Source organism: Brevibacillus agri (assembly GCF_004117055.1).
In the GTDB taxonomy this organism is placed as follows: Bacteria; Bacillota; Bacilli; order Brevibacillales; family Brevibacillaceae; genus Brevibacillus; species Brevibacillus agri.
This window is the reverse complement of sequence record NZ_CP026363.1, coordinates 4822501-4932632: the sequence shown is the minus strand read 5'-3', so window position 1 is coordinate 4932632 and position 110132 is coordinate 4822501. Positions and strand designations below refer to the sequence as shown.

The window sequence follows — 110132 nt, the reverse complement described above, 5'->3', positions numbered from 1 at the left end:
GATCGGCAAAAACTCCGTCAATCCCTGGACGATTCCGAGGAAAATATGTTCCAAGAGAACGAGCATGGACATAGGTCACTCCTGTCTGTTGGCAAAATGAAACCGGGTACAAGCCGGGCCTTACTGTCATATGTATGTTCACGGAGACAAGACTTGCCTTTTGGGGGCGGCCTGAGCAAAAAAAGTTGTGGTATTTTCCCGGCCGGGATGGGTATAGTTAGTGTGCATATAGGAAGAGAGTGAGGAAGAAACAACCATGCACAAAAAGAAAAAACGCGAGCCGCAGTTGGCTGCGACGGGAAGCCTGCAGGCGGGCATGACGCTTACCATGACAGTGGCGCGCAAAACGGAGATCGGCTATTTTTTGCGCGAGGGCAACGATGAAGTGTTTTTGCATGAAAAGGAAGCGCATGAGCGTCTGCATGTAGACGATGAAGTAGAAGTGTTTTTGTACCACGACCACGAAAATCGGCTGGCAGCGACGATGGACATGCCTTATGTCAGCATGGGAGAGTACGGCTGGCTGGAGGTCGTGGATGTATCGCCGCGGATGGGCGTGTTTTTGGACAACGGGATCAAAAAAGATTTGCTGCTGTTTGTCGATGACCTGCCAAAGCTCGCCGATGAATGGCCGCGCCCGCGCGATCAAATATTGGTGACATTGAAGCAGGACAAGCTCGGACGGCTGCTCGCCAAGCCTGTAACCGAAGCGGAAGTGACGAAAATCGCCGTGCCCGCTGACGAAAGCATGCGAAACAAGCAGGTGGAAGGTACCGTCTACAAGGTCATTGCAGCAGGGGCGTTTTTGCTGACAGAGGACGACCATATTTTGTTTATCCACCGCGACGAGATGGTAGGCCGCCTGCGCTTGGGCCAGACGATTCGCTGCCGCATCAGCTACGTGCGCGAAGACGGGCGGCTGAACGGCTCGATGAAGGAGCGCAAGGAAGTGCAGTACGGCGAGGATGCGGACAAGCTCTTGCGCTATTTGATTAATCGTGACGGGGCCATGCCTTACACGGACAGTACGGAAGCTGATATCATCCGCGAAAAATTCCAGATGAGCAAGTCCAGCTTCAAACGGGCGCTCGGCAAGCTCATGAAGGAGCGCCGCGTGGAACAGGTTGACGGCTGGACGAAAATCATCCGCCGCGACGACGAAAAATAAACAAATCCCTCCCCCGCGCCCTTTGCTTGCTGCAAGCATAGGGGACGCGCCGGGAGGGATTTTTCAATTTAGCATGGGAAGCATGCGCGAAAGCCGTCCGGCTAGGGAGTGACTTGCACCTGCTGCTTTTGCTTGCGGCTTTTGTAGTAGGAGAAGCAAAAACCGAGCGCGAGCAGGATGAAGCCAGGAATGTCAGTCGCGAGGCCGGGAATGACGGCAAGCACACCTCCGGCGACCGCGAGCAGCCGCTCCAGCAGATTCATTTTTGCCATCCAGTATCCGATCAGCCCTGCCCCGACCCCGATCATGCCGACGGTAGAAGTAAACATCACCCAGAGCGACTCGGTAAAAGTCGTATCAATCAGCAAAAGCGCAGGCGAGACGACGAAAATATAAGGAGCCATGAAGGCGGCGATGGCAAGTCGGGTGGACTCCACTCCGGTGAGAATCGGCTTGGACTTGGCGATGCCCGATGCGGCGAAGGCGGCCAGCGCGACAGGCGGCGTAATGTCAGCCACGATCCCGAAGTAAAACGTGAACATATGAGCGGCGATCGCGGGCACGCCCAACTGGATCAGCGCGGGAGCGGCAATGGTTGAGGTGATGATGTAGTTCGCGGTAGTCGGCGTCCCCATGCCCAAGATCAAGGAAGCGATCATCGTGAAAAACAGCGTGAGGAACAATTGCCCGCCTGCCAGGTCGATCAGTCCGTTCGCCAGCTTGAGCCCGATGCCCGTCAGCGTGATCGTACCGACGATGATTCCCGCGCAAGCCGTCGCCGCCACGACGCCGAGAGCGACGCGGGCGCCAGAGGCGAGCGCTTCGAGGATGTCGGCAACCGACATGCGCGTCTCTTTGCGAAAAGCGCCGACTGCGACGGTTGAGACGATTCCGATGATGGCGGAGTTTTCGGCGGAAATATTCATCATCAAGGCGGCGATGATAATGGCGATCGGCAGGAGTAGATACATTTTTTTCAGCACGGCTTTTTTGTCGGGCAGCTCTTCCTGTGTCAAGCCGCGCAGGCCGAGCCGCTTCGCTTCGAAGTGCGTCATGATCCAGATGCCCACGAAAAACAGGATCGCGGGCAAAGCCGCGGATTTGGCAATCTCCAGGTACGACACGCCGATGAACTCCGCCATCAGAAAGGCGGCGGCCCCCATGACGGGCGGCATAATCTGTCCGCCTGTGGAAGAGGACGCTTCGACGGCTGCGGCAAATTCCGAGCGGTAGCCGAGCCGCTTCATCATCGGGATGGTGAAGGCGCCAGAGGTGACGACATTGGCGACGGAGCTGCCGCTGATCGTCCCTTGCAAGGCGCTGGAAAACACCGCTACCTTGGCCGGGCCGCCGATTCGTCTGCCGGCAATGACGAGCGACAAATCGTTGAAATACTCGCCTACCCCTGTCTTTTCCAGAAACGCGCCGAACAGCACGAACAGGAAAATGAACGTCGACGAGACGGCGAGCGGCGTGCCCAATATCCCTTCCAACGTGTAGTAGCTGTGGCCGATAATCCGGTCGAGGTCGCTGCCGCGATGCTGCAAAAAGCCCGGCATGTACGGGCCGAGATACGTGTAGACGAGAAAAATGACGGCGATCAGGGTGATCGGGATGCCGACCACGCGGCGCGCCGCTTCCAGCACGAGCAGGATGGCGATTCCGCCTACAGCCATGTCCAATGTCGTGTAGTTGCCCGTCCGCGTGACCAGTCCCTCATAATCAAACACCCAGTACATCGTGACGGCTACGCCCAGGAGAGCGAGAACGATGTTGACGAGCCCGACCTTTCCTTTGTCGCCCTTGGCGGTTCCTGAGTAGAGCAGGTAGACGAGACAAAGTCCAAACGCCAGATGGATCGGCCGATGGATTTGCGGCGGGAGGACGAGGAAAAGCGTGCTTGCAAGCTGGTAGAGGGAAAAGAGGACCAACAGGCAAAAGGTGATCCATTTCATCGGCCCGGCGAGCTGGCGTGTGGCGGATTCCTTGTCGTATTGCGCGATGAGTTTTTCCACTTCCTGCTGGTTGATGTTCGTTGTACTCATTCGTAACCTCCTAACTCGCTTAAAATGGATCGCTTTTCCGCCTGAATGACGACAGCCTCTCCGGGCTTGCCAATCGAGCGAAGCGGCAGCTCTTGTCCGGCGAAAAGCAACGTATGATTCGCCCGAACCTGTCCGATAAACAGATGGAGCGCGGGGAAGGCGCGGTGCATGTTGCGCACTTCGAACTGTCCGTCTGCGAGCGCCAGCTCCTCGCCTGCGGCCAGTTCGTTTTCCATGCCAATGCCGTAGTCGTGAAAGCGGAGCTTAACGAGGACAATCTGCCCGGCTTCCAGACGATAGCGCTCTTCGACGGTAGAACGATGAATAGAATGAGTCCAGCGAATGCCGAAGGAGCCGTCCTGCGCGATGCGGTGGCTCCAGAGAACTTCGTTGCTCGTGCTGTCGCGCACCACCAAGACGGGAAAAAGCGGGATGACAGCGACGATGACGAGCAAAAGCAAAGCCAGGAAGGAGAAAAGGCGGAACAGATTCCGCCTCTCTCCAAAAGCCGCAGACCGGATTGCAGCCATACGCTGTTACTTCACGCCTTTTTCGTCAAAGTACTTTTTCGCCCCGGGATGGATCGGAATGCTGACGCCGCTGAGCACGCTGTCGAGCTTGATCTCCTTGGCCTTGGCGTGGCCGAGCTTGTCGGTGTTATCGAAAATCGCCTTTGTCACCTTGTACACGAGGTCTTCGTCGAGATCGGAGCGGATCAGCAGCATGGATTTGACGGACACGGTCGTGACTTCCTCGGGAACGGTCTGGTACGTATTCGCAGGAACGGTTGTTTTGACGTAGTAAGGGTATTTGGCGATAATCGCGTCGATCTTGTCGTTGTCGATCGGAATGATTTTCACGCCTGTCGTGGCAGCCAGCTCGGTGATGGCGGCAGTTGGAGTCCCGGCAGTCTGGAACGCGGCGTCGAGCTTGCCGTCCTGGATCGCCTTGGCCGAGTCGGCAAACGAGAGCCGCTGCAACTGCGTATCGTCGAATGTCAGCCCGTACGCCTCCAAAATTTGCTGGGCGTTGATCTCCGTACCGCTGCCCGGAGCGCCGACAGAGACGCGCTTTCCTTTCAGATCGGCTACGCTTTTGATGTTGCTGTCAGCCGAGACGACGATCTGAATCGTCTCGTCGTACAGAGCGCCCAAAGCCTGGAACGAATCTATTTTGCCATCTTGCTGAAACATGTTCGTTCCCGCTGCGGCGTATTCGGCGATGTCGTTTTGCGTAAAGGCGATATCCGCTTTTTTGTCGCGAAGCAGCCGGATGTTCTCGGCAGAGGCGCCCGTAGCCTGCGCTGTGGCTGTCACGCCGGCGTTTTTCGTGATATGGTCGGCCATTCCGCCGCCGAGCGGATAGTACGTGCCGCCTGTGCCGCCTGTCGCGATCACCAGTTGCTGGCTGCCGCCGCCACATGCGGTCATCCAGGCCATGGAGAGAAGCAAGATGAGCGAGAAGAGAACAGAACGCTTTTTCAAAAACAATTCACACTTGTCAGAAAATTATGTATATATCGCTCATTACGAATTGTAAGGGGACGACTAGAAAAAACTACAATAACCTATAGAAAAATATAGTAAAATAGGAAAGGCAGTGCTTCCCCATCTTCGTCTTGTGCAGAACAGATTGGATCAGGGTAATTATCTTTTTATTTTGAAAAATTATGCTTGCCGCCATCTTTGTCAGTCCTGGTTTTTCGTACGGTGTTTTTGTATCGACTTTCGCTCTTTCACGTTAATACGCTGCATCATCGGCCATGCACAAGAAAAATACCCGCGACGGTTTGCCAGTCGCGAGTCTGATTCGAAAAAGGGGTGGACGGATGCGCTACTTCATCGTGGACGACGATGCTGCTGTGCGATTCATGCTCGCTCAAATCGTTGAAGATGCCGATTTGGGAGAGGTGTGCGGGGAAGCGGAGGACGGCTCCCTCGTTGACCATGATTTTTTGAGTTGGAAGCAGGTGGACATTTTACTGATCGACATGCTGATGCCCAAGCGGGATGGCATCGAGACGATCCGGCAGTTGAACCGCTACACGGGAAAAATCGTCATGATCTCGCAGATCGAGTCGAAAGAGCTGATCGCGGAGGCGTATTCGCTCGGGATTGAATACTACGTGACGAAGCCTGTGAATCGGCTGGAGGTCATCAGCGTATTGCAAAAGGTGCGGGAGCGAATCTTGCTGCAGCAATCCATCGAGGGCATCCAGCGCACCCTGCATGTATTGTCTGCGCAGACGGCTTTCACGCGGCCTGTCGAGCACGCCTATTCGGAGCGGAGCATTTTGTCTTCGGCCACCTTTCTTTTGACCGAGCTTGGCGTCATCAGCGAAAAAGGGAGCAAAGATTTGCTGGCGATGATGGAAATTTTGCATCGCTTCGAAAAGGACAACGGCACCGAGGCGAAGCTCCCTTCGCTGCGCGACATGTTCGCCGCCGTGGCGGAGCGCAAGCTGGGAACAGGAGCGGCTGCCTTGATCCAGAAAGAGAGCAAAGCAGCCGAGCAGCGAGTGCGAAGAGTGATCTATCAAGCTTTGACGCACCTCGCCTCTCTCGGGCTGACCGATTTTGGCCACCCGAAGTTTGAAAGCTACGCGGCCCTGTTTTTTGATTTCACGGAAGTCCGCAAGCGCATGCGCGAGCTGGAAAACCAGGTGGAAATGTCGATTCCTCCCACCCGCATTCACACGAAAAAATTCATCTACGTCCTCTACATGGAAGCAAAAAGAAGGCTAGGGGTATTGCAAGGGTGACTTTTGGAGTGCGCATGCAAATGTGGTAAGATATTTCTATTGTTGTTTTGGGAGGGAAGCATGTGAGCGAACTACGCAATCCATGGCAGTTACTATATCGGGTCTATCGTCATGTTCAGCCTGTTCTGGAGCGGGAGTTTGCAGCCTGGTACGAGCGAGCCCAGGCGATTCCCAACCCGGAGCTCAGGAAGCAGGCGCAGGACAGCATGAACTCCAAAAAATTTCATTGCCAGGGAGGATGCGTCTACGCCGCGCAGGTCATCCCGTACGTGGAGACGATCGTGCCGTTGATCGTCGCTTACCAGACGATCAGCGACTATCTGGACAATTTGTGCGATCGCAGCACTTCACTGGACCCAAAAGACTTTCGGCAACTGCATTTCTCGATGCAGGATGCGCTGACACCTGGAGCGCCGTTGCGCGATTACTACCAATACCGCGAGGACAAGGATGACGGAGGCTTTTTGGCCGGATTGGTGCAAACCTGTCAGCGGTATGCAGCACAGTTGCCCGCTTACAGCAAGATTCAGCCGCAAGTGCTCGTCTTTTCCTGTTTGTACAGCGATCTGCAAGTGCACAAGCACATCGCCCAGCATTTGCGCGAGGGCGAGCTTTTGGCCTGGTGGGATGAGTACAAGGAGCGATACGACTATTTGCAATGGCAGGAGTTTGCGGCGGTAACAGGCTCGACGATCGGGATTTTTGCCCTGTTTTGCCTGGCGACAGAGGACGATGTCAGCGAGGAGACGATCAACACGGTCAGCGAGGCTTATTTTCCGTGGCTTTGCGGATTACATATACTGCTGGATTACTTGATTGACCTGGAGGAAGACAGACTGGGCGGGGACTTGAACTTCGTAAGCTACTACGATTCCGAGCAGGTGGCGACGGAGCGCTTGCAATTTTTCATTAAACAAGCAAAGGCAAGCGTTAAACGCTTGCCAAATCCTGCATTTCACCGTATGATCGTGGACGGGCTGGTCGCATTTTATCTGGCTGATCGCAAAGTAAACCGCAGTCAGCCACACATTTATACTATCGCTAGACAACTGCTGAAACAGGCAAAAGGTTTGCCATCTGTTCTGTTTTACGTGAACAGCCTGCTTGTACGGCGATAACGGAGAAGAGGTTAGCGCATATGCTTGCGCTTGTACGAAAAGCCAAATCCCATCAATGAGAAGGCAACAACGATACAACCAAGGATGCCGAGGGGGCTTTTTTCCCCGATGGAAATGCCAACTCCGATGAGACAGGCGGTTACGCAAAATGCCAAAGCCAGTGTTACCATTTGATAACGATTCATCGGTTTGTAACCTCCTATCTGTCAATGTTCCCATTATACCTTATTTTCCGCGAAAAGCATCAAGGGAAAGATTCCGGAAAACCTAGTAAATTACTGTACGAAGTGGTGGAGAACGTAGATGGAAAGCATTATACAAATTAGAAAAGGGAATCAATTGGTGGAAGGCCATGTGACATATGAAGAAGGAGACTTGATCGAAGCGGTTTTCCCCCGTCACCTGGAAGTGACTGTCGGCGATCAGATTCCTTGCTTGTTGACCGCTGATTATGAAACCATCAGCAATTTTGATGCCGTCGTGGTGGCGAAGGACAAAAATCGGCTGTTTTTGTTCCATTCGCCTACGATCAGCGAGTTCCGCGAGCAGCGTAGGCGCTATCCCCGCTTCGACATGGAGGTAAAAGGCTGGGTGCAATATCCGACTCAGGAGCCGGATTCGTTTTTTTCCGTGTACAGTCAAATGGCCTATTTGGTGAACTTGAGCCTTGGAGGACTGGCGTTTCGGGCAGACAAGCCCGTCCCGATCGACCAGGCCATTGTGTTTTCTTTTGAGCTGTACGGACGAAACAGGCCGGACGGGGTAGTAAAGGCAGAGCTGCAAGTCATTCACGAACGGATTGAAGGCCCCCACTACTTTTACGGCTGCACGATCAAAGCAATCACGGCCCGGCATTTCCACAATTTGCGCAAGTACATTTTGCACAGGCAAATCGAGGAACGCAGGCAAGTGAAAATCGAATAATTTTTTCGCGAATTGGTCAACGGGACCAATTTTTTTTTGCAATCAGGCCGCTTCGTTAGAAATGATTGGGGTAGTGGCGATGGGGGCGTCTTCGGATTTAGGGGGCAGGTTTTTTGTTCAGCAAAAAGAGGAACAAAAACGTTGGCTCGCGAAGCTTTGTCTGTATAACGTCATTTTCATTCTGATCTCTCAGTCTTTTGTCCGTTTTGAAGTGTCCGTTCAATTGCTTGCCGTCATCGTGCTGCATGGGAGCGGGCGGCTGTTGGCACGGAACAAGTTCTCTTGTCCATGTGGGAGCCGATGTACGCAAAGCGGTTCGGCCATCACAGGCAGTTTGTTTGCTGGCGAGGCTCTTTTGCCCGGGCTGGACAAGCGCCGGACGAACGAATCCGAGCGAAAATGCTGCCTGATTCGCACTGGATCAAACCCAAAGGAGGGATGGCATGAAAAGAATCGCGAGGTGGTACAGCTCCGAGCACGGCCCGTCGGCGCACGATGAACTGAACCGGATCGAGCCAAAAGGAAACTACGGCTGGCCCGCGATCACGGGCGATCAGGAGCAGCAAGGGATGCGAACTCCGATCTGGCAAAGCAAAGACGAGACATGGGCACCGTCTGGCATGGCTTTTGTCCGCCAAGGGCCGTGGGCAGGGCAGTTGCTCATTGCGAACTTGCGCGGTCAGCAACTATTGCGCGTGAAGCTGGACCCTGGCCGCGCCGATGCCGTCACAGAGGCGTCCACGATTTTTGCCAATGAGCTAGGACGCCTGCGCGATGTTGTGGAAGGCCCGGATGGATCGCTCTACCTTTTGACCAACAACCGCGATGGGCGCGGCGAGCCGAGAGACGGGGATGACCGGATCATCCGGCTTGTTTTGCAGCAGCCGTAGCGGCAGTGTCTGCGTCGCGCTTGCCCCAAATCCAGCGCTGCAAAAGAATCGCCCCGCCGCCGACAGCCCCGACCAGCGAGCCGACCCACAAAAAGGCTTGCGCCGGCCCGAGCCAGGTCATCAGTGCGCCGCCCAGTAACGGCGCCACAATAAACGTCGCGCTGGACAGCGAATCAATAATGCCCCTGACTCGGCCGAGTGCGTGCGTGGGCGTTTCTTTTTGCACGAGGTAGTTGGTGCCGACCGAAGTCAGTCCCGTACCGATGCCAGCGAGCAGCGAAGCCGCCAGCAGCCAGTGGATGCCGCCGCCCGGCTGGAACAGGCCGATCCAGGCAAAGCACGCGCCGATCAAAAGCACGCCGCCCCCAAGCACCCAGCCGAACGAGCGAATCGTTTTGCGCCGATGCAGCCAGGTGATCGTGAGCAAGGCCCCAAGCCCGATCACACTGACGGAATACCCGACGACCTCCGGATGCCCCGGCACTTTTTCCCTGAACACGACAGGTAACTGCGCGTCCGCAAGCTGAATCGCCATCATCGCCAGCAAGGAAAAAAGCGAGCTAAACAGCAAGACGCGGTTTTGCAAAAACACGGCCCAGCCTTCCTGCCAGGCGAGGCGAAACGGAATCGTTTTTTCCCACGAAGCGGGGCGGGGGAGCTTTTTCTCCACGTGGCGAATGGTCAAAAGCAAGACGGCGGAGAGCAGGTAGCTCACGGCATTGATGATGAGGCAGAGCGCTGGTGTCACCATGGCGGCGACCATCCCGCCGATCAGTGGACCGATCAGCTTGCCGCTTTGGAAAACGGCTCCGTTCAGCGAGGTCGCCTGAAGCAGTTGCTCCGGTGCGACGATTTGCCGCGTCAAGGTTTGCTGAGCCGGATCGTTGAAGACGGAAGCGCAGGAGCGCAAGGCGATGACGAGCAGAAACCAGAGCGGATCAGGCATGGCGAGCAACAGCAGGGTGAGGCTCGCCTGAATCAGATTTGCCGCGATCATCATGCGTACTTTATGGACACGATCGGCCAGCACCCCGGCGAATTGTCCGAGCAAAATGCCGGGAGCCGCATACGCAATCGGCAAAAGCGCCATCGTCATCGGATCGGCATGCCAGACGTAGCCCAGGAAGATGGCGACCGCGATAAAGTCGAACCAGTCCCCTAGCGTAGACAGCCCGTAAGCGAAAAGCAGCGTGCGAAACGTCTTGTTTTCGGTAAGCAAAAAAATCCCTCCATCGCTTCGAACTGATTCGATGATAAAAGGGATTTGTCAGAGGCGTATCATAAGAGGGCAGAAAGCTTGTGGACGACCGACTTTTTCAAATGCTCGAACTGGTACTGCACAGCCAAGTCGTGCCACATTTTTTCGTAGCGGCTCTGCCATTTGGCATCGCAAGGGACGTGGCGGAAAAACAGCAGGATGTTGTGCACCGCGTAGATCAGGTGCGGGACAAACTGGGTGGCCCGGATGACTTCGACTCCTTCATCCACCAGCCGCCGCGCTTTGGCGATCTCCTGCTGGCGATACTGGCAAAGCCCTTGCAGCAGCTTGAAGCTGCCCACCTCACGCTGCATCGGCAGCCTGTGCAGGATGGCAAATGCTTGCTGCAGCAGCCCCTCGGCTTTTTCGACCGATCCGGACAGCAGCGCAAGCCATGTTTCGCCCGCCAGCAAAAACAAGGTAAAGCTGTCCGAATCCATCTGCTCGACGATCGTCCGGGCGTGCGCGACCTGCTTTTGCGCCAGCTCCCACTCCCCCATGTTGGCATACAGGGCGACTGCGTTGATTTGCAGCTCATCCTGAAAAATTTGCGGCATGGACGCCTGATGTTTGACGATGGTCTGGAACAGCTTGGCGGTTTGCTCTGCATCCATTTCGGTCATGTGATACAGGTGAAAAAGATAAAACAGCTTTTCCGACAGGGGCGTGTCGTCGTCTGCGACAAACCAGGCAAAGTCGCCCGTGACAAAGCGGATGTAGATGGCGTAAAAAGGGTCCAACTGAAAGCCGAGCACTTCCTGGTTGGCCGCGAGAGTTTGCAGGGCCGCGCCCATCCCCATGCCGTGATAGGCGGACAGCATCGTGCGGATACTTTCCGAAAAGTCCTGCTTCCAGGCATGCAACTGGGGCGGCTGATGCTGCTTCCAGCTCAGCCGGTAGCCGACTCCCCGCACTGTGTCGATCGTGAACAGGTGCGACCATTTTTGCAGCTTTTTGCGCAGCCGGTAAATGTGGTCGTCAATCGTGCGGTCAGTCGGGTCCTCCAGCGGCCATACGGCGTCGAGCAGGCTTTCCCGGGAAAAGCTCCGGTTTTTCCACGTGTACAAATATTTCAGCAAAGCGTATTCCTTCGGCAAAAGCACAATGCCTTCCCCACCGTAGCGAACTTCCAGCTTGTCATCCTCCCAGGCGATCAATTCCATCTGAACGACTCCCCATCAAGACCGTATTTCTTCATCTTATTGTAAAGAGTGCCGCGCGAAATGCCGAGCAGCTCGGCAGCCGCCTTTTTGTTGCCGTACGTGCGCTCCAGAGCGGCGATGACCCGTTCTTTTTCCGTTGGTCCTGCCGGATGGTGCAGGGCAAGCGGAGTGGCCGGGGCCGGATGCAACGCAGCAGGCGCTGTGTACGCACCGCCCAGCGAGGCGAAGGAAGCAGGGGCAATCGGTTCGGGCTGGGAGCGGATGACGCTTGGCAAATGCTCCGGCGAGATGACGCCGTTTTCTTGCAGGATCGACAGCCGTTCGATGACATTGCGCAATTGCCGGATGTTTCCGGGCCAACTGTAGTCGTACAGCGCCTGCATGACTTCGGACGGGATGCGGGGGACGGCTTGCTCGTGCGCGACGGAATACTCGTGGATGAAAATTTGCACCAGCTCCGGCAAATCTTCGCGCCGCGCACGCAGCGGAGGAATCTCCAGCGAAAACACGTTGAGCCGATAGTACAGGTCTTCGCGGAATCGTCCGTCGGCCACCATCTGCTCAAGCTGGCGGTTGGTCGCTGCGATGATCCGGGTATTGACGGTGATCGGCTCGGTTCCGCCTACGCGGTAAAACTGCCGCTCTTGCAGGGCGCGAAGCAGCTTGACCTGCAACTCCAGGGGCAGCTCGCCGATTTCGTCGAGGAAAAGCGTGCCGCCATGCGCCAGCTCCAGCTTGCCGGGCTTGCCTTTTTTCTCCGCCCCCGTAAAAGCTCCGCCCTGATAGCCGAACAGCTCGCTTTCGAACAAGGCAGCCGGAATCGCTCCGCAGTTAATCGCGACAAACGGCTTTTCCCGCCGCCGACTGGCCTGGTGGATCGCTTTGGCAAACAATTCTTTGCCTACGCCGCTCTCGCCGTAGATCAGCACGGTGGCATCGGTCTGCGCGACTTTTTTGGCCGAACTGATGGCAGACTGGATGGGGGCAGAATGCCCTTTGATCGCGTAAAAAGGGTCGTCGGCCGCCTGGAACCTGCTCATTTCCTGCTGCAGATTGTGCAAGTGTGCGGTCGTGTGCGCCAACTCTTCATTCAGGCGGACAAGCTCCGTAATATCTTGCTCGATGGAGATCGCCCCGATGATCTGCCCCCCCTGGCGAATCGGGGCGGCGTTAATCAGGACGTGGCTGTCTGGACGGGGAATGTGGTAAACCCGTTGGACTGACGTGCCTTGGCGTAAGGCGTCGAGGAGCCGGATGGACTCGCTGGCAAAATGCTCGTCGAGTGAAGTGCCCAGCACTTGCGCCCGGTCGATCTCATAAATCGTTTCCGCTGCCCGGTTCCAGTACTGGACGATGTTGTTGGAGTCCACAATCGTAATCGCTTCGCTCATCGTATCCATCAAGGTGCTGAGCAAAACAGACTGGTTTTGGGCCAGGTTGGCAAATGCCTCCAGTAGTTGCTGGGGCAAAACAATCCCTGTTGCACGTCCTGCTTCATCGACAACTGCCAGCGTGGGCAAATGGGCGGAAGCGAGCGCCTGACGGATTTGCCCCAGGCATTGCGCAAGCGTAGCTGTCCGGGGGACGACAAGCACCTTTACGGCACGCTCGCCTTCTTGCCACACACCTTCTTTTTCGCCTTCGCGTATTTTGACATCGACAGGATTCACGGGAGCGGCCAAGTCAGAGACAACACTATCCATTGAAAAGAGAGGTTTCAAATCGTCACTTCCTATCCACACTAACAGGTAAAAGGAACTGGCTCTTGCCTGCTGCGAATCGTATCTAATCAGAAGTGTACAAGGATAGACACGAAATGTACATATGTGTTGAAAAGTATGTACAGCATTCGTGTTCCGTAACCATTGGCAAAGTCAAATATAGCTTACCAGGATGTGTTGGCATGGTTCATGCTAGTACAAATGACGCAGAGTACGTTGAGGAGGAGACAGTCAACGATGGAACAAGCCATGAAAGATTTTTTCTTATTTTTATCCAAAAACAAAGCACTGAACGCGGCTGCTAAAAAATGGGGCCTGCGCTTCGGGGCCGGCCGCTTTGTATCCGGTGTCACGATTGCAGAAGCCATCGCCGCCGTTCGCAAACTGAACCAGCAAGGTCTTGTGTGCACGCTCGACCATCTGGGGGAATTTGTTTTCAGCCTGGAAGAAGCAAACGAGTCTGCTGACTACTGCATCAAAACGTTGGAAGCGATTCACCAGTCCGGCGTAGACTGCAACCTGTCGCTGAAAATGACCTCGCTCGGCCTGGACATCAGCCGTGAGCTGTGCATGACCAACATGCGCCGCATTCTCGACTCGGCGAAGAAAAACGGCAACATTTTCGTGCGGATCGACATGGAAGACTACGCACACAACCATGTAACGATGGAAATTTTGAACGAGCTGCTGGAAGAATACGAAAACGTGGGAACCGTGATTCAGGCGTATTTGTACAAGGCATCCGACGACATCGACAGCCTGAAGGACAAAAAGGTGAACTTCCGTCTGGTAAAAGGCGCTTACAAGGAGTCGCCGGAAGTAGCGTACCCGAACAAGGCCGATGTAGACGAAAACTACAAAAAAATCATCAAGCAGCATTTACTGAACGGCGGATACGCTGCGGTGGCAACCCACGACGACAACATTATCGCCTATGTGAAGCAGTTGGAAAAAGAATACAACATTCCGCGCACCCAGTTTGAATTCCAGATGTTGTACGGCATTCGCACCCAATCCCAAATCGACCTCGCTCGTGAAGGGTACAAAATGCGCGTCTACGTCCCATACGGCAACGACTGGTACGGCTACTTCATGCGTCGTCTGGCAGAAAGCCCGGCAAACGTGAAGTTCGTGCTCAAAGGAATGTTTACGAAGTAAGGCGGGCATGCTAAAGAAGACACCTCCGAAAGAGCTTTCGGAGGTGTTTTGTGTTAGGATGGAGCAAGAATTTTCCTTTAGGGAGAAAGGGGCCGTTTTTCGTGCGTACATTCACCATTCCACTGACACCTCCGTATTCTTTCGAGCGTCTGCTGCAGCGCCTGCAAACCCATCCTGATCCGCAACTGGAAGTACAGCCGGAACACAACATGCTGCGGCGCATTTTTCGGGTCGGGACGCGCCCGGTGTTGACGCGCGTACAATTTGTCGGCGAGCTTGAACAGCCTGCCCTGAAAATCGAGACGGCCTCTGCCTTGTCTGCGGCGGAGCAGCGCGAGCTGGAACGGACGATTCGTCACGTTTTCAGCGCAGACCTCGACCTTTTGCCGATTTACGAGCAGATGAGAGAAGAGCCGGAGCTGGCTGTGCTTGTCGATCGCTTTTCCGGCCTGCGGCTGATGCACGACTCTGATCTGTTTCAGTCGATGGTCAAGACGATAATTGGTCAGCAAATTAATTTAACCTTTGCGGCGAATCTGACCCAGCGTTTGCTGACGCTGGCTGGCGAAGAGGTGGCAGACGAGCAAGGCGTGAAATTTCTCGCGTTTCCGACTGCGGAGGCCGTCGCGCGGCTGTCGACCGAAGACTTGCGCCCGTTGCAGTTCAGCCAGCGAAAAGCCGAGTATATCATTGACTACGCGCGTGCGATTGTGGACGGAAAGGTTGATTTGGAGCGGCTGTGGGCGATGGAGGACGAGGAGATTATCGCGCATTTGACTCCCCTGCGCGGCATTGGCCGCTGGACGGTCGAGTGCCTGCTGATGTTCGGAATGGGCCGCCCTAATTTGCTGCCGGCAGCGGACATCGGGCTGCGCAACGGGATCGCGCTCGTGTACAAAATGGACAACAAGCCGGACGAGCGAGAAATTCGCCGGATAGGAGAGCGCTGGGCGCCATGGCGCAGCATTTACTCTCTCTACATTTGGGAAGCGGTGGGAGCGGTGAAGCGAAAAGAGGTTTGGGAGGAGTAGCTCCCTTGTTTGCCAAAAATTCTTTACTTTTCAACAAATCGACTGTTGAAAAGTGAAGAAATATTAAGTTATACTAATGGAAATTTTATTAAAATAATAAATATAGAGAGGGACAACATGAGAGAGCTTTCAACGAGAGAAATCATTACTGTCGGTCTTATGCTTTTTGCCCTGTTCTTCGGAGCAGGAAACATGATTTTCCCGCCAGCGCTGGGACAGGCAGCGGGTGAAAATGTGTGGATCGCGATGCTCGGTTTTATCGTCACGGGCGTAGGCTTGCCGCTTCTTGGCGTCATCGCCGTCGGGTTGGGCGGCGGCAATTTGCAAACGTTGGCGGGGAGAGTGCATCCCGTTTTTGCCACGGTGTTTACGTTTATCGTGTACTTGTCGATCGGGCCGTTCATGGCGATTCCGCGCACGGGTACCGTTACGTATGAAATGGGTGTCCTGCCGTTTTTGTCTGAGACGATGAAGGACAGCTCGCTTCCTCTGTTCGTTACAACGATTGTTTACTTTGCCCTCACTTTCTGGCTGGCGCTCAATCCGAGCAAACTGGTCGACCGGATCGGCAAAGTATTGACTCCTGCCCTGCTTGTCATTATCGGCGTCATGTTTTTCACATCCCTGGCTCAGCCGATTGGCGAGGTTGGACCGCCGACAGGCGACTACCAGCACGCAGCGTTTTTCAAAGGGTTTGTCGAAGGCTACCTGACCTTGGATGCGCTCGCCGCGATGGTGTTCGGGATCGTCGTGACTGCCGCCGTGCGGGAAAAAGGCATTACCGATCCGAGAAAGCTGACCTGGTCGACGATCAAGGCAGCGGTGATTGCGGCAATCGGCCTGGGGCTTGTCTATTTGGCGCTCGGCTATATGGGAGCAACGAGCCACTCGCTGGGACAGTCCGCTAACGGCGGACAAATTTTGACTGGCGCAGTCCTGCATCTGTTTGGTCCGCTCGGCACGCTGCTGCTTGGCGGGGCGGTCACGCTCGCTTGCCTGACGACCTCTGTCGGTCTGGTTACCGCATGCAGCCGCTTTTTCTCCGAGCGTATTCCGGGCGCTTCCTACAAGATGATGGCCGTGATTTTGAGCGTGTTCAGTGCGGCTGTCGCTAACGTAGGGCTTACGCAACTGATTGCCATTTCCGTTCCGGTGCTGATGGCGATTTACCCGCTGGCGATCGTGCTGATGCTCGTGTCCTTTTTCCATCAATGGTTCAAAGGATACTCCGCAGTCTATCGCGGCGCTATCATCGCAACGGCGGTCATCAGCCTGCTGGATGGACTCGCGACGGCGGGCATCAAGATCGCAGCGCTCGCTCCGATCCTGGACCATTTGCCGCTGCACAAGGAAGGCATCGGCTGGCTGCTTCCGGCAATTGCTGGCGCGTTGCTCGGCTTCCTCTGGGGCAGCTTGCGCCCTGAACGAAAAGCAAAGCAGGAAGTGCTGGAGCAAAAGCTCGGCAAGGTGTAACATTGGCAGATTCATAAAAACAAGGAAAAAAACGCGCCGCCTCGCTTGAGGTTTGGCGCGTTTTTTGGCGTGTTTTTCTTGCAGACTTCCTGCTATTCCCTGCCAGTTAGGACTTCTATCCGTCCACAACTTTTGCGATCTGTGTTACCATGGGAAAAAGCTGTAGCGTCGCAAAAACGGCACTATTTTCCCATGCCGTTCAAAGGAAGGGAGGTTGTTAGCCATGACCCAGATGAAGGTCCTCGTTGCTGATGACGATCCAAATGTACGCGAAATTATTCGCCTTTATTTTGAAAAACAACAGATTGAGCTTGTCGTCGCCAAGGATGGGCGGGAAGCTCTTGCTCTTGTAGAGACCGAACAGCCGGATGTGCTGATTCTCGATGTAATGATGCCGCAAATGGACGGCTTTGAGGCTTGTCGGGAAATTCGCAAAAAATGGGATACACCGATTATTATGCTAACCGCAAAAGATGAGGAATTTGACCGCGTGCTCGGCCTGGAGCTGGGAGCGGATGACTATGTAACCAAGCCGTTCAGCCCGCGCGAGCTGGTAGCGCGAATCAGGGCGATCATGCGCCGCCTGCAGCCGAAGCCAAAGGTGGAGGAAGACGCGCCGCGCATTTTCAGCTTCGATCAGCTCACGATCGATCTCGACAAGCGCGAGGTGATCGTCGCGGGAGAAAAGGTCAGCTTTCGCCCGAAGGAATTTGATTTGCTCGTGCAACTGGTGAAATCGCCGGGCAGCGTCTGGTCGCGCGAGCAGTTGCTGGAGCAGGTATGGGGATTCGACTACTTCGGAGATGTCCGGACGATTGATGTTCATATCAAAAAGATCAGACAACGCCTGGATAAGCTTCCTTACGAGTGCATCCACACGGTATGGGGGATCGGCTACAAGTTTGGGGTGGAATCCTGATGCTCGGTACTTCCAAAAGCATTTTCCGCCGCCTGCTGTTCAGCTTTTTGGCGACTGTTCTGGTCGGTCTGGGCATTTCCGGCATTTTGCTGTCGTTTTTCGCACGGGAGTATATTTACAACTCCAAGGAAGAAGAGCTGTTGCGGATGGCGAAGAAGGTCAACGTCGCGATTCACAACAGCAATAAAGTGAACAAGGCGCTCCTGGACAAGCTGGCGATGCTCGATGAGTCGTTCGACACGCGAATCTGGCTGTTCAATAAAGAAGGAAAAATTGTCGCGACCTCCATGAAGGACGAGGTGTTCACCGGAAAGTCGGTGGCAGTTTCGATTGCCGACAACGTGCTAAAAGGCAAAAATGCGATTTCCGAGCTGAAAATCGAAGGGCTGGAAGACCCGATGCTCTCGGTTTCCGTTCCATGGGGCGAGGGCGAAAATGTGTACGGAGGAATCATCCTGCACGCTCCCATCGAAGGGATCGAAAAAACATTCGGACAAATGCGCGAGTCGATTTTGTGGGCGACGCTGTTTGGCGTTGTGCTGTCTACCGCGATGGTTTCTTACCTGTCCTGGTCGATCTCGCGGCCGCTGCGCACGATCGAGCGGACGGCGGCGGAGATCGGCAGGGGCAACTACGCGGAGCGTGTCCAGGTAGACACGCACGATGAAATTGCCGATTTGGCGCAGACGATCAACACGATGGCAGAAAAGCTGGAAAAGGTGGAGCAGGAACGGCACCATCTGGAGCAGGTGCGCAACGATTTTCTCGCCAATGTGTCCCACGAGCTGCGCACGCCGCTCACAGCGATACAAGGCTTTTTGGAGGCGCTGCAGGACGGGCTGGTAGAGGACGAAGAGGCCCGGCAAAAATATTACGCCGTCATGTATTCGGAGACGATGCAGGTCAATCGGCTGGTCGATGACCTGATGGATTTGATGAAGCTGGAAAACAACGAGGTCAATCTCGCGAAGTTCCCTGTCGATGTCGCAGAGGTGATGAATCGGGTCGCTTTTTCCTTCCGCCAGGAGGCCGAGGAAAAAGGGCTTCAGCTCACAGTCGAGGTCGAGGAGGAACTGCCGCGCATTTATGCGGACAAGGATCGGGTGGCGCAAATTTTGAAAAACCTGGTGAAAAATGCGCTCAAGTTCACGGCAGCAGGCGAAATCCGGATGACGGCCAAACTGCAGGACCCATGGGTGTGCATCCAGGTGCAGGATACGGGCATGGGCATTGGCGCAGACGATCTGAACCGGATTTGGGAGCGGTTTTTCAAGGTGGATCGCGGCCGCTCGAAAAACAACAAAGGCACAGGTCTTGGCCTTGCCATCGTCAAAGAGTTGGTCGAGCTGCACGATGGCAAGTGCAGCGTGGAAAGCGTGCCGGGACAAGGAAGCACATTTACCATCCTGCTGCCGAAAATGACGGCGCCGCCCGCGAAACAATCGTCATGACCCCAAGCTTGGCTGGCGTCATGGTCATACTTTTTTCATAATTGGATCATGAAATGCTCCTATTCTCCTTACAGAATGGTTATCTTTGCCCGTTACGATGTACTTGTGACGGCGAGAAGGTCACGAAAGCCAAGGATGAAAGGAGAATGAACATGAATAAAAAATGGTTTTCCATTGCAACTGTCGCATTGCTCCTGTCTGGAAGCCTGGTAGCCTGCTCCAGCACAACAGGGACGCCTGAACCAGCGACGCAGCAAGAGGGCACAAGCCAAACGACACCGGCTTCTTCTGATAATGGACAATCAACCGACAGCTCGGTTTCGCAAGATCAATCGACGCCAGATGCATCGGCAAACAGCTCCGATACGACCACAGGCGGTTCGGACAGCACAGGCCCCTCTTCTGATGCCCCGGCAAGCGCTGATGCACCAGCCAGTGACAGCAGTTCAGACAGCAAGTCTGACGCATCGTCTGGCACAACTGGTTCGACTGGAACGGAAAACAGCGGATCTGCCGATCAGTCGACTTCGACTGACGCGAGCAAGCAGTAACGATTCGCCAACTGGAAACACGTTTGTTAACGTTTGTTGAAACTCCTCTACTTCCCTCCCGTTTTATATATATTTGGCGGCTATAGGCCGTCTTTTTTTTGCTTTTTTCTGATCGGGGCGTTTGTGTGAAAAGATGTTGCAATTGGAATTTTTGTTGAATTTATTGTAAAGTGGGGGTAGTTTTCAACAGGGGGCGGGGAATGCGTTGGTGCTGTGAGCGCATGGGATGTAAGCTTCGTGATTTTCGGTTTCAAATGCATGGAATGTTGGGGAAGGCCGGGTTTTGCTACGTTGCCCGGGTTATGTTTGGCGGGTCATGTCATGTTTCGCAGGCCCACAAGCTCTAGTCAGGCTACGCTAGCCCAAGTCAGGCAACGTAAGCGCCTGTCAGGTTACGCAAGCCCGAGTCAGGCAACGTGAGTCCAAGTAAGGTTACGCACGCTCAAGTCAGGCAATGCAAGCCCAGGTCATGTTGGCGTAGGCCCATGCCTACTCTCTGGCTTCTCATCGAGCAATGCGCTTTTGCAATAGCGCGGCTGACAAGCAAGACAAAAAACGGTTTGGCGGGAGGAAACTGTCGTGATTACATAGGGCTTGCTGAACAAATCAAAAATTCAACAGTAACAAGGGTTTGGCGCCTCTTTTGTCGAATTTAGGTGCAAGGAAAACGAAGGCTAACCCGTGAAAAACCTTGCACTTGGAGGCGTCCGAATTGTATCAGCGAACCGAAAGCCAGATGATCCTGCCAGGCGACTTCTTCCTGCCATTCGGCGGAAAACTCGCCGAAGATAACCGTTGGGTGCTACTCGCCCAGATGATTCCGTGGTGGAAGCTCGAAGAGAAGTACGCCAAGAACTTCAAGAAGAGCCTCAAGGGTCAAAAGGCCGTATCGATCCGCGTCGCACTTGGCGCTCTCATTATCCAGGAACGGCTGGGCACCGACGACCGCGAGACGCTTCGGCAGATTCTGGAGAACCCGTATCTGCAGTACTTCCTCGGCTTGCCGGAATACCAGTACCGCCGTCCGTTTCATCATTCGCTCATGACCCACTTTCGCAAGCGGCTGGGCGGCGAGATTCTGGAGGAAGTGAATGAATGGATCGCGCTGGAAGAAGCACGCAAGGCAAACGAATTGGACGCCTCGGACCACGACGATGATGAACCCGGCAGCGGAGCTGCCGCAGTATCCGACGAGTCGACAGAACCCCAGCTTCGGCAGATGGAACTGACGAACGAGGGCGAACTGCTGCTGGACGCCACCTGCGCACCGGCGGATATCGCCTACCCGACGGATCTGTCGCTGCTGAATCAGGCCAGAGAAAAGCTGGAGAAGATCATCGACGTCCTGCATGAGCCGCAGCGCGGAAAGACTCGCAAGCCAAGAACCTACCGGGAGCGTGCCCGCAAAGCCTATCTGGCGGTAGCCAAGCAGCGGCGCGTGAAGCCGCGCACCATGCGCAAGGCCATCGGCAAACAGTTGCGGTTCGTCTCCCGCGATCTGCGTATCATCGCCGAACTTGCTGAGACGACGAGCAACCTGACGCGGCTGCCTGGCCGCATGTACAAGGAACTGCTGGTCATTCAGGAGCTCTATCGCCAGCAACAAGCGATGTACGAAAAGCGAACGCATAGCGTACCCGATCGGATCGTCAGTATCGCGCAGCCGCACGTAAGGCCGATCGTGCGCGGCAAAGCCCGCGCGAACGTCGAGTTCGGTGCGAAGCTGGCGATCAGTTTGGTGAACGGCTACGCATTCCGAGAGCATCTGTCCTGGGACAGCTACAACGAAGGCCAGACGCTGCAGGCCGCAGTGGAACGCTACCGCGCCAGGTTCGGCTATTATCCGAAAGCGGTGCTGGCCGACCAGATTTACCGCACGCGCGAGAACCTTCGCTTCTGCAAGGAGAAGGGAATCCGGCTGAGCGGCCCGCTACTGGGGCGTCCGTCCGCCGATCAGCAGGAGCAGAAGAGACTCGCCAAGGCGGATGCAGCCGCGCGCAACGCGGTGGAAGGCAAGTTCGGTGAAGGCAAGCGTAGCTACGGGCTTGGCCGTATTCGAGCGCGTCTTCAGACGACGAGCGAGACCGTGATCGGGCTGCAACTGCTAGTCATGAACCTCGAAAAGAGACTCCGGGTTCTCTTTTTGCCTTTTTTGCAATGGCTCTGGTCGACCCTCTCATTCCGCTTACCCGTGATGCCGTAAATTGCGACCCGTTCAGCAAGCCCTACATATCCGTCTTTGAAAAAAGGAAGTACGATCGGGGTTACTGCTCCGTCCTCAGGGGTGCCGGGCGAATTGCATGAGCTGCTCAAGCTCGCCTGCAGGCGGATGGAGGAGCGCGGCTACCAGACCGTGTGCAAGGACACAGCCTGGACGCAGCAAAAAGCCAAGTCTGCGGAGGCAAAAGTCCGTGCGGCCGAGTTTAACGCATTGCTCCGCGACGACAGCATTGATCTGATTATCCCGCCGTGGGGCGGCGAGCTGCTGATTGAAATTCTTGAGTACCTTGATTTCGAAGCCTTGCCTGCCAAATGGGTGCTCGGCTACTCCGATGTCAGCCTGCTGCTTTTTGTCATTACACTGAAAACGGGCCTGGCAACCGCGCACGGAGCCAATCTGATCGATTTGCGCGGAACGTCCATGGATGAGACGACAGCCAAGTGGGAGGCGGTGCTTTCGACTGGGGCAGGCGAGCAGGTTGTGCAGGAGGCATCGGCTCTCTACCAGGCGCAATGGCAGCATGACAAGCCCACTCCGGTTGTTTTTCACCTCACAGAGCCGACCCGCTGGAAATCGACTGAAGCCGCACCGCTAAAACTGACAGGACGGCTGCTTGGCGGCTGCATTGACGTCATCCGCCACGTCGTCGGGACGCCTTACGGAGATGTCCGGCGGTTTCAACGAGAGCGGATTCAGAACGAACCGATCGTCTGGTACCTGGAAAATTGCGAGCTGTCGACTGCCGATTTGCGCAGGTCGCTTGTACAGATGAAGTTGGCAGGCTGGTTCGAGCATTGCGCCGGGATCATGTTTGGGCGCAGCGCAGCGAATCAACCCGTAGACGGCTATACAGCAGAAGATGTATATCAGGAGCTGGCCGCAGAGCTGCGGGTACCGATCCTGTACGACATCGACTGTGGGCATGTGCCTCCGCAGATGACGTTTGTAAACGGAGCGCGCGCCGAGATCGACATGACCGGGGAAAGGCCGCGGGTGACGCAGACTTTTTGTCCGTAGTGGTGGGCTAGATAGTGGCATATAGAGAAGGACAGCAGGAAGTCTGCTGTCCTTTTTTCGAGTAGGCGATACGAGTTTGTAAACGTTCGTTCGCGCTGTGTAGGGACAAGGGGGGCGAAGGGCTTCGCGTAAAAATGGATGAAGCCATGTTTACTCAAGCTCGTAACGGTCTTACCCGTCTGAAAACGTCAATTGCTTTCCGACGATTCGCGCTTGTGCAGATTCGACAGGGCTACGCCGAGAAAAATAAAGGCCGCTCCGACGAAAAAGCTGACGCCCAGGTGCTCGTGCAGCAGAAGCCAGCCCAGAAATGCGCCGACGATCGGCTGGACGAAGAAGAAACCTGCCCCACTGCCCGCCTGCATCAGTTCGAAGCCTTTGTTCCACAGGTAAAACGCCCCGGCTGTCGAGATGAGTCCGATGTACAGCACACCGGCCCAAATCTCCCAGCCAAACTGCCAGGAGACAGGCGTGACAGACAGTTCCCAGACCATGACAGGGCTGGTGAAGACGAGACCAAATAAGGCCACGTACGTTGTGACGAGCAGAGAGGAATAACGCTGCGTCGCTTTTTTGCTGAGGACGGTGTAAAGCCCCCAGCTTACCGCTGCCACGAGCAGAATCAGGTTGCCTGTCAGAGACGACTGGGCGTCCGCCTGGTCCGGCACGCCGATGACGATGATGACGCCCACGGTTGCAAGCAAAATGCCTGTTGCCTGCTTGAAGTGGATTTTCTCTTTGAGCAGCCAAACTGCGAAAATGGCGATAAAAGCAGGGGAAGCGGAAGTAATCAGCGCGCCCATATGCGCGGTCGAGAGCTTCGTGCCGAGAAATTGCGCCGCGATTGAGATGGTGACCCCGACAAAGGCAATGGTCATCAGCAGCGGATAATCTTTTTTCAGGACGGTTTCTCTGCGAGCGAGAGCGAAAGCCCCCAAAACGATCAGCGCGATGCCGAAGCGCAAGATCAAAAGCGTAAACGGCGGAATGACGTCCAGCACGACTTTGCTCACGACGTAGACGCCACCCCAAATTGCGGCAGCGAGAGTCAGGCAAATGGCGCCGAGTAACGATTGCTTCCATTGTGAATGCGACATGAATAGTCCCTCCCGGAATGAATCTGAATGGTACAGTCAGGCTTGTTAGCCGGGAGGCCGTTAGAAAAACCGCTTCCTCACCGACTAGGCGAGGACAGGTACATCACATTCGAACAGGCGACGCTTCATTGCGGTTCACCTCCTTATGGCTCAGATGGGGAGTCAAGCCATTTTGCGACCAAAAGCACTGGCTGCGTCAGCAGTCCAACGGGCGCTTCCACCTGGCGATACTGTTCGTAGCCGAGCCTGCCCCAAAAGCGCAGAGCGGACTCATTATGCGCGATGACTCCATGATGGATGTGCCGGGTGCCGTGTACGGCGCAGAAGCTCTCGAACAGCTTCACCGCTTCTTTACCCAGTCCTTTTTTCTGCCAGGAAGCGTGCAAGACGAGCAGGCTGATCCAGCTTTTCGGCTCGCTATCGCTTGCGAGGACGACGTGCATCACGCCAACGGGTGTCCCTTCTACGGCCAAAAGCAGCCAATATCCCTGGGGAATGGCAAGTGTCGAATCGTACTCCGCTTCCAGCTCGCTGAGAGTCATGGTGCTGACGTTGTGGCGCAGCAGGTTGTACCCGGGGTTGCTGTTGTACACCTCCAGCACAAACGGCAGATCTGCGCGCTGCAATTCGCGGATGGCGAGCCTTTCCCCGGTGAGCTTCAGTGTCATTTGGTCCCTCCGTATTTGCGAATCAGCCCGATCTGTCCGCCGTGATAGCCCATGTGGTAGATCAGGCGTCCGAGTGCCTGACGGGGAGTCAGGATGCCGATTGGAGCTTCGCACGGAACATCCCATGCTTCGGGCGGCAGCGTAGCGAGAGAGTCGACCAGATGGCGGTACGAGGCTTCACAGATGGCGAGAAGCGCCGCCAGATCGGTGAAGTTCCCTTCGTCTTTGACCGGGCCGATGGTGCTCAACGAGACGTCGGAAGGGAGTGGACGCTGAAAAAACATCAGACAGAACCGATACTCGACTTCGGCGATATGGCGAATCAAAAAGCCGATGGAATTAGAGCCCGGGGCGAGCTTTAAGGGAAGCTCGTCAGCCTGCAGATTGGCCAGCGCGTCCATGTAACGGGAGCGGGCCGTTTGCAGCGAAGGCAGCAGTTCCTGCTCAAACATCCAGCCATCCTTTCCAGATCGCTTGTTCTTTTCTTTTATTATAGGAGAAACAGAGGGAAAGACCAGCAGAATCGTTCGGAATATTTTGAATGAATATTCACTCAGTTACCGATATTCGTTATACTGGAAGAAACAGTCCAAGGAGTGAGAGAGATGGCCCATCGCTTTGCGTTTACCGTGCAATCTACGGATATTGATGTCATCGGTCATGTGAACAATGCCAAATATTTGGAGTACATGGAGTGGGCGAGGTTTGACTGGATCTGGCAACTGGGATTTACGCTCGATGAATTGAAGCGGCGGGCCGTAATGCCTGTGGTTGTCAATATCAATATCAACTATCGAAAAGAGCTGCATATGCGCGAAGAGGTGTACGCGCTTACGACTGCGCTGCGGGTTGGAGAAAAAAGCTTCGTGATTCGCCATGAGCTGTACAACAGCGAGGACGTGCTGGCCGCAGACGCCGATGTCACAATGGTCATGATCGATGCGAACACGAGACGGTCGGTCGCGCTGCCGGATGAATTGAAAGCCGCGTTGGAAAAAGAGCTGGCAGCCACATAACCTTCGATGCAATGGGGGCAATGGACGATGGTCACTTGCCTCCTGCCTTGCCTGCACGCTTACTTGCGCAGTTGGTCGAGGCGAAACGCATTCCACTCCAGCGCACGCAGGGCAAGCGTTTCCAGCACGCGTTCGTGGCGGTCCTGGCCGTCTTTGACATCTGCCATGTCCTGTTTGAGCAGGGCGACGTCTTGTTTTAGTTCAGCCACGTCCTGTTTGAGCACGTTGACATCTTGCTTTAACTCGGCAACATCCTGCTTGAGTACGGCCACCTCATGCTTCAACTCAGCCACGTCCTGCTTGAGCACAGCTACATCATGCTTCAACTCAGCCACGTCCTGCTTGAGCACAGCTACATCATGCTTCAGCTCAGCCACGTCCTGCTTGAGCACAGCTACATCATGCTTCAGCTCAGCGACCTCACCTTTAAGCTGATGCACCTCCATCGTTAAAGCTTCCAGCTTGGCGTCTGTCTCGTCCTGCCTGTCCAAAATGGCGCGCGTAACCAAACGAAGCTCATTCATTCCTTCCAGCAGTTGGTCGATTTTTTCTTCTGACATACCGTCAGCCTCCTTTTTCGTAAAATGTGCCAAAATTGTTATGGTGACGCCGATAATCCGTTACAATGATCTTAGCAAAAGACAGCGGCTCACGCAGATATTTTTTAGAGGAAAAATGGAGGAAAACAGGGAAGAGGAAGTGACCATCTTGTCTCGATTCAGCACGATATTGTTTGATCTCGACGATACGCTGTTTGATTTTTCTGCTTGCTGGGAAAAAGGGATGCAGCAGACGATTGCCACACATGCACTCACGACTGACCTGGACGGCGCGGAGCTGCTTGCGGCGTTGCGCCGCCACGGAGACGATCTGTGGGTGGATGTTATAGCGAAAAAGTACGATTTTACGCAGTATCGCCAGTTGCGCCTGCAGAGGGCCATGGCCGACTTAAACCGCACGATCGCAGTAGAAGAGGCTGACGATTTCCAGCGGACTTACCAGGCGGCTTGCCTCGAGGCCGTCCAGCCTGATCCGGCTGTGCAGGCTGTCATCGCGAAGCTGGCAGAGGAGCATAAGCTTGGCATCGTCACCAATGGTCCGGTAGACATGGCGTTTATCAAGCTGGAGCGTTTGGGGCTGTCTGCTTACTTCCCGCAAGAGCGGGTGGTGATTTCCGAGCTGCTCGGCTACCATAAGCCGGACCCGCGGATTTATGCGGCGGCGCAAGAGCGATTCGGCGTGGCGAGCAGCGAGGTGCTGTTTGTTGGCGATACATGGGAAGCGGATGTGGCAGGAGCTATTGATGCGGGGTTTTCCGCTGTCTGGCTGAATCCACGTGGGAAAAAGGCCACTTCTGCTCATCAGCCGCTGGCCGTTATCGAACGGCTGGAGCAGTTGCCAGCGTATTTGTAGTGTGGAGTTGTGACAGTAGCGTCGGACCGCAGCAGTAGCCAGTAGTAAACTTGTGCCAGCAGCGCCAGCCACAGCAGTAGCCAGTAGTAAACTTGCGACAGCAGCGACGGGCTGCAGCAGTAGCCTGTAGTATAACTTACGACAGATCGACGGCCACAACAGTAGCTATACTCACTCGTAGCCAGCATTTACCCCCCCCATCAACAACCTCCCCAAAAAGACAGCTCTTTCCCTCCGCCAACGAAATCGCCACCCTGCCAACCGCAGCTTGCGCGTGTTTTCGCTACAGCCGGGTCAAGAGCTGTCTTTTTCTATTCCCCTCGCCGCGCAGCTTTCCGCTCGCTCCACCGCTTTGCCGCCCAGGCCAGATTGACCGCGAGCAGCCCGCAGACGATATACATCGAAACAGTCCACTCGCCATTTCCAAATATCAGCCGATACGCCAACACTGTCGCCAGAATCAACGTAAAAACTCCACTAGACATCCCCATCCTCCTGCATAAATATTTTTTCCAGAGAGGGCACATCGACGTTCACGCCGTAAATGTCCACACGCGCTTGCACGAGGGCGCGCACCAATGCGGCCACCTTTTGCTCCTCATCTACCTGAAGCTGGAAGCGGCCTTCTCCCCAACGGATGTTGCGGCCCAGCGACTCGACAAAGGCGCGCAGCGCGGCTTGTTCTTCTGCGGAAAAGGCGGAGTGGCGCACTTGGACCTGCCGCCAGGCTTGCTGGGCGGCCTGCAGTTCGGTGAGGCTGCCTTCTGAAGCGATCTTGCCGCTTTTCATAATCGCGATGCGGGTGCAAATTTTCTCTACCTCGTGCAAGTTGTGCGAGGTCATGAAAATCGTTTTGCCTTGCTGATGCAAGCGCAACAGCAGCTCCTGAATGTGCAGGGCTGACTCGACGTCAACGCCGGAGGTCGGCTCGTCGAGGAACAAAATCTCCGGGTCGCCGACCATTGCCTGGGCAATGCCCAGCTTCTTTTTCATCCCGAAGGAAAACGTTTTGGCTTTGCGCGCAGCGTGTTCGCCAAGCTCTACGGCGTCGAGGATGCGCATGCAGTCCTCATGCGTCAGTCCAACTTTTTTGACGCGGGCGAAATAGCGCAGGTGATCCGCAGCAGACAGAGAGTCGTAAAAGGTGGAATAATCGGGCAACACGCCAATGCGTCGCTTCCAGTCTTCCGTCTGGACATCGTGGCCGAACATCCGGATACGGCCCGAGCTCGGGCGGATGATGCCCGTCAGCATGTTGATAAACGTAGACTTCCCCGCCCCGTTTCTCCCCAGAAACCCGAAAATTTCTCCGCCTCGCACGGATAAGCTCACCTGATCGACAACGGTGCGATCCCCGAAGCGTTTGCTCAATTGCAGCGTTTCAATGACGGCCATCAACAATCCCTCCTTTGGAACAAGTACATGGAAGCGCCGAGAAACAGAGCGGCATAGAGCCAGATAAACCCGATCCAGGCGCCGCCTTTTTCCATAAACACAAACGGGGTCAAATAGGCGATCCACTGAGCGGCCGGATGGTCGGAGAAGGTGCTCCACAATCCGAGTCCAGGCAGAAGCATCGCGGCGACGATGCCGAGAAACATTGTGTAGCTCGGCCGAGGGACCACAAGCGAGAGCAAGAGCGCCAGCGAGATGCAATAGACGAGCAGCGACAGGCACTGCCAAAAGGTTTTGCCGTCAAACGTATGGACAGTGACCAGCACCACGCCGAACGTAATCGCAAGACAGCTCAGCCAGAAGCAGACGACCCCGAGAAATTTCCCGAGGACAATCTGGTTCCGGGACGTGCGCGTGACGAGAAACCGCATCGTCCGCCCCGCCAGCTCGCGGTTGATGACGTCATGGGACAAGCTGAATACGAACAGCGGCCCCAGGAGCATAATCAGTGTAAAAATACCGAGGGCGTGCCCCTGCGCCAGATCCTGTGCCGGGACAAAAGCCGCCGCCCGATTGACCAGATCGGAAACCCAATACGATACGCCGACGATAAAGGCGATCGTAATCAATGACTTGATGCTTTTAAACAATCGAACATATTCGTGCCTGCAAATAGCCCACATAAGCGTGATCGCTCCTTTCCCTTTCAGCATAAGCGACGAATCTTTCCTGTACGAAACCGCAACCTTACCATTACCTTATCTTTTTCGTAGCCGCCCCTCGCCCGTGATATGATGAAGGAGAAAAAGGGAGTGAGAACGTGGAAAAAGAAGCGAAAATCTTGCTGGTAGACGACGAGGAAGCGATTTTGCACATGCTGAAAACGGTGCTGCAAAAAGAAGGCTTCGTTTACATAGATACGTGCACGCGAGCAGAGCAGGCGTTGCGATTGGTAGAGGAGCGCCGCTATGATTTGCTGATTCTCGATGTGATGCTGCCGGACAAAAACGGCTTCGAGCTATGCTCCGCCGTTCGCCAGCGCACGAAGGCGCCGATTTTTTTCCTGACGGCGAAAGGAACGGATTTTGACAAGCTGAGCGGCTTTGCCCACGGGGCTGACGATTATATTACGAAGCCGTTTCACCCGCTTGAGGTCGTCGCCCGGATGAAGGCCCACCTGCGCCGGACAATGGGAATGGCCGCTCCTGCTGCACCCCCGGAGCCAAAAATTTACGACTTCGGCCGTTTCCAGGTCAATGCGGATGCTGCCGAGCTGATCGTAGGCGGCGAGCAGGTGGACTGCCCGGCGCAGGTGTTTTCCTTGCTCGTGTTTTTTTGCCAGCATCCAAACCGCGTGTTCACCAAAGAGCAAATATACGATCACGTCTGGAAGGACGAGTACGGATTGTTTGATGAAAATACAGTGATGGTGCACATCCACAAGCTCCGCCAGCGAATCGAGGAAAATCCGGGACAGCCCAAGTATTTGCTTACTGTAAGAGGGTTGGGCTACAAGCTGGTGACGCCAGGGAGACAGGCATGAACCTGCGCAAAAAACTGATTCTGCAATACGTCCGCCAGTTTTTCGGCTTTTTGCTGGTGCTGCTCCTGTGCCTGATCGTGTCGCTGGTTCTTTTGGGCATTCGGCTGATGAACGAGGAGATGGAGGCAGACTTGTCGCGCCTGGTGGCTTCCGACCTGCAAATGCAGCTTGAATACGAGCAGGGAAAAGTCAGCGTCAACGACCGGGTACGAAAAAGTGTCGACAGCCACAACGGCTGGCTGCAAATCATCGACCGCAACGGCAAGCTGCTGTACGCGTACCGCACGCCGGACAATGTTCCGCAGGAGTACGAGCCTGGAGAGTGGATCACGCAGGCGCAAAATGACGAGAGCGCTCTCTACCACGTCAAGCATTGGGTAGTGGATCTGCCGGAGGCAAACACAAACAAAAAAGCAATCGTGTTGTACGGAGCACCCGCGCCGGAAAATGCCTTGATGGCAAAACTGCTCGCAGCGAAGCCTGCCAACGGTGCGGCTGTCCCGGCCGAGCTGGCGCAGAGCTTTTCCCGGGAAAAGGCGTGGTACGCCGTCTATGATCGGCAAGGGCGGCTCAGCGGACAGTACAACGCGCCACAGATGGCCGAGCAACTCGACTTGATCCAACTGTTGCAGATGGAAAACGAAAACAGAAATACTCCGGACTTTACCGTCAGCCGTTACGACAAGGAGAGCGGGCTTACGTACGTAGTCGGTATGGCGAATCCGTGGTACCGTCCCGGAGCTGCCGCAGAGTCTGTCGACAGCATGATCGCGGACACCTTTTGGCAGGTGGGGATTATCCTGATCGTGTCCGTGCTGTTCGCAGGCAGTTGGTATGCGCTGCGCATCGGGAAGCCGCTGTTGCACATGGTGAACTGGCTGGGCAATCTGGCGCAGGGGCGCTATGCAGAGCCGACAGGAAAAAACGGACGGCGTGTCGGGACGACGCGAAAAGGGAAGCGCAAGAAGTCGTTTGCCGTCTTTCAGGACATTTTTGACGCGCTGGCGAAGCTCAGCCATACGCTGCAGGCGAATGAGGAACGGCAAAAGGACGTGGAGAGAACGCGCGAGGAATGGATATCCGGGCTTTCCCACGACCTGAAGACGCCGCTCAGCTCGATTTTCGGCTATGCGACGATGCTGGAGTCGGAGCAGTACGAGTGGGGCAGAGGGGAAGTCAGCCAGTTTGGCCGGACGATCCGGGAAAAGGCAGACTACATGAACGGCCTGATTGAAGACTTGAACCTGACGTACCGCCTGAAAAACCATGCGCTGTCCATGGTCAAGGAACCCGTCCCGGTCGTGGAGGCGATCCGCCGCATTACGGCTGACCTGGTCAACGAGCCGGACGCAGCCGGGCACGATATCGGGTTTGAGGCGCGCGAGGAAAAAATAGTCGCGATGGTCGATCCGAAATGGTTTTCGCGAATCATCATCAACATTTTGACGAATGCGATCCGGCATACGCCGAAAGGGACGGCTGTGCGCGTAGAGGTTAGCCTCGCAGCACCAGACAGCTTTGTTGTCCGGATTGCGGACAACGGCCCGGGGATGGATGAAAAAACGTTGGCAAACTTGTTCGAGCGCTATTACCGCGGAGGCCATACCGAGGAGGACACGAGCGGGACAGGATTGGGAATGGCGATTGCGAAGCAGCTCGTCATCGCGCACGGAGGGCAAATCGACGTCAAAAGCCAGCCGGGAAAAGGAACGGAGGTTGTCATGACCTTTCCGTGCCAGCCAGCCGGACAGTGAGCTGTTCTAAGTCGGAGCGCGAATACAAAAAAGGTGCCGCTGCCCGTGCAGACGACACCTTTTTTATTTGCCTAGTGAATGGCGTTTTTCTTGAATTGTCCGCCGCGCACGTCGTGGATGTTGCCGACTGCGAGGAAGGCACTCGGGTCGATTTCTTCCACGATCAGCTTCAGCTTGGCCTCTTCCAGACGGGTGATGATGCAGAAAATGACTTTCTTGTCATCGCCGGTGTAGCCACCCTCACCTTTCAAATAGGTGACACCGCGTCCCAGACGGGCAACGATGGCGTCTCCCAATGCCTTGTGATTGTCGCTAATAATCCAGACCGACTTGGATTCCTGGAAGCCTTCGATGGTCAGATCGATCATTTTGAAAGCAATGTAATAGGCGATCAGCGAGTACATCGCGCGATCCCAACCGAATACGAATCCGGCACTGCTCAAAATGAATAGGTTGATAAACATGACGATCTCACCAACGGAGAACGGAGACTTTTTGTTAAACAGTACCGCAATGATTTCCGTACCATCCAGAGAGCCGCCGTAACGCAGGACGAGCCCTACGCCAATTCCCAAAATAATGCCGCCAAACACGGCTGCCAACAGCGGATCATCCGTCAAGCCAGGGACTTCGTGCAACAGCATCGTACCCACGGACATGACACTGACCCCAAACAGCGTGGAAATAGCGAACGTCTTTCCGATTTGCTTATATCCGATTATGAGAAAAGGCAGATTAAGCAAGAACAGGAAAATGCCAAGAGAAAGAGAAGTGAGATGCGAGGCAATGATGGAGATACCTACAATTCCTCCGTCGATGATCTTGTTCGGCACGAGGAAAATCTCCAAAGCTACCGATACAAGGGAAGCACCGACGAGAATAAAGAAGATTCTCTTCAGCAACTTTCCAATGGGTAATTTTTGATGAGTCGAAATTGCATTTTGTTGTTCCATCGTTTCTCTCCCCATTGTGAAATTTTCTACTCTCTTATTATAACATTCATTTTTGATTGACTACTGCTCAATTGCACATTATACGAAAAAAATAGCAAAATCTGATATGGATAATGAAATATGGGAGAAGGCACGCAGCTTGCACGGGATGGCCTGGACGCAAGCGCTCGCCAGTCTAGTCTGGAAAGCGGCGCCGAAAGCAGGCGAGGACGATTTTGTGCTGCGCGCCAAAATTTGGCGTCTGGCAGATCAGTCTGACATGACCAGATACGGGCACTCCCCGGTAGCAAGCACGATGTCGAGGTCGATCTCGACGGTGGCCCCTGTTGCATCGAGGACGAAAAAGCGCTTGGCAAACGTCTGCCGATAGTCGTGCAAAAGCTGGGTAAACGGCTCCCAATCCGCCTGGAGCATATGGCGGTTCAGTTCAAAAACGACGGTTTTCGCCTGCTTCGCGATGATTCTTTCCATGCCGAGAAAAGCCTGATACTCGCCGCCTTCAATGTCGATTTTGACAAAGTCGACGCGCTCGTCGGCACGGATAAGCTCATCGACGGCAGCGGCTTCTGCTTCGATACAGTCAAATTCGTCCTTGTAGTGCTTGTGGTAGTCTGCGCTGTGCTGGTGCAGGGAGCTGTTGCCGAGGAAGCGGCGGGAGGCGTAGAACGCGATGCGGGACGGCCGGGAAAAGGCGGCCAGCGGATAGGGGTGAACCTGATCGTGAAAAATCCGGGAATTACCTCCTTGGTGGTTTTGCAAAATACATTACAGATTATGTACAGCAGGACGTTTTGAGACGTGTTGCTTTCATTACGGCATGGCAAAAGGGCAAAAGAAAAAAGCTGTCTCCAGGGACAGCCTTTTTGTTATGCGGAAAAGCGTGACTTTGTCTTACTCTTTGGTAGCCGCTACTTCAGTAGAAGCTTTTTGCTCGCCGTGTCCGTCCATGTATTCGTCAGGACCGATGATGCCAGCTTCGCGGTCTTGTTTCTCCAGCTCCAGCGCTTTTGGCACAGAGAGCCAGTAGGCGAGCGCGATGGCGATCACACCTGCACCGAGCTTGCCGAGCATCACCGGCAAGATGATGTTAGGCTGGAAGTTCGCGGAGAAGGACAAGTGGTCGCCCAGCAAGAACGCCGCACATACCGCGAAGGAGATGTTGATGACTTTGTCTTTTGGCGGCATGGAGCGCACGAGGCGGAACATGGCCAAAATGTTGGCGACAGTTGCCAGCAGCCCCGCACTGCCTGTAGGACTGAGGCCCAGCTTGTTGCCCAGCGCTTCCAGTGGCTTCGCCGCGTATTTGCGCAGCAAGTACACCATCGGGAACGCACCGCAGAGCATGATTCCGATGTAACCGGCTGTTTCCAGCGCGCGGTATTGATCTTTCGGGTCGGCGATGATCGGATCGAATCCCCAAGAGCCGAATACGGTAGAGAAAATGCCTGTAAAGTATTCCACGATCGAAAACACGAGAACGAGTTTGATGCCAGCGTCCATTGTTTTACCAAAGATCATGAATCCGCGAATCATCAGGTCAGGCATGAAGCGCAGACCTGCGGCAATCGCCACAACAAAAATCAGGATAGGGGACAAGTTCAAAAGCACCTGGCCGATTCCGATGGCAAACGCATACGTGGAGTCAGCGTTTGTAGAGATTTCAGCACGAACTTGCGCGTTTGACAGAGAGAGAATGGCACTGGTGATGAAAGCGCCGATCGGAACAGTCAAAATCCCGGACATGACGCCAAGCGCCATGTATTTGTGGTCGCGCTTGTCGAGCATGGCCAGCCCCATTGGAATGGAGAAAACGATCGTCGCACCAGCCATCAGACCGACGACCATAGCCATTACCCAGCCTTCTGTCGAGCTTTTCAAGATGTTCGCCAACTGGTAGCCACCCATGTCGGAAGCCAAAATGGCTGTTGCCGCGAGGGCAGGGTCGGCGCCGATTTTGTGGAAAATCGGCGACACCGCTTTTTCCACAAACCACGAGATGTAAGGGAGGGAGGCCATGATCCCGGCTGCGGGAACGAAGATGTAACCGGTTGAGTGAATTCCTTCCATGAACTCCTTGCCAAGCCCTTCATCGCTGTTGCGGATTGCGGCGACAGCACCGATGACTGCGCATAGCATGATGATGTAAATAATGACACTTCCAATGTGCTCCATGGACAACCCCACCTTTTTGAAAGATGTAAACAATAAAAGCGCTTAGGATCCCTGAAAACCGGGGATTTGCCCTAAGCGCCTTTGCTTATTTTCGTATGGACTTGTTTAAACAGCTTGAAGATTGATAAATCATCTGGAACCGCTTTCAAACGAGACTAAAAAATAAGCGAAGGAATGATGTCTCAGCTTGTATCATTGTGTAAATTTTGAAAACTTCATGCTGGAAAGCGCCATTGCTTTTCGCTGCATTATACCGTGATTATATGGGGAGCTTTGTCTGTTGTCAACAGCTCTTTAGGAACAAAGTCCGAATTTTATGGCGGGTGACCGACAAAAAGCGGCCGCGCAGGTTGAAAAAGAGCGAAAAAAAGCCGCCCTGCTATCAAGCAAGGGCAGCTTTGTGAGCCAATTACAGTTTTACTACGTTCTCAGCTTGTGGTCCGCGGTTGCCTTCTACCACGTTGAATTCAACGCGTTGGCCTTCTTCAAGAGTTTTGAAGCCTTCGCCAGTGATTGCGCTGAAGTGAACGAATACGTCGTTTCCGCCTTCAACTGCGATGAAACCATAACCTTTTTCAGCGTTGAACCATTTTACTGTACCTGTTTGCATGGGTGTTACCTCCAACAAAGTTAAAATGAATATGCAACTTTTATTTGTGGATAAAATAAAATTCACACATTGTGAAAGGTTCAAACATAACTGTAAACCCTTTACAATATGTGAACACTCATTTGAAACTTCTTTTGTTTAAATTAATACTACCACAGACAGGAGCGGAAATCAATCAGTTACTTTCAGATCCGTGCAGCAAAAAAACAAGGAAAGACGGCGAAAAGACTGGATGTCTCGCGCGCCGCCTTATTAATGGGGGAATTTACCTAGCGATAAGGAGAAAAACTTCACTCGTTCCGCGATGGGCTGGAACTGTTTTTCGCCAGGCTGTGCGGTTGGCTTGCCGAACGCGTTCATTTTTTCTTCTGTCGGTCCGAAGCTTTCGGCTGGCACGATTTTGCGTAGCGTTTCCTTGGTGATGCTCCACAGCATGTCGTGGTGTTCGCCCAGAAGCACAACGACGCGGGCGCTTTGCGAGTTGAAGGAGGAAGGCGTATGCTTGACGGCTTCTTCGACAAGCTCGCGAATACGCTCGTCAGAGACAACAGCTTCCTTGCTGATTCCGTAATAGGTGCGTCTGTCTTTTACGGCTGTGAAAAAATCTTTACTCAGATTCATACCTCCAATGGCTTTTTTTCTTTAACAGATGCATGGAAAATGCAAAACTTATTCAATGTAATATAATTACTTTTCGTAACTAAATATATTTTATTGAAGAATCGTTGTTAATCCTTTTCCAGCAGACGGATGCGTTTTGGCGACAGCAGCGGCGCATTTGTCTGTCAAACACCCCAAACTCTTTACACGAAGGACAAGTAGCGATAACGTGGAGGAGGAAATGTTTTTTCAAGAAAGCTGTACGAAATAAAGAAGGGAAGCAGAGGAAGGAGGGCAGGCTGGAAATGCTTGATGAGCAAAAAAAGCAGCGCATTCTCGTCGTGACGTCGGTAGCGGCAGAGCGGGATGCGGTCATGCAAGGGCTGGGTGAGGACGCACGGTTCACGGTGGCCGTCGGAGGCGTGGGGCCAGCTTCGGCCGCTGCCAGTACGGCGCGGGCGCTGGCAAAGGTGCAGTACGACCTGGTGGTTTGCGCGGGGATTTGCGGCGGCTTCGTCGGCCGGACAGAGGTCGGCTCGATTGCGGTAGCCAGTGAGATCGTCTGCGCAGATTTGGGAGCGGAGACGCCGGATGGCTTTTGCAGCGTGGACGAGCTGGGGTTTGGCTCGGCGCGTGTGCCCGTGGCTGGCGAGCTGGCAGAGCGTGTGGAGCGCGCCATGCAAAAAGCGGGCTTGCCTGTTGGTCGCGGACCGATCCTGACGCTGTCTACGGTGACGGGAACGGCGGAAACGGCACAGGCTTTGGCTGACAGGATGCCGGAAGCGCTCGCGGAAGCCATGGAAGGATACGGTGTGGCGGTCGCTGCGCATGCGGCTGGCGTGCCTGTATTGGAGATCAGGACGGTTTCCAACGCGATTGGCCCGCGCGACAAGTCGGCGTGGCGAATCAAGGACGCGCTGGAAGCGCTGCGAAAAGGAAGCTCAGTTTTGCGGGAGGTGCTGTAAATGAAGATTGCGTTTTCTCCGTGTCCAAATGACACGTTTGTGTTTCACGCCTGGGCACACGGGCTGATTCCGGGTGCGCCCGAGTTGGACATCATGTATGCCGACATTGATATTACGAACACGCTGGCGACTCGTGCCGAGGGGCCGGAAGTGATGAAAATTTCTTATGCGGCACTGCCGTGGGTGCTGGACAAATACGCGTTGCTCCCTTGCGGCGGGGCTTTGGGCAGAGGCTGCGGGCCGCTCGTGCTGACACAGGGTGATGCAGGCGCAAGCGCCAACGACCCGGCCCGGCTCTCCGGCAAGCGGGTGGCCGTTCCCAGCGAACGCTCGACGGCGTACCTGCTGTTCCGTTTGTGGGCTGCGCAAAACGTCCCGGGCGGTGTAGGGGAAATCGTCGTGATGCCGTTCCACGAAATCATGCCTGCCGTGCGCGACGGCAAAATCGACGCGGGCCTGGTCATTCACGAAGCGCGTTTTACTTATCAAAACTACGGACTGGCCCTCATGACCGATCTGGGCAACTGGTGGGAAGCAGACACCAATCTGCCGATTCCGCTCGGGGCGATCATCGCCAAAAGATCAATGGATCTCGAAGCGCTGGCGAACTGGACGCGCGCGTCTGTAGAATACGCCTGGGCTCATCCGACCGCTTCGCAGGAGTACGTCATGTGCCACGCCCAGGAGCTGTCCTTCGAGGTTGCCCAGGCACACATTGCCCTGTACGTAAACGAATTTACGCGCAATCTCGGAGAGGACGGCTACGCAGCTATCACCGCCTTGCTGGGGCGCGCTGCCGAGGAAGGGCTTGTCCCTCGATTCGACTTGTCGCTGCTGCGCGGATAACAGGCAACAGAAATGGCGGTCGCGCGAAGGACTGGCCTTTTGCCGATGTGACAAGTCTTTGCGCATAACAAAAGAAAACGAAGGAAGCACAGGGGCTTGAGTCTCTGTGCTTTTTTTATTGCCACGGCAGCCGAGGGTACGAAGCTGTCCACGGCACGGCTGTGTCCTGCTCTCGCCTGATGGATTCGCATAGCGGAAGCAAAAATGGCGCGGTCGCTAGGCAGGCTGGATAATCCCGCAGGCCAGCCGCTTGCCGCTGTTGCCCGCAGGCTGTGTCCGGTAGTCGTCCGGGCTTTGGTGGATGATGACAGATTTGCCGACGACATCTGCCGCCCTGAACTGGTTGGTGAAAAAGCTCATCCGCGCATAGCCGTCGTTGGAAAACAGGACAGGGAAGTCGCCAGCGTGGTTGCCGTGCGGCTGGTTGGTCGGATTCCAGTGGGAGCCGGCTGCGGTGAACGGATCGTCCGGATTGCCGACGGTGCAGACGCCATGTTCATGCAGGTGAAAGCCAAAAGGGCCAATCGGCTGCTGATTGCCAGTCGCGGGCTTGTAAGGAGGCAGGCCGATGACTTCGACGTAAACCTCCGTTCCGTACGGGACATCGGTGAAGACGATATAGCCGTTCAGGTTCGGAGCCAGCGGACCGCCCTGAATCTGGGCATAAGCCTGTGTCGGGGTGTGCGCATAGTGGGAAGAAATCATGCGCGTATCGTAAAAATAGGGAGGATATCCGTTCATGTACACTCCACCTTCGCTTTCGTGATCGTTACGATGTTCATCCTATGTCGCGAATGGGCGGATGGTTCATCTTTTCGATGGGCGGCGAATGTTGACGCTGATAATTATTATCATCTACAATCAGATGGACTTCCCCCGCGGGGACAAAAGGTGAGCAAACGATGAAACGAGTGCTTTTGATTGAAGATGAAAAAAATATGGCGAGGTTCATCGAGCTGGAGCTGCGTCACGAATCGTTTTTCGTGGCGGTTGCCGATGAAGGAAGAACAGGGCTGGACCTCGCGTTGAAGGAAGAGTGGGACCTCATCCTGCTTGATTTGATGCTGCCGGAAATGGACGGGATGGAAGTGTGCCGCAAGATTCGCGAGCGCAAAAAAACGCCGATCATCATGCTGACGGCAAGAGACAGCGTGGATGATCGCGTCTCGGGTTTGGACAGCGGCGCGGACGACTACATTCCCAAGCCGTTTGCGATTGAGGAGTTGCTCGCGCGAATGCGTGTCGTGTTTCGCAGGCAGGAGGAGCAGACCGACGCGCTGCGGGCCAAGCTTGTTTTTCGCGAGCTGACCGTTGACCTGGAGGCGCGAACGGTAGCAAAAGGCGGACAGAGCCTCGAATTGACCAAAAGGGAGTACGATCTGCTCGTGATGTTTATGAAAAACATTAACCGCGTCCTGCCGCGCGACGTGCTGCTCGATACGGTGTGGGGGTACGAGTCTGCCGTCGAAACGAACGTCGTCGATGTGTACGTGCGGTATTTGCGCAACAAAATCGACGCGCCTGAGGAGCGCAGCTACATCCAGTCCGTTCGCGGGATCGGCTACGTGATGAGAAAATGAAAAGATACGCCCCATCCAGACTCCCGATCAAATGGAAGCTGACGCTTTGGTCGTCCGTGCTGCTCTTTTTGGTGTTCATCGCCTACAATACCGTTCAATATTATTTTGTGGAAAAGTGGATGATGCGTCAGGAGGAGCAAGCGGCCGAGCAGACGATGCGCGAGATTCTCAACTTTGCCCTGGAGCGGGAAATCTCCTTCGCGGGAGCCGATCTCGACGAAATGCGCAGCTTTTTGCAAAAAATCAACCAGCACAACCAGCGAATCCGTATCCTCGACGGGCAAGGCGTGCCGGTTGCCGTCGTGTCGGACGGGATCGAAGACAGCCTGGCTGAAACGATCACGCGTGCTCCCCGCGAGCAATGGCGGAGTGTGCACATCAGCAAAAACTTGCTGTTGATGGAGCGGCCGATCACGATTTTTCAGTTTGACGGCACGGTGGAGATCGTGAAAAACATCCAGGAGTTCGAGAAGCTGAGCGGAGCGTTGTTCCGGTTCATGGCGATCGGCTGTCTCGCGGCGGTCATTGTAAGCGGACTCGGCGGGAGACTGCTGGCCCGGCAGTTGGTCAAGCCGCTGCAGGCGATGAACGAAACGATGAAAAACGTGAAGCAAAAGGGTCTGTCCGAGCGGGTGGAGTTTTACGACAATCACGATGAACTCGCCACGACGATGAAGATGTTTAATGCGATGATGGACAAGCTGGAGCGGTCCTTTCAGCAGCAGCGGCAATTCGTGGAGGATGCTTCGCATGAATTGCGCACCCCGATCGCCATCGTCGAAGGGCACCTGGGCATGCTGCGCCGCTGGGGCAAGCACGATCCGGCCGTCCTGGAGGAATCGCTGCAAATATCCGTGGAGGAGCTGTCCAGATTAAAAGCGCTGGTCGAGGAGCTTCTCGTGCTGACGCGGGCAGAGAATCTGCAAATGGATGAAGCGGCCGCAGTATGCGAGCCGGAGCAGGTCATTTCGCAAACGGTCAAAAAGGTCAATGTGCTTCATCCCGCCTTCATTATAGAGCGCGATCTGCAGGCGCTGTCCGGGGTGAAGCTGGCCATATCCGCAGAACATCTGGAGCAGATTTTGCTGATTCTTTTGGACAATGCGGTCAAGTATTCGCGGGAACGAAAAAGAATCGCGGTGAGGGCAGCCATTCAGGGCGAGCGAGCCCGCCTGGAGATTATCGACGCGGGAATCGGCATTCCGGCAAAAGACTTGCCGTATGTCACGGATCGGCTGTACCGGGTAGACAAAGCGCGAAACAGAAAAAGCGGCGCCACGGACGGAAACGGCCTGGGGCTGTCGATTGCGAAGCGGCTTGTGGAGCGTTACAACGGAGCGCTGACGATCGAGAGCGTCGAGCAGGAAGGCACTACTGTCAACGTGCTGTTGCCGATTCGCTCGATTGCGGAGAGCGTCTGAAAAAAGTTTTTTTGTTTTTCTCATCGTTTTCTCATTTTGCTTCGCTACAATAAGCCTTGTCGATTGGAAATGATATTCATTATCAAAACAACTTGAGGCAAAGGGGAAGATTCGAAAATGAGAAAAACAAGCATGCTCAGTCTCATGCTCTTTACGATGCTGACTGTGCCATTCATGGCGGGCTGCGGAGCTGGTCAGGGAGAGAGCAGCGCGAGCCAGCCGCAAGCCGGCACTACCGCGCCAAAAGCGGAGGAGACGGCGGCGAAGGACAAGGACCAGGTCGTCAACGTATTTACGGCAAGGCACTACGAGATAGACAGCAAGCTGTTTGCCGAGTTCACCAAACAGACGGGGATCAAGGTCAATGAAGTAAAAGGCACAGCCGAGGAACTGGTGGAGCGCCTGAAGCGCGAAGGCGAAAGCTCGGAGGCGGATTTGTTCATCACCGTGGACGGCGGCGTGCTGAACTACGCCAAGCAAAACGGCGTTCTGCAGCCAATCGCCTCCGCAGAGGTGGAAAAAAACGTGCCGAGCCAATGGCGCGATCCTGACAACGAATGGATCGGCATGGCGACCCGCGCGCGCGTGATCGTCTACGCAAAAGACCGCGTGAAGCCGGAAGATTTGTCCACCTATGAAGATTTGGCGAGCGACAAATGGAAGGGCAAAGTGCTCGTTCGTTCTTCCTCGAATTTGTACAACCAGTCATTGGTCGCTTCCTTTATCGAGCTGAATGGCGAACAGGCGGCGCAAGATTGGGCAACGGGCCTGGCGAACAACCTGGCGCGCAAGCCAGAGGGCGGAGACCGCGACCAGGCGAAAGCGATCGCGGCCAAAGTCGGAGATGTCGCTCTGATGAACACGTACTACGTCGGGCAAATGCTGCATTCCAAAGACGCGGAAGAAGTGAAAGTCGCAGAAAGCGTCGGCGTCTTTTTCCCGAACCAAAACACGACAGGTACGCACGTGAACATTAGCGGCATCGGCTTGACCAAGCATGCGAAAAACAAAGACAACGCCGTCAAGCTGATCGAATACATCACGAGCAAGGAAGGCCAGTCGATGTTGACGCAAGGCAGCTTTGAGTTCCCGGTGAATGCGGAGGCGGAGAAGCCGGCCTTGTTGAAAGAATGGGGCGAGTTCAAGACGCAGCAGCTCAATTTTGCCAAGCTTGGCGAGCACAACAAAAAAGCGGTTGAGCTGATGAACAAAGCAGGGTGGAAATAAACGATGACGGGAGCTGCGTTGCGAAGAAGCCTGAAACGGAAGCTGAACGGGTGGGTAGCGCTGAGCGTGACAGGGGCCATTTTGGCCCTTCTCCCGTCTCTTTACATTTTGCTCGGCCTGTTTGCGCACACGAATGAAAACTGGCAGCACATTCAGGAGTACATGCTCCTCGATTACGCCCTGGAATCGCTGTGGCTCGTCTTGGGAACAGGAGCCTGTACGATCATCGTAGGCGTTTCGCTCGCCTGGCTGGTGGCTGCCTACGATTTTCCGCTGCGCCGTTTTTTCGCGTTCGCCTTCGTGCTGCCGCTGGCGATCCCGCCGTATATTGCGGCCTACACGTACGGCAACATGCTGAGCTATACCGGAAGCATCCAGACTTTTTTGCGAAATGGCTGGGGCTGGACGTTCGATCAGCGCTACTTTGACATCATGTCCATGAAGGGCGCCATTTTTATTTTCACGCTGTTTTTGTTTCCGTACGTGTACTTGATTACGAAAACGTTTCTGGAAAAGCAGAGCGCGGCGTTCATTGAAAACGCCCGATTGCTGGGGAAAAACTCGGTTCACATCTTTTTTCGCATCGTGTTGCCGCTCTCGCAGGCCGCTATTGCGGGGGGAGCGAGCCTGGTCGCGTTTGAGGTGCTGAACGACTTTGGCGTGACTAACCACTTCGGCATTCAGTCGTTTACAACGGCGATTTTCAAGACGTGGTTCGGCATGTACGACGTCGATTCGGCAATCCGTCTGGCTGCCTGGCTGATGAGCCTGATTATCGGCATTTTTGTCGTGGAGCGGCTGGTGCGCAAGCGCAAAAAGTTCAGCTCGCCGACGAACCGGGTCACGACGCTGCGCAGAAGAAAGCTGACAGGGCTGCCCATGTATGCCGCGCTATGCTTTTGTATCGCGATCGTTTCCCTTTCTTTTTTCATTCCTGTGGCACAGCTTGCGGTCTGGGCAACATGGACGTATCAGGAAGTGCTGAACGAGCGGTTCGTGCAGCTTTTGACCAATACGCTGTCGATCTCTGTTGTTTCCATCGCGCTCCTGATGCTGCTTGCGGTCACGGTCGCCAACGTCATTCGCTATTCCCGCACATCTGTATTCGCCATGGTTATGACGCGGCTGATTTCCATGGGGTACTCGATTCCGGGGGCGGTGCTGTCAATCGGCGTGCTGGCCGTCGTGATTTCGCTCGACAAAGAGCTGGGTCCGCTGTACGCCTGGCTGGGCTTTCCAGAGGGCAAGCTGGTGATTAGCATGTCGCTGTTCATGCTCGTTTTTGCCTATATCATCCGCTTTTTGGCGGTCGGCTTCAATGCGGTCGAAGCCGGCTTTGAGAAGACGGGAAACCGCTATTCGGAGGCGGCGCGAATGCTCGGCATGGGGATGACCCGGACTTTTTTCAAGGTCGATTTGCCGCTCATCAAAGGGGCGGTCATGACCGGGGTTATTCTCGTGTTCATGGAGATTGTCAAGGAGCTGCCGCTGACTTTGCTGCTCCGCCCCTACAACTTCGAAACGCTGGCGACGAAGGCGTACCAATACGCAAGCGATGAGCAAATCCAGCAAGCGTCGATTCCGTCGCTGTTCATCGTCGCGGTCGGCATCGTTTCCGTCTTTTTTTATCACTGGGTAGGGGAGAGACAGGCAAAATGAGCTTTTTTCAACTGGACAATATCACGTTTGGCTACGGAGCGGGGAGCGGGCCTGTCGTGCGCAATTTTTCGCTGCGCATGGAGCAGGGCGAGATCGTCGGGATTTTGGGAAACAGCGGCTGTGGAAAAAGCACGCTGCTGCGCTTGATCGCGGGGCTGGAAGCTCCTGCGGGCGGACGAATCCTCATCGACGGACGGGTGCTGGTCGATGCGCGGCAGTTCGTCGAGCCTGAGCATCGCGGAGTCGGAATGATTTTTCAGGACTATGCGCTGTTTCCGCATTTGACGGTCGAGCAAAATATTTTGTTTGGACTGCATCGACTGACGAAAAAAGAACGGGAGGTACGGCTTCGGGAAATGCTTGCTCTCGTGCAAATGGAGAGCTTCGGCAAGCGCTACCCGCATGAGCTGAGCGGCGGGCAGCAGCAGCGGGTGGCTTTTGCCAGAGCGTTGGCACCTCGACCCGCCATTCTGTTGATGGATGAGCCGTTCAGCAATCTGGACGCAGAGTTGAAAAAGAAAATACGCGAGGAATTGCAGGAGTTGCTGCGGGCAGCGCGCATCACGACGATACTGGTGACCCATGACAGAGAAGATGCGGAGACGATCTGCGACCGGATCATCCGCATGGCTCGCTGACGGGCAAAGTGTCGCTTCCTCCTGAAAAGTTCAGCAGCATTCCCCTGCATCGTGTATAATGTGCTTGTGACGATTGCAGTTTACGGTTTGGCGCGATTGCCGCTGAACCGTTGAATATGAGGAGGATGCATACATGAAAGTAGAAGTGTGGTCTGATTTTGCCTGCCCGTTTTGCTATATCGGCAAGCGCCATCTGGAAGGCGCACTGTCGCAATTCCCGAACAAGGATCAGGTAGAAATCGTCTACCGCAGCTTCCAGCTCGATCCGACCATGGAGCGCGATACGAATATGGACATACACAGCGTGCTCGCTAGCAAATACGGCATGCCGCTGGAACAGGCCAAAAGCATGAATGATCGCGTGGCCCAGCAAGCAAAAAGCGTCGGGCTCGACTATCATTTTGACACGATGATTCCGACGAATACGTTTGACGCGCACCGTCTGGCTCACTTTGCCGCTGCCCATGGCAAAATGACGGAAATGAAGGAGCGCCTCCTGAAAGCGTACTTCACCGAGTCGCTTCACCTGGGAGACCACGAGGTGCTGGCGCAGCTTGCCTCCGAGGTCGGGCTGGACCGCGAAGCGGCACTCGCCATGCTGAAAAGCGGCGAGTACAGCGACAAGGTGCAGGAAGACAAGCGCAGAGGCGCTGAAATCGGCATCAAAGGCGTGCCGTTCTTCGTGTTCAACAACAAATACGCGGTTTCCGGCGCTCAGCCGGACGAAGTGTTCCTGGGAGTGCTGGACAAAGTATGGGAAGAAGAAAACGCCGCTGCCCCTCTGACGCTTGTCGGTCAGGATGAAAAGGAAAAGACAGCCGGGGACAACTGCGCGGACGGTTCCTGCAAGCTGTAAACGGCGAGGTTGTGGTTGCATGAAGCTGAATCGAATCGATCAGATTGCCAAGCCGCGCTTCCGGATTGCCGTGCACGTGCTGGTCTGGCTGGCGCAAAGCGGCGGTGTGCTGTCCAGCTCCGCCATTGCCGCACAGGTGAAGACGCATGCGACTTTTTTGCGCCGAGTCATGGCCCAGTTGAACCGGGCTGGCATCGTGGAGGCAAAGGAAGGACGCGACGGCGGTTACTACATGACGAGGTGCCCGAAGGAGTTGACGCTCGCCGATATTTACCGCTCCCTTCCGGACGAACGCGAGGAAGACAGTCAGGAGGAGCTGGATTGCGGCGAGGTTGGCGTGCAACTGGACCGCCATCTGGAGGCGCTGATGAACCAGGCCGAGCAGCAGCTTGTGTTGTTTCTCGGGCAGTACACGCTGGCGGATGTGATGGACAGCATCGGCTTCGGGCAGGTAGGCCCAAGCGAGGAACTGTTGGAGATCAAGCAGGAAAACCGACTCTTGTAGCAGTAGCAGGAGTCGGTTTTTTGGTACAGATAAGAATGGGTAAGACTCTTATTCCGGATAAGTGCAACCAAGGCTGCACGAATAACTTGGCGCAGCCAAGTTTTCTCACACGGAAAAGGGAGCGTGGGCGAAGGTGCAGAAGCTGACGCGGCTGTACGAGCAGCGCTTTCCCCGATCGTTTGCATGGAAAGGTAGGCGTTGAAGATGGCATATACGTTCGAGGATTTGTACGAGGCAGCGGAAATGGACGATTTCGACGAAGTAAAACGAATTTTGCAGAAGCAGCCTGCCTTGATTCACGGCAAGGATGAGTACGAGTTTTCCGTGCTGCATGCGGCCGTCATGACGGAGAACGAGGAGCTGATCGAATTTTTGCTAGGACAAGGAGCAGATGTCCGCGCCAGTAACGACGAGGAATTACCCCGCTGCATATCGTTTTGTATCCGCAGATTGCCGCCCTCCTGATCCGGCACGGAGCAGACGTGAACGCAGCGGCGGACGACGGGAGCACGCCGCTGCACACGCAAGTAGCAGACGGAGAGGAGCGGCTGGATGTCATCGAAGTATTGCTGGAGCATGGAGCGGACAAAGCGCGGAGGGACAAACGGGGGCTGACCCCGCTCGCTATCGCCCGGGGGCGCGAGGAAGAGGAGATTGCCTTGCTGCTTGGCTAACGTGCGGCATGGCGTCCGCCACACGTTGCACCCCCGCTGCACGCCACTCCCCGCGCCAGGTGTCTCGCTGCTGGAAGGCGGGCGGTCGACCGCATCTGTGGATCAGTAGGGAAAAGTATGAAAAAAACGTGGCAGTCTCGAACATGACTGCGCACCAGGATTGCGCAGTCCTTTTTTCAGGAACAGCTTGTCTGTTCTGTTCGTTTTTGCAACTGCTCGATTGCAGGCACGGTGAAGCAAGCGAGATTGGCGGGAAGCTCGGCGAGGGAGAACCATTTGACTGCTCCGATCGCTCCGCCTTCCTCCATGTTGCGTGCGGTTCCCGCTTGCACTTGGACTTCGTAGATGGCGGACACCCAATGCTCTGCCTCGTCCGGCCGGATCGTCTCGGCCATGCAGAGCAAGCCGGTAATTTCGACGTCGAGATTCACTTCTTCTTTCACTTCGCGGATGATTGACGCCTCAAGCGGCTCGTACGGATCGACTTTTCCACCCGGAATGCTCCATGTATCTTTCTCCGGATGACGATTGCGCCACACGAGCAATATCTCGTCGTGCTCGTTGCGGATCACCGCGCCTACGCCCAAGCGGGGAAGTGCCGCTGTATTCGCATTCGTTGTCATTGCTTCGCTCCTTGTTGCCGCAAAAAAGTTCGCGACGTTTTCGTTTCCTCGCTGGATGGCGAGCGACAGCACCGAGTCGCCGCCCTCTTGTCTGGCTATTGCGGGTCATCGGCTTGCCCGGGCTGTGCTTCCGGCAGCGGATAGCGGGCATGCACGTGCTCTCGGAAAGTTGCGTAGTCGCATGCGTAGACGTGCGAATCATGGTCGCTCTCACACAAAAGCCGCATGCCGAGCCGCTCCGCAAACCGATTGCCGGCAGCGGTCACCGCCTCCATCGCGATGGAGTGAATGCGAATGCCGCTTGCGGCCACGCCATCCAGCACGCCGAGATAATGGTGGAGCATCAGCGGCAAGGCAGCACTTTTCCGGTAAGCATCAGCGACAACGACACAGGACAAAAAATAATACGCCGACTCCGGCGACTGCTCCGGATTTTCGATATCCGCAGTCGTCATCAAGCTGTCGTTGAAGCGGCCGGCGACGATTTGCTCGTAGACATGTTTTTTTACCGGGAGCAAATTCAGGAAAGCGACGACGCGGTTATCCGCTTCGATCGCGACGATGCTGTCCGGGCGGAAGCAGTACCAGTTGTAGCTTTCCTGGCTGGGCGTAATGAAATCGGCGCTATAATATTGAAGCTCAAGCTGCTCCATCTGTTGAAAATGCTCAAGCTGCAACTGGTCGAGTTTTTTCACGGGCGGCTCTCCTTGGGCTGAAAAAGTCGATGCGGCCAAGCATTTTCGCCAAACGTTGGCCTGGCATTTGGAACTATCTAGCATTTTATCACACAGTGGAAGACATCGCGAAAAAATAGGGAATTTTCGGGAAATGGTGCTATAGTGGTGGGAATAACAAGGAAGCGAGTGATTAGGCATGAGCCAACCATCCACGAAGACGATGATCCGCCATTTTCAACAGGAAGACATGCCATTGCTTGGCGCGCTGTACAAGTCTGTGACGGCAAAAGAAAACGCCACTTTTTGGTGGGTGGGCGATGAAGAAAACTGGGGCAACGTTTACTGCGCATTCGAGGGCGGGAGGATGGTGGCCAAGGGACAGGTCAGTATCATTAATGTCGTGCCACCCGGACGGCTGCCGGAAAACAAACATGCGATCTACCTCAACCTGAAAACTGTACCGGAGAGGGAGGACGACGACGAGCTGCTGGAAAAGCTGTACCGTCTGCTCTATCAAAAGGCTAGCGAGCTAAAGCAGAGCTTGTCGCAGGAGTACAACACGATTTTGTGTGTGGGCAACGACTCGACGGCAGCGGCCAACAACGGGTTTTTTATCCGGCAAGGCTTCCGCCACCTGAACAGCCTGTTTCGGATGCGGCGCGAGCTCGATCAGCCTGTTGGCGAGAGGGCTTTGGACGAAGCTTTTCAGTTTGCGCCGTGGCAGATGGAGACGCCTGAAGAGGAACGGCAATATTTGCAGGTGGAAGCGGAGATTTGGCCGGACACGCCGCTTGGGGCGGAACGGCTCGCCGAATACAAAAAGCAACCGCTCTGGACATCGCTCGTCATCCGGCAAAAACGCACGCTCGCAGCCGGGTTAATGGCGTGGCAAGAGGAGGAGCACGGGGTTATTGAGGATGTGTTTGTCCGCGAACCGTGGAGGCAGCGCGGCTTCGCCAAGTTTTTGCTGACGCAGGGACTTGCTTACTTGCAGGCACATGGACTGCCGTACGCCTGCCTGACGGTGCTGACGACCAATCAGTCGGCTTTGTTCCTTTACGAGTCGGTCGGCTTTTATGTGGAGAGCGAAGAGGTCAGGTATTTTACAGAGCTGGCATAAAAAAGAGGGGGAAATCCATCCCCTCATGGTTTTGCCGGAAGCGTCATTTGTTTTGCAAAATGCCCAAATACGCTTTCCACGGCCCGACGTCCGTTCCGTATCGTTTCGCCATGACCCGCACGATTTGCGCGATGTGTGTCAAGTCGTGGACGACCCAGGTGGAAATCAGCTCCCGCGCTTTTACCGCGCCGAATGCCGGGTGCAGGCCAGTCAGCTCCAGGTGCAGCGCTGGATCGATCAGCTCCGTCAGCCTAGCGATATTTTGCTGGCGAATCGCTGTAAATTCGCGCAACTTTTCCGCCAGCGACTGCTCCGTGCGTCGGTTCAGGTGCGAAAAGCGATCAAAAGGGGGAAACGGCTTGCTGTCGCCTTCCTGCAAAATCAGTTCCAGCCGCGGTATCCAGTTCGTTCGCTCTGCCTCGATCAAATGCTCCAGCACTTCCACGGCGTTCCACGTGTCCTCGCCCTCGTTACAGGTCAGCCACCCCGTCGATAGACCGGATAAAAATTGTTGCAGCAGCAACGGCGTACGCTCCAACACCTCGACAGCTTCATGCATGCTGAAATTCATCAAAACGCCCCCTTGTCCGATTCAGGTTGATCCACTACGCGCCAAAACGTTGGCGATATCCACATCTTCTGCACAGTTCCTCGACAGCCTCCCTGCGAGAAAACCCTTCGACGATGGCATTGGCCCGCTCGCCTTCCACGATGTCCGTAAACGACGCTTGCTGAATATTGCCCAGGTTGATGACGCCCTCCCCGTCCAGACAGCACGGAACGACTGTCCCGTCGACCAGAATCGCCGCCTGGCTGCGCAAGGCGTGGCAAAAGCCCCGGCCCTCGTCGCGTGGAGCTGTCATGCTCGGCCACTGAAACTCATGGTCCTGGTTCAAGTAGACGCGCTCGGCGATTTTTACGCCGCTACCCGGCTCGACCTTTTCTTCGATCTGGTAATCGAGCGCAAATTCTTTTTCGATGATTGCAAGCGTCTGGCGGTTTCTGCTCTTTTGAATGTTCGTGATGTTGTTTTGGGTCAAATTCCACAGGCGGAAGGAAAAGATGACTTTGTGCTCCGCAGCGTCGCGGACGAAGGAGAGAATCTCCCGCAAGTAACCTTCACGGTCGGTCGAGCCGAGGTGGCCGTCAAAGCTGTGCAGCGAAAAGTTCATCTGCCTTAGCGCTGGCTTCCCCAGCAGCTTATGCCGATTTTTCGCAATCAATGTGCCGTTGGTCGTAATGTTGACCTTGAAGCCTTTTTCATGGCTGATGTCGAGCAGCTCGTCGATTTTCGGATGGAGCAGCGGCTCTCCTTTTACGTGCAAGTAAATGTGCCGGGTGTGCGGCCTGATCTCATCCAGCCGCTTCGCGAAGCTGTCCACCGAGATAAACGTAGCCTTGCGCTCCGTCGGCGGGCAAAACGTACAGGCGAGATTGCAGATGCTCGTAATTTCTATATAAACTTTTTTAAACGTTTTCAAAATATTGTCCCCATTCCAGTTGTCCTATTGTGAAGTGCGAATATACCTCACATAGTACCATAGGAGGCGGGGGAGGGGTAACGGTGTATTATGGGGGGCAGTTGTCGCAATGCTCTCTCGCCGTGCGTGAGCGACGCATCTGGAGAAAGGTTGTAGTTGTAGAAAAGTTCTGAAAACATGTGGTATAATCTTCCTGCAATAGCATAGGCTCCCGAGGGGCGGCGGCTCACTCTCTATCCCGAACAGGGAGGGGGTGAGAATATGGAGGTCTATCAAGCACTGACGTTGATGATTTCATTTGCAACGTTGATCGTGTTGATCTTGTCCTTCGACAGAAAAAAGAAGTAACCGCCCCTTGAGCTACCAACTCTGGCGGTTACTTCTCATGTAACGAATGGAGCCGCACCCCTTGGCAGGGGATATGCTATTGCATGGACCGTTCCGGTTGCCGCCGGGGCGGTCTTCTTTGTAGTATATACAGCTACTGTTAATTTTAGGATAGATCAGTTTGCGGGATATGTCAATTTTTGAACAGCAAACCAGCCAACTTGGACAAAAACACCCTCCTTCGTATAGAGCAAGTAATTCAATCAAAACAGGTGCAATGGAAAACATCAAGCATTCGATCAAAAACACCTGTTTTTTAACGGCAGAATCGACTGTAAACACTACTCCAGAGCCGTGAATGCTCGGGCATGCCCAAGAAGCACCAACGCTTGGTAGCGTCAGCATGGCGCTTCGAGGACGTGCACGATTTTGCGGAGCAAGTGAGGAGCGAAGCCTGAACGAATCTCAACGCTGGCTTGTCCAATGCGGACGATAAGTGATGAAACGGAGGTGTCGGGCTGATTCGTAATCGTAAGTGGCACAACCGACGTGAAATGAGGTTTTTTCGTTACTTTGATAAAAACGATTGAAAACAGCCGGAAAATCCCATATCCAATCACGACACCGAGGAAGTTCATGATTACGTCGTTGATGTCGACATAGCGATACGGAAATCCTAGAGCTAAACCTATCAAAAGTTGAAGCGATTCAATGGTACATCCAACGAGTAATCCGAGAAGAACTATTTTTCGCAGGTGAGTCTTGCCTAAAAACGAAATTCCAAATCCGAATGGTACGGTTAATGCGATATTTAATAAAACCTGCATGTCTGCCAATCCAAAACCTGCTGGAAAGAAAAAGGGAATCAGGTTCATTTCTTCTGCGAAGGTATTGGCCACTCGAGCCTTGTCAGCAATCAATCTCGGGTCAATCGGAATCGGAAAGAGTGTATACTTACCAAGATGCAAGACATAGACACAAAATAGTGTATAGAAGAACAGAAAGCCATACTTTTTTTTCCACGCCAGTCGAAGAATGATTGCTGAAATCAGTATCGCGGCAAGGCCAATGAACAACGGAGCTCGTTCGAAGAGCAGCAAGTGAATCCTCTCCTTATGTATAAGGGATGTAACGGCGGTATCGATCAGCCGCCGTTAGTATGCAATTTCATTACTTTGTCTGTAAAGTACCTGATCCTTTGACTGTCCAATAATCAAGGCTACCTTTATCGGCCTCAATGTAGTATTGAGCTGCATCACTTCGAGAACCAAAACTTTTCGAGAAGTTGCCGCTATTAGGAGTCACGGTTGTTGAACTGGATTGTCAACACTAAACTAGACAACTTTTTTAAGGTGTTCAAGTTTGTACTCGACAGGAGTTAGATAACCGAGTGAGCCATGGATTCTGATATGATTGTACCAATGCACGTAGTCGGATAACTCCAGCACTAGTTTTTCTAAACTTTCAAAATGCCGACCTTTAACAAACTCAGTTTTAAAGATTTTGAATGTTGCTTCGGCTACTGCATTATCATACGGACAGCCTTTCATACTAAGGGAACGCTTGATACGGAAAGCTGTCAGTGCTTCATCTATGAGCTTATTTTTAAACTCATTTCCACGATCGGTATGAAACATTTGAATCCTGTTTAAATCGGTTTGAATGGATGCAATCGCCTGGTAAACCAGCTTTGCATCTTTGCGTGGTCCCGCACTATACCCAATAATTTCTCGGTTAAAGAGATCGACTAATAGACATACGTATTGCCATTTTTGCGCGACTCTCACGTATGTCAGATCACTCACTACAACTGCCAGTTGTTCTCTCTGATCAAATTGTCGATCAAGCTCGTTTGTCACGTTTGATTCATTGCAAGACGCTACGTGAAGCTTGAACTGAGCCACGGTATACGATGACACAAGTCCGTTTTCTTTCATGATTCTGCCAATTCTCCGCCGGGATACGATCAAGCCCTTCTTTTTTAACTCCGTCTTAATTTTACGCGTGCCGTAGTTATGGCGGCTGATGCGGAAGATTCCCGTAATCGTTTCGACCAGTTCATCTTCGGAGTGTTTTTCCTGTGCCTCGTAGTAGTATGTACTTCTTGGTAATTGTAGGACTCTGCACATTGCTGATATCGAGTATTTGTGCTGGTTGTTCCGAATCACATTTACTTTCGTCCTAGTATCAGCGCAGCTTGCTTTAAAATATCGTTCTCCATTTGCAATTGTTTATTTTCTTTCCGCAATTTGATAAGTTCCTGTTGCTCGGGGGTAAGGTTATCCTTCTCTTTGAAAGAACCAGATGTTTGACTCTGTTTGACCCATTTGTCAAGCGCAGACGGTGTTAATTCATATTCACGAATGATATCCTTTCTTGGCTTTCCATTCTTATAAAGCTGAACCATCTGTTCTTTAAATTCAGACGTAAATGTCCTTCTTTCTTTTTTCGTCATAGTAGATTCTCCTCAGATATGTTAGTAGTAGTCTACTTGACCTTAATTTTCCTGTCTAGCTAAGTGTAACCTGTCCATTCTGCCAATCTGCGTGTTTGGAGTCACGTATCCATCGATACAGCATTTTAGGGTCTATCCCATGCCGTCTGGCTACTTGGCTAGCGTTTCCTACTTCGTGGGCTTCCTGGATCAATTGTTGTTTGAACTCGATTGAATAGCGTCTCCGTTGCATAAAAATATCCCCCTCTGTTCTTCTGATATCAGCTTAACAAGATAAGGGGGTATGACTCAAATCCAATTTTGGGGCTTAAAAGTGACAAGTTACTAAGCCTTCACGTTGAGGGGGCGATAACAACAGAACAATTCAAACAGCAAAATGAGCGTATCACCCAACAACAGCAAAACCTTGCAAACAAAAAGGCTGAACTGCAATCCAGTTTAGAAGTAAGAAAAGACCTCAATGAACAGCTACAAGCCTTTAAAAAAGAAGTAGAACGCTTCATTAACCTTGACATTGAAGATGAACAAGTTTTGAAGCAGGTTCTACAAAGGCTTATCCACCAAATAGAAGTGTTCGAGGGCGGAAAGATTAAGATTCACTACAATCTTTCCCACCCTCTCCCCTCAAATTAGGTACAGTTTACTTGGCTGTATCTTTTCTTTCAAGTCTCACTGTCACCTCCACATGCGCCGTATGCGGAAACATATCCACCGGCTGCACGCTCGCCAGCTCGTACCGCTGCAGCAGCTTCGCCACGTCCTTCGCCAATGTCGACGGGTTGCAGGACACGTACACAATCCGCTTTGGCTGCACATCCAGCAGCGAACGAATCAACGCATCATCCAGCCCGGTGCGCGGCGGGTCGACGACAACGACGTCCGGGCGCGTGCCTTGTTTGGCCCATTTTGGCATCAGTACCTCGGCGCGGCCTACGTGGAAGCTTGCGTTTGTCGCCTGGTTGCGCGCCGCGTTGCGGTTGGCGTCCTCGACGGCTTCCGGGATCAGCTCGATGCCGCGCACTTCGCGGGCATGCGGAGCGAGCCACAGGCCGATCGTGCCCGTGCCGCAGTACAGGTCGAGCACAAGCTCCTTGCCAGTCAAGGCGGCGGCCTTTTTCACTTCGTTGTACAGCTTCTTCGTCTGCTCCGGATTCAGTTGGAAAAAGGCGCGCGCCGACAAGTCAAACGACAGCTCCCCGAGCTTTTCCGCGATAGCGGGCCTGCCCCACAGGGAGAACGTCTGGTCGCCGAAGACAAGCGACGTTTTTTGCGGATTAACGTTTTGCGCGATGCTGACAAGCTCGGGCAGGCGCGTGCGCAGCTCCAGGATCAGCTCCTTGACGCGGGGAATTTCCTTGGTGGCTGTCACCAGCGTTAGCTGCGTTTCGCCTGTGGCAAAAGCTACTCGCGCCACGATCGTGCGGATGACGCCTGTCCGCTTGCGCTCGTCGTAGACGGGGATGCCCAGCTCCTCGATGATTTTTTTCGCGGCTTGCACGATTTTGGTCGTCGCCTCGTGCTGCACCTGGCAGCCTTCCAGATCGACGAGCTTGTGGCTGCCTGTCTGGTACAGTCCGGCGATGAGCTTGCCGTTTTGCTTGCCCACCTGGAACTGCGCCTTGTTGCGGTACGACCACGGGTTGTCCATCCCGATGGTCGGGGCGACGGGGGGATCGGACAGGCGGGCGTATTTGCGCAGAGACTCGATGACGATTTCCTGCTTGCTCGCAAGCTGTGCCGCATAGTCCATGTGTTGCAGGCTACAGCCGCCGCATTCCTTGTAGACCGGACAGGGCGGGACTGTGCGCGCGGAAGACTTCTCCACGACGCGCAGCAGCCGGGCCGTTGCGTACTTTTCCCGCGCTTCCGTCACTTCGGCATGCACGACCTCTCCGGGGAGAGCGCCTTCGACGAAGACGATCTTCCGTTTGAAGTAGCCGATCCCTTCGCCGTTGATTCCCAGACTTTTTATGGTGAGCGTCATTTGCTGGCCGACGCGTATCGTTGTCTCTTGTTCCTTTTTGTGTGTTGGCATCTTTGTTCTCCTCAGGACGATTCAGTATCCTTTCATTATAGTTGATTGCGAGACTTGTTGCATGGGGAGGGTGCACACGCATCCGGGCGCTGTGCTCACAAATAATGGCAACTTCCTGTGCAGCCTTGTTTTTGTTATAATAGTGCGGAGAATACTGAGGGAGTTGTGACGCTAGATGCAAGAGCTATTTGACAAAATGAAAGAATACCTCAACATGGATACCGAAATTTCCTTTGAAGAGTTTGATGGCTACTACAAAAAAGTAGTCGCGTTTCTGAACGATAACTGGAAAGAGTTGAACGAGGAAGATACGATGCACATGCTGTTCATCCTCGACAACCTCAAATCGAACGGCGAAGATCGCGCCAAGCGCAAAGTGAAGGAAGCGAAAAAATACGCGAAAATGGCGCAACGCACCGAGATTTGGGCAAATGCGCTGATCGGCCGTCTGCGTGAAGCCGGTTTGACCGACGAAGAGATCGGCAAGCGCTACGAAGCCATCTACGAAGCGGTGTAACAGCCGACGATAGCATAAAGCAAGAGAGAGCCACCCGGGTGTGAGCTCTCTTTTTTTGTGCGCGATCCAAAGCAGGATGCGGTTTTGTTTGACAAGAAAACAGAGTCGCATTATAATTTGTAACTAATAATTTGAATAGTTCGTTATCAGTTGCGTAGAAAAGGAAGAGTAGGAACAGAGAGCAGCGTGCAGAGAGCCGTTCCCCGTGCTGAAAGAATGGCCGCCTAGCCTGTTTTGAAAATCACCTTGGAGCAGTGTTCTGGAAAGCCGCCGCAATCGGGCGGTGAGTAGAGGACAACGGATTCGTCTCCGTTACCGGACGGGAGTTCCCCACGTGGAACTTCTACAAGTCTGTTTTTCGTGAGGAAGACAGAGAAGCTGAGTGGTACCGCGATGCCTTCGCCTCAGCCAGCCGTGCGCAAACCAAGCGCTGCTGGCGAGGCGGAGGCTTTTTCTATGAAAAAAAAGAGACAACCAACGTTTGGGAGGGGCCAGAGAGTCATGCATACAGTGAGAGTGGAAGAAATTGTGGTGGCAAACCACGGATTGAAAGACGTAGTGGAGAAGACACCGCTGCAAAAAAACAACGTGCTGTCCGAGCGCTACGGCTGCAACGTCTATTTGAAGCGGGAAGATTTGCAGGTCGTCCGCTCCTTTAAAATTCGCGGAGCGTACCATTTCATGCGCAGCCTGTCCGCAGAGGAGCGCGAGCGCGGAGTAGTATGCGCCAGTGCGGGTAACCACGCGCAAGGAGTCGCGTACTCGTGCCAGAATCTGCAAATCCAGGGCACGATTTTCATGCCGACGACGACCCCGCGCCAAAAAATTTCCCAGGTCAAACGGTTCGGCGGCTCGTATGTGGAGGTCGTGCTGATCGGGGACACTTTTGACGACTCGTTCGCAGAAGCGATGAAATATTGCCTACAGGAAGACCGGACGTTTGTCCATCCGTTCGACGATCCGCTGGTGGTGGCAGGGCAAGGCACGGTGGGGCTGGAGATCATGAACGATCTGGAGGAGCCTGCTGACTTCGTTTTCATGAGCATCGGCGGCGGCGGCCTGGCGGCAGGGGTCGGCACGTATGTAAAAGGCATCAGCCCGGATACGCAAATCATCGGGGTGGAGCCTGCGGGAGCGGCATCCATGAAAGCGGCGCTGGAGAGAGACGACGTCGTGACGCTCGATGAGATCGACAAGTTCGTGGATGGAGCGGCAGTCAAACAGGTCGGACAGTTGACGATGAGCATTTGCCGCGAGGTGCTGAGCGATATCGTGCTCGTGCCAGAGGGCAAAGTATGCACGACGATTCTGGAGCTGTACAACAGCAGCGCGATCGTGGTCGAGCCTGCCGGGGCCTTGTCGATTGCCGCGCTCGACTACTACAAGGAGCAGATCGCGGGCAAAAACGTCGTCTGCATCATTAGCGGCGGAAACAACGATATCGACCGGATGCAGGAAATCAAGGAGCGCTCCTTGCTGCATGAAGGCTTGAAGCATTATTTCATCATCAATTTCCCGCAGCGCGCCGGGGCTTTGCGCGAGTTCATGGAAAAGGTGCTCGGTCCGCACGACGACATCACGCGCTTTGAGTACACGAAGAAAAACAACAAGGAAAACGGCCCGGCGCTGGTCGGCATCGAGATGAAGTGCCAGGAGGACTACCAGCCGCTGATTAGCCGGATGAAGCAGCACGGCATCCGCTATGTCGAGATCACCAACGATCCGTATTTGTTTAACCTGTTGATTTAAGAACATTGTGTTACAACAGATGCCGAATTTGCGAAAATGTATGAATACAGCGAAAAATGGAGCAAACGGGAGCATTTGAGCGAGAGAAGAAGGTATTGTGGCGTAATGTATTATAACAAACTTTTATAAAACAGGTGCTGTTGTAATACAATACAGATAACAACACACGGGGGGTTATAATCATGACGCCAATCACTACGTTTTTCCGAAACCTCGAAGCAAAATGTTGCGCAGCTTGCGGCCAGACCATCAACGAGCAGGCTGAGTCTTACGCGAACGAATGCTTCACTTGCCAGGAGCAGGCATCCTACGACGCCTACAAGCACTACCACCAAAAACGGTAAGCAGATGAATACAGCATAGATCAGGTGTACCGAACGGCTGGAGCCAGAGGGTATGCCTTTTTTGTGCGATCAGCTTCTTATCCGGTATCAGTGCACCCAGGGCTGCGCCAATAGCCTAAGTTTTCTCATTTGGGCAAACCGTGCCGCATGCGCTTCTCTCCTACTTTTATGAAAAGCGCCGGAAGCTTTTTCCACAAAAAAGCCGCTGCTTGTCTGGCAGCGGCACTTTGCCATTCAATGCGGTTTGGCCTGGGACTTGGCGGCCTGTTCCTTTACGTAGTCGATCAGGCCGAGCTGGAAGCCCTCCTGTGTCAGCAAGCGCTGAGCTTCGTAGGTGCTGGCATAGTAGGCTTGGACGTGCGGATCGTTTTCCAGCACGCGGCGGCATGCCTCGTCGCGAGAAAGCTCTCTGTACCAGTCCGCCTCCTTGATTTGCGCGACCAGCTCCTCATAGGCCGGCTCGGGCTTTTTCCACGGGTTCAAGCGGTGAAAAATTTCACCGAAAATCGCAACAACGACTAAAATTCCGATGAGAAACATGTTTGTCACCTCTGACGTTGGTTCCCTCCCATGGTACCACTCCCGGAGCGCTTTTCGCTATGGGGAAGTCTGTTCTTGCTTGCAAATGCGCAAAAAAGCAGGCATGCTAGTGACAGAAAACCAAACGGGGCCTGTAACACAGGTCCAGGCAGTAAGAACAAAAGGAGGGCACCCCATGTTTCATCCGCTGGTATTTGACAATATCAGAGTGGTGCTGGAAGGCGCGGTGTACGACCGCGATTTTGACGGGGCGATCACGATTACCAATCGGTCGGACGTCATGGATATGGCGACGTTCCAACGCTTGTTCCAGATCGACTTCAAGCTGGCCGAGTACGCGGAAAGTGACCAGGGCGTGCGGGCGCAAATGCAACTGCGCACGAGCCTGGGCGACGTAGCCGCGGAGCAACTGGAAACGCCGCTCGTGGAGCATATCGGCTGCACGATTTGCATTCATTTTTACATGCAGCTTGAAAAGCCCGGCGACATTCCGAACAGCGCAAAAGAGATTACGGCGATCCTCAACGACATTTGGGGAGAGCGCCCGTACATTACCCAGACGCTGTCGGCGAAGCTGCCGGAGCACCGGATCGAATGGCCGCCGCCAAGTTGGGAAAACCGCGTGACGCTGGACTTTCACCGCAAGATCGACGAGGGCAACATCGACGACCTGCGGCTGCTGATCGAGCACACGATTCAATCGCTGGTCGGTCTGCAAAACTACGTCGATCAAACATAGGGATTTACATTTTCAAGCATGCGTATTATCATTTTGTTAACCTTATTATATTTTTAGTTAACATTGGAGGCTATTACGCATGAGAAACGAACGTTTGAGATGGCTTTTGTTGTCCGCCATTTTTGCCGCTGTCACGGCTGTGCTGTCCCAGTTGACGATTCCGCTGCCGCTCATTCCGATCACCGGACAGACGCTTGCGGTAGGCTTGACCGCGACGATCCTGGGCAGCCGCTACGGTACACTCGCTCTTTTGATTTACGTGCTGCTTGGAGCGGTCGGCTTGCCTGTCTTTTCTGAAGCGAGCGGCGGGCTGCAAGTATTGGCAGGCAAAACAGGCGGGTACATTTTCGGCTTCATCGCCACTGCCTTTGTGACGGGCCTTTATTTGGAAAAATTCGGCTTCACCTTGAAGCATGCGGTCGTCGCCAACGTGATCGGCATGTTCGTGACGCTCGCCTTCGGTTGCGTTCAGCTCAAATACGTGCTGGATATCCCGTGGGACAAAGCCATTGCCTTCGGCGCTACGCCGTTTTTGGTCGTAGGCGTTATCAAAGCGGTGCTCGCCGCGCTGATCGGCATCAAGGTGCGGGAGCGTTTGATCGCTTCTCGCCTGCTGCGCGCAGAGCAGCCTGTCGCACGCTAACAACGGTACGCCTTTTTCGCCACCTGAAATTTTCAGGTGGCTTTTTTTTCGCATAAACTCCTTTTCTTGCCGGATACTATCGGTAATCCAATCGAAGCACATGAGGGGGATTTCCATGGGTGTGACAATCTCAGGCCCACGCGGCTTGCCGATTTCCGGCAATTTGCTTGCTTTTCGCAAAGACCCGCTGCAGTTTATCCGCGACGCTGTTGCCGAGCATGGCGATGTCGTTCACTTTCGTTTTGGGCCGAAAAGGCATGTCTATTTGCTGACCAATCCCGACCAGATCAAAGAAGTGCTCGTGACCAAGCAAGACCATTTCAAAAAAGGAAAAGGGTTGCAGGTCGCCAGAGCCGTCGTCGGCGACGGGATTCTCACCAGCGAAGGCAAGAAGCACATGCGCCAGCGCAGACTGATGCAGCCGGCTTTTCACCGGGAGCGGATTGCCGGCTACGGACAGGCGATGGTGCGCCAGGCTGTCGAGCTGTTGGAGGACTGGAAAGCAGGGGAAGTCCGCGACATTCACGACGATATGATGCGGGTGACGCTGGCGATCATTACGGAAACGATGTTTGGCAAAAGCATCAAGGAGGGCGCCGACAAAATCGGACATGCGATCGACGTCGGACTGAAATATGTGGCGAACAAAGCTTCCTCCTTTATCGACATTCCGTTGTCGGTTCCGACAAAAAGCAATCGACAGTTTCTGGAGTCGAATGAAACGCTGGATCAAACGATTTATTCCTTGATCGAAGAACGGCGAAACAGCCAAGACGACAGACAGGACGATCTGTTGGGGATGCTTCTTGCGGCGCGGGATGAGGACGACGGCCAGGGGATGACAGACGAGCAGGTGAGAGACGAGGTCATGACGATTTTCGTTGCCGGTCACGAGACGACAGCCAATACGATGTCGTGGATCTTTTATTTGCTGGCGACTCATCCGCATGTCGAGGCCAAGCTGCACGAGGAACTGGCGACTGTATTGGACGGCAGGCTGCCTACGGTCGACGATTTGCCTAAGCTTACCTACACGAGCCTCATCGTTTCGGAAACGCTGCGCCTGTATCCGGCTGCCTGGACGATTAATCGGGAAGTGGTCGAAGAGGTACAGATTGGCGATCACACGTATCAGCCTGGCGATACGCTGATGATGAGCCAGTTTGTCATGCATCGTCTGGAGCGCTACTACGAGAAGCCGGATGAGTTTATTCCGGAGCGATTCGCGGGCGATCTGCTGAAACGCAACCCGACGTATGCCTATTTTCCGTTCGGGGGAGGGCCGAGGGTTTGTATCGGGAACAACTTCGCTCTGATGGAAGCTGCCCTGCTTTTGGCGACGATCGCGCAGCGCTACCGCCTGCGGCTGGCAGAGCCTGGTCAAGTAGTGGAGCCGGAGCCGCTCGTTACGCTGCGTCCGAAAAACGGCCTGCCGATGCGCCTGGAAAAGCGGGAGTAAGGCAAAAAAAAGAGGCATCTTTGCACTACGGTTTCGCCGTGATGTGTCAGATACCGAACTGGGGGTTATTTATCACTGAAAGCAACATGCTTACAAGAAATACTTTAGCAGAGAAATATAAAAAATAAATTAACTGCTAATAAATCTATATAAACTAACTGTGATAAAAGGGAATGGTGAAGGAGAAGCTGCTTCCTATTCCCTGTTCGCTGTTTACCGTGAGTTCTCCGCCGTGGCGGCGCACGATGCTCTGGCAGATGGTCAGCCCAAGCCCTGTGCCGCCGTTGTTGCGGTTGCGGGACTTCTCTGCGCGGTAAAACTTGTTGAAGATTTTGGGCAAATCCTCGGCTGCGATTCCTTCCCCTTTGTCTATGACGGAAAACAGCACGTGGCCTTCCCGCTGGTCGCATGTAACCAAAATCGAGCCATTCGGCTTGTTGTAGTGAATCGCGTTGTTCAGCAAGTTTTCCATGACGCGACGCAGCTTTGTTTCATCGGCTTCGATGTGCAGCTCATTGGATACGCGCAACTTCCATTGAAACGTCAGGCCGGCTTCCTTTACCCGCGCCAAATAGTCCTCGATAATTCCTTTCAAAAATCCTTTCACGTGAATGCGGCTAATGTTGAGCCGCACCTCCGTACTTTGCACCGTGAAGTCCTGCAACTCGTCCAGCAGCTTTTCCAGATCGCTCGTCTTCACTTCGATTTTGCCCATTTGCTTCTGAATCCGCGTCAGGTCCGTGACCCGCCCGGAGCCGATGTAGGAGGCGTAGCCTTTGATCGTGGTCAGCGGCGTGCGAAAATCATGGGCGATGGAGGCGATCATTTCCGACTGTCTCTCTTCGGAAAAGCGCAGCTCGTCGACCATGTCGCCAAAGTAGCGAAAAAGCTGTCCGAACTCGTCGTGCGAGCGGTACGTAAACGTCACAAGCCGTTTGCCCTCGCGAATTTCCTGCGTGACGCGGGCCAGCTCATTGACCGGGCGCAAAATCCAGCGGAGGAACAGGGCGAGCAGCAGCAGGCCGACGAGGACGAGGCTTCCGTAAATAAACCAGAGCATCATGGAGACTCCGGTTGTAGCCATCATGTCGTAATCGTCCGTGTAGAAGTAGACGACGATCTCTCCCGCACGGGGAGGCTCCTGCTGAAAATGGTACTCTGCCACGACTTTCAGGTCGCTTTTCGTGGTGGAAGGGAGGGACAGCTTCAAGGAGTAGGCTTGTGACGGCCTGTGGTAAATCGTGTTGCCGCTCGCGTCCTTCACGACCATCCGGTACATGACGTCTTCCGGCAACTGCTTCTCCAGTTCCTGGCGCTCGATCGGGTCCTTGAAGTTGCTGGAGCGCAGTAGTTGGTTGAGCCGGACCTTTTCTGCCGCATCCTTTTCCGCCTGGTACTGGTTGTGACGGTCGTTTTTCAACTGGTCGATGATGATGTCCTGGAAGACGAATTTGAACAGCAGGATGTTGAGGGTAATCAAGGCGATAAAGGAGAGAAAAAGCTTGTTGCGAAGACTCATCTACAGTTTCTCCCCGATGAATACGTAGCCTGTCCCCCATTGTGTTTTGATGAATTGCCGTTCTGTTTCCAGCTTCTCGCGCAAGTTTTTGATGTGGACCGTCACGGTGTTGAGGGAGCCGTAGCCGTACCCCCAGACGCGGTCGTAAATTTGTTCCCGCGTGAACACGATCCCGGCATTTTCGGCGAGGAACGTCAGTAGTTGAAACTCTTTTGTGGACAGCTCAATCTTCTGGCCGTTGACGTAGACAGAGTACGTTTCCTTGTGGATCTCCAAGTCCTTGAACTTCAGGACGGTGATCGGGGAGCTGGGCGTCTCTTTTTCCGGCTGCTCCTCGGTATGCTTGCGAATGCGCTCGTAGCGTCGCAGATGAGCGCGGATGCGAGCCAGCAGCTCTTCGGTGTCAAACGGCTTCGTAATGTAGTCATCGGCGCCGATTTCGAAGCCGACGACTTTGTCGACCGCCTTGCTTTTCGCGCTGAGAAACAGGATCGGCAAATCCCATTCGCGGCGAATTTGCGAGCACAGCTCGTAGCCGCTCATATTCGGCATCATGATATCGAGCAAAATGAGGTTGGGCCGCTCGCCCTGGCTCAGAAGAGCAAGCGCATCCTCGCCATTTTCCGCCGAGGAAACCTGGAAGCCTTCGTTTTCCAAAATATCTTCAAGCAGTTCAATAATCTCCTGGTTGTCATCAACGATCAAAATGTGATCTTTCACCGGAATTACCCCCAGTTACTTCTATTAATAGGTGGATGAGGTGCTATGGCACAAAGAACTAATCCTGTCTATCATAACATGCTTTCACATGATAAGGGCAAGTATCCGTCCATTCATGCATCTTTACTTATAGGTAGGGGCACCTCTTTAGACCTGGTCCTAAATTTCGTCAGAAAAAGCCAGAGACGCAATGTCCCTGGCTCTTATTTTTTGCCGAACTACTTCTTTTGTGCTTGATTTTCCGACAACGATGCAGCTTGCACCGCGTTTTCCTTTTTCGGAGCTGCCGCTTCCAGAACAGGTGTGCTGATGCGCTTGGCGCCAACATAACGCTTGCTCCAGTAGTACGGGTCGTTCAACTTGGTGTTGACGACGCCGCGGCCAGATTCCGAATGCACGAATGTGCCGTTCCCGATGTAGATGCCTACGTGTGAGATGCTTCGTCCGTTTGTATTGAAGAACACAAGATCTCCAGGCTGCAAGTCTTTCTTGGCAACCTCTGTCCCCAGTTCGTATTGGGCGGCAGAATTGTGAGGCAGGTCTACACCTAACGCATCAAATACGTAGCGTGTGAAACCGGAGCAGTCAAAGCCCTTTTTGGACGTACCGGATGATTTGTAAGGGACGCCATACAGTTCGCTGACCACGTCTTCGAGCGTTGCACCCTCGGCCGCGTGTGCAGCGCCGGCTCCCATAGCCAGCATTCCGGCCATAAGTAAAGACAGTACCACCTTGCGCAAAAGAAACTGCTCCTTTCGTGAGCCTACGAAGTTAGCTGAAGGGTTCGGTCGAAAGGACGCCCTAGATTGCCAACATGCAATCATTCACCCCAAAAAACTGGTTCCCCCGTTTCCGACATGCGGAATTCGGCTATTTTCGATGTTTTTTTACACGCACTTTACGAAGATTCTACGCTTTTCCCGTTTTCCCTCTTTTGTAACCGCTTGTTCACCTTTTTGTCACAAAATTTTGTCTGATGCTGTAACGATTTGCTTCGACAATGCAAGTGCCGGGTCGAGAAAAGGGCAGGAGCAGGCTCGTCCGATTATGGCAGGAAATGCTCTCCGTCCAAGGACGGAGGGAAAAACCAACCGCACGCCCGTTATGGGGAGCCTATGCGGGGGGCTACAATAAGGCCATAAGGTTCAACAAGCACCACACACGCAAAAGATGATAGGAGGTAAGCGAGCAATGAGTGAACGGTCTGGAAAGGTTTTGCTCGGGCTAGTTCTCTTGCTGATCGGCGGGTTGGTTCTCCTGGATCAAGTAGGAATCGACTTTGGTGATCTGATCGGGCTTTTGATTCCGGCGATCATCATGCTGTACGGCGCTCGAAAAATCATGGGACAATCCGGTTCGCGTTTTTGGGGAATCGTGATCTTCCTGTTCGGGTTCCTGATGCTGATCGGCAAGCTCCATCTGCTGTTTCACGGCTTACTGGCCATTGGTGTGATTTATCTGGGGTATCGCTTACTGCGCCCCGGCCATGTCCCCAAAGAAGCGCCGCCAGCCTGGGAACGTCAGTGGGCACAAAAAGTATTAAAAGAAGACACGCTGGACGCGTGGGAAAGAGAAATGACCCGCCGCCAGCCATAAGCAGCCATGTCGCGAGAGCTTTTGGATGAAATGACACGATGTGATATGATGAGGAGGAATTGAAAATGAGTATTTTCAAACGTTTGCGTGACCTGACAGTAGCTTCGGTAAATGACGCCCTGGATTCGATGGAAGATCCGGTAGTTATGCTGAATCAATACATGCGGGATATGGAAGTGGAAATCGGACAGGTCGAAGTGGCTGTCGCCCGCCAGGTAGCATTGGAAAAGAAATTCCGCCAGCAACTGGACGAAGCGAACGCTTTGATCGAAAAGCGCGACCGTCAAGTAAAGCTCGCGTTGACAGAAGGGGAAGACGAGCTTGCCCGCCGCGCTCTTGCGGACAAAAAGCAGTATGAAGCTCGTGCAGCCGAGTACGAAACACTCTATTTGGCAGCTTCCGAGGCCGCTACGCAAATGCGTGAAAAGCTGGCCGAACTGAAGGAAGAGTTCTATAAAATGCGCGCAAAAAAATTCACGCTGATGGCACGGGCACAAGTAGCCCGCACGCAAAAGCAGGTGAATCATGCGGTAGCAGGGATTGGCAATCAGTCCGCAGGCCGCGGGTTCGCTCGTATGGAAGAAAAAGTGATGCGTATGGAGGCGGAGGCACAAATGAGCGGCCAATGGCGCCAAACGAACCTCGCCTGGGAGAGCGCGTTGTCTGACCTGGAAAAAGACGATCTGGATGCGGAGCTTGCCAGCATCAAGGCGTCGTTGAAGGAGAAAAAACCAGCGTCCGCCCAGCCGGAACAATCTTGATTGGACAGGAACTGGGGGATTGGTTGTAGAATAGAGTGTGTCAATCAGGCAGCCTGTATAGCAGGCTGCTTTTCCCCTAGGAGGTACGATTCTTGGCAGACTTCATGGTCTTTTTGCGAAGGTTCATCGCTGAGCCTGGACGTGTAGGCAGCGTGATCCCCAGCTCTCGGTATTTATGTGAGCGAATGTTGAGCCACGTCAATTGGGCTTCAACAGATGTCATTCTTGAGCTGGGACCTGGCACGGGCGCTTTTACCCAAACCATTTATCAAAAAATCAATCCTGATACCGACTATGTGCTTGTGGAGCGTGACAGCCAGTTTCGATCCATCCTTCAATCACGCTTTCCTGATCTTCCTGTCAGGGAAGAAGCGACGAGACTCGGACAATATTTGGAGGAGCTGGAGCTTGGCAAGGCAGATGTCATTATTTCCGGCCTGCCGTTTGCCAATTTTCCGCAAGAGTTGCGAACAGCGATCCTGGACGAAGTGCAAAAGGTATTGAAACCAGGCGGTCTGTTCATTACATTCCAATATTCGCTACAACTCCAGGCTGAGCTGCAGGCGCGTTTTTCCTTGGTAGAGACAGACTTCACCTTGCTGAATATCCCACCTGCATTCATTTATACATGTCGTAACGGACAAAGTGAAAAAGATCGGCATGGGGCGTAAGAGAGGAGACTTTTGTGAAACTGTCCCGCTTGCACACAATGTTGGCCGGCGTCCTGATTATTTTGACAGGAATCGGCCTTTTATTAGACAGTTTGCATATTATTTCGTTCGGTCTGTTTGACCTGTGGCCCATGGTGCTCGTCTACTTCGGCGTTCGCCTGTGGGGACAGAACAAGCGGATTGGCGGCGGCATTCTGTTTTGTTTAGGATTCATTATCGCGCTGGATATGTGGTTTGGCATCGGCGTGGACGATTTGTTCCAACTCGCTGTGCCTGTCCTGTTTATTTATTTTGGCTTTCGATTGATTCGCGGCAAGACCAAAGAAAGAGGAAATCGTCCGCCCCTTCCGCCGTTTTCAGCTCCGGATGAGACGCCAGCTTCCGCCATGGGCGGCGGGAGTCAAACGGCTCAGCCGAGCGGGATTCGCCAGGAAGCTGCCCAATGGCTGGACAGCTTGAACAAATGGAAGCCTTCACGCGGCAAGCTGCCTGAGCAGGAGGGAGAATCTGCCTACCGTGAACGGATTTTGCCCAAAGATTCTCGCAGCTCCCTGATCGGGGATTACCATCTGACCTCGGGACGTTTTGAACTGAGCGCCCTGCATGTGTGGCACGGGATCGGGGATGTGGTCATAGACCTGTCCCGCGCGGTGCTGATGCAGGATGAAGCGGTGCTGGTTGTGGAAGGCTGGGTGGGGGATGTCACGATATACGTTCCCGTCGATCTCCCGGTTTCTGTCAACGCAGAGCTGAGTCTGGGCGATCTGGAAGTGCTGAGCCACCGTCAGGGCGGAATCAACCGCAGCGTCATGATTCGCTCCGATCAATACGAAGAGGCGGCTCAAAAAGTGAATGTGCATATCTCGCTGCTCGTCGGCGATATAAAAGTCAAGTACATCTAGGAGGTACTGGCGGATGCGTCGACAGCGATTAGCGAGTATTCAGTGGCAATATGTGCGCTACGGCGTCCTGCTTGCCGGAAGTGCAGTGGTCGTTTCGTTTATTTGTTTCTTTTGGCTCTATTTTGTGTGGAAAGATATGCCGGAGGTTCATCGCTGGTACAACAGCCTGATTGGCGATCCGAAGGTCGTTTTGTGGATGGAAGATTATTTGGGAGTGACCTTGCCCGCGCAGCCTGACGGGCTGGTGCAACTGGCGGCGTTTGTCGTGTCGCTTCCGGTCGGTGTGCTGGTGGCGCTGATTATCTCCTACATCGTCGGGAACCTGCTCAAGAAAAGGCTCAGCGTGTTGTGGGAAGCCGCCATGAAGCTCGGGCGGGGGATGCTCTCCTACCGCGTGCCGGATTTGGGCGTCGATGAAGTCGGCGAGCTGGGCTGGCAGTTGAATCGGCTGGCCTCGCAGTGGGAGGAGCAGGTCGCGTCCTTGCAGCGTCTGTCCAATCACAATGCGGCCCTGGCAGAGCAGGTCAAGCAGGCAGCCGTCACCGAGGAGCGGCAGCGCTTGGCACGCGAACTGCACGATGCGGTCAGTCAGCAGTTGTTTGCGATCGCCATGACGACGGCAGCGATGCGGCGGCTGGTGGAGAAAAATCCGCAGCGCGCCGCCCAGCAGATTGAGCTGGTGGAAGAAATGGCAGCGGCCGCCCAGGCGGAGATGCGGGCATTGCTCTTGCATCTTCGCCCCGCCACGCTGCAAAACAAGTCGCTGAAAGAAGCGATCTTGGAACTTTTGGATGAACTGGAACGTAAAAATACGATGGAGCTGACGTGGGAGATTGAAGACGTCGAAGGCTTGCCGAGCGGCATTGAGGATCATCTGTTCCGGATTTTGCAGGAGTCGTTGTCCAATACGCTGCGGCACGCCAAAGCCAGCCAGATTGCGGTCAAGTTGTTTACCTTGCAGGAGCAGGTGCGGCTCAGGGTAACCGATGACGGCGTCGGCTTTGATCCGGATGGAGAAAAAATGACGTCGTACGGCCTGCGCAGCATGCAGGAGCGGGTGGCCGAGGTAGGCGGCTCGATGGAGATTTATTCAGCGATCGGCAAGGGGACGCAAATCGAGGTGCGGATTCCCTTGATGTCACAGCCGGAACGGGAAGGGTGAAATTTCTGTGATTCGCGTATTACTGGTAGACGATCATGAGATGGTGCGGATGGGGCTGGCTGCTTACTTGTCAACCGAGGATGATATCGAGGTGGTGGCAGAAGCGGGCAGCGGAGAAGAAGGAGTGCGGATGGCGGTAGAGCTGCGACCGGATGTCGTGCTCATGGATCTGGTCATGGAGGGCATTGGCGGTGTGGAAGCGACCCGGCGCATTCGTGAAGCTTGTCCAGCGAGCAAAGTCATCGTCCTCACCAGCTTTATCGACGACGAAAAAGTATATCCGGTCATCGAAGCGGGGGCCTTCAGTTACTTGCTCAAGACTTCGCGTGCGGCCGAAATCGCCAAGGCGATCCGCTCGGCTGCAGCAGGAGAGCCTGTACTGGAGTCGCGAGTGGCAGGAAAAATCATGGCCCGTTTCCGGCACGGACAGGAATCGCACCCGCACGAGCAGTTGACCCCGCGCGAGCTTGAAGTTTTAAAGCTGATCGGCCAGGGCAAGTCCAACCAGGAAATTGCCGACGAGCTGATTATCGGGATCAAAACGGTAAAGACGCACGTCAGCAATATCCTCGCCAAGCTGAATGTCGAGGACCGCACACAGGCGGCCATTTACGTGCACACGCATAATCTTGGCTAACAGCGTGAAAAAAGCGAAAATGCTTCTCGTTATGAGGGGCTTTTTTGAGTTTTTTTTGCGGATGTGGTAAAGATAGTAAGTAACAGATTGGGAAAGGAGGGGACGGGCTATGAGGCACAAACCTCAGACACGCTCCAAGGTGCTTTCGGCGGACAATGGCGTGGACATTATCGGAGATGTTCACGGCTGTTACGACGAGTTTATGGAATTGATCCAGCGTCTGGGGTACGAACGGAGCCAGGACGGCACCTATCGTCACCCCCAGGGCCGAAAGCTCCTTTCCCTCGGAGACATTACAAGTCGCGGGCCGTACTCCATCAAGATGCTGCAATTTTTCCACCTCCACGTCACAGCCGGGCTGGCGGAGATGGTCGACAGCAATCACGGCTGGAAAATCGCCCGCTGGCTGGACGGAAGACCTGTTACACTGGCACATGGCGATGAAAAGGTGGAGGAGGAGCTGCGGCTCTACCAGCAAGAGTTCGGGCCGAAAAAAGCGTCTCTTTTGCGGGAGCAGAGTCGGCGCCTCTTGTTCTCCTCGCCATCGCACATGATGATTCGCCGCCATGACAAGCTGGAAGCCGTTGCCGTGCACGCAGGCATTAAGGATGACTACATCGGCATGGAATCGCCGGCTGTCTATACGTTTTGCCGTTACGGGGACGTAGCCGGGACCGGGCCTGATGGCCGTCCGATTCGCCGGGAGTGGGCCAAGGAACGAAAAGTGACAAGCCCGATTATCGTCTGGGGACACGATCCCCACCCGGAGCCGAAACGAAAAAACGGCACAATCAACATCGACCAAGGGTGCGTGTTTGGCGGAATGCTGACCGCCTATCGCTTTCCGGAGGACGAGGTGTTGAGTGTGCCGGCCAAGAAAAATTATTCAGGTCTGGCAGATACGCCGCTGACGCGCTATACGGCGGATTGAGAATCGTTTTTCTGGTTTTTTCTGTTGCTGACTTGCTCGATCGTATTCTTCGCGGACGAGTGAATACCGACACTGGCCAAGCCCGCTGTTACGCCTTCCATCAGCGCTGTTTTCCAGTCAAAGCCCGGCGAGTACAGCCATTGGTTGACCATGTACAGCCCGACAATCAAGACAACGGCTACCCAACTGCGCAGCTTTTTGGGGATGCGAAGCACATCAGACAAGGTAGCGGTGCCTGCCAGGGCAAAGGCGATGATTAAGCCGAGATCGAAGCCCACGGGACACTGCCTCCATTTCTTATTTTTTCAATAGCTCATACAGGCGCTTCAAGATGATCGCCTCCGCCCAGAGCGGCAAAGGCTTGTCAGCCTGGCTGCGCCAATCTTCGTTGGTCAAAAGACCCTGGTCAAACATCCAGTCGATTGCTTCCTGTTTCCAATCTGGCAACGTTCCTCCACCTCCGTTTCCTGGGCTGGGAGTAGTCGTTGGCGACGGCGTGGGAGCGGGAGTAGGGGCTGGAGTCGGAGCGGGGGTTGGTGTGGCCGGAGGACGGTAAGGCAGCTTGGCGTATTCGCAAAAAGCGCGGACGACCGCTTCGGCGAGCCGTTTCCAATCCCTGGCGAGCTTGTCGGCGTCCAGCGGGTTGTCGGCGAAGCCGTACTCAATAATCACGGTTTCGACGCTGCCGGTTTCCCTGTGCATGTAGTAGTAGTCCCGGTTGGAATTGTTCGGGAGCGTCCGGGTGAAAATCCGGCGATTGGGCATTCCCTCCGCTTCCAGCTCCTCCTGGATTATGCGGGGAAAGGCGGCGGAGCCATAGATCGAGTAGATGACCTCGGAGCCTCGGCCGCCACCTGCGTTGATATGGTTGGATATGCAGTAGCGCGCGCCGCTGTTTCGCACAAGAGTCGTCCGTGCATCGCTGGAAAGCGTAGTATCGTTTGTTCGCGTCATCGCGACCGGAATGTTCAGTTCCTTGAAGCGATTGAACTGATACAAAGAAATTTGCAGAGTCATATCTTTTTCGAGAAACTGGGCGTTGTTGCCGCCGCCAGGATCGACTCCACCGTGCCCGGCGTCCACAATCAGGATAGGAGCCATTTGTGCATCACCTCTTGCCATTAGGATATGCTTGGAATGGCCGAGATGGCTTGGGGCAGTCTCACCAATTTCGCGGGTTGCAATGTACAGAATGCCCATCTATGGTACAATAAAAGAGTTCGTAACTACGCAAAGAGGATGGTAATGTATTGATGGCTTGGTACAACTGGGTAATCCCGATCGTTACACTGTTACTCGGCCTCGTGGGCGGTTTTGCCGGAGGCACTTATTACTTGAAAAAACAAATGTCCAACATGCAGATGGACGAAAAACAACTGCAAGCCATGGCCCGTTCTATGGGGATGAACCTCAATCAAAAGCAGCTCAAACAAATGAGCCGTACCATGAAAAATATGAAAATGCCAAATAAATTCGGGAAGTAGTGCGGAGGGGGTGTCGTTATGGGACCGACCCGTCTGCGTTACACGATGATCGGTTTTATTGCAGGTGTATTGGTCGTGTATTTAAAAGATCTGCCGATGGGGGAAGGGACCCGATTCGCAGCACCTTTTTACGGAGCGGGCATTGGTCTTCTCATCGACGGCATCATATTGCGCATGAAGCAACGAAAAGGGAAAGAAGAGTAGGGCAGCTTGGCTTTGGCCAGGCTTTTTATTTTTGGCATGACAAAGCCGGATCGCCATACGGCAATCCGGCTAAACTTGCGGGAGGAAACTGCCCGCGGTCGCTCATTCTTGAGCATGCCTCGATAGCGGTTTTGCTTATTGGGTAAAAATCAGCTCGTAGATCATTTTCGTAATCAAGGTGATCGAGACGATCAAAAACAGCGGCCGGACGTAGCGAACCCCGGTTTTGATAGCGACCTTGGCGCCGATGCTCGCGCCGAGCAGCATGGCGATCCCCATGACAAGCCCGGTCAGGAAAATGACCTTGCCCTCCAGACAGAAGACGAACAGCGCAGAGAGGTTGCTGGCCAGATTCAAAATCCGCCCGTTTCCTGCCGCGATCACGAAGTCATAGCCGAACAGCAGCACCATCAAAAAAACGAAAAAAGAACCGGTGCCCGGTCCGAAGAAGCCGTCGTAAAATCCGATCAAAAAGGTAAAAGGAATGCCGATGCCAAGGGTAAACTTGGTCATCCCTTTGTAGTTGGAGTCTTGCCCGAACCGTTTGTTGAACAAGGTATAGACAAAAATCAGCGCCATCATCACGATGACGAGCACCTTCAACAGCTCCTGGGGAACGAACAGCACCGTCTTTGCTCCGAAATAAGCGCCTACGAGCGAAACCGGGAAAAGAATGAACATCAGTTTCTTGTCGTATTTGCCCGAGCGGATAAAAGTGAAGGAGCTGGTCGCAGAAGAGATCGTGCCTGCGAGCTTGTTGGTGCCGAGCGCCAGATAGGGAGGCAGGCCGAGACCGAGCAGCGCAGGCAGGGAGATAAGACCGCCGCCGCCGACCGTGCTGTCGATGAAAGCGGCGACAAATCCGAAGAATGCGAGAAACAATACCGTGAGTAAGTCCATTTCCATTGAAATCACCTGATTCTCTAAGTATGTAATAAACCAAGTCTAGCACTCTCCTTTTTGATTGCAAGTTGGAAATGTTTAAAAAGAATTGCTAGATTAATATACTTTGCATACCGATTTGTTGTAAAAGTAGTTGTCTTGCAGTATAATAAGGTCGTAGCTTGACCCATACATATTTTGAGGAGGAATGTTACAATGGCACATCAACTTCCTGCATTGCCTTACGCACATGACGCACTGGAACCTCATATCGACGCGCAAACCATGGAAATCCACCACGGACGCCACCATGCTACTTATGTGAACAACCTGAACGCAGCTCTGGAAGCTCATCCTGACCTGCAACAAAAAAGCGTGGAAGAGCTGATTAGCAACCTGGACGCTCTGCCTGAGTCGATCCGCACTGCTGTTCGCAACAACGGTGGTGGACATGCTAACCACACTCTGTTCTGGGAAATCCTCAGCCCGAACGGCGGCGGCGCCCCAACTGGCGAACTGGCTGACGCGATCAACGCGGCTTTTGGCAGCTTCGACAACTTCAAGGCTGAATTTGCAAAAGCAGCAACTACTCGCTTCGGTTCCGGCTGGGCTTGGCTGACTGCTGAAGGCGGCAAAGTGGCAATCACCTCCACTCCTAACCAAGACAGCCCGATCATGGAAGGCAAAACACCTATCCTCGGCCTGGACGTTTGGGAGCATGCTTACTACCTGCGCTACCAAAACAAACGCCCTGACTACATCAGCGCGTTCTGGAACGTAGTAAACTGGGATGAAGTAAGCAAACGCTTTGCTGCTGCGAAGTAATCTTGGTTTTTGAGCAATCATAAAGGGCTTGTCGCATCTGTATGGGCGACAAGCCTTTTTTATCGTGTCAAAAAAAGCGCAATGCTGCCGTAGGGGTTAGTGCATCAGCGCAGCGCCTCGGGCGGGCCGTGCTTTATTTTTTCCAGAGGATAGTCAGGCGAACAAAGATCGGTTATAATACTTACGAAAAGTAACCTGGTTTTAAAAATATAGAGGAGAGTGTTTCTCATGATGCCATCTTTGTTCGTTGCACATGGCGCTCCACTGCTTGCGATTGAAAACAATTCCTATACACAAGCGTTGCAACAACTGTCCAGCCAACTGCCGCGCCGCCCGCGCGCGATCGTGATGTTTTCCGCTCACTGGGAAGCTTTTGACCAGATGGTGGGGACGATGGAGACGTTTCCGACGATTCACGACTTTGGCGGCTTTCCGCAAGAGCTGTATGAGATTCAGTACCCGGCAAAAGGCGACGAAGCTATCGCGCAAGAGACAGTGCAACTGCTGCGCGACGCAGGCGTGCCTGTCGGCTTGAACACGACAAGAGGGCTTGACCACGGCCACTGGGTCGTGCTGCGCCATATATTCCCGCAAGCGGATGTGCCTGTCGTGGCTCTGTCCGTCAACCCGAATCTGACGGTTGTGCAGCAGTACGCGATCGGGAAAGCGCTCAGCCCTCTGCGGCAAAAAGACGTGCTGATTGTCGGTTCTGGCGGCACGATTCACAACTTTTCCTACCTGAATATGCGCGAAACGTCGGAAGGCGCCTTCGACTGGGCCTTGCAGTTCGAAGAGTGGCTGCAGCAGACGCTGACCGGCTGGAAGGTCGATGAGTTGGCGCGCTATCGCGAGCTTGCGCCGCATGCGGAAAAAGCGGTCCCGGTCTACGGCAGCGAGCATTTTGTGCCGCTCGTTTACGCGATGGGAGCAGCAGACGACGAGCGGGCGGCGCAGCGGCTGCACATGAGCTTTCGCTACGGCAGCCTGAGCCATACGATCTGGCAGTTTGGTCATGCCGAATAAATGAGTGCGAGCATCGAGCAAGTTTACATGGAGTACAAGGGCTTGCTGTTTTCGCTCGCCTACCGGATGACGGGCTCTGCGGCAGAGGACATCGTACAGGAAACGTTTGCGGCGCTGGCCGGGGCAGACCTCAGCGAAATCCGGCACGTGAAAAGCTATTGGTGCACACTGCGCCCGATTTTTCCGGCAGACGGGTGGCGTCGTTCTGGCTGGGCATCTGGCCGAGATGGGCGAATCATTCCGCGATGGAAATTCGCTCCATCAATGGGCAGGATGGCATCGCGGTCTTTTCGCAAGGCGAGCTGAAAATGATCGTACAGATCAGTCTGAACCAGCAGGAAGACCGGATCGAACGGATGTACCTGATCGTCAATCCGGACAAATTGGCGCATCTGCAAAAAATAAATGGCGGCAATCGGTCACAAACGGGGGAGGTCGCTCGTCTTTGAGACTGAAAGGTCAAATTCGAGTGGAGAGGGAAGATGAACATGCAAGCGAGATTCAACTACCACCAAGCCAACCCCCAGGCGTACCAAGCCATGCTGCAGCTTGAAAAATTCGTGAACGAGAGCGGGCTCGACAAGAAGCTGGTCGAGCTGATTAAAATTCGCGCTTCGCAAATCAACGGCTGCGCCTTTTGTCTGGATATGCATACGCAGGATGCGCGCAAGCTCGGCGAGACGGAGCAGCGCATTTACCTGCTGAACGCCTGGCGCGAGGCCGCTGTCTATACCGATGCGGAACGTGCGGTTCTGGCCTTGACCGAGGCGGTGACGCAGATCGCGCAAAATGGCGTTTCCGATGCCCTCTACGAGCAAGTGCGAAAGCATTTTGACGAGAGCCAGTACGTCGCGCTGATTATGGCGATCAACACGATCAATAGCTGGAACCGGCTCGCGATTACTACAGGCATGTCTGCTCCGTACAACCGCTAAAGCAGGCGTCTGGCTTGTCAGGTGACCACCGAAGCGAAAACGACACGTTCCCACGAAAAGGGGCGTGTCGTTTTGCTTTGCTTATGCTTTCAGCCGTGCTACACGTCCATCTCCACTTTTCGCCCCGGATAAAATTGCTTTTCTTCGGCCAGCGGATTGCCCTTGGCTGTAAGCGTCTCCGGCGTGATGCGGAAGATGGCGGTCGCGCTGCCCACGGACGAGCGGTATTTGAGCACATGTTGCAAAGGCAGCGGCTCGGAAAAGTAGCCCGGCACGTATTTGTCCAGCAGCGCCTGCATCGCCTCGCGCATTTCGGATGGCTCCTGCACGCGTTCAATCGTCCCCGCCAAAAAGACGCTCATGTACGCCGTATCCACATGGGCAGGCACAGGCGAGGCAATCGTGCCGTACTCTTCGCAGACGCTGAAGCATACCCGGCTGTTGGCGTTTATCATCTCGACCTTGCGACCGGAGTCCGCGCCGTGAAAGTAAATACAGCCGTTCCACCAGGCGAAATTGAGCGGCAACACATACGGCTCGCGCTCATTGGACAGCCCGAGATGGCCGACCTTGGCCTGCTGCAAAAACTGTGCGATCTGTTCCTGGTCCGTAATCGTGCGTTTGGAATAGCGAATCGGTATCATGTAAAGTCCTCCCGTCTGACAGCTCAACGTTTTTTGGGTGTAGCCTGATCGTAGTCGGTTTTTGACTTGGGAAAAAGGTGCAATTTTCATCAAGTTGAGCAGGTCAGATGCAAAAAAACCGCCCTTTTCCCAAAAGAGCGGTTGGCGGTCTTGTCTTGCGGGCTACCCGAGCTGGCGCTTGGAGTCGAGCTTTTTGGCGAGCTGTTCCTCTCCGCGGTGAATCCAGCCGACGAAGGAGTCCCGGATATTCAATTCGTAGTCGAGATGGACAACGGCGACGAACATGTAGTGGCTTTTTCCTTGAAAACGGGAGCGGTAGCGCAGGTCAATCCATTTTACCTCGTAGCCGAAGGGGCGTTCCTTCGTTTCTACGTGAACGTGGTGCGTGAAGGCGAGGAAGGACTGGACCTTGAAGCTTTTTTTGGCAGCGGCGATCACTTCGTTTTCAGGCTTGATGGAGAAAGTGTCCAAAATCGCCACGTCGCCGGAGTGCACTTCGCCCACGTACCAGTGCTGCTCGGTTTTGGCGACAAACGTCCAGTGCGTCCAGGAAAGGGTAGGGATGATCGTGTACATGCCAGGCTTGCCGATGCGCGCGCGAACAAGCTCTGTAGTCCGCTTTTGCACCTGGCAGCGCCAGTAGTAGTATACGGCGATCACGAGGTAAATCAAGAGAAAGCTTCGCCCGGGGTGAGCGCCCGCTGCCCAGAGCATGAAGCCGACGAGATGAGCGGCAAAAATGAACGGGTCAAAAATGAAAATGGCGTTGAGGGCGACCCATTTGTCGCGAAACGGATACAAGCCCTTTGTGCCATAGGAATTGAACAAATCGACGAAGACGTGCAGGCAGACGGCCAGAAAGATCCAGCCCAGCAGATGCAGCCAGGAGGTCTGTGGCATCAATGCCTGAATGAGCCCAAAAATGGCTCCTGTCCATAAAAACAAGGCCGGTACAGAGTGAGAAACGCCCCGATGGTTGCGTATATAGGCAGCCGTGCCGCGGAGGCGGACCAACCCATCCAGATCGGGTGCTTGCGAACCGATGACCGTGCCGATCATAACGGCAGCCGCAAGCGAGGGAGAAGAAGCTACGACAGGATCGAGGTAGGCGAGCCCGGCCAATCCGAAGCCCATGGCAAAGTGTGTGGCAGTATCCATGGAATCGTTGTCTTCCTCCTTTCCTTCCAGGCTGTTGTTATTGTTTATTATAGCGTGTGAGGCGACATAATTCCCTCCTCCGCTGAAAAAAATTGTGAGCTTGTTCCCGCTTTTGCAAAAAGGGTATGATGAATAGATCAAGGAGGGACATGTCGCATGCTAACCGTGTTTATCGAATACAAGCTGCAATCGGAAAAACGCGATCAGGCTCTGCGGCTGCTCGCATCCATGGCTGAGAGCATGGAGGCGTTGGGCGCGCGCCAGTACCGCTGTATGGAAGGACTGGATCAGCCGGGCTTGTTTGTCGAAGCCTTTGAAGTTGAGACTGTGCACGAATACGAACAGATCAAGGCACACCGCTTGGCAGACCGCGCGTTTTGCGACTGTGTAGCGGGCGGAGCGGACAAGCTGCACGTTTGGGCGTTTCGTCCAGCCGCGTTACCACAATAGAAGGAGCAGACGACGAAGAAATGGCAAGGAAAAAAGAAACCGGCTTGCGGTACACTCTCCCGGAGGAATTTCACGTCTTCGGCTTTTCGCACGATTTGCTTGCCTGGTACGACTCGCAAAAGCGGGATCTGCCGTGGCGGATCAACCGCGATCCGTATCGGGTGTGGGTGTCGGAAATCATGCTGCAGCAGACAAGAGTAGAGACCGTTAAGCCTTATTATGCGAATTTCATGGAAAAATTTCCGACGGTTGTCGATTTGGCAAATGCACCAGAAGACGAAGTGTTAAAAGCATGGGAAGGACTTGGCTACTATTCCCGCGCTCGCAATCTGCAGGCGGCAGCGCGCGAGGTGACGGCCCGCTACGGAGGAGTCGTGCCGGACACGCCGGAGGAGATCGCCACTTTGAAAGGCGTAGGGCCGTACACGGCGGGGGCGATTTTAAGCATTGCCTACGAAAAGCCGGAGCCTGCTGTCGACGGGAACGTCATGCGCGTTTTTTCCCGGCTGCTGTACTTGACGGATGACATCGCGAAGCCCGCTACCCGCATCAAGATCGAGCATCTCGTGCGCCAGGTGATCCCGGAAGGCCGGGCAGGCGATTTTAACCAGGCGCTGATGGAGCTGGGGGCGATGGTCTGCCTGCCGCGCACGCCGCAGTGCCTGACCTGTCCGGTGTTTGATTACTGTATGGCGCGGCAGGAGGGTGTGCAGGAGGAGTTGCCGATCAAGGGCAAAGCGAAACCGCCACGCCCTGTCGATCTGCAAGTGGCGATCATCGAACGCGACGGCAAGGTGCTGATTAACAAACGCCCCGATCAAGGGCTGTTGGCAGGCATGTGGGAGTTTCCCATGGTGGAGACGGAGCAGCAAAAGGATGCCGCCAAAAGAGAGGCGCTCGCGCGTGGAATCAGCGAACGATTCGGAATCGACATCGAGGTTCTGGAGCCGCTCGGCGCGGTGCAGCACGTTTTTTCCCATTTGCAGTGGAACATGCAGGTCTGGTCCTGTGACTGGATCGAGGGGGGCGAGTTGCCGGGCCATGCGCGTTTTGCCGCCTGGAGCGAGCTGGATGCGTACACGTTCCCGATGGCCCACCACAAAATCCGCGAGCTGCTCGGGCAAAAAAGCAAATAAGCTGCTCACTGGCAAAAAGCTGTCGAGGGTTCTCTCGGCAGCTTTTTTCGTTGTTGCAGTTGTGGCTGCTGCGCGGTCTGTCCGTCACGCCTGTGTCGCCAATCGGCAAAAAAAGAAGATCACGCCGTAACGGGCATGATCTTCCTGAATGTGCTTGTTTGTCTTATCGGTAGAGAAATTCCGGAAACTGCATCGCAATCTGATGCTTCCGCTCTTCCCACTCAGCGATCGCTTTTTGCTGCAAATACCGTGTTTCGCGCTGCTCAGGGGTCAATTTCCGCTTCTCAATAATAATGGTGAAGAAAATCATTGGAATGTACATGAAGGTCCACCTCCCATCCCTGGTGTGTAGTGCAGTCAGCCGCCGTCTATCGCTTTGACTCCTGTAAATCTCATCATCTGACGTCTTTGTCTGTTTTTCATACAAAATCCCTCCCAATGTAAAATGCAAAACCAAAAATTAGATGCGGCTAACAAATTGTGCGGCTTCAAAAGCGTGCGCCTCGGCGCGTTCCTCCAGATAGCGGGCGCGGGCGTAAGCGGCCATGCGCTCTTCGGGTTTCACTTGTTTGCGCTCGATCTTGACAGTGAACAGCAAGAAGTTCAGTACCATGTCAAATCACCTCCTCTCAATATGGAAGAAAATGGATGGTTGTCGCCAAGAAAAAGACCACGGGCTAATGCCTGCGGTCTCTTGGCGTCACAAAGCAAACGAAAGACCACAAGCTACAACGCCCATGGTCTGGTAATTGACGAATGAGAATGCTGAAGATACGAATCCATCTACAATTCGCCGGTCCAGGAGGCGCTGTTATATGCAGTTTTGGCAACGATTAGACGATCAGTGAATGCAGGTGCAAAAGCGAGTACAGTCATCATGTTGCAGCCTCCTTCCTTCGAGTAGTAGTGTCGTAAAACGTAACCTTAGAATATGGCATTTTTTTCTTGTTGTAAAGCACTTTTTACCTAAATTCTGAAGAAAGTTAATTCTGAAAATAATAAAATATAATAAAAAGTAAAAGGATGTGCGATTATTGGTTTAGCCAGCTTGATATAGCGGGTAAGTATATCAGACAACGAGACTATGCGAAAAGGTGATGAAGTCGGATGAAAATGCCAAGATTGACCGTTCGAGCCAAGCTGATTGCTTCGTTCTCCCTCATCTTGATTGTTCCCGTGCTCACTCTTGGTTTGCTCTCTTATCAGAGTGCCAAGGATCGGCTGGAGGAACAACTGTTGATGACGGCCGCCGAGAACGTTCGCTTGGTGGACGAGCTGTTGGACCGTACACTGGAGGCGCAATCCCGCGATTTGGAGCTGATCGCTTCCGAGATCGGGAAAGAAGAACTGACGGAGCAGATGAGAAGCTCTGCCCGTAAAAAGCTGCAAACCTTCCACAAACTGCATCCGGACATTGGCGAGGTCTACATCGGCGAGGAAAATGGCAAGATGCTGACAGCGACAGACGCCAAGCTGTCTGCCGATTACGATCCGCGCAAACGCCCCTGGTACCAGGCGGCAATGGCCGAGCCTGACAAGACGATCATTACGGACCCGTACATTGATGCAATTACAGGGAATGTAGTTGTAGGTTTGGCCAAAGCTTTGTCTGACCGTTCGGGCGTGCTTGGAATCGACATTCAGTTGACCGCGCTCAACGAAACCGTGAAACAAGCGAAAATCGGCAGCAAAGGATACATGTCTATTTTCGATGCAAACCGCAAGCTGCTCATCCATCCGACCGGAACGCCAGGCGCTGACGCGACACAGCCGTGGGTGGAAGACCTTTACGCCCAAACCGAAGGGAAGTTTGGCTTTACGGATGAAGGAAATGACGCGAAGGCGACTTTTGTCACCAACGAGCAAACAGGCTGGAAACTGATGGGCGTCATGTACCGCACCGAAGCAGAGGTTGCGGCCAGCCCGATCTTTTACAGAACATTGCTGGTCGTCGCGATTACGATCGTCATTGGAGCGGGAATCGTGTACAGCATTTTGCGCTCGTTGCTGCGTCCGCTGCAACAGTTGACAGATGCGGCGGAAAAAATGAGCCAGGGCGACGTGACCCAGCAGGTGGAAGTCAAAAGCGACGACGAGTTGGGCGTGCTGGCGAAAACATTCAACCATATGGCTGAATCGCTCCGTTCCTTGCTTTACTCCGTAAACGATTCTGTCCAGCAACTGGCGGCATCCGCAGAGGAACTCTCGGCAAGCGCAGACCAGACGAGCAAGGCGACCGAGCAGATCGCGACGACGATGCAGGACATGGCGACAGGCACAGAGCAGCAAGTATCGCATACGCAAAAGAGTACCGCAGCCGTCGAGCAAATGTCGCAGCGGATCAGCCAAATCGCCAACTACACGGCGGAAGTGTCCGACACGGCAAAGCAGACTGCAACCGTTGCGGCGGAAGGAAACCGCTCCGTCCAATCGGCAGTGCAGCAAATGACCGCCTCCAGCGAATCAATCCTGAGTCTGGCAAAAGTCGTGGACAATCTCGGAGTGCGCTCGCAAGAAATCGGCAAAATTGTCGATGTCATTACCGCCATTGCTAGCCAGACCAATTTGCTCGCGTTGAACGCAGCCATCGAAGCGGCGCGGGCGGGCGAGTCCGGCCGCGGATTTGCGGTAGTAGCAGACGAGGTGCGAAAGCTGGCCGAGCAGTCATCGGCGTCGGCCGAGCAGATCAGCCATTTGATTGCGGCGATCCAGCAGGAGACAGACAATGCCGTTGACGTCATGGAAAAGAGCAAGCGGGAAGTGACGGAAGGGATTGACAAAGTGTACGAGGCTGGGCGTTCGTTTGAGCAAATCCAGTCTGCGGTCGATGATGTGGCGCTGAAAATTGGCCGAGTCTCCCAGGCTTCGCAAGATATTTCCGAGCAGACCCAGTTGGTCGTCGAGCTAATCAACCATATTTCCGATGTGACCTTGAAAGCTTCGGACGGCACGCAGAGCGTATCCGCAGCAGCAGAGGAGCAGCTCGCTTCCATGGAAGAGATCGCGTCCTCCGCAATGTCACTGGAGCGATTGGCAGAAGATCTCCAGGAGCAGATCGGCAAATTCAAGATTTAAAAGCAAAAACCCGGTGCAGCAGACAGCCTCGTCTGTTTGGCAGCCGGTTTTTTTTGCGAAGTGCGATCAGTCGTAAATCGGCTTGGAAGCATGATCCCAGCCTCCGCTGTCGCCGCCGACCGGACCGCGTGATTCCAGCTCGCGAATCACTTTTACATGCAGCGAAGCGCCCTCTGCACTCAAATAAGGGGCGAGCTGCGAAAACGAATCGTGGTAGTGCAACAGCTCGTTGAGTTCCCACTGTGCCAGCGGGACCATGGTCAACTCGGACAAGTCGCGTCCTATGTACATCGCTTCGTTCCTCCTTTGTCTGTAGCCGCTCGGCTGGCTTTTGGCGTGTTTAGTATGGCTGTTTGCGGCATGGCTTTAGTCAGAGGAGATTTTTGCTCGCGGTAGCAAAAGCAGGAGTGGAGTTGTATAATGAAAAAGTGATTTTGACTTATTAGTACCTGCTGTTAATAGTTGGTGAGTAGGGGGCATTGCTTTTATGAATACGACAAAAAAAGTGGCATTGGTGACTGGCGGGACGCGCGGCATCGGTAAGGCGATTGCGCTGCAGTTGGCCGAACAGGGCTACGATCTGGTCTTGAACTATTTGCGCAACCGTTCCGCAGCGCGCGAAGCGGCTGCTGAGCTGGAAGCAAAAGGAGCGCGCGTGCACCTGGTCAAAGCAAACGTAGGTGACGTAGCGAAAATCAAGGAACTGTTCGCGGAGATCGACCAGGAATTTGGTCGTCTGGACGTGTTGATCAACAACGCGGCTTCCGGCGTTTTGCGCCCGTTGATGGAACTGGAAGAGAGCCATTGGGACTGGACGATGGAAATTAACAGCAAAGCGCTGTTGTTCTGTGCGCAAGAAGCGGCAAAACTAATGATTAAAGGCGGCAATGGCGGGAAGATCGTCAGCCTCTCCAGCCTTGGCTCCATCCGCGTGCTGGACAACTACACGGCGGTTGGCGTATCCAAAGCGGCTGTAGAAGCGATCACGCGCTACCTGGCTGTCGAGCTGGCACCGCACAATATCGTTGTCAATGCAGTTTCCGGCGGCGCTGTGGACACCGATGCGCTCAAGCACTTCCCGAATCGCGAAGAACTGCTCGGCAGCTCCGCGCAACGCACGCCGGCAGGGCGGATTGTAGAGCCGGAAGACCTGGCGAATGCCGTGATGTTTTTGGTTTCGGACAAGGCCTGGATGGTGCGCGGACAAACCTTGATTGTCGACGGCGGCATTTCCCTTTTGACCTAGTTTGTGCTTTTGCGGTGACCAGGAGTTGGCGACTTTGACGTCTCACTACACAAGACAAAGTTGTCCATGTGTTGTACAATAGAGGAAGAAGGTTACGAAGGAGGCAACGTATGCTGATTCGTCCGTTTCGGCTCGGTGACTATTCGGCTATCACAAGTATCTGGCAACAGACGGGTTTGGACCAATCGGACACGGAGTCGTTGAACGATTTGGCCCAACAGTTGGCATGGGACAGCGATTTGGTTATGGTTGCGGAAAAAGACGGCAGAGTTGTTGGGGTCGTGGTCGGCACGATCGACGGAGCGCGCGCCTATTTTTACCGGCTGGCTGTTCTCCCCGAGATGCAAGGTTCCGGCATTGGCCGCGAACTCGTGTCTGCCATCGAAAAGCGCTTCAAACAACGAGGCGTCAACAACGTCCTGATTATGGTCAATCAGGCGAATCCGGAAGTCCTTCCGTTTTACCTTTCGCTTGGCTACGAAGTACAAAAATTTGTTACGCTTTCCAAAAAGCTCTCTTCCTAAAGGAGGCTTGTCCCCATTCAAATAGAGAAGAGAAGAAAGGGGAGAGTCATGTCACCAACTCCGGGCTCCAATATCCGCATTGAAAGCTATAAACACGATCATTCGCTGCACCGCATATGGGACAAATCCACGCTGATTCACACCAGTGATGCGGTGGTGATTGGGGGAAACGATCGGGTCAAGGTGACAGAAGCAGACGGGCGGGAGTGGCGCACGCGTGAGCCGGCCATTTGTACTTTTGGTCGGGGCCAGTGGTTCAATACCATTGCTATGATTCGCGACGACGGCATCTACTATTACTGCAACATTGGTTCGCCCTTCAGCATGAAGGGTCAGCTTCTTAGCTACATAGACTATGATCTCGATGTAAAGGTGTTTCCCGACATGACGTATTCGATTCTCGATGAAGAGGAGTTTCTGTTGCACAGCAAACAGATGAACTACCCTCCGTTTGTCGTGGAAAAAGTACAGACAGCGCTGCGAGAAGTGCTGGACTGGGTAAGCGCGCGCCGCGGCCCTTTTCAGAACGGCTTTGTTCAACGCTGGTACGAGCGGTATCTTTTAGTGCGAGACGATGAGGAATAATCCCTTTCCCGTAAATCCGGGGGAGGGATTTCCTTGTACTGTCCTAAACTTGAAAAAGGCGAAGCACGATCACATACGTGCAAATTTGGCTGTGCCTGAACGAATCGGGCACAGCCAAGTTTCTATGTAAGGGAGGTATGCTGGTTGAGCATACGCCGCTATTTGGCATATGTCATGCCCTATTGGAAACAAATATTGGGGACCATATTCATAGGCATCATCAAATTTTCCATTCCGCTTGCTCTGCCGCTTCTCATCAAATACGTGATTGACGATCTGCTGCCAAGCCCGATTCCCCGCGAGGAAAAGCTGACGCAACTGTTCTGGCTGATGCTCGCCGCGTTTTTGGTGTTTACGGTGGTGCGTGCGCCTGTCGAGTACATTCGCCAATATTACGCGCAGTGGGTGTCCAGCAAAATTTTGTTTGACATTCGCAATCAGCTTTATGCCCATTTGCAGCGGCTCTCGATGCGCTACTACAACAACACGAAGACGGGCGAGGTCATTTCCCGGGTCATTAACGACGTGGAGTCCACGAAAAGCTTTGTGGAGACGGGCCTGATGAATTTGTGGCTCGATCTGATTACGATCGGCCTGACGCTGTTGATTATGTTTTCCATGGACGTCGAGCTGACGCTTGTCGCCATCGTCGTCTTTCCGCTGTACAGTTTTTCCGTCAAATACTTTTACAAAAAACTGCGCCAGTTGACGAGGGAGCGCTCTGCCGCGCTGGCCCGGCTGCAAGGATACTTGTACGAGCGCGTGAACGGCATGGCGCTGATCCGCAGCTTTGCGCTGGAGAGCCACGAGAGCAAAGGATTTGCCAAGGAAAACAACCAGTTTCTGGACAAGGCGCTGGAGCATACGCGCTGGAACGCGCGAACGTTTTCCGTCGTCAATACGGTCACCGATATCGCGCCGCTGTTCGTCATCGCCTACGCGGGCTACCAGGTGATCGGCGGCAGCATGAGCGTAGGGACGCTGGTGGCGTTTTACGCCTATTTGGAGCGTCTGTACACGCCGTTGCGGCGTCTGGTCAACTCCAGCACCGTTTTGACGCAAGCGATCGCCTCGATGGACCGGATGTTCGAGTTTCTCGACGAGTCCTACGACATCGTGGACAGTCCCCACGCGAGCGAGCTGCCTGTTGATCCTGCGACGGGGCGCATCCGGGGAGAAATTCGCTTTGAGCACGTTTCGTTCCGCTACCGGGAAGACGGGCCGCTCGTTTTGCAGGACGTGAACCTGACAATTAAACCAGGCGAGACCGTGGCGATCGTCGGGATGTCCGGCGGCGGAAAATCGTCTCTGATTAGCCTGTTGCCGCGTTTTTGGGATGTGACAGAAGGGCGGATTACGATAGATGGCATCGACATTCGCGAGCTGAAGCAGCAAAACTTGCGCCATCATATCGGCTTGGTGCAGCAGGATAATATTTTGTTTAGTGAATCTGCCAAAATCAATATCCTGATGGGGAATCCGGCGGCGGATCAGCAGGCTGTCGAGGAAGCGGCGCGCGCGGCCAACGCGCATGATTTTATCAGCGAGCTGCCCCAAGGCTACGACACCGAGCTGGGCGAGCGCGGCGTGAAGCTGTCCGGGGGTCAAAAGCAGCGAATTGCCATCGCGCGGGTTTTCTTGCGCAATCCGGGCATTCTCATTTTGGACGAGGCGACCTCTGCCCTTGATCTGGAGTCGGAGCACATGATTCAGGAGTCGCTGGCTCGCCTGACCAAAGGCCGGACGACGCTGATCGTGGCGCATCGCCTGTCTACGATCACGCATGCGGACAAGATCGTGGTCATGCGCGAGGGGCAAATTGTCGAGCAAGGCAAGCACGAGGAGCTGCTTGCGCAAAAAGGAGTGTACCATAGCCTGTGGAGCGTCCAGGATTTTGGAACAGCGTCTGAGACAGGCGCAAAGTGATTGATTGACCAGGGGGGAATGGAGGGAGTTAGATGGAGATATGGCGACGCAATTTATACGTGCTATGTGGATCGCTGTTTGTCGTCATGGTCGCTATGAGCATGATTATGCCGTTTTTGCCGCTCTACATTCAGCAAGACTTCGGAATTGACGATCCGCACCAGGTAACGGCGTGGGCGGGGATCATTTTTGGGGCCAACTTTTTGACCGCAGGGCTGGTGTCCCCGATCTGGGGCAATCTGGCTGACAAGCACGGGCGCAAGATCATGATTTTGCGCTCCGGCTACTTCATGTCGATCACGGTTGCGCTGACGGGCTTTGCCGGAAGCTTGTGGCAGCTTTTGGCGCTGCGGCTGATTAACGGGCTTGTGGGCGGGATCATTCCGGCCAGCACGGCGCTCGTAGCTTCGTCTGTGCCGAAAGAACGGATCGGCTGGGCGCAGGGGTTACTGCAATCGTTTATTACGGCGGGCACGATCATGGGACCGCTTTTTGGCGGTGTGCTGGCGAATCAGATCGGCTTTCGGATGATCTTCGTGGTGACAGGCAGCCTGCTTTTGCTCGCTACTTTGGTCATTACGTTTACGGTAAAAGAGACGTTTGTTCCACCAGAAAAAAAGGACCGCTCCAGCCTGAAGGAAGATTTTCAGATGATCTTTTCGTCCAAAGAGCTGCCGGCGCTCTTTTTTGTAACCGTGATGATCCAGTTTGCGCTGTTCAGCATCGTGCCTGTCTTGCCGATCTACATCTCGCAGTTGGTCAGCTCGGAAGGGGCGAAGGTAGCGCTGTGGGCGGGAATTGTCCAGGCGGCGATGGGGATTGCCAACGTGTTCGCTTCTCCGCAGTTGGGACGGCTGGGAGATCGGTTCGGCTCGCAAAAAGTGCTGTTGTTCGCCTTGCTCGCGGCGGCCTTCCTGTTCATTCCGCAAGGGCTGGTCTGGACGGTGTGGCAACTGGTGGTCCTGCGCTTTTTGCTCGGGCTGTCGCTCGGCGGCTTGCTGCCTTCTGTCAACGCGCTGCTGCGCCGCGCAACCCCTGCGCATATGGTCAGCCGCGTCTACGGCTACAACAACAGCTTCGTCAGCATCGGGAGCATGCTCGGGCCGATGATCGGCGGCTTTATGGCCGGGTACGTGAGCATCAACGGCGTGTTTTTCATGACGAGCGCTTTTTTGTTCATCAACGCGGGCTGGGTGTACTACAGCTTTTTCCGCAACAAATCTGTACAGTCTACAGAATCTGGAATAGAATAAAACATAGTTGACGAAAAGAGGTGCACCTCCATTGTGATGAAAAGTCGGCAGGAATAATTGCATATTCCGTCAGGACGTCGGGAACGGTCCTGAACCGACAGGAGGTTGTGCATCGTGTGGCATAGACGATTCGTTTGCCTCTGGGCGGGTCAGACATTGGCCAATCTGGGGGATGTTTTTTACATTGTGGCGTTCATTTCGGTCATCTACGCGGCGTCCGGCTCGGTGATGTACACGGCGTTTGTGCCCGTAGTGATTTTGTCGGCGCAGTCTGTCAGCGGCTTGACCGCGCCGCTCTTTTTTCGCAGATGGACGCTTTCGCGCATGCTCGTCTTGTCGCAAGCGCTGAAAACGGCATTGCTTGCGGCAGCGGCTGTTTGCGTGGACAGGGAGACGGGGACGCAATGGCTCTGGCTGCTCTACAGTCTCGGGGCGATGATCGCCTTCATGGACGGCTGGGCAAACCCGGCGCGCAATGCGCTGGTGCCGCAGCTTGTGCTCCGCCAAGAGCTGATGCGAGCAAACGGCCTGCTCGCGACTTCCGATCAGACGGTTCATTTTGCCGGATGGGCGGCAGGGGGCTTGCTCGTGGCCTGGCTGGGAGCGAGCACCGTTCTCTGGGGCACAGTGGCCGCCTACGTCTTGGCAACGCTCGCCATGCTGGGAGTCAAGCCCAAGCTGGCTAATGCCGAAGGCGAAGCGGGCTTGCGTGTCTCTCCCCAGCAGCCGCAGGGAGATTGGCTTACGGGCTGGAAAACGATCCGCAATGTGCCGCTACTGCGGCAACTGGTGGCGCTGGATGTCGTCATGGGCATCGCGGGCGCAGTCTGGATCGCGGCGATTTTGTTGCCTTATGTCCTGGAAGTGCTGGGGCAGGGCGAAGAGTGGTGGGGATACATCAATGCGGGCTACCTGCTTGGCTCGATCATCGGCGGCACTTTGCTTTTGAAGTACGCCGGGCGGATGAACCGGCAGTTGCCGCGCTGGCTGGTGGCGGGAGTTAGCGGTTCCGCGCTCATGACCTTGCTGTTTGGCAGCACGCCTTACCCTTTGGCGGCTTTGCTGTTTTCCTTTGCGCTTGGTCCGTTTCTGGAGATTGCGCTGGTGAGCAAGCAGACGATTTTGCAGCAGGAGACAGAGCAAGCGGCATTGCCTTACGTCTTGTCTGCAAAAGGCACGCTCGACGCGCTTGTTTTCGGGCTGTCCTCGCTGGTGATGGGAGCTTTGGCCCAGTGGCTCGGCACGCGTGCCGTTTATTTGCTCTCTGGTCTGTTGCTGGCGGTGGCAGTTGGCTTGGCATGGCGGCTGTGGCAAAAGTGGCCCGCGCATGCAGGTGAGCAGGAGCAGGGGCAAACTTTTTAAAAGGCGATACCCTCTGGCGAAAGCTGGAGGGTTTTTTGCTACAATGATCGAACACACCAGCATTCGCCTGCGGGAAAAAACATTCTCCCGATTCACGATCAGCGGCATGCGGAAGGCGGCTTTACGGCGGTGGCAGACGACTACGACGAGGTCACGGAAGCGGTGCTCGCCCATGACTTTTTGATTTTCGCCACGCCGATTTACTGGTACGGCATGTCCGGCCATATGAAAAACTACGTCGATCGCTGGTCGCAAAGTTTGCGCGACGAACGCTATGCGTTCAAGGAATCGCTCGGACAAAAACAAGCCTACGTCATCGCGACGGGCGGCGACCAGCCGCGGCTGAAAGGGCTGCCGCTGATTCTGCAGTTCCAGTACGTCTTTTCCTTTGTCGAGATGCCATATGCGGGCTACATCATTGGTGAAGGCAACAAGCCGGGGGATGTGCTCGCAGACGCGCGGGCCGTGGCCGAGGCCCAACAACTCAACGCATGGCTGAAGGCCAGGCTGTAGCGGCTGGATGTTAGAAAACGTGGCTGCGCCAAGTCTTTGGCGTAGCCTTAGTGGATAAGAATCTTACAAATTCTTATCTGTACAAAAAAGACCGGAGCGACTCCGGTTTTTTCGTTTGCTTGGCTATTTGGTAAGGGAAGGGCCTTGCAGATGACGCAGAATCGCCATCAGATCCAGCTCGCCCAGCCCTTCCTCCAGCGCTTGACGATAGGTTGCCTGCGCCGATTCCGCCAGCGGCGTAGACACGCCAGCCTCGCGGGCCAGGCGCAGGTCTTTGGCCATATGCTTCAAGGCAAAAGCCGCAGGATAGTCGTCTGCGAGAATCGAGGCCGCTTTACCGCGAATCAGCGGAGTGCCTACAGCGCTTTGCGAAATAATCTCCAGCATTTGCTCCGTCTCAATCCCGAGCGAGCGGGCGAACAGCAGCGTTTCCGAGACGCCCTGAACGGTGATGCCGAGCAGGAGATTGATCGCCAGCTTGGCAGAGGTGCCTGCGCCGTTTGGTCCCAGGTAAATGGCGGCCTTGCCGAGCTTGTCCAAGAGCGGCTTCGCTTCGTCGTAGTCCGCTTTTTCGCCGCCAACCATGATGACGAGCTGAGCTTCTTTAGCCGGACCGACACTGCCTGAGACCGGGGCGTCGAGAAAACGCAGCCCGGCTTTTTTCGCCTGCTCCGCCAGAAAACGGGACGTCTCCGGCGCAATCGTGCTCATGTCAATCGCCAGCTTGCCGGATACACGCGCGGACAGCACGCCGTCTGCTCCCGTGTAGATCGCTTTTACCGCCTCGTCGTCGCTGACCATCGTAAACAGTACGTCGCATTCCTCTACGAGCCGGGGCAGGGACGCCACCTGCTTCGCACCGAGGGCGACCAGCGGAGCCGCCTTGTCCGGGGTGCGGTTCCAGACGCTCACGTCATAGCCTGCCGCCAGCAGATTGCCCGCCATCGGTACGCCCATATTGCCCAAGCCAATCCAACCTACGATCATGTCTGATTACTCCTTTTCGTCGCTGTGTTCTCCGACCTGTTTTTGTACAAGCTCCTTCAGCGCGGCGTGCTTGGACGATGTCATGGCAAACAGCTCGTCAAAGCCGCCCGGCAAGGTTTTGTCGAGGACGCGCAGCCCTTCCTCGGTAATTCCGCCTTTGGTAGCGACGCGCTCGATCAGTTGGTCGAAGCCAAGCTGTTCGTTTTTCAAAAGCAAAGCCGTTCCCAGCATCGTCTCCACGAGGATGCTGCGGGCTGCCTCAATCCCCAGCTCCGGCGTTTTGCGAACAGCCGCCTGGGCGAAAGAATCGAGAATCCCCGCGATCAGTCCCGGCGCACTGCTGCTCAAAATCGTCGCCGTCTCGATTTCGGCATCGGTAACCACCTGTACCGTGCCGATGGCAGACAGCAGAGTAAGCAGATGCTCGCGCTGTTCGGCGCTCACTTTGCCGCTGTTTGTCAGCAGCGATACCCCGTGCAGCTCCGAGGAAGTGACGGTCGGAATCACTTTGCTGACTGGCCCGGCGTGGACGGTTTCCACATCCGCGATACTGACCCCGGCAGCGACCGAGACGATATGCTTGTCGGCAGCAACCGACAGCCCGCGTAAAACAGGCAAGACGTCGAGCGGCTTCGTGCAGAGGAAAATCAGCTCCGCCTGCTCGCATAGCGCTTGCGCGGTCGCCGCGACGGTCACGCCGTATTCCGCTTGCAGCTTGTCTGCCTTTGCTTGCGTCCGGTTGAAGACGAGCACGTTTTCCGGCTGGATCGCTTCGCTTTTGCAAAACGACTTCACAAGCATTTGCCCCATACTTCCTAATCCGATAATCCCGATGCGCATGTACAAAACCTCCCGTCCCATTGTAACGCAAGTCCACATAAAAAGGTACAGCCTCCCGCTGTGGAAGAGGCTGTACCTTGTGTCTGTCGTAGTAAACGTTTTTTTGTACCTGCGATTAGTCGTCGGAGCTTCTGAAGATCATGATGTACTTGGCAAGCTCGAGAACAGAGATCAGAGCGGCTGCCACGTAGGTCAGAGCGGCGGCGCCGAGCACCTTGCTCGCTCCGCGTTCTTCCTCGTTGCGGATGAAGCCCATTTTCAGCATCAGCTCTTTGGCACGGCTGCTCGCGTTAAACTCGACTGGCAGCGTGATGAGCTGGAAGGCAACAGCGCCGGAGAAGAAAATAATCCCGATCAATAGCAGACCCGTCATTTTGAAAAAGAAGCCAGCGAGCAGCAAGAGCGGCGCAACACCGGATACCAGGTTGACCACCGGGAAAATGCGGTGGCGCGCTACCAGCATCGGATACGATACTTTGTGCTGGATGGCATGGCCGACTTCGTGACAAGCAACGGACAACGATGCGATGGAGTTGCCGAAGTAGACAGGATCAGACAGGCGAACCACACGGGACATCGGATCGTAGTGGTCGGTCAGCGTGCCCGGAATATGTTCGACCGGAACGTTGGTCAAGCCGTTTGCATCGAGCATCCGCCGCGCCGCTTCCGCCCCGGTAAGGCCGGAGGAAGTAGGGACCTCCGCGTACTTGTTAAAGGTTCCCTTTACGCGGAATTGAGCCCAGAGCGACAGTCCGAATGCAATGAGAATCAGAAAATCCATCGGGTGAAAAAACATTGAGCACTCACTCCTCGTTTTTATCTACGAAATATGCACAATAGCAGTTCCTTACACATTTTGTCCCATATCCATGTATACGAATAAGTGTCATGGCAGTTTCACTATTTTTATTGTACAATCTCTGACCAATCTTGACAATATCATCGTCGACTTATATGTGCTGGACCAAACGGGCAAAAGCATAAAAAAAGCAGACACATCCTCAGGCGGGAATGTGTCTGCCTGGCACGCCTAGCGATCGTGGTTTTGCGTTTTGTGATGCTCGGTCTTGCGCGGATTTTGGAAGCCGACGATTTCGAGCATCTTGCTGCTCGCTTTGGAATCCAGCGTCTTTTCCGGAGCTTGCGGGTACGTCTTTTCGCCTTTTGACACCTAGATCGCCTCCTCGCGATGATACTCTCGTGCAGTCGTTAGTATCTCCAAAAAGCAGGGGAGCGGGCTTGGCAATGCTTGTCTTGCCGTCAGGCGCACACATTTTTCGCCAAGCTACGCGTTCAACTGGGCGAAGGCGCGGTCGACAGCCGCAATCGTTTCCCGGATGTCGTCCTCCGTGTGAGCGGTGGTGATGAACCACGCCTCGTATTTGGAAGGCGCGAGGCAGATGCCTTCGTCCAAAAGGAGGCGGAAGAAGCGGGCGAACAGCTCGCCATCGGCTTTTTGCGCGGCATCGTAGTCGCGGACTGGCTCGTCCGTAAAGTAAACCGCCATAGCTCCTTTGACGCGGTTGAGCTGAATGGTGACGCCGTGCTTGCTCGCCGCGTCGCGAATGCCTTTTTCCAAAAGCGCACCGAGTCGCTCGAACTCATCGTACACGCCAGGCTGCTTCAGCACTTCCAGGCAAGCGATTCCGGCGCGGATGGAAGCGGGATTGCCCGCCATTGTCCCTGCCTGGTAGGCTGGACCGAGCGGCGCGACCTGCTCCATAATATCGCGGCGTCCGCCATACGCGCCAATCGGCAAGCCGCCGCCGATGATTTTTCCGAGCGCGGTCAGGTCAGGTGTTACACCCAGCAAGTTTTGCGCCCCGCCGTAGCAGAAGCGGAATGCGGTAATAACCTCGTCGTACACAACGAGCGCACCTGCTTCGTGCGCGATGCGGTTTACTTCTTCCAAAAAGCCTGGCTCCGGCGTGACGATACCGAAGTTGCCGACGATCGGCTCGACCAGCACGCACGCTGTTTCGCTACCCCACTTGCTCATCGCTTCGGCAAACGCGCCGATGTCGTTGAACGGAACGGTAATCACTTCGTTGGCGATGCTTTGCGGAATGCCGGCGCTGTCCGGGATGCCCAGCGTGGAAGGTCCAGAGCCTGCCGCGACGAGCACGAGATCGGAGTGCCCGTGGTAGCAGCCCGCGAATTTGATGATTTTCACGCGTCCGGTGTAGGCACGAGCCACGCGAATGCACGTCATGACGGATTCCGTACCGGAGTTGTTGAAGCGGATGCGCTCCATCGACGGGATCGCTTCGCGGATCATGTTGGCAAAAGTTACTTCCCACGGAGTCGGCGTCCCGTACAGCGTGCCGTTCGCCGCCGCTTCGCAGATCGCTTTGGTTACATGCGGATGGGCGTGGCCTGTAATGATCGGGCCATACGCCGCCAAATAGTCAATATATCGGTTGCCGTCCACGTCCCAGAAATACGCGCCCTGGGCACGCTCCATCGTCACGGGCGCTCCCCCGCCTACGGCCTTGAAAGAACGGGAAGGGCTGTTTACCCCACCGAGAATGACATCCATGGCTTGTTCGTGCAGCAGCGCGGATCGTTCACGTTTCATGCGTTTTTCCCTCTTTTCTTTTCGAAAAAGTCCTTCATTATCTTAACACAGCCAAAGACACCTGAATATGGATGGGGAGCTATAGCTGGAAAAAAGGAAAAATGATACAATTTTCAAGCAAATCACTACACATAAAAGGCGGTAGTTCACCATGAAACTTGAGTGCATCTCCATTAAAGGAAGCGGCAATACCAATGAGGACGCCTATGTGATTTCCCAGACCGGGCAGGTGTACGCGGTGATTGACGGCGTGTCGTCGCTGGTTCCGTACGAAAACCGGGCCGGGCAAACCGGAGGAGCGATTGCGGCAGAGTTGGTGAAAAGGCAGCTTGAGGCGATGCCCCACGATGCGGTTTTGCCCGATTACCTGGCGCGCGTAAACGAGCAATTGCGCGAGCAGATGCGCGAAGGCGGCGTCGATCTGGCGAAAAAAGAAGCGCTGTGGGGAGCGGCGTGCGCGGTCGTCCGCTTGAAAGACAACTGCCTCGAATACGCCCAGAGCGGAGACTGTATGATTTTTGCCGTCTACGAGGACGATGCGGTGCGGCCGCTGACCTACCCGCAAGTCCGCTTGCTGGAGCAACAGGCACTGGCAAGCTGGGAAGCAGGGATTCGCGAGGGGCTGTCCACCCGCGTCGAGTTGCGCGAGCGATGTATGGAGATCCTGATTCATAACCGCTACCAGGCGAATGAACCAGGAGGCTACGGTGTTTTGAACGGCGATCCCGCCTGCGCGGATTTTGTGGAGTATGGACGGGTTAACCGGGCGGGGGTAAAAGCGCTGGTGCTGGCAACCGATGGACTTTTCATGCCGGCTGCTTTTGGCGGTGACGAGCCAGGCTGGGAGGAAACGGCGCTGCCGATCTTCCGCAAAGGACTGCAGCGCTATGCAGATGAACTGATTGCGCTGGAAAACAGCGACCCGGAATGCATTCGCTACCCCCGCTTCAAAAAGTCGGACGACAAGACAGGGATTGTCCTGTTTTTGCGCTGATAGTTTGCTACAGTTTGCCTTTTGCACATTTTCACATGCTCGTATACACTAACAGTTGTTATTTGAAGCAAGCCAAAAAGGACGGTTTTCCATGATCCAAGTGAAGCATTTGCAAAAGGAGTTCCGCATCCACCAGGCCAGATCCGGCCTCGGGGGTGCTTTTCGTGACTTGTTCAGCCGCGAGTACAAGACAGTCAAAGCGGTGAATGACCTTTCTTTCACCGTGGAAGAGGGCGAGATGTTCGCCCTGATCGGGGAAAACGGCGCCGGGAAATCGACGACCATCAAGATGCTGACGGGCATTTTGACCCCGAGCGACGGCGAGATCGTCATCAACGGCTACGTCCCGTTCAAACAGCGCGAGGAATACGTGCGCTCCATCGGCGTCGTCTTCGGGCAGCGCTCACAGCTTTGGTGGGATTTGTCCCCGTTGGAGTCGTTTCGCCTGCTAAAAAGCGTCTACAAGGTCGACGAGACAGAGGGCGAAAAGTGGCTCGCGCGCTTGATCGAGGAGCTGGAAATCAGCCCGTTCGTCAGCCAGCCGGTGCGCAAGCTGAGCCTCGGCCAGCGGATGCGCTGCGAGGTAGCGGCTTCCTTGATCCACAAGCCGCGGCTGTTGTTCCTCGACGAGCCGACAGTCGGGCTGGACGTGCTGGTGAAGCAAAAAATCCGCGAGTTTTTGCGCAATCTGAACGAGACGGAAAACATGACCATCCTGCTGACCACGCACGACGTTTCCGACATCGAGGCGCTCTGTAAACGGGTGCTGGTCATGGACAAAGGCAAGCTGATCTTCGACGGCCTGCTCAGCGACCTGAAGGAAAAGTGGGGCAATGGCACAGAGATTTCCTTCCAGATGAAAAAGCGCACCTCCGCAGCCGAACTGCGCCAGACACTCGGCGAAATGCCGTGCGAAGTCACGCAGGAAAACGACTTCACCCTGAGCGTCAAGGTGCCGCAAAGCCAGGAAATGCTGCCGTTCGTCCTGTCCACGGTTATGTCGTCGTTCGAGGTCAGCGACGTGAAAATTATGGAGACGAGCACAGAGGACATCGTCCGCAACATTTACCAGGTAGATACAGAGGTGCGGGACCATGCATAGGCTCTACATGGAACTGATCCGCATGCGGTTTTTGACCATGCTCGCCTACCGGGTGAACTACTACAGCGGCATCATCATTTACGCGATCAACATCGGGGCCTACTACTTTTTGTGGGGCGCCATCTACGGCGACCAGCAGCAGCTTGGCGGGCTATCGGTCGAGCAGATGACCTCCTACGTGGCGATCGCCTGGATGTCGCGCGCTTTTTACTTTAACAACATTGACACGGAGATCGCCCAGGACGTTCGCGAGGGCAAGGTCGCCATCGAAATGATCCGTCCCTACAACTACTTGTCGGTGAAAACGGCGCAGGCGTTCGGGGAAGGGATTTTCCGCTTTCTGTTTTTCGCCGGGCCGGGGATTTTTCTCATCAGCCTGATTATTCCCTTTCACTTCCCGGCGACCGCGACCGGCTGGGGGCTGTACCTGCTCAGTCTGATGTTCGCTTTTCTCATTAATACGCAGATTAACCTGCTGACGGGTCTGTTCACGTTTTTCCTGTTCCGCAACGACGGGATGATGCGGGCGAAGCGGGTCGTCGTCGATCTGATGTCCGGCCTCGTGCTGCCGATCAGCTTTTTTCCGGGCTGGGCGCAGACCGTCATGGGCTTTCTGCCGTTTCAGGCCGTCAACTACTATCCGAGTCTGATTTTCACCGGAGCGATTACCCCTGGACGGGCCTGGGAATTGATCGGCTTTCAGGCGATCTGGATGGTTGTCATTCTGGTCCCCATCCTGGTTTTGTGGCGTATGGCCCGAAATCGGCTGGTCGTGCAAGGAGGGTAGACGATGCAAAACGTGAAACATATTATCGGCATTTTTGCCGACTACCTGGGCCAGTATTTCAAAACGAGGCTTGCCTATCGGGCTGACTTTCTCGGGGAGCTTGTGTCCAACCTCGTTTCCGAGTTGATTAACCTCGTGTTCATCATCGTCGTGTTCACGCACGTCCCGATGATGAAAGACTGGACGCGGGACGAAATCATTTTCATTTACGGGTTCTTTTTGGTGCCGTATGCGCTGTTCTCGATGTTTTTCGGCTTTTGGGACTTCAACGAGCGCTACATTATCCGGGGCGAAATGGATCGCATCCTGACCAGGCCGATTCACAATCTGGCGCAGGTTTGTCTGGAATCCATCGCGCCGGACCGCATTTTCGGCATCATCACGGGCCTGATTATTATGGGCTATGCGGCGATCCAGCTCGACCTGTCGTTTTACTGGTACGACCCGCTGATCTTCATCGGGCTGGTCGTGAGCGGCGCTCTCATCTACGGCGGCGTGTACACAGCGATTGCGGCGGTCAGCTTTTTCTCTGATTCGCGGACGGGAATCGCCCCGATGATCTACAACATTCAGCAGTACGGCCGCTATCCGGTGGATGTGTACAACAAAGCGATCCGCTTCGTGCTGACCTATGTACTGCCGTTTGCCTTCGTCGGCGTCTACCCGGCTGCCTACTTTTTGCGCAAAGAAGTCTGGTACACCTACGCGGCGTTTACTCCGCTCGTGGCTGTCGTTTTCTTTGGCCTCGGCCTGTTTGTGTGGAACTGGGGGGTCAGCAAATATCGGGGAGCGGGTTCGTAGCAGTCGCGGCCTGATTCGATGCTGGAGGAGCCGAATGTATATTTTTATTTGCGGCTCGTTATGATAACATTAGAGGTAACAAGCGAAAAAAAGACCGTCCGGCGGCAACCGGAGCGGTCTGTACAATGGAAGCTTCCCTCAAGGGGTTCGGCTCAAAATTTCTGGAAGAATAGACCGCTGGAATTGGGACTCAAGGGCGGTCTATTTCTTTTTGGTCAAGGTAACTACCAACCCGATCAAAGCGACCAGGAGCATATCCTATTAAATTCATCGGAAAACAATAAAAAATTGTCGATTTAGCCGTTTCCTCTATTGTCAAATCAAAAAAGCGCAGTATAATATGCAATAGACAACTACACAAATCCTTCGGGGCAGGGTGCAATTCCCGACCGGCGGTGATCGTGTCACGAGCACGTTAAGCCCGCGAGCCTCCCCAGCTTGTCAGCAAGCGACGGAGTGCAGGATCTGGTGAGATTCCAGAGCCGACAGTACAGTCTGGATGGGAGAAGGATGACGACAGTACGTTTTCTGCACGTGCTTGTTTGCCTGTGCAAACGGGAAAAGCTGCAAAAGGGGCATGCAAAATCAGCACCTTTTGTTTCGCGAACCTGTTTCCTGCACATGCTTTGTCATACGCCTGTAATCTGCCCTGAGAATCTTTCTCAGGGTATTTTTGCGTTTCCGCAGGCAAAGCGTATGAGTAGCAACACGTGTGGCACGACCACTGTTGCCATTCCTCAAAGAAGGAGAACAAAGAGGAGATGGTACACATGAAAGAAACAGCCTTGCATTCTTCGCGCAGAGCAACCCAGCGGATCGTGACGATTCCGATGCTGGCCGCCGTTGCCTTTATCCTGCAATTTTTGGAGGTTCCCGTTCCGCTGATGCCGAGCTTTCTGAAGCTTGATTTCAGCACGCTGCCAGCGTTGATCGGCGGGCTTATGTACGGTCCGGTGGCCGGAATCATCATCGAAGTTTTGAAAAATACATTGCACTTTCTGTTTAAAAATGCAGACGGACTCTTGATCGGCGAGATTGCCAATGTGATTGCCGGCGCCAGCTTCATTTTGCCGGCTATCCTGCTGCAACGCAGCGGCCAGGGCAAAAAAGGTTTTCTGACAGGGCTTGCGCTCGGGACATTGCTGATGACGGTCGTCATGGCTGTCGCCAACGCATACGTCCTGCTCCCGGCTTACGCTGTGCTCTACCATATGCCGATGGCAGAACTGCTCGCGATGTTCAATGCGACGAGCGTCTGGTCCCTCGTCTTGGTCGGCATTGTGCCGTTCAACATTTTCAAAGGCGTCGTGCTCGCCTTGGTCGCCTATCCTGTTTACGCCAAGCTGGGCGCTCGCCTGGCCCTGCGTACCACAAATTGACATCGGCCTTTCGACTTGCTAAGATATGTTCTTAAACGAACCGTTTTTGTGAAAAGGCTATGAAAGGACCCGCAGCTATTTCCCTTGTTCCAGAGAGTCGGCCCTAGTCTGGAAGGCTGATACGAGGCATACCTGCACCCCATCCTGAAGCCGCCAGCGACGAGCTGGTCCGGTCGCCCCGCCGTTATCGGGTTGGAAAAGAGGACTGTGGCACAAGCCATGGTCAATCAGGGTGGTACCGCGGAAGTCAATCCTCCGTCCCTTTTGGGATGGGGGATTTTTTGCATTTCATGCGAAGAAAAAAGGAGCGTAGAAGGATGAAAGAGGACAAAGCGTTTGTAAAAGAAATTACACCGCAGTCGGAAGATTTTTCGCGCTGGTACATTGATGCGATCAAAAAGGCGGACTTGATGGACTACACCCCGGTGCGCGGCTGCATCGTCTTCAAGCCCGACGGCTTCGAGCTGTGGGAACGGATTCAGGAGGCGATGGACAAACGGTTCAAGGAAACCGGACATCGCAATGCCTACTTCCCGATGCTGATTCCCGAGTCGTTTTTCCAAAAAGAAAAAGAGCACATCGAGGGCTTCAACCCAGAACTGCCATGGGTGACCGAAGCGGGCGGCGAACAGTTGGAGGAAAAGCTCGCCCTGCGCCCGACCTCGGAGACGATCATCGGCCACATGTACAGCCAGTGGATTCAGAGCTACCGCGACTTGCCGATCCTGATTAACCAGTGGGCCAACGTGTTCCGCTGGGAAAAGCGCACGATGCCGTTTTTGCGCACATCGGAATTTCTCTGGCAGGAAGGCCACACCGCCCATGCGACAGAAGAAGAGGCGCGCCAGGAAACGATGCAGATGCTCGAAATTTATCGCGAAGTAGTCGAGCAGGAGCTGGCGATTCCGGTATGGAAAGGGCAAAAGACGCCGAGCGAGCGCTTCGCGGGTGCGGTTGACACGTACTCGATCGAAGCGATGATGAAGGACGGAAAAGCCGTGCAGGCGGGCACCTCGCACTATTTGGGCGACAAGTTTGCGCGCGGCTTCGAGATCAAGTTTTTGGACCGCGACAATCAGTTCAAGTACGTGCATACGACCTCGTGGGGCAGCTCGACGCGGCTCATCGGCTCGATGATCATGGTGCACGGCGACGACCGCGGCCTGGCGCTGCCGCCACGGATGGCGCCTACGCAAGTCATCATGATTCCGGTAGGTCCGATGAAGCTGCGGGAAAAAGTGATGGAGGCGTTCGATCCGCTTTTCGACGAGATCAAAGCGGCAGGGGTTCGCGTGCGTGCCGACTTGCGTGAAGAGACGCCGGGCTGGAAGTTCAACGAATGGGAAATGCGCGGGGTGCCGCTGCGCCTGGAGCTTGGGCCGCGCGATGTGGAAAACGGTCAGGCGATCCTGGCCCGCCGCGATACGGGCGAAAAAGTGACCGTGCCGCTGGCGGGAATTGCCCAGACGATTGCGAAGCTGCTCGAAGACATCCAGCAAAACATGTTCCAAAAAGCGCTGGCCTTCCGGGAAGCTAATTCTCATCTCGACGTCGACACGATGGAGCAGTTGGCTGCGCACATCGCCAACTGCGAAAGCGAGAACCGCCCAAGCGGCTGGGTGCTGGCCGGCTGGTGCGGAGACGACGCTTGCGAAGCCAAGGTCAAGGAAGAAACCAAATTTACCTCCCGCAACATTCCGTTCGATCCGCCTGCCCAAAAAGCAGCCTGCATTTGCTGCGGCAAAGAGGCGAAGCATACGGTCTGGTTCGGGCGGGCGTACTAGGCGGTTCTGGTAACGCATACGCTTGAACCGAAAACAAGGGAGTGCCCCTCGCGTGAAAAAGAGGGCACTCCCTTTTTGCCTGTGCGAAAAACTTAGCGGCCGAGCACCCAGTCGGCAAAAACCTGTGCGTCGGAAAAGCGGTAGTCCGGCTCCGGATCGAAGCTTCCGGCCTTTTGCGTGACGGGCAGCCAATCGACCCCGACCGTCGTAAGCCCTGCCGCACGCCCGGCCACGATGTCGGCATCGCTGTCGCCTACAAAAATCGTCTCCCCGGCCGTTGAGCCAAGCTCTTTCAGCGCAGTAAAAATGCCTTCCGGGTGCGGCTTTGGCTGGCTCACGTCATCGCCTGTAATCACGACGGAAAAATACGTTTCCAGTCCCCACTCGCGCAAGGAAATATCTGCGCTTCTCCGTCCTTTTCCCGTGACGATTCCCATCTGGACTCCAGCCGCGTGCAACTGCTCCAGCATGCGGGCGATTTCCCCGGGGTTTTGCACCCGGGCATGCTCGCTCGTGTAGATGGCAAAAAAATGATCCAGTGCCGCGGCATGCTCGTGTGCGGGCAGCCTGTTTTGCAAAATGCCTGTCTCCGTCGGCCCGAACAGCGCGACGATTTGCTCGTCTGTGTAATGCTCCTGCAAAAAGCGCTGAAAAGTCGAGCGAAAAGCCGTGAAGATGAGCGGGAGCGTATCGGCGACGGTTCCGTCAAAATCAAACAGAATGGTGCGCATCATCCACCCTCCTTTTGGGCTGAAAAACAAAGAAAAACCATCTTTCTTGATGGTTTTCCTGGTGTGGTTCTCTGCTTTTTACAGAGGCTTGTCCTGATCGTCTGCATCCTCAAACGGTTCTTCCGAATCGTCAGTCGGGTCAGCAGGCGTCAACGGGAACAGAACGTCGAAAAACTTGAATTTGCGGCGTCCCGGCTCGTTTTTAAAGCCTTTGTACTTCTGCAAAAGATCGCTGATGTCGTCGACCAGTTGGTTGCGTTCTTCCTGGCTCAAATAAAATTCAGTCAGGTTAAAAGCAAACGTGTTCTGGTATTCCTTGCGAACATCCTGATCGCTTGCCACGAAGCGGTTGAGTGTCCTCATGAGATCCTTTTCTGTCGTGCGAAACGGAGTGAACATGACGTCACTCAATTGCTGTGCGTTTTCCTCAATCATAAGCTGAAGCTTAACCTGAATCACCTTGGCGACTGGCTCGTAATATTTCTCAACGATGGAACCTTTGACGCGGGTATCCACCTGTTCGAGCAAACCAACACGCACGAGCTCCTTCACGTGGTAGTGAAGACGTGCAGCATTTTCGCCTAGTTCCGTAGCGATTTGTTTGGCCGTACGCGGCTCCAAATCCTCGAAGAGTTCTAAAATCTTAACCCGTTCTGCTATGGCAAGGGATTTAAGCGCTTCTGGATCGGTTACTTCAAAAAACTCTTTCATGCCAATTCTCACCATCCAACTGACTAGGCCATTTTTTTATTTTTCTTAATTAATTCTATCGTTTTCTGATTGAAAGCGCAACGTATATGCGGATGAAGTGCCTGTAAGCTTGTGGTAAAATGAGACAAGTGATTTTTACGGAGGGATGAGCATGATCGCAAGCGGACAAGCCGCGCCGTTATTTACATTGCAGGCCAATCAGGATCAGACGATTTCACTTTCCCAATTCCGCGGGAAAAATGTTGTGCTTTATTTTTATCCGAAGGACATGACGCCAGGCTGCACGACAGAGGCGTGTGATTTCCGGGACTACCATCCGCAGTTCGCTGAGCTGAATACAGTTGTACTCGGGATCAGCCCGGATTCAGTCAAATCGCACGACAAGTTTATTGCCAAGCACGAGCTGCCGTTTCCGCTGTTGGCAGACCCGGAGCACGAGGTGGCAGAAGCGTACGGAGTGTGGGTGCTGAAAAAAATGTACGGCCGCGAGTACATGGGGATCGAGCGGACGACCTTTGTGATCGACAAGGAAGGAAACATCGCAAAGGTCTGGCCAAAAGTAAAGGTGAAAGGGCACGTACAGGAAGTGCTTCAATTCATCAAGGAAGAGCTGCAAGGCTGACAGGCAGAGTTGATACATAGAGGAGGAGCATTTCATGAGTGTGTCTACAGAGTATGTGGTTCAATCCTTTTGCCAATTGGCGAACATCCCGAGTCCGTCCGGCAACACAGCCAAAGTCATGGCGTGGGTAGCGCAGGAGCTGGAACAGCTCGGCGTCGAGTACAAGCGGACGAACAAAGGCGCGATTGTAGCGACTGTGCCGGGAGCGCGTGACGACAAGGCGCGCCTGCTGACAGCGCACGTCGATACGCTTGGCGCGATGGTCAAGGAAATCAAAAGCAACGGCCGTTTGAAGCTGACTTTGATCGGCGGCTTTGAGTTCAATGCAATTGAAGGGGAGCATTGCACGGTGGAAACCGCGAGCGGCCGCCTCGTCACCGGAACGATTTTGTCCTCGAAGGCTTCCGTCCACGTGTACGGCCGCGATGCAGGCAAGGCGGAAAGAACAGACGTCAACATGGAAGTGCGCCTGGACGAAAAAGTGACAAACAGGGAGCAGGTGCAGGAGCTGGGCATTTCCGTCGGGGATTTTGTCTCCTTCGACCCGCGCGTGACCGTCACCGACAGCGGCTTCATCAAGTCCCGGCACATTGATGACAAGGCGAGCGTCGCCATTTTGCTCGGCGTGCTGAAGGAGCTTCGCGAATCCGGGCAGCAACTGCCATACACCACGCACTTTTTTATCAGCAACAACGAAGAGATCGGCTATGGCGGCAATTCCAGCATTCCGGCAAACGTCGTGGAGTATTTGGCGGTGGATATGGGCGCGATCGGCGACGGCCAGACGACAGACGAATACTGCGTCTCCATTTGCGCGAAGGATTCCTCCGGGCCGTACCACTACGGTTTGCGCAGCCATTTGACCCGACTGGCCAAAGAAAACGGCTTGAACTACGCGGTAGACATTTACTCGTATTACAACTCAGACGCGAGCGCGGCGTTGCGGTCAGGGTACGACATCGTCCACGGGCTGATCGGCCCTGGCGTGGACGCCTCCCACTCCCATGAGCGCACGCACAAAGAAGCGCTGGAAAATACGGCGAAGCTCATCATGGCTTACCTGGCTTCCGAGGAAATGCAAGCATAGGAGGACGGCATGAGCAATATGTATCAATGGGCCGATTACTACGATTTGACGCAGCGCGGCGTTGCGGGCGACGTCGATTTTTACCTGGAAGAAGCGAAGCAGGCTGGCGGCAAAGTGCTCGATCTTGCTTGCGGCACCGGGAGAATCGCGATTCCGGTCGCCCAGGCCGGGATCGAGGTGACGGGCATTGACTTGTCACAGGAGATGCTGGCGCGCGCGCAGGAAAAGGCACAAGAGCAAGGCGTGACCACAGGGCTTACGCTGCTTCAGGGAGACATGCGCAGCTTCGATCTTGGCGAGACTTTTTCACTCATCATGATCCCGTTCCGCTCGTTTTTGCACCTGTTGCACATTCAGGAGCAGATGAAGGCGCTCGGCTGTATTCGCAAGCATCTGGCACCTGGCGGAAAGCTTGCGATGAACGTGTTTGTGCCCAAAATCAATCATTTTTACGAAGAAAATGAAAAGATGTCGCTGCGCGGAACGTATCCACTGCCGTCCGGGGGAGAAGTGTTGATGTGGGATTACACCCGCTACGACCACTTCCAGCAACTGTGCGAAGTGACCCGCATGTACGAGCGCACAGATGCGCGCGGCACTGTGGTTGAACGAGTGAATGGACGCTTTGTGCTGCGCTATATTTTTCCGACCGAGCTTCACCACCTTTTGCGCCTGAACGGGCTGAAGGTGACCAGGCGGTACGGCAACTTTGCCAAAGCGCCTTTTGATGCGAGCAGCACGGAATTGATTGTCGTTTGCGAGTCGGTGTAGCACCTTTCCAGACTTTCCAGACAAAGAAAAAAGGCGGGGGATACGGATGAAGATTTACACGAAATCAGGGGATAAAGGCGAGACTTCACTGGTGGCGGGCGTGCGCGTGCCGAAGTTCGCGGATCGCGTCGAGGCATACGGCACGTGCGACGAGGCCAACTCGCAAATCGGGCTGGCCCTGTCCCTGTTGCCCGCAACGGAGGCGTGGCAGGAGTTGCAGGATGTGTTTCACATCATTCAAACCAAGCTGTTCCATGTAGGCGCGGAGCTTGCCACACCGGAAGGGAAAAAAGTAGGTTGGCCGATCGGCGAAGAGGATGTGACGTTTCTGGAGGAGCAAATCGACAAGCTGGACGCAGGGCTGCCGATGCTCACCAACTTCATTTTGCCGGGCGGCCATCCCGCTGCCGCTGCCTTCCATATTGCCCGCACGGTTGTCAGACGCGCCGAGCGCAAAGCCGTCCATGTGGCGCAGCAAGAGCAGGTAAATCCGGCAGTCGTCAAATATCTCAACCGATTGTCCGACTATCTTTTCGTCGTCGCCCGTCACGTAAACAAAGAGACAGGCTCCGTGGAAAAAACGCTGCATGAATAAGCAAAAAGGGGTTGTCCCATAAGTCGACTGTCCGGCTTGGAGACGCCCCTTTTTTGTGTGAAAACATCTGGCTGTTGGCTGGATTCATGCGTTTGGTTGGGGACAGGCCCCTTTTGCTTGAGCCAATACTATCTATCGGAGGTAAGTAGAGATTCCTGGGCGAAACGCGATTTTTTCAGTAGGAAAAGTGTCGTACAGCCGCTGGCCGTCGCGGCAGGCATTGCCTTCGAGCAGCATGGTCAGTTGCGTGTTGGTGATCGGAAAAAACGAGAAGCCCTCCAGCATGTTGACGACAGGCTTCATGAAGGCGAGCGGGATGTGCACTTTGCGAACCCGCTTTTTGCCGATTGCCTCGCCGATGGCATCGAGTATTTCTCCGTAGGAGATCGGATCAGGCCCGCCCGTTTCATAGATTTGATTCGTCGCAGCGGGCAGGCTCAATGCCTGGACAAACACATCCGCTACCGTTTTCCGCGCTACGGGCTGCAAAGGATAGGAGCCGTCGCCGATAACAGGAGTGACAGGCATGCGCACCAGATCCGCGAGCATGTTGACGAACTCGTCGCCCGGACCGAAGATGACCGATGGCTGAAAAATGACGTACGGGATTCCGCTTGCGATCACGAGCTGCTCGGCTTCGTACTTTGTGCGGTGGTAGGCGCTTGTCGCGTTTGCTCTGGAACCGAGGGCGCTCATGTGGACGAAGCGCTTTACGCCCGCCTGCTTCGCTGCCTCCACGACGTTTTTCGTGCCCTCGACGTGAATTTTGGGAAACGTAATCCCTTTGCCCGGCTGCTCGCGAATGATTCCGACCAGGTGAATGACCGCCTCGCAGCCTGCCATGGCGCTTTTCAGCGATTCGACGTCCAATATGTCTCCTGCTGCCAGAGAGACGCTTCCCGGCCCGGCCTGCCCGTGGTGCAGCTTGTCTTTTGAGCCTGGCCGCGTCAAGCAAACGGCATCGTGACCTTCGGCAATCAGCCGCTCCAACACGCCTTTGCCGACAAATCCGGTAGCTCCCGTCAGGAAAACCTTCATGCGTATCGCCCCCCGTTAAATCTTTCCAAGCCCATTTTACATCAGCACAGCGGCATCGTGCTATTGCTTGCGACGATTGCCGAGCCGATCAAGATCGGTATAATGTAGGAAAAAGGGGGATATATTTATGGCACAACGCAAAGTACCCGTCGCAGACATTTTGGATACGCTTCAGCAAATGTACCCGGATGCCCACTGCGAATTGAACTATACAACCCCGTTTGAGCTGTTGATCGCGACCATTCTTTCGGCACAGTGCACGGATAAGCGGGTGAACGAGATTACCGAGCCGATGTTTAAAGAGCTGAACCGGCCGGAGCACTACCTGCATCTCACCCAGGAAGAAATGGAAGAGCATATAAAAGGGCTGGGCTTGTATAAAAATAAGAGCAAAAACATTTTGGAGGCCTGTAGAATCTTGTTTGAAAAGTACAACGGGGAGGTGCCGCAAACGCATGCCGAGCTGGAAGCGTTGCCGGGCGTAGGGAGGAAGACGGCCAATGTCGTTCTCTCCAATGCGTTTGGCGTCCCGGCTATTGCGGTCGATACTCACGTGTTCCGCGTGGCGAACCGCCTCGGTCTTGCCAAAAGCGACAACGTAGACGAAGTGGAGCGCCAACTGATGAAGCGCATCCCGCGCGAAAAGTGGTCGGATGCCCACCATTGGCTGATCTGGCACGGCAGAAGAATCTGTGCGGCGCGCAATCCGAAGTGCGATCAATGTCCGCTGCAATCCATGTGCAAATACGCTCTGACGGAGGCCAAAAAAGCAGAGAAAAAGGCGCCTGCGAAGCAAGCTGGCAAACAAGCCGCCAAGCCGAAAGCGAAGCCCAAAGCGAAAAAGGAGCCAAGCATTTCTTGAGGGAAGCTCGATTTCCAGTTCTTTCTCCTCAATTCCGCGTAATGGATATTGACAGTTTTCGCCGAATAGACGTACACTTATTTAAAGTAATTCTAATCAATGACAAACAGGATTGACTGATCTTTTGTCTTGCGAAAGACTGTGGGGTGTGACAATTATGACACAGCGTGTGGAAAAAGCTGTAGAAATCCTCAAAAACACCGGGGTTCGGATGACACCTCAGCGCCATGCCATTTTAACGTACCTGCTGGAGACGATGACTCACCCGACGGCTGACGAAATATACAAAGCTCTCGAAGGTAAATTCCCGAACATGAGCGTCGCAACGATTTACAATAACCTGCGGGTTTTTAAAGATGCGGGCCTGGTGATTGAGCTTACCTACGGGGACGCGTCCAGTCGCTTCGATGCCAATGTGGAGGAAGATCATTACCACGCGATCTGTTCCAATTGCGGGGCGATCCGGGACTTCCATTTCCCGTATTTGCGGGAGGCGGAAGAAGCTGCCGCAAAAGACATCGGGTTTAAAGTTACCGGACATCGTATGGAAGTATATGGCATCTGCGAGTCCTGTCAAAAGAGCGCCCACTAAAATGAAGCTGTACGGACGAACACCTTTTGTCTCAACGAAAGCTTAGCAAGTTGAGATAGAAGGTGTTTTTCTGTTGAAAGGTGTAACGTTTTGACTGTTCAAACGTCTTTTTTTGGGGGAGAGCGGGGCTTGTCTCTCGTTTTTTCCAGTAGACAAAAGGTTGTGAATCGTTTGAAGCCACGTTATGATCGAATTGACAGACGAATGACGAATGCATACAATCTGGTCCGCGTGCGGGCTTATTTGGCTGGGAGGAGGAACAGGCCATGAACATGCAGCTTGGAATGGCACCTCGCCCCAGGCGTAGACGGAGAAGGGCAATGCGCAGGCTTTTTGCGCTGATGCTTTTCTTGCTTGCAATTTTCGGCAGCATATACTGGTTTTTCGTGCTGCGCGCTTCGACCGAGCACGTCCAGCCGTACGACGGCGACAAAGCAGTCATCGTCTACGAAGGACAGCGGGCGGATGCTTCGTATTTGCTGGAGGCGGAGCAAATCTTGCTGCCTTTTGACTTTATCAAGGAAAAGATTGATCCGGCGATCTTTTGGGATGAGCCTACCAAGTCGGTGATCGTGACGACGAAGGACAAAGTGCTCAGGATGGAGAGCGGCGAAGTAGTCGCCCATCTGAACAAGCAGCCGGTCAATTTGCAGGTGCCGGTCAAGGAAGTGGGCGGGACTCGCTACGTGCCGCTTGATCCATTGGAAAAGCTGTATCCTTTTGCTTTTGAGCGCAAAGCGGATACAGGCGTCCTCACGGTGGAGCAGGAAGGGTACGAAATCGGGCAGGCAAAAGTCGTCAGCGACGAGGAAAAACAACCCGTTCGCGTTGGCGCTTCGCACCGCACTCCGATCGTTGCCGAGCTATCTGCCGGAGAACTGGTCGATGTGCTCGGCCAGCAGGAAGGCTACTACCGCGTGTTGACCGCTTCCGGAATCGCGGGCTTTCTCCCGGAGAAAAGCCTGGAGATGGCGAGCAAGCGGAAGGTCACCTTGCAGCACGCCACTTCTTCCGAGGGGCAAGCTGCGTGGAAGCCGAATGGCGAAAAGGTAAACATGGTCTGGGAGCATGTTGTCAATAAAAATCCGAACGTCGCCCAAATCGGGGCGTTGCCTGGCGTCAATGTCGTCTCGCCCACCTGGTTTGAGCTGAAGGATGCAGAAGGGACGCTTTTGAACAGGGCTGACCCGGCGTATGTGAAATGGGCGCACAAGCGCGGCTATCAGGTGTGGGGGCTGGTCACGAACGGCTTCAATCCGGACTGGACCCAAGCGGTGCTCGGCAGCTACGACAAACGAGACAAGCTGATCGCCCAGCTCATTCACTACGCGCACCTGTACGATCTGGACGGCATCAACATCGACTTTGAAAATGTGTACTACGAAGACAAGGAGCGGCTCGTCCAGTTTGTTCGCGAGCTGACGCCGTATTTGCACCAGCAAGGGCTGACCGTTTCCATTGATGTCACCATCAAGTCCAATGCGAAGACGTGGTCGATGTTTTTTGATCGCAAGGCATTGGCCCAGGTGGTCGACTACATGGCTGTCATGACATACGATGAGCATTGGGCGGCGAGTCCAAAAGCAGGCTCGGTCGCTTCGCTGCCTTGGGTGGAAGCAGGCTTGCAAGGCGTGCTCGAGGAAGTGCCAAACGAAAAGCTGCTGCTGGGCGTTCCTTTTTACACGAGACTGTGGACGGAAGCCAAGCAGGCTGACGGCACAATCAAGGTAAGCTCCAAAGCGCTGTCCATGCCAAGGGCGCAAGAATGGGTGCAGGAGCGAAAGCTTACGCCTGTTCTCGACGAAGCATCCGGCCAACAATACGTGGAATATCGCGATCCGAAAGACGGGAATGTCTACAAGATGTGGCTGGAGGATGTCTCTTCCATGAAAAAGCGGATCGAGCTGGTCAAAAAGTACGATCTGGCCGGAGTCGCTTCGTGGCGGCGCGGATTTGAAGAGCCGGAGATTTGGCCGGCCATCGAAGAAGGCTTGAAAAGCGCCATAACGGCTCAGTAAAAAAAGAAGCCACCTGCTGCCCGTAAGACGGGATTGTGCAGGTGGCTTATTGTGTATCGCAAGGTCGAGGCACCAATCATGTCTGGTTTTGCTGAGGCTGTCCGTCTTCCAAGCGCAATGGCTGTCCGCAAAACATACAGGCATCTTCTTTTCCAAGCATCTTCGTTACTTTTTGGCACGAAGGACATTCCACCTGGGGAGCAGAGGTAGAAACCATGCCGGAAATCATGAACAACACAGTGCTGCCCATCGTCAAAATAAAGCCGATGATTAAAAGCAGCGTCATGAAGATGTGAGAGCCTTTTAACAGGTTGCCAAGGAAAGGTATAAAGTCCAGATATCCCCCGAAAAAAGCGTACCCTGTATACATCAGCAAAATGCCGATCACCATGCTCCAGTTGCCCCATGTGCGCATGCGTTTGATTTTGCTCAGGCGTTCAGTTTTTTTCATCATCATTCCTCCTACATTACAGTATAGCATACAAAGGTTTTGTCTGTTGACAAGCAGGAAACGAACAAATCGTGTAGAATCCATAAGTTCAACCCAGGGCAGGGAGGA

Annotated in this window: 122 protein-coding genes, 2 pseudogenes and 2 riboswitches (1 of these 126 running past the window's edge); of the genes and pseudogenes, 74 read left to right on the top strand and 50 right to left on the bottom strand. The window is 54.4% G+C overall.

The window, feature by feature from the left end:
- Positions 1–66: the 5' portion of an undecaprenyl-diphosphate phosphatase gene (locus BA6348_RS24205; protein ID WP_005830002.1), read on the bottom strand. 714 nt of this gene lie to the left of the window's left edge; only the first 66 of its 780 coding nucleotides appear in the window; it begins with the start codon at positions 64–66; the stop codon falls past the left edge of the window.
- A 190-nt stretch (positions 67–256) separates the two neighbouring features.
- Here BA6348_RS24205 and BA6348_RS24200 point away from each other — a divergent pair, with 190 nt between their 5' ends.
- Positions 257–1168: a CvfB family protein gene (locus tag BA6348_RS24200; protein WP_005830003.1), complete on the top strand. Its 912-nt coding sequence runs from the start codon at positions 257–259 to the stop codon at positions 1166–1168.
- A gap of 101 nt (positions 1169–1269) precedes the next feature.
- Here BA6348_RS24200 and BA6348_RS24195 read toward each other — a convergent pair whose 3' ends face one another.
- From BA6348_RS24195 to BA6348_RS24185, 3 genes are read right to left on the bottom strand one after another with little or no spacing between them, the layout of a single operon-like run.
- Positions 1270–3213 (bottom strand): TRAP transporter permease, encoded by a 1944-nt coding sequence (locus BA6348_RS24195; RefSeq protein ID WP_122952697.1) that lies wholly within the window; start codon positions 3211–3213, stop codon positions 1270–1272.
- Positions 3210–3743: a DUF1850 domain-containing protein gene (locus BA6348_RS24190; protein ID WP_005830006.1), complete on the bottom strand. Its 534-nt coding sequence runs from the start codon at positions 3741–3743 to the stop codon at positions 3210–3212. The genes BA6348_RS24195 and BA6348_RS24190 overlap by 4 nt, the downstream gene beginning before the upstream one ends.
- A 6-nt stretch (positions 3744–3749) precedes the next feature.
- On the bottom strand, positions 3750–4697 hold the full coding sequence (locus BA6348_RS24185) for a TAXI family TRAP transporter solute-binding subunit (protein WP_005830008.1): 948 nt from the start codon (positions 4695–4697) through the stop codon (positions 3750–3752).
- 344 nt (positions 4698–5041) lie between these two features.
- Here BA6348_RS24185 and BA6348_RS24180 point away from each other — a divergent pair, with 344 nt between their 5' ends.
- Entirely contained in the window at positions 5042–5974 is a 933-nt protein-coding gene (locus BA6348_RS24180) for a response regulator (protein ID WP_005830010.1), read from the top strand.
- Positions 5975–6036: 62 nt separating this feature from the next.
- Positions 6037–7092, top strand: coding sequence for a tetraprenyl-beta-curcumene synthase family protein (locus BA6348_RS24175; protein WP_025845411.1), 1056 nt, complete (start codon positions 6037–6039; stop codon positions 7090–7092).
- An 11-nt stretch (positions 7093–7103) separates the two neighbouring features.
- On the opposite strand, the gene BA6348_RS26930 is transcribed toward BA6348_RS24175, so the two are convergent.
- Positions 7104–7277 (bottom strand): DUF5325 family protein, encoded by a 174-nt coding sequence (locus BA6348_RS26930; protein ID WP_005830013.1) that lies wholly within the window; start codon positions 7275–7277, stop codon positions 7104–7106.
- Positions 7278–7395: 118 nt separating this feature from the next.
- On the opposite strand from BA6348_RS26930, the gene BA6348_RS24170 reads away from it, so the two are divergent.
- Together BA6348_RS24170 and BA6348_RS24165 are read left to right on the top strand one after the other, a co-directional pair.
- On the top strand, positions 7396–8016 hold the full coding sequence (locus tag BA6348_RS24170; RefSeq protein WP_005830015.1) for a PilZ domain-containing protein: 621 nt from the start codon (positions 7396–7398) through the stop codon (positions 8014–8016).
- A gap of 443 nt (positions 8017–8459) precedes the next feature.
- Positions 8460–8906 carry a PQQ-dependent sugar dehydrogenase gene (locus tag BA6348_RS24165; protein WP_007783381.1) on the top strand — a complete coding sequence of 149 codons (447 nt, stop codon included), beginning with the start codon at positions 8460–8462 and terminating at the stop codon, positions 8904–8906.
- Here BA6348_RS24165 and BA6348_RS24160 read toward each other — a convergent pair.
- The 3 genes from BA6348_RS24160 to BA6348_RS24150 are packed head-to-tail and all read right to left on the bottom strand — an operon-like array spanning position 8878 to position 13048.
- Positions 8878–10125: an MFS transporter gene (locus tag BA6348_RS24160; protein WP_122952696.1), complete on the bottom strand. Its 1248-nt coding sequence runs from the start codon at positions 10123–10125 to the stop codon at positions 8878–8880. The genes BA6348_RS24165 and BA6348_RS24160 overlap by 29 nt on opposite strands.
- 59 nt (positions 10126–10184) lie before the next feature.
- The gene (locus tag BA6348_RS24155) at positions 10185–11327 is read right to left on the bottom strand and encodes a winged helix-turn-helix domain-containing protein (RefSeq protein ID WP_025845416.1); all 1143 of its coding nucleotides are present in this window, start codon (positions 11325–11327) and stop codon (positions 10185–10187) included.
- Entirely contained in the window at positions 11318–13048 is a 1731-nt protein-coding gene (locus BA6348_RS24150) for a sigma-54 interaction domain-containing protein (protein ID WP_026558233.1), read from the bottom strand. The genes BA6348_RS24155 and BA6348_RS24150 overlap by 10 nt, the downstream gene beginning before the upstream one ends.
- A gap of 237 nt (positions 13049–13285) precedes the next feature.
- Between BA6348_RS24150 and BA6348_RS24145 the strand changes: the two genes are divergently transcribed.
- The 8 genes from BA6348_RS24145 to BA6348_RS24110 all read left to right on the top strand — a co-directional run bounded on the left by BA6348_RS24145 (position 13286) and on the right by BA6348_RS24110 (position 22869).
- A complete protein-coding gene (locus BA6348_RS24145; RefSeq protein WP_005830024.1) occupies positions 13286–14206 on the top strand; it encodes a proline dehydrogenase family protein in 921 nt (306 codons plus the stop codon).
- Between the two features lie 101 nt (positions 14207–14307).
- Positions 14308–15237 carry a DNA-3-methyladenine glycosylase family protein gene (locus tag BA6348_RS24140; protein WP_005830026.1) on the top strand — a complete coding sequence of 310 codons (930 nt, stop codon included), beginning with the start codon at positions 14308–14310 and terminating at the stop codon, positions 15235–15237.
- A 117-nt stretch (positions 15238–15354) separates the two neighbouring features.
- Entirely contained in the window at positions 15355–16710 is a 1356-nt protein-coding gene (gene brnQ / locus BA6348_RS24135; protein ID WP_005830027.1) for a branched-chain amino acid transport system II carrier protein, read from the top strand.
- Between the two features lie 223 nt (positions 16711–16933).
- Positions 16934–17629, top strand: a complete 696-nt coding sequence (locus tag BA6348_RS24130) for a response regulator transcription factor (protein WP_005830029.1) — start codon at positions 16934–16936, stop codon at positions 17627–17629.
- A complete protein-coding gene (locus tag BA6348_RS24125) occupies positions 17629–19080 on the top strand; it encodes a sensor histidine kinase (protein ID WP_007779486.1) in 1452 nt (483 codons plus the stop codon). The genes BA6348_RS24130 and BA6348_RS24125 overlap by 1 nt, the downstream gene beginning before the upstream one ends.
- Before the next feature lie 152 nt (positions 19081–19232).
- On the top strand, positions 19233–19631 hold the full coding sequence (locus tag BA6348_RS24120; protein WP_081494685.1) for a hypothetical protein: 399 nt from the start codon (positions 19233–19235) through the stop codon (positions 19629–19631).
- Between the two features lie 712 nt (positions 19632–20343).
- Complete coding sequence (locus BA6348_RS24115) at positions 20344–21834, top strand: IS5 family transposase (RefSeq protein WP_122953404.1); 1491 nt, start codon at positions 20344–20346, stop codon at positions 21832–21834.
- A gap of 36 nt (positions 21835–21870) precedes the next feature.
- Complete coding sequence (locus BA6348_RS24110; protein ID WP_122953081.1) at positions 21871–22869, top strand: S66 family peptidase; 999 nt, start codon at positions 21871–21873, stop codon at positions 22867–22869.
- 188 nt (positions 22870–23057) lie between these two features.
- On the opposite strand, the gene BA6348_RS24105 is transcribed toward BA6348_RS24110, so the two are convergent.
- The 3 genes from BA6348_RS24105 to BA6348_RS24095 form a co-directional block, all read right to left on the bottom strand.
- The gene (locus tag BA6348_RS24105; protein ID WP_005830035.1) at positions 23058–23966 is read right to left on the bottom strand and encodes a DMT family transporter; all 909 of its coding nucleotides are present in this window, start codon (positions 23964–23966) and stop codon (positions 23058–23060) included.
- Between the two features lie 143 nt (positions 23967–24109).
- Positions 24110–24634, bottom strand: a complete 525-nt coding sequence (locus BA6348_RS24100; protein ID WP_122953082.1) for a GNAT family N-acetyltransferase — start codon at positions 24632–24634, stop codon at positions 24110–24112.
- Complete coding sequence (locus BA6348_RS24095; protein WP_025845428.1) at positions 24631–25086, bottom strand: DinB family protein; 456 nt, start codon at positions 25084–25086, stop codon at positions 24631–24633. The genes BA6348_RS24100 and BA6348_RS24095 overlap by 4 nt, the downstream gene beginning before the upstream one ends.
- Before the next feature lie 153 nt (positions 25087–25239).
- Here BA6348_RS24095 and BA6348_RS24090 point away from each other — a divergent pair, with 153 nt between their 5' ends.
- Complete coding sequence (locus tag BA6348_RS24090; RefSeq protein WP_005830039.1) at positions 25240–25650, top strand: acyl-CoA thioesterase; 411 nt, start codon at positions 25240–25242, stop codon at positions 25648–25650.
- 59 nt (positions 25651–25709) lie between these two features.
- Here BA6348_RS24090 and BA6348_RS24085 read toward each other — a convergent pair whose 3' ends face one another.
- Entirely contained in the window at positions 25710–26210 is a 501-nt protein-coding gene (locus BA6348_RS24085; protein ID WP_025845431.1) for a hypothetical protein, read from the bottom strand.
- A 148-nt stretch (positions 26211–26358) separates the two neighbouring features.
- Here BA6348_RS24085 and BA6348_RS24080 point away from each other — a divergent pair, with 148 nt between their 5' ends.
- Positions 26359–27063, top strand: coding sequence for an HAD family hydrolase (locus tag BA6348_RS24080; RefSeq protein ID WP_274388545.1), 705 nt, complete (start codon positions 26359–26361; stop codon positions 27061–27063).
- 311 nt (positions 27064–27374) lie between these two features.
- Here BA6348_RS24080 and BA6348_RS26925 read toward each other — a convergent pair whose 3' ends face one another.
- The 3 genes from BA6348_RS26925 to BA6348_RS24070 are packed head-to-tail and all read right to left on the bottom strand — an operon-like array spanning position 27375 to position 29141.
- Positions 27375–27548 (bottom strand): hypothetical protein, encoded by a 174-nt coding sequence (locus BA6348_RS26925; RefSeq protein ID WP_007779499.1) that lies wholly within the window; start codon positions 27546–27548, stop codon positions 27375–27377.
- The gene (locus BA6348_RS24075) at positions 27541–28458 is read right to left on the bottom strand and encodes an ABC transporter ATP-binding protein (protein WP_005830045.1); all 918 of its coding nucleotides are present in this window, start codon (positions 28456–28458) and stop codon (positions 27541–27543) included. The genes BA6348_RS26925 and BA6348_RS24075 overlap by 8 nt, the downstream gene beginning before the upstream one ends.
- A complete protein-coding gene (locus BA6348_RS24070; RefSeq protein ID WP_007779505.1) occupies positions 28458–29141 on the bottom strand; it encodes an ABC transporter permease in 684 nt (227 codons plus the stop codon). The genes BA6348_RS24075 and BA6348_RS24070 overlap by 1 nt, the downstream gene beginning before the upstream one ends.
- Before the next feature lie 137 nt (positions 29142–29278).
- Between BA6348_RS24070 and BA6348_RS24065 the strand changes: the two genes are divergently transcribed.
- Complete coding sequence (locus BA6348_RS24065) at positions 29279–30001, top strand: response regulator transcription factor (protein WP_005830049.1); 723 nt, start codon at positions 29279–29281, stop codon at positions 29999–30001.
- Positions 29998–31755 (top strand): sensor histidine kinase, encoded by a 1758-nt coding sequence (locus tag BA6348_RS24060; RefSeq protein WP_122953083.1) that lies wholly within the window; start codon positions 29998–30000, stop codon positions 31753–31755. Before BA6348_RS24065 ends, BA6348_RS24060 begins: the two co-directional genes overlap by 4 nt.
- A gap of 71 nt (positions 31756–31826) precedes the next feature.
- Here BA6348_RS24060 and BA6348_RS24055 read toward each other — a convergent pair whose 3' ends face one another.
- The 5 genes and pseudogenes from BA6348_RS24055 to BA6348_RS24035 all read right to left on the bottom strand — a co-directional run.
- Complete coding sequence (locus tag BA6348_RS24055; protein ID WP_005830053.1) at positions 31827–32708, bottom strand: YitT family protein; 882 nt, start codon at positions 32706–32708, stop codon at positions 31827–31829.
- 249 nt (positions 32709–32957) lie between these two features.
- Positions 32958–33467 carry an FkbM family methyltransferase gene (locus BA6348_RS24050; RefSeq protein WP_005830055.1) on the bottom strand — a complete coding sequence of 170 codons (510 nt, stop codon included), beginning with the start codon at positions 33465–33467 and terminating at the stop codon, positions 32958–32960.
- A gap of 132 nt (positions 33468–33599) precedes the next feature.
- Positions 33600–34880, bottom strand: a complete 1281-nt coding sequence (gene eutH / locus BA6348_RS24045) for an ethanolamine utilization protein EutH (RefSeq protein WP_005830057.1) — start codon at positions 34878–34880, stop codon at positions 33600–33602.
- 409 nt (positions 34881–35289) lie between these two features.
- Positions 35290–35490 (bottom strand): cold-shock protein, encoded by a 201-nt coding sequence (locus BA6348_RS24040; RefSeq protein WP_005830059.1) that lies wholly within the window; start codon positions 35488–35490, stop codon positions 35290–35292.
- A 348-nt stretch (positions 35491–35838) separates the two neighbouring features.
- Positions 35839–36111: pseudogene (locus BA6348_RS24035) on the bottom strand (nitroreductase family protein); the annotation flags it as partial.
- 284 nt (positions 36112–36395) lie between these two features.
- Here BA6348_RS24035 and BA6348_RS24030 point away from each other — a divergent pair.
- The gene (locus tag BA6348_RS24030) at positions 36396–37055 is read left to right on the top strand and encodes a futalosine hydrolase (RefSeq protein WP_005830063.1); all 660 of its coding nucleotides are present in this window, start codon (positions 36396–36398) and stop codon (positions 37053–37055) included.
- Positions 37056–37901 (top strand): 1,4-dihydroxy-6-naphtoate synthase, encoded by an 846-nt coding sequence (locus BA6348_RS24025; protein WP_005830065.1) that lies wholly within the window; start codon positions 37056–37058, stop codon positions 37899–37901.
- A 216-nt stretch (positions 37902–38117) separates the two neighbouring features.
- On the opposite strand, the gene BA6348_RS24020 is transcribed toward BA6348_RS24025, so the two are convergent.
- Positions 38118–38642, bottom strand: a complete 525-nt coding sequence (locus BA6348_RS24020) for a superoxide dismutase family protein (protein WP_005830067.1) — start codon at positions 38640–38642, stop codon at positions 38118–38120.
- A gap of 161 nt (positions 38643–38803) precedes the next feature.
- Here BA6348_RS24020 and BA6348_RS24015 point away from each other — a divergent pair, with 161 nt between their 5' ends.
- The 9 genes from BA6348_RS24015 (at position 38804) to BA6348_RS27540 (ending at position 46461) form a co-directional block, all read left to right on the top strand.
- Positions 38804–39481 (top strand): response regulator transcription factor, encoded by a 678-nt coding sequence (locus BA6348_RS24015; protein ID WP_005830069.1) that lies wholly within the window; start codon positions 38804–38806, stop codon positions 39479–39481.
- The gene (locus tag BA6348_RS24010) at positions 39478–40902 is read left to right on the top strand and encodes an ATP-binding protein (protein WP_005830070.1); all 1425 of its coding nucleotides are present in this window, start codon (positions 39478–39480) and stop codon (positions 40900–40902) included. The genes BA6348_RS24015 and BA6348_RS24010 overlap by 4 nt, the downstream gene beginning before the upstream one ends.
- 117 nt (positions 40903–41019) lie before the next feature.
- The gene (locus BA6348_RS24005) at positions 41020–42129 is read left to right on the top strand and encodes a Fe(3+) ABC transporter substrate-binding protein (protein ID WP_005830072.1); all 1110 of its coding nucleotides are present in this window, start codon (positions 41020–41022) and stop codon (positions 42127–42129) included.
- Positions 42130–42132: 3 nt separating this feature from the next.
- Positions 42133–43788: an ABC transporter permease gene (locus tag BA6348_RS24000; RefSeq protein ID WP_005830074.1), complete on the top strand. Its 1656-nt coding sequence runs from the start codon at positions 42133–42135 to the stop codon at positions 43786–43788.
- On the top strand, positions 43785–44426 hold the full coding sequence (locus BA6348_RS23995) for an ABC transporter ATP-binding protein (RefSeq protein ID WP_005830076.1): 642 nt from the start codon (positions 43785–43787) through the stop codon (positions 44424–44426). The genes BA6348_RS24000 and BA6348_RS23995 overlap by 4 nt, the downstream gene beginning before the upstream one ends.
- A 133-nt stretch (positions 44427–44559) precedes the next feature.
- A complete protein-coding gene (locus tag BA6348_RS23990; protein WP_122953084.1) occupies positions 44560–45282 on the top strand; it encodes a DsbA family oxidoreductase in 723 nt (240 codons plus the stop codon).
- 19 nt (positions 45283–45301) lie between these two features.
- Positions 45302–45787, top strand: coding sequence for an RrF2 family transcriptional regulator (locus BA6348_RS23985; RefSeq protein ID WP_007779530.1), 486 nt, complete (start codon positions 45302–45304; stop codon positions 45785–45787).
- 204 nt (positions 45788–45991) lie between these two features.
- Positions 45992–46252: an ankyrin repeat domain-containing protein gene (locus BA6348_RS27545; RefSeq protein ID WP_242507406.1), complete on the top strand. Its 261-nt coding sequence runs from the start codon at positions 45992–45994 to the stop codon at positions 46250–46252.
- Positions 46225–46461 (top strand): ankyrin repeat domain-containing protein, encoded by a 237-nt coding sequence (locus BA6348_RS27540; RefSeq protein ID WP_005830083.1) that lies wholly within the window; start codon positions 46225–46227, stop codon positions 46459–46461. The genes BA6348_RS27545 and BA6348_RS27540 overlap by 28 nt, the downstream gene beginning before the upstream one ends.
- Positions 46462–46637: 176 nt before the next feature.
- Here the strand turns inward: BA6348_RS27540 and BA6348_RS23975 are convergent, their stop codons facing one another.
- The gene (locus BA6348_RS23975; RefSeq protein WP_122953086.1) at positions 46638–47084 is read right to left on the bottom strand and encodes an NUDIX domain-containing protein; all 447 of its coding nucleotides are present in this window, start codon (positions 47082–47084) and stop codon (positions 46638–46640) included.
- Between the two features lie 95 nt (positions 47085–47179).
- A complete protein-coding gene (locus BA6348_RS23970) occupies positions 47180–47779 on the bottom strand; it encodes a hypothetical protein (RefSeq protein WP_007779537.1) in 600 nt (199 codons plus the stop codon).
- A 178-nt stretch (positions 47780–47957) separates the two neighbouring features.
- On the opposite strand from BA6348_RS23970, the gene BA6348_RS23965 reads away from it, so the two are divergent.
- Positions 47958–48881 carry a GNAT family N-acetyltransferase gene (locus tag BA6348_RS23965; protein WP_122953085.1) on the top strand — a complete coding sequence of 308 codons (924 nt, stop codon included), beginning with the start codon at positions 47958–47960 and terminating at the stop codon, positions 48879–48881.
- A gap of 43 nt (positions 48882–48924) precedes the next feature.
- Here the strand turns inward: BA6348_RS23965 and BA6348_RS23960 are convergent, their stop codons facing one another.
- Both BA6348_RS23960 and BA6348_RS23955 read right to left on the bottom strand, forming a co-directional pair.
- Positions 48925–49452, bottom strand: coding sequence for a DinB family protein (locus tag BA6348_RS23960; protein ID WP_005830091.1), 528 nt, complete (start codon positions 49450–49452; stop codon positions 48925–48927).
- 34 nt (positions 49453–49486) lie between these two features.
- Complete coding sequence (locus tag BA6348_RS23955; protein WP_005830093.1) at positions 49487–50362, bottom strand: radical SAM/SPASM domain-containing protein; 876 nt, start codon at positions 50360–50362, stop codon at positions 49487–49489.
- A gap of 261 nt (positions 50363–50623) precedes the next feature.
- On the opposite strand from BA6348_RS23955, the gene BA6348_RS28140 reads away from it, so the two are divergent.
- Positions 50624–50710 carry a putative holin-like toxin gene (locus tag BA6348_RS28140; protein WP_221175368.1) on the top strand — a complete coding sequence of 29 codons (87 nt, stop codon included), beginning with the start codon at positions 50624–50626 and terminating at the stop codon, positions 50708–50710.
- 377 nt (positions 50711–51087) lie between these two features.
- On the opposite strand, the gene BA6348_RS23945 is transcribed toward BA6348_RS28140, so the two are convergent.
- From BA6348_RS23945 to BA6348_RS28135, 3 genes are all read right to left on the bottom strand, one after another.
- Positions 51088–51789, bottom strand: coding sequence for a VanZ family protein (locus tag BA6348_RS23945; RefSeq protein WP_005830095.1), 702 nt, complete (start codon positions 51787–51789; stop codon positions 51088–51090).
- A 234-nt stretch (positions 51790–52023) separates the two neighbouring features.
- A protein-coding gene (locus BA6348_RS23940) for an IS3 family transposase (protein WP_100225778.1) occupies positions 52024–53144 on the bottom strand; the annotation gives its coding sequence in 2 pieces (ribosomal slippage) (positions 52024–52895 and positions 52895–53144; 1122 coding nt in all).
- A 55-nt stretch (positions 53145–53199) separates the two neighbouring features.
- Positions 53200–53376: a transposase gene (locus tag BA6348_RS28135; RefSeq protein WP_129552246.1), complete on the bottom strand. Its 177-nt coding sequence runs from the start codon at positions 53374–53376 to the stop codon at positions 53200–53202.
- A gap of 68 nt (positions 53377–53444) precedes the next feature.
- On the opposite strand from BA6348_RS28135, the gene BA6348_RS27535 reads away from it, so the two are divergent.
- Positions 53445–53777: a hypothetical protein gene (locus tag BA6348_RS27535; RefSeq protein WP_241752903.1), complete on the top strand. Its 333-nt coding sequence runs from the start codon at positions 53445–53447 to the stop codon at positions 53775–53777.
- 7 nt (positions 53778–53784) lie between these two features.
- Here BA6348_RS27535 and rlmD read toward each other — a convergent pair whose 3' ends face one another.
- A complete protein-coding gene (gene rlmD, locus BA6348_RS23925; protein ID WP_122953270.1) occupies positions 53785–55179 on the bottom strand; it encodes a 23S rRNA (uracil(1939)-C(5))-methyltransferase RlmD in 1395 nt (464 codons plus the stop codon).
- A gap of 175 nt (positions 55180–55354) precedes the next feature.
- On the opposite strand from rlmD, the gene BA6348_RS23920 reads away from it, so the two are divergent.
- The 3 genes from BA6348_RS23920 (at position 55355) to yhfH (ending at position 57789) form a co-directional block, all read left to right on the top strand.
- A complete protein-coding gene (locus tag BA6348_RS23920; RefSeq protein ID WP_005827620.1) occupies positions 55355–55696 on the top strand; it encodes a hypothetical protein in 342 nt (113 codons plus the stop codon).
- A 501-nt stretch (positions 55697–56197) separates the two neighbouring features.
- Positions 56198–57445, top strand: coding sequence for a threonine ammonia-lyase IlvA (gene ilvA / locus BA6348_RS23915; protein WP_007777217.1), 1248 nt, complete (start codon positions 56198–56200; stop codon positions 57443–57445).
- Between the two features lie 182 nt (positions 57446–57627).
- Positions 57628–57789, top strand: a complete 162-nt coding sequence (gene yhfH / locus BA6348_RS23910) for a protein YhfH (protein ID WP_005827625.1) — start codon at positions 57628–57630, stop codon at positions 57787–57789.
- 234 nt (positions 57790–58023) lie between these two features.
- Here the strand turns inward: yhfH and BA6348_RS23905 are convergent, their stop codons facing one another.
- Positions 58024–58329 (bottom strand): hypothetical protein, encoded by a 306-nt coding sequence (locus BA6348_RS23905; protein WP_007777213.1) that lies wholly within the window; start codon positions 58327–58329, stop codon positions 58024–58026.
- Positions 58330–58504: 175 nt separating this feature from the next.
- Here BA6348_RS23905 and BA6348_RS23900 point away from each other — a divergent pair, with 175 nt between their 5' ends.
- The 3 genes from BA6348_RS23900 to BA6348_RS23890 all read left to right on the top strand — a co-directional run bounded on the left by BA6348_RS23900 (position 58505) and on the right by BA6348_RS23890 (position 61170).
- Positions 58505–59068 (top strand): hypothetical protein, encoded by a 564-nt coding sequence (locus tag BA6348_RS23900; RefSeq protein ID WP_122953271.1) that lies wholly within the window; start codon positions 58505–58507, stop codon positions 59066–59068.
- A 79-nt stretch (positions 59069–59147) separates the two neighbouring features.
- Positions 59148–59711 carry a biotin transporter BioY gene (locus BA6348_RS23895; RefSeq protein ID WP_005827631.1) on the top strand — a complete coding sequence of 188 codons (564 nt, stop codon included), beginning with the start codon at positions 59148–59150 and terminating at the stop codon, positions 59709–59711.
- Positions 59712–59826: 115 nt separating this feature from the next.
- The gene (locus BA6348_RS23890) at positions 59827–61170 is read left to right on the top strand and encodes a cytochrome P450 (RefSeq protein WP_005827634.1); all 1344 of its coding nucleotides are present in this window, start codon (positions 59827–59829) and stop codon (positions 61168–61170) included.
- Positions 61171–61324: 154 nt separating this feature from the next.
- Here BA6348_RS23890 and BA6348_RS23885 read toward each other — a convergent pair whose 3' ends face one another.
- The 3 genes from BA6348_RS23885 to BA6348_RS23875 all read right to left on the bottom strand — a co-directional run bounded on the left by BA6348_RS23885 (position 61325) and on the right by BA6348_RS23875 (position 64149).
- Positions 61325–62689 carry a sensor histidine kinase gene (locus BA6348_RS23885; protein WP_005827636.1) on the bottom strand — a complete coding sequence of 455 codons (1365 nt, stop codon included), beginning with the start codon at positions 62687–62689 and terminating at the stop codon, positions 61325–61327.
- Positions 62690–63409 carry a response regulator transcription factor gene (locus tag BA6348_RS23880; RefSeq protein ID WP_005827638.1) on the bottom strand — a complete coding sequence of 240 codons (720 nt, stop codon included), beginning with the start codon at positions 63407–63409 and terminating at the stop codon, positions 62690–62692.
- A 218-nt stretch (positions 63410–63627) separates the two neighbouring features.
- Positions 63628–64149 (bottom strand): C40 family peptidase, encoded by a 522-nt coding sequence (locus tag BA6348_RS23875; RefSeq protein ID WP_007777201.1) that lies wholly within the window; start codon positions 64147–64149, stop codon positions 63628–63630.
- Between the two features lie 4 nt (positions 64150–64153).
- A riboswitch (cyclic di-AMP (ydaO/yuaA leader) is annotated at positions 64154–64291 on the bottom strand.
- A 309-nt stretch (positions 64292–64600) separates the two neighbouring features.
- Between BA6348_RS23875 and BA6348_RS23870 the strand changes: the two genes are divergently transcribed.
- The 7 genes from BA6348_RS23870 to prpE all read left to right on the top strand — a co-directional run bounded on the left by BA6348_RS23870 (position 64601) and on the right by prpE (position 70069).
- Entirely contained in the window at positions 64601–65005 is a 405-nt protein-coding gene (locus tag BA6348_RS23870; protein WP_005827643.1) for a LiaF transmembrane domain-containing protein, read from the top strand.
- Between the two features lie 65 nt (positions 65006–65070).
- Positions 65071–65766, top strand: a complete 696-nt coding sequence (locus BA6348_RS23865; protein WP_005827645.1) for a PspA/IM30 family protein — start codon at positions 65071–65073, stop codon at positions 65764–65766.
- 92 nt (positions 65767–65858) lie between these two features.
- Entirely contained in the window at positions 65859–66437 is a 579-nt protein-coding gene (locus tag BA6348_RS23860; RefSeq protein WP_005827648.1) for a class I SAM-dependent methyltransferase, read from the top strand.
- A gap of 14 nt (positions 66438–66451) precedes the next feature.
- Positions 66452–67339 (top strand): cell wall-active antibiotics response protein LiaF, encoded by an 888-nt coding sequence (liaF, locus tag BA6348_RS23855; protein WP_005827649.1) that lies wholly within the window; start codon positions 66452–66454, stop codon positions 67337–67339.
- 13 nt (positions 67340–67352) lie between these two features.
- The gene (locus tag BA6348_RS23850) at positions 67353–68501 is read left to right on the top strand and encodes a HAMP domain-containing sensor histidine kinase (protein ID WP_005827651.1); all 1149 of its coding nucleotides are present in this window, start codon (positions 67353–67355) and stop codon (positions 68499–68501) included.
- A gap of 7 nt (positions 68502–68508) precedes the next feature.
- Positions 68509–69138 (top strand): response regulator, encoded by a 630-nt coding sequence (locus BA6348_RS23845; protein ID WP_005827653.1) that lies wholly within the window; start codon positions 68509–68511, stop codon positions 69136–69138.
- Between the two features lie 109 nt (positions 69139–69247).
- Entirely contained in the window at positions 69248–70069 is an 822-nt protein-coding gene (prpE, locus tag BA6348_RS23840) for a bis(5'-nucleosyl)-tetraphosphatase PrpE (RefSeq protein WP_005827655.1), read from the top strand.
- Here the strand turns inward: prpE and BA6348_RS23835 are convergent.
- Together BA6348_RS23835 and BA6348_RS23830 are read right to left on the bottom strand one after the other, a co-directional pair.
- Complete coding sequence (locus tag BA6348_RS23835) at positions 70054–70347, bottom strand: hypothetical protein (RefSeq protein ID WP_005827657.1); 294 nt, start codon at positions 70345–70347, stop codon at positions 70054–70056. The two genes, prpE and BA6348_RS23835, sit on opposite strands and share 16 nt — an antisense overlap.
- A gap of 19 nt (positions 70348–70366) precedes the next feature.
- Complete coding sequence (locus tag BA6348_RS23830) at positions 70367–71170, bottom strand: N-acetylmuramoyl-L-alanine amidase family protein (RefSeq protein ID WP_005827659.1); 804 nt, start codon at positions 71168–71170, stop codon at positions 70367–70369.
- Positions 71171–71322: 152 nt separating this feature from the next.
- On the opposite strand from BA6348_RS23830, the gene BA6348_RS23825 reads away from it, so the two are divergent.
- Together BA6348_RS23825 and BA6348_RS23820 are read left to right on the top strand one after the other, a co-directional pair.
- On the top strand, positions 71323–71553 hold the full coding sequence (locus BA6348_RS23825) for a YneF family protein (protein WP_005827661.1): 231 nt from the start codon (positions 71323–71325) through the stop codon (positions 71551–71553).
- 18 nt (positions 71554–71571) lie between these two features.
- Positions 71572–71757 carry a hypothetical protein gene (locus BA6348_RS23820; protein ID WP_005827663.1) on the top strand — a complete coding sequence of 62 codons (186 nt, stop codon included), beginning with the start codon at positions 71572–71574 and terminating at the stop codon, positions 71755–71757.
- Between the two features lie 135 nt (positions 71758–71892).
- On the opposite strand, the gene BA6348_RS23815 is transcribed toward BA6348_RS23820, so the two are convergent.
- Positions 71893–72663, bottom strand: a complete 771-nt coding sequence (locus tag BA6348_RS23815; protein WP_005827665.1) for a TSUP family transporter — start codon at positions 72661–72663, stop codon at positions 71893–71895.
- A 192-nt stretch (positions 72664–72855) separates the two neighbouring features.
- Between BA6348_RS23815 and BA6348_RS23810 the strand changes: the two genes are divergently transcribed.
- The 5 genes and pseudogenes from BA6348_RS23810 to BA6348_RS23795 all read left to right on the top strand — a co-directional run bounded on the left by BA6348_RS23810 (position 72856) and on the right by BA6348_RS23795 (position 75422).
- Positions 72856–73464, top strand: a complete 609-nt coding sequence (locus tag BA6348_RS23810; protein WP_005827667.1) for a superoxide dismutase — start codon at positions 72856–72858, stop codon at positions 73462–73464.
- 228 nt (positions 73465–73692) lie between these two features.
- Positions 73693–74487 (top strand): dioxygenase family protein, encoded by a 795-nt coding sequence (locus BA6348_RS23805; protein ID WP_025845494.1) that lies wholly within the window; start codon positions 73693–73695, stop codon positions 74485–74487.
- Positions 74488–74562 (top strand): annotated as a pseudogene (locus BA6348_RS27885) (hypothetical protein); the annotation flags it as partial. It lies immediately after the preceding gene.
- Positions 74563–74645: 83 nt separating this feature from the next.
- Positions 74646–74936, top strand: coding sequence for a sigma-70 family RNA polymerase sigma factor family protein (locus BA6348_RS27525; protein ID WP_242507510.1), 291 nt, complete (start codon positions 74646–74648; stop codon positions 74934–74936).
- A 39-nt stretch (positions 74937–74975) separates the two neighbouring features.
- Positions 74976–75422 (top strand): carboxymuconolactone decarboxylase family protein, encoded by a 447-nt coding sequence (locus BA6348_RS23795; RefSeq protein WP_025845496.1) that lies wholly within the window; start codon positions 74976–74978, stop codon positions 75420–75422.
- Positions 75423–75520: 98 nt separating this feature from the next.
- Here the strand turns inward: BA6348_RS23795 and BA6348_RS23790 are convergent, their stop codons facing one another.
- Positions 75521–76066, bottom strand: coding sequence for a pyridoxamine 5'-phosphate oxidase family protein (locus BA6348_RS23790; protein ID WP_005827675.1), 546 nt, complete (start codon positions 76064–76066; stop codon positions 75521–75523).
- A 162-nt stretch (positions 76067–76228) separates the two neighbouring features.
- Positions 76229–77224 carry a metal-dependent hydrolase gene (locus tag BA6348_RS23785; protein WP_005827677.1) on the bottom strand — a complete coding sequence of 332 codons (996 nt, stop codon included), beginning with the start codon at positions 77222–77224 and terminating at the stop codon, positions 76229–76231.
- Positions 77225–77380: 156 nt separating this feature from the next.
- On the opposite strand from BA6348_RS23785, the gene BA6348_RS23780 reads away from it, so the two are divergent.
- Positions 77381–77674 (top strand): MFS transporter, encoded by a 294-nt coding sequence (locus BA6348_RS23780; protein ID WP_005827679.1) that lies wholly within the window; start codon positions 77381–77383, stop codon positions 77672–77674.
- Between the two features lie 20 nt (positions 77675–77694).
- A complete protein-coding gene (gene mutY, locus BA6348_RS23775) occupies positions 77695–78810 on the top strand; it encodes an A/G-specific adenine glycosylase (protein WP_005827681.1) in 1116 nt (371 codons plus the stop codon).
- A 163-nt stretch (positions 78811–78973) separates the two neighbouring features.
- Here the strand turns inward: mutY and BA6348_RS23770 are convergent, their stop codons facing one another.
- Positions 78974–79132, bottom strand: coding sequence for a hypothetical protein (locus tag BA6348_RS23770; RefSeq protein ID WP_005827682.1), 159 nt, complete (start codon positions 79130–79132; stop codon positions 78974–78976).
- Positions 79133–79270: 138 nt separating this feature from the next.
- A complete protein-coding gene (locus BA6348_RS26920; protein ID WP_005827684.1) occupies positions 79271–79423 on the bottom strand; it encodes a hypothetical protein in 153 nt (50 codons plus the stop codon).
- Positions 79424–79917: 494 nt separating this feature from the next.
- Here BA6348_RS26920 and BA6348_RS23765 point away from each other — a divergent pair, with 494 nt between their 5' ends.
- Positions 79918–81885, top strand: coding sequence for a methyl-accepting chemotaxis protein (locus tag BA6348_RS23765; RefSeq protein ID WP_026558252.1), 1968 nt, complete (start codon positions 79918–79920; stop codon positions 81883–81885).
- 66 nt (positions 81886–81951) lie between these two features.
- Here BA6348_RS23765 and BA6348_RS23760 read toward each other — a convergent pair whose 3' ends face one another.
- Entirely contained in the window at positions 81952–82176 is a 225-nt protein-coding gene (locus BA6348_RS23760; RefSeq protein ID WP_005827690.1) for a hypothetical protein, read from the bottom strand.
- 196 nt (positions 82177–82372) lie between these two features.
- Here BA6348_RS23760 and fabL point away from each other — a divergent pair, with 196 nt between their 5' ends.
- The 7 genes from fabL to BA6348_RS23725 all read left to right on the top strand — a co-directional run bounded on the left by fabL (position 82373) and on the right by BA6348_RS23725 (position 89294).
- Positions 82373–83131 (top strand): enoyl-[acyl-carrier-protein] reductase FabL, encoded by a 759-nt coding sequence (fabL, locus tag BA6348_RS23755; protein WP_005827692.1) that lies wholly within the window; start codon positions 82373–82375, stop codon positions 83129–83131.
- A gap of 110 nt (positions 83132–83241) precedes the next feature.
- On the top strand, positions 83242–83655 hold the full coding sequence (locus BA6348_RS23750; RefSeq protein WP_005827693.1) for a GNAT family N-acetyltransferase: 414 nt from the start codon (positions 83242–83244) through the stop codon (positions 83653–83655).
- A gap of 48 nt (positions 83656–83703) precedes the next feature.
- The gene (locus BA6348_RS23745; RefSeq protein ID WP_005827695.1) at positions 83704–84240 is read left to right on the top strand and encodes a DUF402 domain-containing protein; all 537 of its coding nucleotides are present in this window, start codon (positions 83704–83706) and stop codon (positions 84238–84240) included.
- Positions 84241–84384: 144 nt separating this feature from the next.
- The gene (locus BA6348_RS23740) at positions 84385–86166 is read left to right on the top strand and encodes an ABC transporter ATP-binding protein (RefSeq protein ID WP_005827697.1); all 1782 of its coding nucleotides are present in this window, start codon (positions 84385–84387) and stop codon (positions 86164–86166) included.
- Positions 86167–86198: 32 nt separating this feature from the next.
- Complete coding sequence (locus tag BA6348_RS23735; protein ID WP_005827698.1) at positions 86199–87419, top strand: MFS transporter; 1221 nt, start codon at positions 86199–86201, stop codon at positions 87417–87419.
- A gap of 114 nt (positions 87420–87533) precedes the next feature.
- Positions 87534–88781, top strand: coding sequence for an MFS transporter (locus BA6348_RS23730; protein ID WP_039970458.1), 1248 nt, complete (start codon positions 87534–87536; stop codon positions 88779–88781).
- 129 nt (positions 88782–88910) lie between these two features.
- The gene (locus BA6348_RS23725) at positions 88911–89294 is read left to right on the top strand and encodes a flavodoxin family protein (protein ID WP_242507405.1); all 384 of its coding nucleotides are present in this window, start codon (positions 88911–88913) and stop codon (positions 89292–89294) included.
- Between the two features lie 123 nt (positions 89295–89417).
- Here the strand turns inward: BA6348_RS23725 and BA6348_RS23720 are convergent, their stop codons facing one another.
- From BA6348_RS23720 to BA6348_RS23705, 5 genes are all read right to left on the bottom strand, one after another.
- Positions 89418–90281, bottom strand: a complete 864-nt coding sequence (locus BA6348_RS23720) for an NAD(P)-dependent oxidoreductase (protein ID WP_005827704.1) — start codon at positions 90279–90281, stop codon at positions 89418–89420.
- Between the two features lie 6 nt (positions 90282–90287).
- On the bottom strand, positions 90288–91121 hold the full coding sequence (locus BA6348_RS23715) for a pyrroline-5-carboxylate reductase family protein (protein WP_005827706.1): 834 nt from the start codon (positions 91119–91121) through the stop codon (positions 90288–90290).
- A 115-nt stretch (positions 91122–91236) separates the two neighbouring features.
- Complete coding sequence (locus tag BA6348_RS23710; RefSeq protein ID WP_005827707.1) at positions 91237–91917, bottom strand: zinc metallopeptidase; 681 nt, start codon at positions 91915–91917, stop codon at positions 91237–91239.
- A 234-nt stretch (positions 91918–92151) separates the two neighbouring features.
- The gene (locus tag BA6348_RS26915; protein WP_007786777.1) at positions 92152–92292 is read right to left on the bottom strand and encodes a hypothetical protein; all 141 of its coding nucleotides are present in this window, start codon (positions 92290–92292) and stop codon (positions 92152–92154) included.
- 114 nt (positions 92293–92406) lie between these two features.
- Positions 92407–93699: a glutamate-1-semialdehyde 2,1-aminomutase gene (locus tag BA6348_RS23705; protein WP_005827711.1), complete on the bottom strand. Its 1293-nt coding sequence runs from the start codon at positions 93697–93699 to the stop codon at positions 92407–92409.
- Positions 93700–93850: 151 nt separating this feature from the next.
- Here BA6348_RS23705 and BA6348_RS23700 point away from each other — a divergent pair, with 151 nt between their 5' ends.
- From BA6348_RS23700 to proS, 6 genes are all read left to right on the top strand, one after another.
- The gene (locus BA6348_RS23700) at positions 93851–94693 is read left to right on the top strand and encodes a protein phosphatase 2C domain-containing protein (protein WP_122953272.1); all 843 of its coding nucleotides are present in this window, start codon (positions 93851–93853) and stop codon (positions 94691–94693) included.
- A 91-nt stretch (positions 94694–94784) separates the two neighbouring features.
- The gene (locus tag BA6348_RS23695; protein WP_005827715.1) at positions 94785–95795 is read left to right on the top strand and encodes an ABC transporter ATP-binding protein; all 1011 of its coding nucleotides are present in this window, start codon (positions 94785–94787) and stop codon (positions 95793–95795) included.
- A complete protein-coding gene (locus tag BA6348_RS23690) occupies positions 95788–96582 on the top strand; it encodes an ABC transporter permease (RefSeq protein ID WP_005827717.1) in 795 nt (264 codons plus the stop codon). Before BA6348_RS23695 ends, BA6348_RS23690 begins: the two co-directional genes overlap by 8 nt.
- A 3-nt stretch (positions 96583–96585) precedes the next feature.
- On the top strand, positions 96586–97383 hold the full coding sequence (locus BA6348_RS23685; RefSeq protein WP_005827719.1) for an ABC transporter permease: 798 nt from the start codon (positions 96586–96588) through the stop codon (positions 97381–97383).
- 358 nt (positions 97384–97741) lie between these two features.
- A riboswitch (FMN riboswitch) is annotated at positions 97742–97898 on the top strand.
- A gap of 255 nt (positions 97899–98153) precedes the next feature.
- Positions 98154–98762, top strand: a complete 609-nt coding sequence (locus BA6348_RS23680; protein ID WP_025845522.1) for an ECF transporter S component — start codon at positions 98154–98156, stop codon at positions 98760–98762.
- Positions 98763–99079: 317 nt separating this feature from the next.
- Positions 99080–100546, top strand: coding sequence for a proline--tRNA ligase (gene proS / locus BA6348_RS23675; RefSeq protein WP_005827725.1), 1467 nt, complete (start codon positions 99080–99082; stop codon positions 100544–100546).
- A gap of 92 nt (positions 100547–100638) precedes the next feature.
- On the opposite strand, the gene BA6348_RS23670 is transcribed toward proS, so the two are convergent.
- Together BA6348_RS23670 and BA6348_RS23665 are read right to left on the bottom strand one after the other, a co-directional pair.
- The gene (locus BA6348_RS23670; protein ID WP_005827726.1) at positions 100639–101277 is read right to left on the bottom strand and encodes an HAD family hydrolase; all 639 of its coding nucleotides are present in this window, start codon (positions 101275–101277) and stop codon (positions 100639–100641) included.
- 78 nt (positions 101278–101355) lie between these two features.
- The gene (locus tag BA6348_RS23665; RefSeq protein WP_005827728.1) at positions 101356–101988 is read right to left on the bottom strand and encodes a winged helix-turn-helix domain-containing protein; all 633 of its coding nucleotides are present in this window, start codon (positions 101986–101988) and stop codon (positions 101356–101358) included.
- Positions 101989–102139: 151 nt separating this feature from the next.
- On the opposite strand from BA6348_RS23665, the gene bcp reads away from it, so the two are divergent.
- The 4 genes from bcp to BA6348_RS23645 are packed head-to-tail and all read left to right on the top strand — an operon-like array spanning position 102140 to position 105063.
- Positions 102140–102610, top strand: a complete 471-nt coding sequence (gene bcp, locus BA6348_RS23660) for a thioredoxin-dependent thiol peroxidase (protein WP_005827730.1) — start codon at positions 102140–102142, stop codon at positions 102608–102610.
- A gap of 34 nt (positions 102611–102644) precedes the next feature.
- The gene (locus BA6348_RS23655) at positions 102645–103697 is read left to right on the top strand and encodes a M42 family metallopeptidase (RefSeq protein ID WP_005827732.1); all 1053 of its coding nucleotides are present in this window, start codon (positions 102645–102647) and stop codon (positions 103695–103697) included.
- Positions 103698–103706: 9 nt separating this feature from the next.
- On the top strand, positions 103707–104468 hold the full coding sequence (locus tag BA6348_RS23650; protein ID WP_007786789.1) for a class I SAM-dependent methyltransferase: 762 nt from the start codon (positions 103707–103709) through the stop codon (positions 104466–104468).
- A 46-nt stretch (positions 104469–104514) separates the two neighbouring features.
- Complete coding sequence (locus BA6348_RS23645; protein WP_005827736.1) at positions 104515–105063, top strand: cob(I)yrinic acid a,c-diamide adenosyltransferase; 549 nt, start codon at positions 104515–104517, stop codon at positions 105061–105063.
- Between the two features lie 132 nt (positions 105064–105195).
- Here BA6348_RS23645 and BA6348_RS23640 read toward each other — a convergent pair whose 3' ends face one another.
- On the bottom strand, positions 105196–106101 hold the full coding sequence (locus BA6348_RS23640; protein ID WP_005827737.1) for a complex I NDUFA9 subunit family protein: 906 nt from the start codon (positions 106099–106101) through the stop codon (positions 105196–105198).
- Positions 106102–106228: 127 nt separating this feature from the next.
- Between BA6348_RS23640 and nth the strand changes: the two genes are divergently transcribed.
- The 3 genes from nth to BA6348_RS23625 all read left to right on the top strand — a co-directional run bounded on the left by nth (position 106229) and on the right by BA6348_RS23625 (position 109573).
- A complete protein-coding gene (gene nth, locus BA6348_RS23635; RefSeq protein WP_005827739.1) occupies positions 106229–106963 on the top strand; it encodes an endonuclease III in 735 nt (244 codons plus the stop codon).
- Between the two features lie 157 nt (positions 106964–107120).
- Entirely contained in the window at positions 107121–107555 is a 435-nt protein-coding gene (gene perR, locus BA6348_RS23630; RefSeq protein WP_025845534.1) for a peroxide-responsive transcriptional repressor PerR, read from the top strand.
- A gap of 266 nt (positions 107556–107821) precedes the next feature.
- On the top strand, positions 107822–109573 hold the full coding sequence (locus BA6348_RS23625; RefSeq protein WP_122953273.1) for a glycosyl hydrolase family 18 protein: 1752 nt from the start codon (positions 107822–107824) through the stop codon (positions 109571–109573).
- Positions 109574–109649: 76 nt separating this feature from the next.
- Here the strand turns inward: BA6348_RS23625 and BA6348_RS23620 are convergent, their stop codons facing one another.
- Complete coding sequence (locus BA6348_RS23620; protein ID WP_005827746.1) at positions 109650–110024, bottom strand: YgzB family protein; 375 nt, start codon at positions 110022–110024, stop codon at positions 109650–109652.
- Between the last annotated feature and the right edge of the window lie 108 nt (positions 110025–110132).

What these genes read in the sequence shown, in the direction of transcription:
- BA6348_RS24200 (WP_005830003.1), top strand. Translation starts at nt 257, where the DNA reads ATGCACAAAAAGAAAAAACGCGAGCCGCAGTTGGCTGCGACGGGAAGC.
- BA6348_RS24195 (WP_122952697.1), bottom strand. Translation starts at nt 3,213, where the DNA reads ATGAGTACAACGAACATCAACCAGCAGGAAGTGGAAAAACTCATCGCG.
- BA6348_RS24190 (WP_005830006.1), bottom strand. Translation starts at nt 3,743, where the DNA reads ATGGCTGCAATCCGGTCTGCGGCTTTTGGAGAGAGGCGGAATCTGTTC.
- BA6348_RS24180 (WP_005830010.1), top strand. Translation starts at nt 5,042, where the DNA reads ATGCGCTACTTCATCGTGGACGACGATGCTGCTGTGCGATTCATGCTC.
- BA6348_RS26930 (WP_005830013.1), bottom strand. Translation starts at nt 7,277, where the DNA reads ATGAATCGTTATCAAATGGTAACACTGGCTTTGGCATTTTGCGTAACC.
- BA6348_RS24170 (WP_005830015.1), top strand. Translation starts at nt 7,396, where the DNA reads ATGGAAAGCATTATACAAATTAGAAAAGGGAATCAATTGGTGGAAGGC.
- BA6348_RS24165 (WP_007783381.1), top strand. Translation starts at nt 8,460, where the DNA reads ATGAAAAGAATCGCGAGGTGGTACAGCTCCGAGCACGGCCCGTCGGCG.
- BA6348_RS24155 (WP_025845416.1), bottom strand. Translation starts at nt 11,327, where the DNA reads ATGGAATTGATCGCCTGGGAGGATGACAAGCTGGAAGTTCGCTACGGT.
- BA6348_RS24145 (WP_005830024.1), top strand. Translation starts at nt 13,286, where the DNA reads ATGGAACAAGCCATGAAAGATTTTTTCTTATTTTTATCCAAAAACAAA.
- brnQ (WP_005830027.1), top strand. Translation starts at nt 15,355, where the DNA reads ATGAGAGAGCTTTCAACGAGAGAAATCATTACTGTCGGTCTTATGCTT.
- BA6348_RS24130 (WP_005830029.1), top strand. Translation starts at nt 16,934, where the DNA reads ATGACCCAGATGAAGGTCCTCGTTGCTGATGACGATCCAAATGTACGC.
- BA6348_RS24125 (WP_007779486.1), top strand. Translation starts at nt 17,629, where the DNA reads ATGCTCGGTACTTCCAAAAGCATTTTCCGCCGCCTGCTGTTCAGCTTT.
- BA6348_RS24120 (WP_081494685.1), top strand. Translation starts at nt 19,233, where the DNA reads ATGAATAAAAAATGGTTTTCCATTGCAACTGTCGCATTGCTCCTGTCT.
- BA6348_RS24105 (WP_005830035.1), bottom strand. Translation starts at nt 23,966, where the DNA reads ATGTCGCATTCACAATGGAAGCAATCGTTACTCGGCGCCATTTGCCTG.
- BA6348_RS24100 (WP_122953082.1), bottom strand. Translation starts at nt 24,634, where the DNA reads ATGACACTGAAGCTCACCGGGGAAAGGCTCGCCATCCGCGAATTGCAG.
- BA6348_RS24095 (WP_025845428.1), bottom strand. Translation starts at nt 25,086, where the DNA reads ATGTTTGAGCAGGAACTGCTGCCTTCGCTGCAAACGGCCCGCTCCCGT.
- BA6348_RS24090 (WP_005830039.1), top strand. Translation starts at nt 25,240, where the DNA reads ATGGCCCATCGCTTTGCGTTTACCGTGCAATCTACGGATATTGATGTC.
- BA6348_RS24085 (WP_025845431.1), bottom strand. Translation starts at nt 26,210, where the DNA reads ATGTCAGAAGAAAAAATCGACCAACTGCTGGAAGGAATGAATGAGCTT.
- BA6348_RS26925 (WP_007779499.1), bottom strand. Translation starts at nt 27,548, where the DNA reads ATGTCTAGTGGAGTTTTTACGTTGATTCTGGCGACAGTGTTGGCGTAT.
- BA6348_RS24075 (WP_005830045.1), bottom strand. Translation starts at nt 28,458, where the DNA reads ATGGCCGTCATTGAAACGCTGCAATTGAGCAAACGCTTCGGGGATCGC.
- BA6348_RS24070 (WP_007779505.1), bottom strand. Translation starts at nt 29,141, where the DNA reads ATGTGGGCTATTTGCAGGCACGAATATGTTCGATTGTTTAAAAGCATC.
- BA6348_RS24060 (WP_122953083.1), top strand. Translation starts at nt 29,998, where the DNA reads ATGAACCTGCGCAAAAAACTGATTCTGCAATACGTCCGCCAGTTTTTC.
- BA6348_RS24055 (WP_005830053.1), bottom strand. Translation starts at nt 32,708, where the DNA reads ATGGAACAACAAAATGCAATTTCGACTCATCAAAAATTACCCATTGGA.
- eutH (WP_005830057.1), bottom strand. Translation starts at nt 34,880, where the DNA reads ATGGAGCACATTGGAAGTGTCATTATTTACATCATCATGCTATGCGCA.
- BA6348_RS24040 (WP_005830059.1), bottom strand. Translation starts at nt 35,490, where the DNA reads ATGCAAACAGGTACAGTAAAATGGTTCAACGCTGAAAAAGGTTATGGT.
- BA6348_RS24030 (WP_005830063.1), top strand. Translation starts at nt 36,396, where the DNA reads ATGCTTGATGAGCAAAAAAAGCAGCGCATTCTCGTCGTGACGTCGGTA.
- BA6348_RS24025 (WP_005830065.1), top strand. Translation starts at nt 37,056, where the DNA reads ATGAAGATTGCGTTTTCTCCGTGTCCAAATGACACGTTTGTGTTTCAC.
- BA6348_RS24020 (WP_005830067.1), bottom strand. Translation starts at nt 38,642, where the DNA reads ATGAACGGATATCCTCCCTATTTTTACGATACGCGCATGATTTCTTCC.
- BA6348_RS24015 (WP_005830069.1), top strand. Translation starts at nt 38,804, where the DNA reads ATGAAACGAGTGCTTTTGATTGAAGATGAAAAAAATATGGCGAGGTTC.
- BA6348_RS24010 (WP_005830070.1), top strand. Translation starts at nt 39,478, where the DNA reads ATGAAAAGATACGCCCCATCCAGACTCCCGATCAAATGGAAGCTGACG.
- BA6348_RS24005 (WP_005830072.1), top strand. Translation starts at nt 41,020, where the DNA reads ATGAGAAAAACAAGCATGCTCAGTCTCATGCTCTTTACGATGCTGACT.
- BA6348_RS24000 (WP_005830074.1), top strand. Translation starts at nt 42,133, where the DNA reads ATGACGGGAGCTGCGTTGCGAAGAAGCCTGAAACGGAAGCTGAACGGG.
- BA6348_RS23995 (WP_005830076.1), top strand. Translation starts at nt 43,785, where the DNA reads ATGAGCTTTTTTCAACTGGACAATATCACGTTTGGCTACGGAGCGGGG.
- BA6348_RS23990 (WP_122953084.1), top strand. Translation starts at nt 44,560, where the DNA reads ATGAAAGTAGAAGTGTGGTCTGATTTTGCCTGCCCGTTTTGCTATATC.
- BA6348_RS23985 (WP_007779530.1), top strand. Translation starts at nt 45,302, where the DNA reads ATGAAGCTGAATCGAATCGATCAGATTGCCAAGCCGCGCTTCCGGATT.
- BA6348_RS27545 (WP_242507406.1), top strand. Translation starts at nt 45,992, where the DNA reads ATGGCATATACGTTCGAGGATTTGTACGAGGCAGCGGAAATGGACGAT.
- BA6348_RS23975 (WP_122953086.1), bottom strand. Translation starts at nt 47,084, where the DNA reads ATGACAACGAATGCGAATACAGCGGCACTTCCCCGCTTGGGCGTAGGC.
- BA6348_RS23965 (WP_122953085.1), top strand. Translation starts at nt 47,958, where the DNA reads ATGAGCCAACCATCCACGAAGACGATGATCCGCCATTTTCAACAGGAA.
- BA6348_RS23960 (WP_005830091.1), bottom strand. Translation starts at nt 49,452, where the DNA reads ATGAATTTCAGCATGCATGAAGCTGTCGAGGTGTTGGAGCGTACGCCG.
- BA6348_RS28140 (WP_221175368.1), top strand. Translation starts at nt 50,624, where the DNA reads ATGGAGGTCTATCAAGCACTGACGTTGATGATTTCATTTGCAACGTTG.
- BA6348_RS28135 (WP_129552246.1), bottom strand. Translation starts at nt 53,376, where the DNA reads ATGCAACGGAGACGCTATTCAATCGAGTTCAAACAACAATTGATCCAG.
- rlmD (WP_122953270.1), bottom strand. Translation starts at nt 55,179, where the DNA reads ATGCCAACACACAAAAAGGAACAAGAGACAACGATACGCGTCGGCCAG.
- BA6348_RS23920 (WP_005827620.1), top strand. Translation starts at nt 55,355, where the DNA reads ATGCAAGAGCTATTTGACAAAATGAAAGAATACCTCAACATGGATACC.
- ilvA (WP_007777217.1), top strand. Translation starts at nt 56,198, where the DNA reads ATGCATACAGTGAGAGTGGAAGAAATTGTGGTGGCAAACCACGGATTG.
- yhfH (WP_005827625.1), top strand. Translation starts at nt 57,628, where the DNA reads ATGACGCCAATCACTACGTTTTTCCGAAACCTCGAAGCAAAATGTTGC.
- BA6348_RS23905 (WP_007777213.1), bottom strand. Translation starts at nt 58,329, where the DNA reads ATGTTTCTCATCGGAATTTTAGTCGTTGTTGCGATTTTCGGTGAAATT.
- BA6348_RS23900 (WP_122953271.1), top strand. Translation starts at nt 58,505, where the DNA reads ATGTTTCATCCGCTGGTATTTGACAATATCAGAGTGGTGCTGGAAGGC.
- BA6348_RS23895 (WP_005827631.1), top strand. Translation starts at nt 59,148, where the DNA reads ATGAGAAACGAACGTTTGAGATGGCTTTTGTTGTCCGCCATTTTTGCC.
- BA6348_RS23890 (WP_005827634.1), top strand. Translation starts at nt 59,827, where the DNA reads ATGGGTGTGACAATCTCAGGCCCACGCGGCTTGCCGATTTCCGGCAAT.
- BA6348_RS23885 (WP_005827636.1), bottom strand. Translation starts at nt 62,689, where the DNA reads ATGAGTCTTCGCAACAAGCTTTTTCTCTCCTTTATCGCCTTGATTACC.
- BA6348_RS23870 (WP_005827643.1), top strand. Translation starts at nt 64,601, where the DNA reads ATGAGTGAACGGTCTGGAAAGGTTTTGCTCGGGCTAGTTCTCTTGCTG.
- BA6348_RS23865 (WP_005827645.1), top strand. Translation starts at nt 65,071, where the DNA reads ATGAGTATTTTCAAACGTTTGCGTGACCTGACAGTAGCTTCGGTAAAT.
- BA6348_RS23850 (WP_005827651.1), top strand. Translation starts at nt 67,353, where the DNA reads ATGCGTCGACAGCGATTAGCGAGTATTCAGTGGCAATATGTGCGCTAC.
- prpE (WP_005827655.1), top strand. Translation starts at nt 69,248, where the DNA reads ATGAGGCACAAACCTCAGACACGCTCCAAGGTGCTTTCGGCGGACAAT.
- BA6348_RS23830 (WP_005827659.1), bottom strand. Translation starts at nt 71,170, where the DNA reads ATGGCTCCTATCCTGATTGTGGACGCCGGGCACGGTGGAGTCGATCCT.
- BA6348_RS23825 (WP_005827661.1), top strand. Translation starts at nt 71,323, where the DNA reads ATGGCTTGGTACAACTGGGTAATCCCGATCGTTACACTGTTACTCGGC.
- BA6348_RS23820 (WP_005827663.1), top strand. Translation starts at nt 71,572, where the DNA reads ATGGGACCGACCCGTCTGCGTTACACGATGATCGGTTTTATTGCAGGT.
- BA6348_RS23815 (WP_005827665.1), bottom strand. Translation starts at nt 72,663, where the DNA reads ATGGAAATGGACTTACTCACGGTATTGTTTCTCGCATTCTTCGGATTT.
- BA6348_RS23810 (WP_005827667.1), top strand. Translation starts at nt 72,856, where the DNA reads ATGGCACATCAACTTCCTGCATTGCCTTACGCACATGACGCACTGGAA.
- BA6348_RS23805 (WP_025845494.1), top strand. Translation starts at nt 73,693, where the DNA reads ATGATGCCATCTTTGTTCGTTGCACATGGCGCTCCACTGCTTGCGATT.
- BA6348_RS23795 (WP_025845496.1), top strand. Translation starts at nt 74,976, where the DNA reads ATGCAAGCGAGATTCAACTACCACCAAGCCAACCCCCAGGCGTACCAA.
- BA6348_RS23790 (WP_005827675.1), bottom strand. Translation starts at nt 76,066, where the DNA reads ATGATACCGATTCGCTATTCCAAACGCACGATTACGGACCAGGAACAG.
- BA6348_RS23785 (WP_005827677.1), bottom strand. Translation starts at nt 77,224, where the DNA reads ATGGATACTGCCACACACTTTGCCATGGGCTTCGGATTGGCCGGGCTC.
- BA6348_RS23780 (WP_005827679.1), top strand. Translation starts at nt 77,381, where the DNA reads ATGCTAACCGTGTTTATCGAATACAAGCTGCAATCGGAAAAACGCGAT.
- mutY (WP_005827681.1), top strand. Translation starts at nt 77,695, where the DNA reads ATGGCAAGGAAAAAAGAAACCGGCTTGCGGTACACTCTCCCGGAGGAA.
- BA6348_RS23770 (WP_005827682.1), bottom strand. Translation starts at nt 79,132, where the DNA reads ATGTACATTCCAATGATTTTCTTCACCATTATTATTGAGAAGCGGAAA.
- BA6348_RS26920 (WP_005827684.1), bottom strand. Translation starts at nt 79,423, where the DNA reads ATGGTACTGAACTTCTTGCTGTTCACTGTCAAGATCGAGCGCAAACAA.
- BA6348_RS23765 (WP_026558252.1), top strand. Translation starts at nt 79,918, where the DNA reads ATGAAAATGCCAAGATTGACCGTTCGAGCCAAGCTGATTGCTTCGTTC.
- BA6348_RS23760 (WP_005827690.1), bottom strand. Translation starts at nt 82,176, where the DNA reads ATGTACATAGGACGCGACTTGTCCGAGTTGACCATGGTCCCGCTGGCA.
- fabL (WP_005827692.1), top strand. Translation starts at nt 82,373, where the DNA reads ATGAATACGACAAAAAAAGTGGCATTGGTGACTGGCGGGACGCGCGGC.
- BA6348_RS23750 (WP_005827693.1), top strand. Translation starts at nt 83,242, where the DNA reads ATGCTGATTCGTCCGTTTCGGCTCGGTGACTATTCGGCTATCACAAGT.
- BA6348_RS23745 (WP_005827695.1), top strand. Translation starts at nt 83,704, where the DNA reads ATGTCACCAACTCCGGGCTCCAATATCCGCATTGAAAGCTATAAACAC.
- BA6348_RS23735 (WP_005827698.1), top strand. Translation starts at nt 86,199, where the DNA reads ATGGAGATATGGCGACGCAATTTATACGTGCTATGTGGATCGCTGTTT.
- BA6348_RS23720 (WP_005827704.1), bottom strand. Translation starts at nt 90,281, where the DNA reads ATGATCGTAGGTTGGATTGGCTTGGGCAATATGGGCGTACCGATGGCG.
- BA6348_RS23715 (WP_005827706.1), bottom strand. Translation starts at nt 91,121, where the DNA reads ATGCGCATCGGGATTATCGGATTAGGAAGTATGGGGCAAATGCTTGTG.
- BA6348_RS23710 (WP_005827707.1), bottom strand. Translation starts at nt 91,917, where the DNA reads ATGTTTTTTCACCCGATGGATTTTCTGATTCTCATTGCATTCGGACTG.
- BA6348_RS23705 (WP_005827711.1), bottom strand. Translation starts at nt 93,699, where the DNA reads ATGAAACGTGAACGATCCGCGCTGCTGCACGAACAAGCCATGGATGTC.
- BA6348_RS23700 (WP_122953272.1), top strand. Translation starts at nt 93,851, where the DNA reads ATGAAACTTGAGTGCATCTCCATTAAAGGAAGCGGCAATACCAATGAG.
- BA6348_RS23695 (WP_005827715.1), top strand. Translation starts at nt 94,785, where the DNA reads ATGATCCAAGTGAAGCATTTGCAAAAGGAGTTCCGCATCCACCAGGCC.
- BA6348_RS23690 (WP_005827717.1), top strand. Translation starts at nt 95,788, where the DNA reads ATGCATAGGCTCTACATGGAACTGATCCGCATGCGGTTTTTGACCATG.
- BA6348_RS23685 (WP_005827719.1), top strand. Translation starts at nt 96,586, where the DNA reads ATGCAAAACGTGAAACATATTATCGGCATTTTTGCCGACTACCTGGGC.
- BA6348_RS23680 (WP_025845522.1), top strand. Translation starts at nt 98,154, where the DNA reads ATGAAAGAAACAGCCTTGCATTCTTCGCGCAGAGCAACCCAGCGGATC.
- proS (WP_005827725.1), top strand. Translation starts at nt 99,080, where the DNA reads ATGAAAGAGGACAAAGCGTTTGTAAAAGAAATTACACCGCAGTCGGAA.
- BA6348_RS23670 (WP_005827726.1), bottom strand. Translation starts at nt 101,277, where the DNA reads ATGCGCACCATTCTGTTTGATTTTGACGGAACCGTCGCCGATACGCTC.
- BA6348_RS23665 (WP_005827728.1), bottom strand. Translation starts at nt 101,988, where the DNA reads ATGAAAGAGTTTTTTGAAGTAACCGATCCAGAAGCGCTTAAATCCCTT.
- bcp (WP_005827730.1), top strand. Translation starts at nt 102,140, where the DNA reads ATGATCGCAAGCGGACAAGCCGCGCCGTTATTTACATTGCAGGCCAAT.
- BA6348_RS23655 (WP_005827732.1), top strand. Translation starts at nt 102,645, where the DNA reads ATGAGTGTGTCTACAGAGTATGTGGTTCAATCCTTTTGCCAATTGGCG.
- BA6348_RS23650 (WP_007786789.1), top strand. Translation starts at nt 103,707, where the DNA reads ATGAGCAATATGTATCAATGGGCCGATTACTACGATTTGACGCAGCGC.
- BA6348_RS23645 (WP_005827736.1), top strand. Translation starts at nt 104,515, where the DNA reads ATGAAGATTTACACGAAATCAGGGGATAAAGGCGAGACTTCACTGGTG.
- BA6348_RS23640 (WP_005827737.1), bottom strand. Translation starts at nt 106,101, where the DNA reads ATGAAGGTTTTCCTGACGGGAGCTACCGGATTTGTCGGCAAAGGCGTG.
- nth (WP_005827739.1), top strand. Translation starts at nt 106,229, where the DNA reads ATGGCACAACGCAAAGTACCCGTCGCAGACATTTTGGATACGCTTCAG.
- perR (WP_025845534.1), top strand. Translation starts at nt 107,121, where the DNA reads ATGACACAGCGTGTGGAAAAAGCTGTAGAAATCCTCAAAAACACCGGG.
- BA6348_RS23625 (WP_122953273.1), top strand. Translation starts at nt 107,822, where the DNA reads ATGAACATGCAGCTTGGAATGGCACCTCGCCCCAGGCGTAGACGGAGA.
- BA6348_RS23620 (WP_005827746.1), bottom strand. Translation starts at nt 110,024, where the DNA reads ATGAAAAAAACTGAACGCCTGAGCAAAATCAAACGCATGCGCACATGG.